This is a genomic window from Deinococcus sedimenti (assembly GCF_014648135.1).
GTDB classification, from domain to species: domain Bacteria; phylum Deinococcota; class Deinococci; order Deinococcales; family Deinococcaceae; genus Deinococcus; species Deinococcus sedimenti.
On the sequence record NZ_BMQN01000001.1, the window covers coordinates 279,835 to 392,754 of the forward strand.

109 protein-coding genes and 1 riboswitch (2 of these 110 cut by a window edge) are annotated in these 112,920 nt (G+C 69.8%); of the genes, 50 read left to right on the plus strand and 59 right to left on the minus strand.

The genetic code is table 11. The features are described 5' to 3' along the window. Window positions 1–231: the 3' portion of a hypothetical protein gene (locus tag IEY69_RS01420; protein WP_189071375.1), read on the plus strand. Its footprint begins 171 nt before the window's first position; only the last 231 of its 402 coding nucleotides appear in the window; its start codon lies off the left edge, out of view; its stop codon occupies window positions 229–231. On the opposite strand, the gene IEY69_RS01425 is transcribed toward IEY69_RS01420, so the two are convergent. The 10 genes from IEY69_RS01425 to IEY69_RS01470 form a co-directional block, all read right to left on the minus strand. Then, on the minus strand, window positions 232–615 hold the full coding sequence (locus tag IEY69_RS01425) for a penicillin-binding protein (protein WP_189071376.1): 384 nt from the start codon (window positions 613–615) through the stop codon (window positions 232–234). A gap of 243 nt (window positions 616–858) precedes the next feature. Then, window positions 859–3,216, minus strand: coding sequence for a transglycosylase domain-containing protein (locus IEY69_RS01430; protein WP_229783541.1), 2,358 nt, complete (start codon window positions 3,214–3,216; stop codon window positions 859–861). 25 nt (window positions 3,217–3,241) lie between these two features. Beyond that, on the minus strand, window positions 3,242–3,628 hold the full coding sequence (locus IEY69_RS01435; protein ID WP_189072302.1) for a response regulator: 387 nt from the start codon (window positions 3,626–3,628) through the stop codon (window positions 3,242–3,244). A gap of 376 nt (window positions 3,629–4,004) precedes the next feature. Continuing rightward, window positions 4,005–4,841 (minus strand): immunity 49 family protein, encoded by an 837-nt coding sequence (locus IEY69_RS01440; RefSeq protein ID WP_189071377.1) that lies wholly within the window; start codon window positions 4,839–4,841, stop codon window positions 4,005–4,007. A 497-nt stretch (window positions 4,842–5,338) separates the two neighbouring features. Beyond that, window positions 5,339–6,115 (minus strand): hypothetical protein, encoded by a 777-nt coding sequence (locus IEY69_RS01445; RefSeq protein WP_189071378.1) that lies wholly within the window; start codon window positions 6,113–6,115, stop codon window positions 5,339–5,341. After that, window positions 6,112–6,738 carry a hypothetical protein gene (locus IEY69_RS01450; RefSeq protein WP_189071379.1) on the minus strand — a complete coding sequence of 209 codons (627 nt, stop codon included), beginning with the start codon at window positions 6,736–6,738 and terminating at the stop codon, window positions 6,112–6,114. Before IEY69_RS01450 ends, IEY69_RS01445 begins: the two co-directional genes overlap by 4 nt. Window positions 6,739–6,771: 33 nt before the next feature. Continuing rightward, a complete protein-coding gene (locus IEY69_RS01455) occupies window positions 6,772–7,383 on the minus strand; it encodes a hypothetical protein (protein WP_189071380.1) in 612 nt (203 codons plus the stop codon). Then, window positions 7,380–11,102: an AHH domain-containing protein gene (locus IEY69_RS01460; protein ID WP_189071381.1), complete on the minus strand. Its 3,723-nt coding sequence runs from the start codon at window positions 11,100–11,102 to the stop codon at window positions 7,380–7,382. The genes IEY69_RS01455 and IEY69_RS01460 overlap by 4 nt, the downstream gene beginning before the upstream one ends. 249 nt (window positions 11,103–11,351) lie before the next feature. Continuing rightward, entirely contained in the window at window positions 11,352–14,159 is a 2,808-nt protein-coding gene (locus IEY69_RS01465; RefSeq protein ID WP_189071382.1) for a valine--tRNA ligase, read from the minus strand. After that, entirely contained in the window at window positions 14,156–14,644 is a 489-nt protein-coding gene (locus IEY69_RS01470; RefSeq protein WP_189071383.1) for an NUDIX hydrolase, read from the minus strand. Before IEY69_RS01470 ends, IEY69_RS01465 begins: the two co-directional genes overlap by 4 nt. Before the next feature lie 384 nt (window positions 14,645–15,028). Between IEY69_RS01470 and IEY69_RS01475 the strand changes: the two genes are divergently transcribed. Both IEY69_RS01475 and IEY69_RS01480 read left to right on the plus strand, forming a co-directional pair. Next, a complete protein-coding gene (locus IEY69_RS01475; protein ID WP_189071384.1) occupies window positions 15,029–15,646 on the plus strand; it encodes a hypothetical protein in 618 nt (205 codons plus the stop codon). Beyond that, a complete protein-coding gene (locus tag IEY69_RS01480) occupies window positions 15,637–16,269 on the plus strand; it encodes a hypothetical protein (RefSeq protein ID WP_189071385.1) in 633 nt (210 codons plus the stop codon). Before IEY69_RS01475 ends, IEY69_RS01480 begins: the two co-directional genes overlap by 10 nt. Window positions 16,270–16,287: 18 nt before the next feature. On the opposite strand, the gene IEY69_RS01485 is transcribed toward IEY69_RS01480, so the two are convergent. After that, window positions 16,288–16,992: a hypothetical protein gene (locus IEY69_RS01485; protein ID WP_229783542.1), complete on the minus strand. Its 705-nt coding sequence runs from the start codon at window positions 16,990–16,992 to the stop codon at window positions 16,288–16,290. A gap of 75 nt (window positions 16,993–17,067) precedes the next feature. Next, entirely contained in the window at window positions 17,068–17,589 is a 522-nt protein-coding gene (locus IEY69_RS01490; protein WP_189071386.1) for a DUF4388 domain-containing protein, read from the minus strand. A gap of 81 nt (window positions 17,590–17,670) precedes the next feature. Between IEY69_RS01490 and IEY69_RS01495 the strand changes: the two genes are divergently transcribed. From IEY69_RS01495 to IEY69_RS01515, 5 genes are all read left to right on the plus strand, one after another. Beyond that, the gene (locus tag IEY69_RS01495; protein WP_189071387.1) at window positions 17,671–18,669 is read left to right on the plus strand and encodes an ADP-ribosylglycohydrolase family protein; all 999 of its coding nucleotides are present in this window, start codon (window positions 17,671–17,673) and stop codon (window positions 18,667–18,669) included. Next, window positions 18,666–19,229 (plus strand): nucleotidyltransferase family protein, encoded by a 564-nt coding sequence (locus tag IEY69_RS01500; protein ID WP_189071388.1) that lies wholly within the window; start codon window positions 18,666–18,668, stop codon window positions 19,227–19,229. The genes IEY69_RS01495 and IEY69_RS01500 overlap by 4 nt, the downstream gene beginning before the upstream one ends. Before the next feature lie 86 nt (window positions 19,230–19,315). Then, window positions 19,316–19,534, plus strand: a complete 219-nt coding sequence (gene rpmE / locus IEY69_RS01505; RefSeq protein ID WP_046844910.1) for a 50S ribosomal protein L31 — start codon at window positions 19,316–19,318, stop codon at window positions 19,532–19,534. 132 nt (window positions 19,535–19,666) lie between these two features. Next, on the plus strand, window positions 19,667–20,278 hold the full coding sequence (locus IEY69_RS01510; RefSeq protein WP_189071389.1) for a thymidine kinase: 612 nt from the start codon (window positions 19,667–19,669) through the stop codon (window positions 20,276–20,278). A 164-nt stretch (window positions 20,279–20,442) separates the two neighbouring features. Continuing rightward, window positions 20,443–21,519: a GGDEF domain-containing protein gene (locus tag IEY69_RS01515; RefSeq protein ID WP_229783543.1), complete on the plus strand. Its 1,077-nt coding sequence runs from the start codon at window positions 20,443–20,445 to the stop codon at window positions 21,517–21,519. 30 nt (window positions 21,520–21,549) lie between these two features. Here the strand turns inward: IEY69_RS01515 and IEY69_RS01520 are convergent, their stop codons facing one another. Both IEY69_RS01520 and IEY69_RS01525 read right to left on the minus strand, forming a co-directional pair. Continuing rightward, the gene (locus IEY69_RS01520; protein ID WP_189071390.1) at window positions 21,550–22,071 is read right to left on the minus strand and encodes a MarR family winged helix-turn-helix transcriptional regulator; all 522 of its coding nucleotides are present in this window, start codon (window positions 22,069–22,071) and stop codon (window positions 21,550–21,552) included. A 161-nt stretch (window positions 22,072–22,232) separates the two neighbouring features. Continuing rightward, window positions 22,233–23,504, minus strand: a complete 1,272-nt coding sequence (locus IEY69_RS01525) for an aspartate aminotransferase type Ic (protein ID WP_189071391.1) — start codon at window positions 23,502–23,504, stop codon at window positions 22,233–22,235. Between the two features lie 190 nt (window positions 23,505–23,694). Here IEY69_RS01525 and IEY69_RS01530 point away from each other — a divergent pair, with 190 nt between their 5' ends. After that, complete coding sequence (locus IEY69_RS01530) at window positions 23,695–24,249, plus strand: LabA-like NYN domain-containing protein (protein ID WP_189071392.1); 555 nt, start codon at window positions 23,695–23,697, stop codon at window positions 24,247–24,249. A gap of 6 nt (window positions 24,250–24,255) precedes the next feature. Then, a complete protein-coding gene (gene queA / locus IEY69_RS01535; protein ID WP_189071393.1) occupies window positions 24,256–25,374 on the plus strand; it encodes a tRNA preQ1(34) S-adenosylmethionine ribosyltransferase-isomerase QueA in 1,119 nt (372 codons plus the stop codon). A gap of 62 nt (window positions 25,375–25,436) precedes the next feature. Here queA and IEY69_RS01540 read toward each other — a convergent pair whose 3' ends face one another. Continuing rightward, entirely contained in the window at window positions 25,437–26,399 is a 963-nt protein-coding gene (locus IEY69_RS01540) for an N-acetyltransferase (RefSeq protein WP_229783544.1), read from the minus strand. An 86-nt stretch (window positions 26,400–26,485) separates the two neighbouring features. Here IEY69_RS01540 and IEY69_RS01545 point away from each other — a divergent pair, with 86 nt between their 5' ends. Beyond that, on the plus strand, window positions 26,486–28,537 hold the full coding sequence (locus tag IEY69_RS01545; protein WP_189071394.1) for a M3 family metallopeptidase: 2,052 nt from the start codon (window positions 26,486–26,488) through the stop codon (window positions 28,535–28,537). Window positions 28,538–28,683: 146 nt separating this feature from the next. Beyond that, a complete protein-coding gene (locus tag IEY69_RS01550; RefSeq protein ID WP_189071395.1) occupies window positions 28,684–29,175 on the plus strand; it encodes a CAP domain-containing protein in 492 nt (163 codons plus the stop codon). A gap of 75 nt (window positions 29,176–29,250) precedes the next feature. Here the strand turns inward: IEY69_RS01550 and IEY69_RS01555 are convergent, their stop codons facing one another. After that, window positions 29,251–30,027, minus strand: a complete 777-nt coding sequence (locus tag IEY69_RS01555; protein WP_189071396.1) for a 3-hydroxybutyrate dehydrogenase — start codon at window positions 30,025–30,027, stop codon at window positions 29,251–29,253. Between the two features lie 55 nt (window positions 30,028–30,082). Next, window positions 30,083–33,091: an AfsR/SARP family transcriptional regulator gene (locus tag IEY69_RS21910; RefSeq protein ID WP_189071397.1), complete on the minus strand. Its 3,009-nt coding sequence runs from the start codon at window positions 33,089–33,091 to the stop codon at window positions 30,083–30,085. Window positions 33,092–33,222: 131 nt separating this feature from the next. On the opposite strand from IEY69_RS21910, the gene IEY69_RS01565 reads away from it, so the two are divergent. From IEY69_RS01565 to IEY69_RS01575, 3 genes are read left to right on the plus strand one after another with little or no spacing between them, the layout of a single operon-like run. Next, window positions 33,223–34,383, plus strand: a complete 1,161-nt coding sequence (locus tag IEY69_RS01565; protein WP_189071398.1) for a heparan-alpha-glucosaminide N-acetyltransferase domain-containing protein — start codon at window positions 33,223–33,225, stop codon at window positions 34,381–34,383. Window positions 34,384–34,401: 18 nt separating this feature from the next. Next, a complete protein-coding gene (locus tag IEY69_RS01570) occupies window positions 34,402–35,499 on the plus strand; it encodes a hypothetical protein (protein ID WP_189071399.1) in 1,098 nt (365 codons plus the stop codon). Then, entirely contained in the window at window positions 35,496–36,716 is a 1,221-nt protein-coding gene (locus IEY69_RS01575; protein WP_229783545.1) for a polysaccharide deacetylase family protein, read from the plus strand. Before IEY69_RS01570 ends, IEY69_RS01575 begins: the two co-directional genes overlap by 4 nt. Window positions 36,717–36,767: 51 nt before the next feature. Here IEY69_RS01575 and IEY69_RS01580 read toward each other — a convergent pair whose 3' ends face one another. From IEY69_RS01580 to IEY69_RS01600, 5 genes are all read right to left on the minus strand, one after another. Continuing rightward, entirely contained in the window at window positions 36,768–37,526 is a 759-nt protein-coding gene (locus IEY69_RS01580; protein WP_189071400.1) for an ABC transporter ATP-binding protein, read from the minus strand. A 121-nt stretch (window positions 37,527–37,647) separates the two neighbouring features. Continuing rightward, entirely contained in the window at window positions 37,648–38,430 is a 783-nt protein-coding gene (locus IEY69_RS01585; RefSeq protein ID WP_229783546.1) for an ABC transporter ATP-binding protein, read from the minus strand. Next, a complete protein-coding gene (locus tag IEY69_RS01590; protein WP_189071401.1) occupies window positions 38,427–39,416 on the minus strand; it encodes a branched-chain amino acid ABC transporter permease in 990 nt (329 codons plus the stop codon). Before IEY69_RS01590 ends, IEY69_RS01585 begins: the two co-directional genes overlap by 4 nt. Next, window positions 39,413–40,273, minus strand: coding sequence for a branched-chain amino acid ABC transporter permease (locus IEY69_RS01595; protein WP_189071402.1), 861 nt, complete (start codon window positions 40,271–40,273; stop codon window positions 39,413–39,415). The genes IEY69_RS01590 and IEY69_RS01595 overlap by 4 nt, the downstream gene beginning before the upstream one ends. A gap of 129 nt (window positions 40,274–40,402) precedes the next feature. Beyond that, window positions 40,403–41,563, minus strand: a complete 1,161-nt coding sequence (locus IEY69_RS01600) for an ABC transporter substrate-binding protein (RefSeq protein WP_189071403.1) — start codon at window positions 41,561–41,563, stop codon at window positions 40,403–40,405. A gap of 103 nt (window positions 41,564–41,666) precedes the next feature. On the opposite strand from IEY69_RS01600, the gene IEY69_RS01605 reads away from it, so the two are divergent. The 3 genes from IEY69_RS01605 to IEY69_RS01615 are packed head-to-tail and all read left to right on the plus strand — an operon-like array spanning window position 41,667 to window position 44,221. Next, window positions 41,667–42,749, plus strand: coding sequence for an alpha/beta fold hydrolase (locus IEY69_RS01605; RefSeq protein ID WP_189071404.1), 1,083 nt, complete (start codon window positions 41,667–41,669; stop codon window positions 42,747–42,749). Window positions 42,750–42,756: 7 nt separating this feature from the next. Next, entirely contained in the window at window positions 42,757–43,494 is a 738-nt protein-coding gene (locus IEY69_RS01610) for an alpha/beta fold hydrolase (protein ID WP_189071405.1), read from the plus strand. A 28-nt stretch (window positions 43,495–43,522) separates the two neighbouring features. Continuing rightward, the gene (locus tag IEY69_RS01615; RefSeq protein WP_189071406.1) at window positions 43,523–44,221 is read left to right on the plus strand and encodes a CoA transferase subunit A; all 699 of its coding nucleotides are present in this window, start codon (window positions 43,523–43,525) and stop codon (window positions 44,219–44,221) included. Window positions 44,222–44,275: 54 nt separating this feature from the next. Here the strand turns inward: IEY69_RS01615 and nadE are convergent, their stop codons facing one another. Further along, window positions 44,276–45,115, minus strand: a complete 840-nt coding sequence (nadE, locus tag IEY69_RS01620) for an NAD(+) synthase (RefSeq protein ID WP_189071407.1) — start codon at window positions 45,113–45,115, stop codon at window positions 44,276–44,278. A 68-nt stretch (window positions 45,116–45,183) separates the two neighbouring features. Between nadE and IEY69_RS01625 the strand changes: the two genes are divergently transcribed. The 3 genes from IEY69_RS01625 (at window position 45,184) to IEY69_RS01635 (ending at window position 48,273) form a co-directional block, all read left to right on the plus strand. Beyond that, window positions 45,184–46,587: an MFS transporter gene (locus IEY69_RS01625; RefSeq protein WP_229783548.1), complete on the plus strand. Its 1,404-nt coding sequence runs from the start codon at window positions 45,184–45,186 to the stop codon at window positions 46,585–46,587. 20 nt (window positions 46,588–46,607) lie between these two features. Continuing rightward, window positions 46,608–47,489 (plus strand): adenylyltransferase/cytidyltransferase family protein, encoded by an 882-nt coding sequence (locus IEY69_RS01630; RefSeq protein ID WP_229783549.1) that lies wholly within the window; start codon window positions 46,608–46,610, stop codon window positions 47,487–47,489. A gap of 154 nt (window positions 47,490–47,643) precedes the next feature. Next, window positions 47,644–48,273, plus strand: a complete 630-nt coding sequence (locus tag IEY69_RS01635; protein WP_189071408.1) for a CoA transferase subunit B — start codon at window positions 47,644–47,646, stop codon at window positions 48,271–48,273. Between the two features lie 47 nt (window positions 48,274–48,320). Here IEY69_RS01635 and IEY69_RS01640 read toward each other — a convergent pair whose 3' ends face one another. Continuing rightward, window positions 48,321–49,667, minus strand: coding sequence for a cytochrome P450 (locus IEY69_RS01640; protein ID WP_189071409.1), 1,347 nt, complete (start codon window positions 49,665–49,667; stop codon window positions 48,321–48,323). 59 nt (window positions 49,668–49,726) lie between these two features. Continuing rightward, window positions 49,727–50,338 (minus strand): hypothetical protein, encoded by a 612-nt coding sequence (locus tag IEY69_RS01645; protein WP_189071410.1) that lies wholly within the window; start codon window positions 50,336–50,338, stop codon window positions 49,727–49,729. A gap of 210 nt (window positions 50,339–50,548) precedes the next feature. On the opposite strand from IEY69_RS01645, the gene IEY69_RS01650 reads away from it, so the two are divergent. The 3 genes from IEY69_RS01650 (at window position 50,549) to IEY69_RS01660 (ending at window position 55,081) form a co-directional block, all read left to right on the plus strand. Then, on the plus strand, window positions 50,549–52,219 hold the full coding sequence (locus IEY69_RS01650; RefSeq protein ID WP_189071411.1) for an acyl-CoA carboxylase subunit beta: 1,671 nt from the start codon (window positions 50,549–50,551) through the stop codon (window positions 52,217–52,219). Window positions 52,220–52,322: 103 nt separating this feature from the next. Further along, window positions 52,323–53,531, plus strand: coding sequence for an acyl-CoA dehydrogenase family protein (locus tag IEY69_RS01655; protein WP_189071412.1), 1,209 nt, complete (start codon window positions 52,323–52,325; stop codon window positions 53,529–53,531). Between the two features lie 530 nt (window positions 53,532–54,061). Next, window positions 54,062–55,081: an alpha/beta hydrolase gene (locus IEY69_RS01660; RefSeq protein ID WP_229783550.1), complete on the plus strand. Its 1,020-nt coding sequence runs from the start codon at window positions 54,062–54,064 to the stop codon at window positions 55,079–55,081. A gap of 17 nt (window positions 55,082–55,098) precedes the next feature. Here IEY69_RS01660 and IEY69_RS01665 read toward each other — a convergent pair whose 3' ends face one another. The 5 genes from IEY69_RS01665 to IEY69_RS01685 form a co-directional block, all read right to left on the minus strand. Next, complete coding sequence (locus IEY69_RS01665) at window positions 55,099–55,584, minus strand: hypothetical protein (RefSeq protein ID WP_189071413.1); 486 nt, start codon at window positions 55,582–55,584, stop codon at window positions 55,099–55,101. Window positions 55,585–55,806: 222 nt separating this feature from the next. Then, complete coding sequence (locus IEY69_RS01670) at window positions 55,807–56,295, minus strand: ATP-grasp domain-containing protein (protein WP_373290967.1); 489 nt, start codon at window positions 56,293–56,295, stop codon at window positions 55,807–55,809. A 33-nt stretch (window positions 56,296–56,328) separates the two neighbouring features. Then, complete coding sequence (locus tag IEY69_RS01675) at window positions 56,329–56,706, minus strand: hypothetical protein (protein WP_189071415.1); 378 nt, start codon at window positions 56,704–56,706, stop codon at window positions 56,329–56,331. Between the two features lie 115 nt (window positions 56,707–56,821). Continuing rightward, entirely contained in the window at window positions 56,822–57,775 is a 954-nt protein-coding gene (locus IEY69_RS01680) for a DUF1152 domain-containing protein (RefSeq protein WP_189071416.1), read from the minus strand. Between the two features lie 93 nt (window positions 57,776–57,868). Continuing rightward, window positions 57,869–58,807, minus strand: coding sequence for a nucleoside hydrolase (locus tag IEY69_RS01685; protein WP_189071417.1), 939 nt, complete (start codon window positions 58,805–58,807; stop codon window positions 57,869–57,871). Window positions 58,808–59,198: 391 nt separating this feature from the next. Between IEY69_RS01685 and IEY69_RS01690 the strand changes: the two genes are divergently transcribed. Next, window positions 59,199–61,463: a RelA/SpoT family protein gene (locus IEY69_RS01690; RefSeq protein WP_189072311.1), complete on the plus strand. Its 2,265-nt coding sequence runs from the start codon at window positions 59,199–59,201 to the stop codon at window positions 61,461–61,463. Between the two features lie 134 nt (window positions 61,464–61,597). Beyond that, window positions 61,598–62,596 (plus strand): hypothetical protein, encoded by a 999-nt coding sequence (locus tag IEY69_RS01695; protein WP_189071418.1) that lies wholly within the window; start codon window positions 61,598–61,600, stop codon window positions 62,594–62,596. Between the two features lie 17 nt (window positions 62,597–62,613). Here IEY69_RS01695 and IEY69_RS01700 read toward each other — a convergent pair whose 3' ends face one another. Then, the gene (locus IEY69_RS01700; protein ID WP_229783551.1) at window positions 62,614–63,330 is read right to left on the minus strand and encodes a YqjF family protein; all 717 of its coding nucleotides are present in this window, start codon (window positions 63,328–63,330) and stop codon (window positions 62,614–62,616) included. A 229-nt stretch (window positions 63,331–63,559) separates the two neighbouring features. Here IEY69_RS01700 and IEY69_RS01705 point away from each other — a divergent pair, with 229 nt between their 5' ends. Beyond that, complete coding sequence (locus IEY69_RS01705; RefSeq protein WP_189071419.1) at window positions 63,560–64,018, plus strand: PA2169 family four-helix-bundle protein; 459 nt, start codon at window positions 63,560–63,562, stop codon at window positions 64,016–64,018. 172 nt (window positions 64,019–64,190) lie between these two features. Here the strand turns inward: IEY69_RS01705 and IEY69_RS01710 are convergent, their stop codons facing one another. The 10 genes from IEY69_RS01710 to IEY69_RS01755 form a co-directional block, all read right to left on the minus strand. Continuing rightward, window positions 64,191–65,882, minus strand: a complete 1,692-nt coding sequence (locus tag IEY69_RS01710) for a HAMP domain-containing protein (protein ID WP_189071420.1) — start codon at window positions 65,880–65,882, stop codon at window positions 64,191–64,193. Between the two features lie 79 nt (window positions 65,883–65,961). Next, window positions 65,962–66,366, minus strand: coding sequence for a hypothetical protein (locus IEY69_RS01715; RefSeq protein ID WP_229783552.1), 405 nt, complete (start codon window positions 66,364–66,366; stop codon window positions 65,962–65,964). Next, window positions 66,363–67,214: a hypothetical protein gene (locus IEY69_RS01720; RefSeq protein WP_189071422.1), complete on the minus strand. Its 852-nt coding sequence runs from the start codon at window positions 67,212–67,214 to the stop codon at window positions 66,363–66,365. The genes IEY69_RS01715 and IEY69_RS01720 overlap by 4 nt, the downstream gene beginning before the upstream one ends. A 354-nt stretch (window positions 67,215–67,568) precedes the next feature. Then, window positions 67,569–68,213: a monothiol bacilliredoxin AbxC gene (abxC, locus tag IEY69_RS01725; RefSeq protein WP_189071423.1), complete on the minus strand. Its 645-nt coding sequence runs from the start codon at window positions 68,211–68,213 to the stop codon at window positions 67,569–67,571. 222 nt (window positions 68,214–68,435) lie between these two features. Beyond that, window positions 68,436–69,401 (minus strand): class I SAM-dependent rRNA methyltransferase, encoded by a 966-nt coding sequence (locus tag IEY69_RS01730; RefSeq protein ID WP_229783553.1) that lies wholly within the window; start codon window positions 69,399–69,401, stop codon window positions 68,436–68,438. 80 nt (window positions 69,402–69,481) lie between these two features. Continuing rightward, window positions 69,482–70,405: a phospho-N-acetylmuramoyl-pentapeptide-transferase gene (locus IEY69_RS01735; protein WP_189071424.1), complete on the minus strand. Its 924-nt coding sequence runs from the start codon at window positions 70,403–70,405 to the stop codon at window positions 69,482–69,484. A 36-nt stretch (window positions 70,406–70,441) separates the two neighbouring features. Then, on the minus strand, window positions 70,442–71,293 hold the full coding sequence (locus tag IEY69_RS01740; RefSeq protein ID WP_189071425.1) for a hypothetical protein: 852 nt from the start codon (window positions 71,291–71,293) through the stop codon (window positions 70,442–70,444). Window positions 71,294–71,338: 45 nt separating this feature from the next. Beyond that, complete coding sequence (locus IEY69_RS01745) at window positions 71,339–71,797, minus strand: hypothetical protein (protein WP_308425423.1); 459 nt, start codon at window positions 71,795–71,797, stop codon at window positions 71,339–71,341. 82 nt (window positions 71,798–71,879) lie between these two features. After that, window positions 71,880–72,485: a GNAT family N-acetyltransferase gene (locus IEY69_RS01750; RefSeq protein ID WP_189071426.1), complete on the minus strand. Its 606-nt coding sequence runs from the start codon at window positions 72,483–72,485 to the stop codon at window positions 71,880–71,882. Between the two features lie 33 nt (window positions 72,486–72,518). Next, window positions 72,519–72,959 carry a 23S rRNA (pseudouridine(1915)-N(3))-methyltransferase RlmH gene (locus IEY69_RS01755; protein WP_189071427.1) on the minus strand — a complete coding sequence of 147 codons (441 nt, stop codon included), beginning with the start codon at window positions 72,957–72,959 and terminating at the stop codon, window positions 72,519–72,521. Between the two features lie 134 nt (window positions 72,960–73,093). Between IEY69_RS01755 and IEY69_RS01760 the strand changes: the two genes are divergently transcribed. The 5 genes from IEY69_RS01760 to IEY69_RS01780 all read left to right on the plus strand — a co-directional run bounded on the left by IEY69_RS01760 (window position 73,094) and on the right by IEY69_RS01780 (window position 76,197). Beyond that, entirely contained in the window at window positions 73,094–73,522 is a 429-nt protein-coding gene (locus IEY69_RS01760) for a hypothetical protein (RefSeq protein ID WP_189071428.1), read from the plus strand. Beyond that, window positions 73,519–73,752, plus strand: coding sequence for a hypothetical protein (locus tag IEY69_RS01765; protein ID WP_189071429.1), 234 nt, complete (start codon window positions 73,519–73,521; stop codon window positions 73,750–73,752). Before IEY69_RS01760 ends, IEY69_RS01765 begins: the two co-directional genes overlap by 4 nt. Beyond that, entirely contained in the window at window positions 73,745–74,647 is a 903-nt protein-coding gene (gene rsmI / locus IEY69_RS01770; protein WP_189071430.1) for a 16S rRNA (cytidine(1402)-2'-O)-methyltransferase, read from the plus strand. Before IEY69_RS01765 ends, rsmI begins: the two co-directional genes overlap by 8 nt. A 99-nt stretch (window positions 74,648–74,746) precedes the next feature. Beyond that, window positions 74,747–75,754 (plus strand): 6-phosphofructokinase, encoded by a 1,008-nt coding sequence (gene pfkA, locus IEY69_RS01775; RefSeq protein WP_189071431.1) that lies wholly within the window; start codon window positions 74,747–74,749, stop codon window positions 75,752–75,754. A gap of 212 nt (window positions 75,755–75,966) precedes the next feature. After that, on the plus strand, window positions 75,967–76,197 hold the full coding sequence (locus tag IEY69_RS01780; protein ID WP_189071432.1) for an M-like protein: 231 nt from the start codon (window positions 75,967–75,969) through the stop codon (window positions 76,195–76,197). 115 nt (window positions 76,198–76,312) lie between these two features. On the opposite strand, the gene IEY69_RS01785 is transcribed toward IEY69_RS01780, so the two are convergent. Next, window positions 76,313–77,422: a GGDEF domain-containing protein gene (locus tag IEY69_RS01785; protein ID WP_189071433.1), complete on the minus strand. Its 1,110-nt coding sequence runs from the start codon at window positions 77,420–77,422 to the stop codon at window positions 76,313–76,315. Between the two features lie 179 nt (window positions 77,423–77,601). Between IEY69_RS01785 and IEY69_RS01790 the strand changes: the two genes are divergently transcribed. Next, on the plus strand, window positions 77,602–77,988 hold the full coding sequence (locus IEY69_RS01790; RefSeq protein ID WP_189071434.1) for a Fur family transcriptional regulator: 387 nt from the start codon (window positions 77,602–77,604) through the stop codon (window positions 77,986–77,988). Window positions 77,989–78,048: 60 nt separating this feature from the next. Here the strand turns inward: IEY69_RS01790 and era are convergent, their stop codons facing one another. After that, entirely contained in the window at window positions 78,049–78,969 is a 921-nt protein-coding gene (gene era / locus IEY69_RS01795) for a GTPase Era (protein WP_189071435.1), read from the minus strand. Between the two features lie 119 nt (window positions 78,970–79,088). Between era and IEY69_RS01800 the strand changes: the two genes are divergently transcribed. Continuing rightward, a complete protein-coding gene (locus IEY69_RS01800) occupies window positions 79,089–79,694 on the plus strand; it encodes a YIP1 family protein (protein WP_189071436.1) in 606 nt (201 codons plus the stop codon). Window positions 79,695–79,789: 95 nt separating this feature from the next. On the opposite strand, the gene IEY69_RS01805 is transcribed toward IEY69_RS01800, so the two are convergent. From IEY69_RS01805 to IEY69_RS01815, 3 genes are all read right to left on the minus strand, one after another. Beyond that, window positions 79,790–80,614, minus strand: coding sequence for a transglutaminase family protein (locus IEY69_RS01805; protein WP_189071437.1), 825 nt, complete (start codon window positions 80,612–80,614; stop codon window positions 79,790–79,792). Window positions 80,615–80,788: 174 nt separating this feature from the next. After that, on the minus strand, window positions 80,789–81,742 hold the full coding sequence (locus IEY69_RS01810) for an alpha-E domain-containing protein (RefSeq protein ID WP_189071438.1): 954 nt from the start codon (window positions 81,740–81,742) through the stop codon (window positions 80,789–80,791). Next, the gene (locus tag IEY69_RS01815) at window positions 81,742–83,535 is read right to left on the minus strand and encodes a circularly permuted type 2 ATP-grasp protein (RefSeq protein ID WP_444542394.1); all 1,794 of its coding nucleotides are present in this window, start codon (window positions 83,533–83,535) and stop codon (window positions 81,742–81,744) included. The genes IEY69_RS01810 and IEY69_RS01815 overlap by 1 nt, the downstream gene beginning before the upstream one ends. A gap of 166 nt (window positions 83,536–83,701) precedes the next feature. On the opposite strand from IEY69_RS01815, the gene IEY69_RS01820 reads away from it, so the two are divergent. Further along, window positions 83,702–84,007 (plus strand): hypothetical protein, encoded by a 306-nt coding sequence (locus IEY69_RS01820; RefSeq protein ID WP_189071440.1) that lies wholly within the window; start codon window positions 83,702–83,704, stop codon window positions 84,005–84,007. Window positions 84,008–84,289: 282 nt separating this feature from the next. Beyond that, the gene (locus IEY69_RS01825) at window positions 84,290–85,378 is read left to right on the plus strand and encodes a 3-deoxy-7-phosphoheptulonate synthase (RefSeq protein WP_189071441.1); all 1,089 of its coding nucleotides are present in this window, start codon (window positions 84,290–84,292) and stop codon (window positions 85,376–85,378) included. Between the two features lie 68 nt (window positions 85,379–85,446). Here the strand turns inward: IEY69_RS01825 and IEY69_RS01830 are convergent, their stop codons facing one another. Further along, entirely contained in the window at window positions 85,447–87,426 is a 1,980-nt protein-coding gene (locus IEY69_RS01830) for a carbohydrate binding domain-containing protein (RefSeq protein ID WP_189071442.1), read from the minus strand. Window positions 87,427–87,895: 469 nt separating this feature from the next. Between IEY69_RS01830 and IEY69_RS01835 the strand changes: the two genes are divergently transcribed. From IEY69_RS01835 to IEY69_RS01855, 5 genes are read left to right on the plus strand one after another with little or no spacing between them, the layout of a single operon-like run. Next, complete coding sequence (locus IEY69_RS01835) at window positions 87,896–88,072, plus strand: DUF2256 domain-containing protein (protein ID WP_229783554.1); 177 nt, start codon at window positions 87,896–87,898, stop codon at window positions 88,070–88,072. Continuing rightward, window positions 87,997–88,971, plus strand: a complete 975-nt coding sequence (uvsE, locus tag IEY69_RS01840) for a UV DNA damage repair endonuclease UvsE (protein WP_189071444.1) — start codon at window positions 87,997–87,999, stop codon at window positions 88,969–88,971. The genes IEY69_RS01835 and uvsE overlap by 76 nt, the downstream gene beginning before the upstream one ends. Next, window positions 88,968–89,477 carry a gluconokinase gene (locus IEY69_RS01845; RefSeq protein WP_229783555.1) on the plus strand — a complete coding sequence of 170 codons (510 nt, stop codon included), beginning with the start codon at window positions 88,968–88,970 and terminating at the stop codon, window positions 89,475–89,477. Before uvsE ends, IEY69_RS01845 begins: the two co-directional genes overlap by 4 nt. A gap of 37 nt (window positions 89,478–89,514) precedes the next feature. After that, window positions 89,515–90,423 carry a hypothetical protein gene (locus IEY69_RS01850; RefSeq protein WP_189071445.1) on the plus strand — a complete coding sequence of 303 codons (909 nt, stop codon included), beginning with the start codon at window positions 89,515–89,517 and terminating at the stop codon, window positions 90,421–90,423. A 45-nt stretch (window positions 90,424–90,468) separates the two neighbouring features. Further along, on the plus strand, window positions 90,469–91,008 hold the full coding sequence (locus IEY69_RS01855; RefSeq protein WP_189071446.1) for a 3'-5' exonuclease: 540 nt from the start codon (window positions 90,469–90,471) through the stop codon (window positions 91,006–91,008). Between the two features lie 114 nt (window positions 91,009–91,122). Here IEY69_RS01855 and IEY69_RS01860 read toward each other — a convergent pair whose 3' ends face one another. Then, window positions 91,123–93,192, minus strand: coding sequence for a zinc metalloprotease (locus IEY69_RS01860; RefSeq protein WP_189071447.1), 2,070 nt, complete (start codon window positions 93,190–93,192; stop codon window positions 91,123–91,125). Window positions 93,193–93,416: 224 nt separating this feature from the next. Next, window positions 93,417–93,511: riboswitch (SAM riboswitch) on the plus strand. A gap of 130 nt (window positions 93,512–93,641) precedes the next feature. Here IEY69_RS01860 and IEY69_RS01865 point away from each other — a divergent pair. Further along, window positions 93,642–94,979, plus strand: a complete 1,338-nt coding sequence (locus IEY69_RS01865) for an O-acetylhomoserine aminocarboxypropyltransferase/cysteine synthase family protein (protein ID WP_189071448.1) — start codon at window positions 93,642–93,644, stop codon at window positions 94,977–94,979. After that, window positions 94,976–96,004: a homoserine O-acetyltransferase family protein gene (locus tag IEY69_RS01870; protein WP_229783557.1), complete on the plus strand. Its 1,029-nt coding sequence runs from the start codon at window positions 94,976–94,978 to the stop codon at window positions 96,002–96,004. The genes IEY69_RS01865 and IEY69_RS01870 overlap by 4 nt, the downstream gene beginning before the upstream one ends. Window positions 96,005–96,075: 71 nt before the next feature. Here IEY69_RS01870 and IEY69_RS01875 read toward each other — a convergent pair whose 3' ends face one another. The 6 genes from IEY69_RS01875 to IEY69_RS01900 form a co-directional block, all read right to left on the minus strand. After that, the gene (locus IEY69_RS01875) at window positions 96,076–96,627 is read right to left on the minus strand and encodes an MOSC domain-containing protein (RefSeq protein WP_189071449.1); all 552 of its coding nucleotides are present in this window, start codon (window positions 96,625–96,627) and stop codon (window positions 96,076–96,078) included. A 21-nt stretch (window positions 96,628–96,648) separates the two neighbouring features. Then, complete coding sequence (rnhB, locus tag IEY69_RS01880; protein WP_189071450.1) at window positions 96,649–97,287, minus strand: ribonuclease HII; 639 nt, start codon at window positions 97,285–97,287, stop codon at window positions 96,649–96,651. 31 nt (window positions 97,288–97,318) lie between these two features. Then, entirely contained in the window at window positions 97,319–97,600 is a 282-nt protein-coding gene (locus IEY69_RS01885; RefSeq protein WP_189071451.1) for a hypothetical protein, read from the minus strand. Between the two features lie 89 nt (window positions 97,601–97,689). Next, a complete protein-coding gene (gene crtI / locus IEY69_RS01890) occupies window positions 97,690–99,396 on the minus strand; it encodes a phytoene desaturase family protein (RefSeq protein WP_189071452.1) in 1,707 nt (568 codons plus the stop codon). Window positions 99,397–99,472: 76 nt separating this feature from the next. After that, window positions 99,473–100,366, minus strand: coding sequence for a phytoene/squalene synthase family protein (locus IEY69_RS01895; RefSeq protein WP_268243851.1), 894 nt, complete (start codon window positions 100,364–100,366; stop codon window positions 99,473–99,475). Window positions 100,367–100,456: 90 nt separating this feature from the next. Beyond that, a complete protein-coding gene (locus IEY69_RS01900) occupies window positions 100,457–101,149 on the minus strand; it encodes a class I SAM-dependent methyltransferase (RefSeq protein WP_189071453.1) in 693 nt (230 codons plus the stop codon). A gap of 61 nt (window positions 101,150–101,210) precedes the next feature. On the opposite strand from IEY69_RS01900, the gene IEY69_RS01905 reads away from it, so the two are divergent. Next, entirely contained in the window at window positions 101,211–101,963 is a 753-nt protein-coding gene (locus tag IEY69_RS01905) for a phage holin family protein (protein ID WP_189071454.1), read from the plus strand. 1 nt (window position 101,964) lies between these two features. Then, on the plus strand, window positions 101,965–102,606 hold the full coding sequence (locus IEY69_RS01910; protein ID WP_189071455.1) for a hypothetical protein: 642 nt from the start codon (window positions 101,965–101,967) through the stop codon (window positions 102,604–102,606). An 84-nt stretch (window positions 102,607–102,690) separates the two neighbouring features. On the opposite strand, the gene IEY69_RS01915 is transcribed toward IEY69_RS01910, so the two are convergent. Further along, window positions 102,691–102,966, minus strand: a complete 276-nt coding sequence (locus IEY69_RS01915) for a hypothetical protein (protein ID WP_189071456.1) — start codon at window positions 102,964–102,966, stop codon at window positions 102,691–102,693. A gap of 141 nt (window positions 102,967–103,107) precedes the next feature. Next, the gene (locus tag IEY69_RS01920; protein WP_189071457.1) at window positions 103,108–104,196 is read right to left on the minus strand and encodes an aminopeptidase; all 1,089 of its coding nucleotides are present in this window, start codon (window positions 104,194–104,196) and stop codon (window positions 103,108–103,110) included. Between the two features lie 107 nt (window positions 104,197–104,303). On the opposite strand from IEY69_RS01920, the gene purU reads away from it, so the two are divergent. Together purU and IEY69_RS01930 are read left to right on the plus strand one after the other, a co-directional pair. Further along, complete coding sequence (gene purU, locus IEY69_RS01925; protein ID WP_189071458.1) at window positions 104,304–105,188, plus strand: formyltetrahydrofolate deformylase; 885 nt, start codon at window positions 104,304–104,306, stop codon at window positions 105,186–105,188. A gap of 73 nt (window positions 105,189–105,261) precedes the next feature. Next, complete coding sequence (locus IEY69_RS01930) at window positions 105,262–105,705, plus strand: hypothetical protein (RefSeq protein ID WP_189071459.1); 444 nt, start codon at window positions 105,262–105,264, stop codon at window positions 105,703–105,705. Between the two features lie 12 nt (window positions 105,706–105,717). Here IEY69_RS01930 and IEY69_RS01935 read toward each other — a convergent pair whose 3' ends face one another. The 3 genes from IEY69_RS01935 to IEY69_RS01945 form a co-directional block, all read right to left on the minus strand. Further along, window positions 105,718–106,956, minus strand: coding sequence for an NAD(P)/FAD-dependent oxidoreductase (locus tag IEY69_RS01935; protein ID WP_189071460.1), 1,239 nt, complete (start codon window positions 106,954–106,956; stop codon window positions 105,718–105,720). Continuing rightward, a complete protein-coding gene (locus IEY69_RS01940) occupies window positions 106,953–108,056 on the minus strand; it encodes a semialdehyde dehydrogenase (RefSeq protein ID WP_189071461.1) in 1,104 nt (367 codons plus the stop codon). The genes IEY69_RS01935 and IEY69_RS01940 overlap by 4 nt, the downstream gene beginning before the upstream one ends. Before the next feature lie 224 nt (window positions 108,057–108,280). Next, a complete protein-coding gene (locus tag IEY69_RS01945) occupies window positions 108,281–109,297 on the minus strand; it encodes an NADPH:quinone oxidoreductase family protein (protein ID WP_229783559.1) in 1,017 nt (338 codons plus the stop codon). Window positions 109,298–109,443: 146 nt separating this feature from the next. Between IEY69_RS01945 and IEY69_RS01950 the strand changes: the two genes are divergently transcribed. The 3 genes from IEY69_RS01950 to IEY69_RS01960 all read left to right on the plus strand — a co-directional run. Then, complete coding sequence (locus tag IEY69_RS01950) at window positions 109,444–111,528, plus strand: 3-hydroxyacyl-CoA dehydrogenase NAD-binding domain-containing protein (RefSeq protein WP_189071462.1); 2,085 nt, start codon at window positions 109,444–109,446, stop codon at window positions 111,526–111,528. Between the two features lie 10 nt (window positions 111,529–111,538). After that, a complete protein-coding gene (locus tag IEY69_RS01955) occupies window positions 111,539–111,937 on the plus strand; it encodes a hypothetical protein (RefSeq protein ID WP_189071463.1) in 399 nt (132 codons plus the stop codon). Between the two features lie 64 nt (window positions 111,938–112,001). Then, window positions 112,002–112,920 carry the 5' portion of a glycosyltransferase family 4 protein gene (locus IEY69_RS01960; RefSeq protein ID WP_229783561.1) on the plus strand. Its footprint extends 215 nt past the window's final position, so only the first 919 of its 1,134 coding nucleotides appear in the window; it begins with the start codon at window positions 112,002–112,004; its stop codon lies beyond the right edge, outside the window.

Here is a 112,920-nt window from a genome sequence, read left to right on the forward strand (position 1 = left end):
GCAGGTGTGACGCTACATGCCAACGATATTTCGACGGGCTATGTGACGGTCGAATGTCTCCCGGATGAACTCGCAGACATCTGCGAATATGAGATGACTGATGGGTCACTCCGGATAGCAGGTTTCACAAGACATGCGCATGGGTATGCGGACTTGATGTTCCAGACACCGCAGGTGACGGTGGAATATCACACGCAGCAGAAAATACAACGTCTTGATCATCCACCCTGATCACTCCAGCTTGCCGGTGAACGTGCCCTCCCAGGCGTTCATGATCCGGCCGTCCTGCACGAGCAGCACCGTCGGGTACGCCCCCACCCGCAGCCGCCGCGCGAAGAGGGTCGCTGCCTCGCCTGTCCAGGCCTGCACGCCCGCCGGCGCGGGGGAGGGGAACCCCTCGGCGTTCACGGCTCGCACCGGCAGGCCCGCCGCGAGGACTGCCGACCACAGGTCACCCAGGTCACCGCAGTCGTGGCTGTACACGACCACCACCTCCTGAGCCGCCGCCTTCCACGGGTGCTGAGGCAGCAGTTCCCCCAGCCTCACCCGTGCCTCGGCGGTCGAGAGGCCCAGGGTCAGGAGCAGGGTCAGCAGGGGAGCGCGGCGCAACCTCATATGGCCTCCGATTGGATGGTTTGCGAGAACCATTCAATCCGAGCGGACGCGAGTTGGAGCGGAACGGGTTCCGGGCGTGGAGTTGATAACCCGGTGAGGTTCCGGCTTGTGAACGGAACAGACGGAATCCGCATCATGCCTGCCATGATGCCCCGCCGTTCCCGCACCTGCATGACGGAGTGGTGAGTGGGTACTCAATGGCGAACGCGCCCCCTGCAACTGGAGGCGCGTGGGACGGGATCGTTACGGTGCGCTGGCGGGCGGAACGGACTGCGTCGAGCCGGTCACGCCCTTGGCGGCCTTCACGGCCTCCGGGTCTGGCTGCTCGTCCCGCAGCGGCGCGGGGCTCTCGTCCGGCGCGTACCCGGGCAGGTCCTCCAGTTGCACGCGGCGCTGCACGATGTTCTGCGGCGGCGTGAACTCGGTCGCGAGGCGGTTGGTGGTGCGGTCCAGGCTGACCAGCAGCGAGTCCGGATCGTTCCCAGGGCGGTAGGTCGTCTCGCGGTACAGCGTGGGGGGTGGTGCGTCGGTTTGCACCTCCGTGTTCGCCGCGTCGCGGTAGTTGGGGTCCAGCACCGCCAGTTTCACGTCCGGGAGGAACTGCTGATCGGGGGCGTCCACGTACTGGATGCCGGGCGGTTCGCTGAACTGCCGCAGCGCCTGCCCCTGATGCGCGAGTTCCATCATGCGCCGCCAGATCGGGGCGTTCACGTACCCGGAGTAGTAGTAGATCGGCATGTCCCCACCCTGCTGCCGGCCCACCCACACCGATCCGGTGTACAGCGGCGTGGTACCCACGAACCAGAAGTCCTTCGGGCCGTTACTCGTGCCGGTCTTCCCAGCGACCGGCCACTCCCCGAATTTCGCGCGGCTGGCCAGGCCACCCTGACGTTCGTTCAGGTCGTTCACGACCCCGCGAATCATGTCCAGGCCCAGCCACGCCACCTGCGGTGTCCACACGCGTTTGCCCTGGACGGGCTGGCTGTTCACGTCGAACAGTACGGACCCGCGCGCGTCGGTCACGCGGGTGATGTACCGGGGCAGCCGGTACAGGCCGCCGTTCACGAACGGCGCGTACGCGGCCGCCATCTTCACCGGGGTCGTCTCGACGGCGCCCAGCGCAGCGGCCAGTCCGGTCCCGTCGTTCGTCTGCAGACCCAGCTCGCGGATCTTCCCGAAGAACGTCTGCAGGCCGATCCGGTCCGCCAGCCGCACCGTCACGAGGTTCAGCGAGCGGTCCAGCGCCTCGCGGATCGTCATGTCGCGGTACGTGGTGGCCCCCTCGAAGTTCTTCGGTTCGTACACGCCGTTCTTGCAGCCCGTGCAAGGGAAGGAGACTGGACGGTCCTCCTCACGGTGCGACTGGTCCAGACCGGTCGACAGGGCCGTCGTGTACAGCAGCGGCTTGATGGTCGACCCGATCTGCCGCTGCCCCTGCGCCGCGTTGTTCCACGCGGCCGGGGGTTCGCTGCCGCGCAGTTTCTGCCCGATCATGCCCAGCACCTCACCCGTGTAGGGATTCAGGATGGTCGCCGCGAGCGTCGCGCCCGGCGGGAGGCCCGTCGCCTCGCGGCTCGCGGTCTCCACCGCCGACTGCAGTTTCGGGTCCAGCGTCGTGTACACCCGCAGGCCGCCCGAACCGTACACCACCTCGCGCCCGAAGCGCCGCACAAGCTCCTGCTCGACCTGCTGCGTGAAGTGCGGCGCGCGCGTCGTGACGACCGCCTTGAGTTCCTTCGCGCTCCGGTCCACCAGTTTCGCGGTCTTCACGTTCCCGCCCGCGTCGTACGTGACCTGCCAGCCGCGCGGCTGGAGTTTCTCCTGCCACGCCGCGTCCATCTGCGCCTGCGTGATCCATCCGTCCTCGACCATGCGCGCCAGCAGCACCCGCATCAGCGGCCGCACCTCCGCGTAGTTGAAGTACCGGCCCGCGTTGGGCACCAGCACCGTCAGGTACGCCGCCTGCGCCAGCGTCAGGTCCTTCGGCGTCGTGCGGAAGTACGCCTGCGCCGCCGAGTAGATCCCGTACAGCTCCACCGGCCCGCCGTCCCCCCAGTAGATGGTGTTCAGGTACGTCTGGAGGATCTCCGCCTTCGTGAAGGACCGCTCGACCTGCACGCTCAGGATCCACTCCTTGAACTTGCGGTCCGGCGTGCGCGCCTGCTGGTACTCCTCGAGCAGCAGCGTGTTCTTCACCAGCTGGTTCGTCAGGGTACTGCCGCCCTGCACGCTGTCGCCCCGCGCCACGCGCTGCACCTGCCGCCCCAACCCGTACGGATCCAGGCCGTAATGCTCGAAGAAGCGCCGGTCCTCGTTGCTGATCAGCGCGCCCACCATGAACGGATTGATCTCGCCCAGGGTCACGATCGTGCGGCTGATCGCCTGATCCCCCACCTTCGGGATCAGGCTGCCCAGCGGCGCCCCGTCGCGCGCGTAGATCCGCGTCTCGGACCCCAGCGAACGCGTCAGGTTGTCCAGTTCGCGGTAATCGGGCAGTTCACGCCCCCACTTCAGGGCGTACGTGGTCACGACGCCCGCCCCGGCCAGCAGGGCCGCCAGCAGGAACGACGTCAGGAACTTCAGGAAACGCAGGAAGATCACGCCCGCCCCCGATTCTGCGCGCTCCTCAACGGCGTCGCGCCTCGATCAGCTGATTCACGCGTCCGCGCAGGTTCTTGCCGGACAGCGGCTTGTACACGATGTCGTCCGCGCCCACCAGTTTCGCGTGATCCCGCGTCTGATCGTCGTCAAAACCCGTCAGCAGCAGCACCGGCGAGTCCCGCAGCCGCTTGATGCGCTTGACACGCGAGCAGATCTCGAAGCCGTCCATGAACGGCATCTTCACGTCCAGCAGCATCGCGTCCGGGGTGTGATCCTTCAGGTACTCCAGCGCCAGCTTGCCGTCCGGCACCGCCACAATGTCGTGCCCGTCCGCCGACAGAATGACCTCCAGCATGGTCCGGATGGCCGGTTCGTCGTCTGCGACGAGAATGGTATACGCCATGCCGCCCATCATAGAGCAGGGCGGCCCCCCACACGCCGTGCCCTGGCTCCCTGTTCGGAAACCGGCCGGAGCACAGGCTCCACGCCTGGAAGCAAGTCACTTGAATTCCGTATCACAGCAGAATTCAGGCGTCTTGAAGGGCACCTTCATCACTCCTGAACGAGCGCACTCGAAGAGCTGCGCCGCAGAGCGAGCACCTGACAACATCAGCGGTTGGAAGTGGAATCGAAGGGCATGGAGTTGGCCCTTCAATGGAACCGAAGACTGCTGTCAGACGAACCGCCGCCTGTTTCGTTCACCGACCGGAGCACCACCGATCTGTCCACCCCACGCCCGGCACCCACTTCTCACTGCCCGCGCTGCCGCGCCGCGCTCCGAGTCCGGCTCAGATGAGTTCCAGCGGCAGGAACGGCGACCGGACGGTGATCGTCATACCGCGCCATTTCGTCAGGGCGCACAGGCCCAGCAGCGGCAGGCTGATCCAACCGTTCGGATCGTCTTGCAGGTCTTCAGTGCGCTCGTAGTACCGCTGATGACTCTTCAGTCCGTACGCGACGTCTCGGTTCAACCCGGCCTCATCGCCCAGGTGAATCTGCGTCAGCACCGCGATTTCCGACCCGGCCAGTTCCGTGCGGATCAGCATATCCTCGTGCTCCTCACCGTCCCAGGGGGTCTCCACGCTGTTCCACGCCTCATGAATCAATCGCAGGGCGTCAGGCGAGCCCTCGTACACGGCGCGCAGCGCAGCCATCTGCTCGTACCGGTAAGGCGGTGACCAGGTGCTCGACGCCCGAAGCGTGCTGGTGTAGTCACGCAGGAGGACGTTGTCGATGACGACCGCGTTGCGCCACAGCAGATTCAGGTAGAACGCCCGGAGCCACCGGCCGGTGTGCGCGGTGCTGTTCGGGCCAGTGGTGGGGCGCACGACACTGTCGTGCAGGATCATCTCCAGTTCCTTCTCGCCTTTTGGGAACAGGGCGAGGTACACGATGAACGCGTCGAGATTCCCAGCCAGGGCCAGCATCTGCCCCGCCTCGTTTAACCCATCAGGCCCAGACAGCATCAGCTTGACGCCCAGCTCATAGGTCACGGATGACAGGAGTGAGAGCTGGATGGTTCCTTCCAGGCGGGGCAGGGCCCCGCGTACGTGTTCACGCCCCCACTCGATATCCTCCTGAAGTCTTTCCAGAAGGATGGGGTGAATCAGAGGATGCGGCTTCATAGACCTCATTACAGTATGAACTCTCTGACAATCTTGAGCACTCGCTGTCCGGGTCACGTCACATCTGGCACTGATTGAAAGAACTGCGTGCAAGGCAGGGTCTCTCGATGCGTCGTTGCGTCTCAAGTAGCGCACCAGAACTCTGCCCATTCGACTTTATGTGAAGCGATAGGCTGTACACACGCTTCAAGAACATCCACTCTGCTTCGCCGCTGACAGTGGTCTCCCGAGGCATTGAGACATTCCCTCATGGCCTCGGAAACGAGCCGAGCCGGCAACCGTCGACACCAGCAGTTGGAAGTGGAGTTGAAGGGCGTGCCGTTGGCCCTTCAATGGAGCTGGAAACCGCTGTCAGGCCACTGCCGCTCAAGCGCGGACGGAATTGGGCGGTCGTTGAGAATCTCCCCACGTCCATCCAGGGGATATCGGTCAGTTGGTGGTGACGGGCCTCGGCGATGTGTGCGGGACTCTCTATCTTCGCAGCTCCTGACCGCGTCTCAGGGGAGGTGCGCTTTGACCTGCGCCCACCGCGCGCCGGGGCGACGCAACAGTCGGCGCGAGTAGTCGCCCAGGAGACCCAGATCGCTCAGGTACCCGTTGAACGCCTGTTTCTGCGCGGCCAGCAGCTCCAAAGGAGCGTTCCAGGGTTCGTCCGTCAGGTCGACTTCCAGGCCTCCCCAGTCCGTCGTCCTGACCACGAGGTCCAGTGCCGTGAGGGCCGCTGGATCCAGTTGAGCCGCAAATGGGGGGCCGAACCAGGACCGCACGGCGGCGCTGTCCGGCCCATTGTTGTGCAGGTCAAGGCCACCGGTGTTGAGCATCGCGTTGAAGCGCCTTGCTTCCTCAGTCGTGTCGGTCCAGGGGAACCCGATACCGCCGAACAGGGGCCGCGTGACGCTCGCCATTCGGGATGCCAGCGTCCCCAGTTGCGCCCGCCGGTGCAGTTCCACGTTCTCAAAGCGAATCGCGCAACTGTTGTACATCAGGCCTTCACTCACGAAACCGGGGGAGAACGTCGACGCCGGGGCTGCGGCGCGGTAGAAGATGGGCATGAGCAGTCCTGGCGTCTCCAGCACGTACTGACGCAGGAACTGAGGGTCGTACGGCACCCGGTAGTACCGATGCGCGGGTTCATCAGAGAAGCTCATGGTCTCGGGCGCGAGATCAAGGGCCTCCAGCCAGTCGAGGATCGTACCCAGATGAGCCGCAGACGTGGCGTGATCCCGGGACAGGTACGGGGTGAGGAACTGACGGATGCGGAAATTCGCCGTCACGCCCCCTCCCTGCCCAGAAGGTGCGGTTGAACCTCGCGACTCCCAAACGCGAACCAGTCTCCGGACTCCGGATGGCGACGGAGTACCACCACGTTTTCCGCCGTGAGTTCATCTGCGGCAAAGGACTTGCTGGGCCGTACGTCGGGTGACGCGCTGGACAGGACGACCAACAGTGTCTTCCCGTCGAGGAGGGCGCCCTTGAACTCGACCTTGAGCTGCCGGGTGCGGTGCTGAACGTCCGCTTCGCCGCTGAAACAATTGATGTCCGCCCAGACCGTATCGTAGACGGCGTCCGGACGCACCGTCACGCTCTGTCCGTCCATGGTGGCGGTGTACACCACGGGCGTCCGGGAATTCCCCGCACGATCCGTGGCGTCGTCGTTGTTTTCCATCCCGGCGTCGTCGATGGCAGCGTTCTCCTCGGCCAGACCGCGCAACTGCTTGGCGTGGTCCCGCTGCATCTGCGGCAGCCGGTCGTCGTACGACTCGGCGCTGTGCCCCCCACTGGTCTTGCTCAGCTGATAACGCTCGTACCGGATCGCCCGGACGTCGGTGGGGCTGGCCGCGTCAATCCGCGTGCGAAACCGGCTGTACTCGTCGGGCGAGAGATGTGGAAAGGACAACACATATGCGGCCGTCATCCCAGCTACTGCCGGTCAGAGCGGACGGAATTGGTTGGTCGCTGAGAATGCCCCCGCGTCCATCCAGGCGATATTGGTTAGTCGGCGGTGCCGGGCCTCGGCCAGAAAAGCTGGTGTGGCGAAGGTCGGGTGGTGAGGCGATACGCTGAGCCGGAAGAGCGGTGGTACCGATGCGGGCAGCTTCAGGCTGTAGTGCTGAACAGCTGAGATGACGTTCTCACCGCGGTAATTCGTCCGGGTGGTGAAGTCGGAACGGGCCGCGTCGAAATAGTCTTTGGGAGCGCCCAACTGTAGAACAACGTAAGGCCGCGCCTGGACGGGCACGCCGCGCCGCTCGAAAGTAACGGGGTACAGGGTTGGCGCGTCAGGGGCAAGGTCACGCACCGTCTCAGCAAACGTCTGGGACACGATCAGCAGGTTGGGCATGGTGGCGTGCTGGAGCCAGTCCAGGTGATCGAAGCGGTCATTCCAGATTTCAAACTGGAAGGCCTGGATACCAAGTGGCTGGCCCTGATCGTAGGCTTGAAGGTCAATGGTGAACTCGGAGGTGTTGGTGACGTCCCCTCTGAGCGCCGGGTCAGTCCAGTGCTCGTTGGAATTGGGGGCGATAATTTTGATGTCGGTCATCGAATGCGTCCCTTCTTGCCGGCCGTGTTCTCAGTGGTCATGGGAATATTGCCGTCAACAATGCGTTGCTTGAGCATCGCCTCAATTGAAGTCATTTCATGTTGCAGGGCCGCGCGGATCTCGGCGATGCGTGGGTGATCGGGAGTCCAGCTCTGTATCGGGCCGAAATCGGCTACCAGAGTGCTCTGTGATGTTTGGAGCGCTGGAATCACGACCTCCGCGTCGTACTGGTTGTGATGAGACCAGTGCCCGACCTCCTGACCGTCGAGCAGGCGGTAGAGCCTCTCCATGGGCATCTCGTGGTAGTTGGTCATACGATCAGGACTGTACTGGATCAGTTCCATCGCTTTGACGCACAGGGAGTTCGATGTACTGACCTTGTCGGGAATGAGGTGGTGCAAGGTGTGACCGTCCCGACCGAAATCAATGTCGGGCCGTGCGCCGGGATCAAGCTGGTACTTCTGAATGTAGTCATAGGTGATGCGGTTGCTGGGATTGACCTGAACGGTGCCGTCCGGGCGGACGAGAAGGATGGCAGACTTCATATCGTAGGTGCCGTCCGAGTTGAGGCGGCCGATCACCTTGCGTCCACCCTCAACCTCAAACGTGACGTACCGGTCTGGGAGCACGGAGGCGTCAAATGGCTTGCCAAGCAACCCCTCGATTTCCGCGTGGTTGTCGTACAGCTTCTTCCGACCCTCGATGACGCTGTCGTCAATGATCGTGTGACCATCTGCCCTCTGCGCCGCCTGCTGATAATCCTGCGAGAGGCGCTGCAGGTCATGGGCTTCTTGCAGGAGGCGCTGGCGCTGCGGTGAGGACTTGGGCAGACGATCGGCCTCCTGGAACCGCCAGTGGGCCATGTCCTGATGCTTGGCGGCCTCCACGCCCAGTTCCCATTGGCGGGTGCCAGGCCGGACGGCCGTATCGGCGCCGAGCAGCCCTTTGACCTTCTGTGTCAGGCGGCTGACCGGGCTGTTCTCCTGCCGGGCCTGTCTGGCGTACTGATCGTGGACGGCTGCGTCTTGCGGGGTGGCGTTCGGGCTGAGTTCAACTTTCGTTCGGCCTTCGGTATGTCCGGAGATGCGTCCAGGCGTTTCAGTCGGGAGCTCAGGATTCATGCGGGTGGGGACGGTGCCATGCGGGTTGCCGGTGACGTTGTTCACCCGGTCGCCTGCGGTGAGGCCCACGCGTTCCCCGGCGGCGTGGGCGCGGTTCTGGATCTGTCCGGCGCGGCCCGGCAGGCGGGTGGCGGCGGCGCCGACGCCGGTGCCGATGGCCATCATCATCAGCGTTTCGGGGTTGCTGAGGTTCTTCAGGGCGTCGCCGAGGGACGCGCCGTTCATGACGTCGCCCAGCACGTTGCCGCCCAGGTCGAAGGTGGTGCCGACCGCGAACGTCCCGGCTTTCTGCGTCAGGCCGCTGCCGAGCAGACCCGCTGCGCCCATCTTCCCGGCGATCAGGCCGCCCGCGCCGCCCAGGGCGCCCCCGACCGCGCCGATCAGGGCGGCCTTGCCGACCCCGTCAAAGAGGCTCTTCTGGAACCTGGCGTCCAGGCCGATGTTGTCGACGGCATTGTTCGCCATCTGGATGACGGCGCCGCTGGCCGCGCCGACCAGCGCGCCGCCCACAACCGCCCCGACCGCTCCGGCAGCGGCACCGGCGCCCAGCGCGCCGGCCATGGCGCCGACCGCGCCGATCACGGCGGGCCCGGCGACGACTGCCACGACGATGATCACGGCGATCATCAGGGCGATCTTCACCCAGCCCTTCCAGCGGGGTTGCACCTGCGCGGCGGCCTTCTCGGCGTTCTCGCGGATGGCGGCGTCCTCCTGCGGGAAGTTGCCGCGCAGCCCCTCGCGCAGTGGGGGGAGCGTGGCGCGCAGTTCCTCCGGCAGGCCCTTCAGGGCCTTGGCGTACAGGGTTTCCAGGCCGCGTTCCAGGGCGTCCAGGGTGCGGGTGGTCTGCTGCGCGTCCTGCTGCGTGCCGCGCGCGTGCGCCTGCGTGAGCGTGCGGAACGTGGTCAGGGCCTGCGTCAGGAGCCCCTGCGCGCCCTGGTCGAACCCGCCCGCCTGCGCGCCCGCCTGCGTGACCCCGGCGCGCGCCACGCCCCCCAGCGCCTGCCCGGCCTGCGCCGCGCCGCGACTGAGGGACGCGGTGACCTGCGTGGTGCCCTGCCGGGCGGCCAGCTGCGCGCGCCGCACGCCGCTCACGATGCCCGCCTGCGCGCGGTTGAGGGTCACGGCCAGTTCCTTCGGGTTCGGCGCCGGCGCGCGGCGTACCTGCGCGTCGAACGCATGCAACTGCCGCTCCAGGCTGCCCGCGAGGGCCGTGACGTTCCGCCCGATGGAGGTGGTCGCCTGCTTCGCCTGCGTGTTCAGTCCGGCGCGCTGCGCGGCCGCCTGCGCCGTGATGGCCGCCAGCTGCGCGCCCTGCACGCCGTCCAGCCCCCGCAGGGTCGAGGTCAGCTGGGCCTGCAGGGCGGCACTCAGGCCCGCGTAGGCCTGCGTGGCCTGCGCCCGCGCCTGCGTCTCCCGCACCGTGAGGCGGCGCGTGCTGGCCGTCAGGTGCTCACGCAGCAGCCGCTCGGTGTCCCGCAGGGCCAGGTCGATGTTCTTCAGGTCCTTTTCCAGCCCGCCGCCCGGGCCGGTCAGGTGCTGCGCTTCCTCCTGCGCCTGCTCGCGGAAGCCCGGTGCGTACGCCGCGCCCACGTCCCGCGCTGCGCCCGCGCGGGCCTTCCAGCGGTTGTCGGTCAGGGGCCCGTCCAGCAGGCTGTCGTCCTGCCCGGTCACGTGCGACTCGTACGCGGCGGCCTGCGCCTCGGCCCGCGACTGGGCTTCCGCACCGACCTCATCCCCGGCCGCCAGGTACATGGGTGTCACGCGCGCGTACTCGGCCTGCACGGCCTGCTTCTGAGTGGTCGCGTCCGTGCGCGCGGCCTGCAGGGACTGGTCGTACGATGCCTGCACGGCCTTCTGAGCCTGCTGCGTCGCCTGGGGCAGCGCGGCCAGGGCGGCCGCCCGCCGGGCGGTCAGGCCCGCGCGCGCGGCCGCAGCGCGACTCAGCACGCGCGCCTTCTGCGCCGCCACCCCGGCCCGCAGGACGCGCCCCTGCGCGCTGGCAGCGGCGCTGACCTGCGCCCCGGCCCGCGCGGCCTGGACCTGCACGGCCCGCGTGGCCTGCTGGCCCTGCGCGCGCACGGCCCTTACCTGCTGCGCGCCGCGCTTCACGAATCCCCGGGCCAGCGCGCTCGACGCGCGCCGCTGCGCCGCGAGTTTCTTCTGCACGTGCGCGTACGGCACGCCCGCCGCCCGCACCCGTTCCCGGCTGACCGGCAGCGCCGCGAACTGCGTGCCCTGCGGCACGCGCGCCTGGGTGGTCACGGCGCGCGGGGCGGGCAGGACGTTCAGCGCTGCGGTGGGGGCGACGCGCACCTCGCGCGGTGCGGGCCGCCTGGCCTCCGGCACCGAGACCTTCGGGACCGACACCTTCACGTCCGGACGTGGGGACGCGGGGGGCTTGAGCAGCCGGGTCGCCTGCTGCTGCGCCGCCGCGAACGCCTGCACGTGCCCGCCCAGCGCGCGGCCCGCACGGCGGTGGACCGTCCGGCGGGCCTGCACCGCCACCTGCGGCGGCCGCGCGGGCGGCAGCTTCGGCTCGGGCTTCGCCGATCCTGCCTGAGCCGCCCCCGGGGGGGCCTGCTTGCGTTCCTTGAACATGCCGATACTGTACCCGCCCAGCTGACCCGGCGTCTCGCTTTCGCTGCGATGCGGCGTCTCACAGCAGAATTCAGGAGTATTGAAGGTACTCTTCAAGACTCCTGAACGAGCGGAGCGAGCACCTGACGGCACCAGCGGTTGGAAGTGGAAGGGCGTGATGTTGGCCCTTCAATGGAACTGGAAACCGCTGTCAGGGCCAAACAGACCGGCCCCTGCGCATACTGGCGCGGGGGCCGGAGCACGAAGGGATTACTCGAACTGCGCGAGCACCTGTGTCAGACGTTCCCGCTGCGCGCCGAAGTCGGCTACGCGGCGTTTTTCTTCCTCAATGACTTCCGCGGGGGCGCGGGCGACGAAGCCCTCGTTGCTCAGTTTGCCCTGCGCCTGCTTGATCTGCTTGTCGAATTCCGCGAGGCGTTTCTTCTGCTTGCCGATCCAGTCGGCAATATCCACGGTGCCTTCCAGCGGCGCGCGGACGGTCACACCCTGCTCGACGAGGCTCAGGGTGCGGCCCTCCATATCGCCGGACAGGTTCACGCGGGCGATGCTCTCGACCACGCGGGCGTTCTCGTGCACGGTCGGGGCGAGGTCGCCCTCCACGGCAACGTTCAGGCGGTCCTGCGGGCTGAGGCCCAGTTCGCTCTTGAGGCTGCGGGCGGCGGCCACGGCGGCGCGCAGGGCGTCGAAGGCGCGGGTGGCGTCCGCGTCGTGCAGCGCCTCGTCCGCGGCGGGCCAGGTGTGCACGGCCAGCTGGCGGCGGTGGCCGAGCGCGCCGTACAGTTCGCTCGTCACGAACGGCATGAAGGGGTGCAGCAGCTTCAGGATGTGTTCCAGCGTGGCCTTCAGCGTCACCAGCGTGGACAGTTTCCCTTCCGCGAGGGCGGGTTTGGCGGCCTCGATGTACCAGTCGCAGAACTCGTCCCAGGTGAAGGTGTACAGCGTACGGATGGCCGCGCCGATGTCGAACGCGTCGAGCTGCGCGGTGGCCTCGGCGGTCACGGCGTTCAGGCGCGACAGGATCCAGCGGTCCGCCAGGGTCAGGTCCGCGCGGGCGCGCACGGCGGTCAGGGCGTCGCGGCTGCGCAGGATCTCGCCGACGCTGTCGTCCAGCGCGCCCTGCACGTAGCGGATCAGGGCCTCGTCCGCCTCGTGCCCGGTCGTCTGGAGGTTCGGGAGGGCCTCGCCGAGGCGCAGCATCGCGAAGCGCGCGGCGTTCCACAGTTTGTTCGCGAAGTTGCGGCCCTGCTCGAAGCGGCGCGGGTCGTGCTTGATGTCCTGCCCGCCGGTGGACAGGAAGCTGAACGCGAAGCGGCTGGCGTCCACGCCGTACTGGTCGAACAGTTCCAGCGGATCGATGCCGTTGCCCTTGCTCTTGGACATCTTCTGACCCTTCGCGTCGAGGTACAGGCCGTGCAACATCACCGTGCTGAAGGGGGCCTGACCGGTCAGGCCGTACCCGGCCATCTGCATGCGCGCCACCCAGAAGAACAGGATGTCGTACCCGGTCACGAGCACCTGCGTGGGGTAGAACTTGCGGAAGTCCTCACTGTCCGTGTCGGGCCAGCCCAGCGTGCTGAACGGCCAGAGATTGGAGCTGAACCACGTGTCGAACACATCAGGGTCGCGGCGCAGGTTCAGGTGCGCGTAACGGGGGTCCTGATCGCAGTCCAGGTCCGGGTTCTCGGGGTCCGGTACGTACAGGTTGCCCTGCTCGTCGTACCACGCGGGAATCTGGTGGCCCCACCACAGCTGACGGCTGATGTTCCAGTCGCGGATGTTCTCCAGCCAGTCGCGGTTCACCTTCGCGTACCGCTCGGGCACCAGCTGCATGTCGCCGCGCTCCAGCCCGGCCAGCACCTGTTCCGCGAAGGGTTTCATCTTCACGTACCACTGCTCGCTGATGATCGGCTCGACCGGCACCTTCGTGCGCTCGGATAGGCCGATGGCGGTGTCGTGGTCCTTCTCCTCCAGCAGGTCGCCGCCCTCGGTCAGGGCCTTCACGACCGCCTTGCGGGCCGCGAAGCGTTCCAGGCCCTGGAACTCGGCGGGCACCAGCCCGTCGCGGGTCAGGTTGCCGTGCAGGTCGATCACGCTGGGACGCGCCAGACCGTGGCGTTCACCGACCTCGAAGTCGGTCGGGTCGTGCGCGGGCGTGATCTTCAGCGCGCCCACCCCGAACTCCATCTCGACCGCCTCGTCCGCGATGATCGGCACATACCGGTCCGTCAGGGGAATGCGGGCCTCCTGCCCGACCAGATGCGCGAAACGCGGGTCCTGGGGGTGCACGGCGATCGCCTGATCCGCGAAGATCGTCTCGGGCCGCACGGTCGCGATGCGGATCTCGCCCGCCTCCCCGTTGCTGGCCGCCGCGTTCGGGTCACGCAGCTTGTACGACAGGGTGTACATCTTGCCCTTGCGGACCTCGCGGTCGATCTCCAGTTCCGACAGGGTCGTCTGGCTGGCCGGGTCCCAGTTCACGATCCGCTCGCCGCGGTACGCGAAGCCCTCGTGGTACAGCTTCACGAACTGATGCCGCACCGCGCGGCTCAGGCCCTCGTCCATCGTGAAGCGCTCGCGCGTCCAGTCGGCACTGACGCCCAGGCGCGACAGCTGCTCCAAGATCATTCCGCCCGACTCGGCCTTCCACTCCCACACCTGATCCAGGAACCGCTCGCGGCCCAGGTCATGACGGCTGACGCCCTGCTCGCGCAGCTGCCGCTCCACGACCACCTGCGTCGAAATGCCCGCGTGGTCCATGCCCGGCAGGTACAGCGCCTCGAAGCCCGCCATGCGCTTGTAGCGGATCAGCGTGTCGATCAGCGTGTTGTCCAGCGCGTGCCCCAGGTGCAGGTTCCCCGTCACGTTCGGCGGCGGGATCACGATCGTGAACGGCTCCTTCCCGCTCGTCGCGTCCGCGCGGAACGGCTCGTTGCGCCACTTCGCGGCCCAGCCGGGCTCGACCGCCTTCGGGTCGAACTGCTTGGCGAGGGTGGACGCGTCGTTCTCGGGCGTCTGATCCGGGGTGCTGGTCTGGTCGGGGGTGTAGGGGTCAGTCATGCTTGAAGCTCCTTGTGCAGCAGGTGATCGAGGTGGGGGAGGGCGGCGTCCAGCTCCCAGTCCAGGCCGGGCGCGTGCAGCGGCGCCCAGCGGAACCGGAACACGTACCGGCCCTCGGCGAGGTGATCCCAGGTGTCCGGCGTGCCAGCCGGGGCGGTCAGGGCGTACGCGTGGCAGACCTGCCGCGTGAACCGCTCCGGCAGCTGCGCTTCCCATAGATACGAGGCCAGGAAGGTGGGATGGGTCAGGCTCAGACCGGACTCCTCGTGCAGTTCGCGCGTGGCGGCCCGCTCCGGGATTTCGCCCGGCTCGACCCCGCCCGCCACGACCTGCACGCCCGCACCGCCGTCCGGAACGTGATCGAACACCAAGAGCTCGGGACTGCCGCAACCGGTGCGCGTCACAAAGCACACGACCTTCTCCCGCAGGCTGCGCGCCGCCGCGTCCCGCCGGGCCTCCTGTGGCGTGTCGTAGAACGTGACCATCCTTCCCACCTCCTGACCGGGGAGGGAAACGCAAAACGTCCCGTCCGCCGGAAGACCTTCCGGATGCGGACGAGACGAGAGTGTCCCGTGGTACCACCGCGTTTCCCCGCCTGCATGGGGGGCACTCGCTGCGCGCTGTATCGGGCGCACCCGGAGGCTCTACGCCCCCCACGCGGGGGGTTTCTGCCGTCGTGCTCGCGGGTGACGTTCGCCGGGGGCCGGTCCACCTGCCCTCTCAGTCGCGGGGCGGGTTTCCTGTGGGGGCCTGACCCGGGTACTCCTCCCGGTCACTGCAATCGGGAGTGTACGCGCCAGGGGGCGGGCATTTCAATCCGCACGCTGGCCCATTGGCGGCGTGGGGGTGGGCCGGGCATCCTGCGGGGCGTGCCCCTGACTGGAATGACCCTGTATCACCGCGCCGTGCGGGACGTGCGCGGCGATCACCTGTTGCCCCTGAGCACCCTGCGTGAGCGTCACCCGGACGTGTACGCCCGCGAGGCGGCGAAGTACGTGGGCCGCGAGGCGCTGATGGGGGAGCGGGTCGGTCGGCTCGACTGCCGGTGGACCGATGTGCTGTTCTTCTCCCCGGTGAATCCGGGGCCGCTGCTGGACGCCGCGCGGCAGAGCGGGCGGGCGATTCCCCCCGTGCGGTTCTGGACGCTGGACGCCTCGCACCTCGATCCGGCGCGGGCCTGTGTCCGGCTGGTGCGGCCCTGGCCGGGGGGTGTGAAGCCCGCGCCGGACCCGGCGGACGAGCTGCCGTTCACGCCGCAGACGCTGCGGGAGCACTCGGCGGCGCCCCCGGCGACCCTGGACCGCCTGCGTGCCCTGCCCGGCGGTGCGCCCCTGATCCTCTTGATGGACGTCCCGCACATCCTCTACCGCGGCGAGGTGCCCCTGGGTGCGCTGGGCGAGGCGCGCTGCTGCGGCGCCCTGCTCCCGCCACTCGATCTGCCTGAGACAGAATGGTCAAAATGTCGTATGTTGCCCGCATGTCCATAGATGTCGATGCCCGGGCCAAAGCCATCCTGCCGGATACGGCGCTCAGCGCGCACGACACGGTCGAGATCGTCCAGCTGCTCCTCAAAGCCCCCACTGCCGACCGTCCGGCCGCCCCTGGCCTCCTCCCGCACGTGTGGGGCTCGTCCCGATCCGGCTTCGCGGATCACGCGCTGCGCCAGCTGCTGACCTGGGCGGACCTGCCGGACCTGACGTTCATGACCGGAGAGCAGGCCATGTACCGCACGGAGGACCGGGTGCACGGCGTGGCCCGCAACGTCACGGTGCTGCGGACGCCCGCCGGACTCCAGCGGGCCGGGAGCAGTCTCGCCGCCCTGTTCAGCTGGGCTGAGGCTCACCCGGACGTCGTCGCGCAGGCGTCGAACGGCCTGTACGGCGGGGCGGATGTGCCGCGCCTGCTGGGCAGGACTGGCCTCTCGGTGAACCCCCGGTACGACCTGACGGTGCAGGGCGACGAGGACGGCGACGACCTCGATTACATGCTCGCGTACCTGCGGGGCGTGCGGTCAGTCGTGCGGTTCTGCCTGCACCACTCAATGGCCTTCCTGTACGTGCAGGACGACTTCATGATCCCCGCCGGTCTGGATGAATCCCTGGACGACTGACCCGGAGGCAGCCCCAGGTCAGTCGGTGTGAGGGACTCGTTCGAAGCGGTACAGCAGGGGTTTTTTCAGCAGGCCGCGCGGGACGGTCACGGTGGCGCTCTGGTAGGGGAGACCGCTGACCTGCGCGGACGCGCTGAACAGCTGCGTGTCCTCGCCGATGCGGGCGGCGCGGTCGCTGACGTCCAGCAGGCCCTGCGCGCGGCTCAGGACGTCGTAGGGGTGTTCGATCAGCACCGTGAGTTTCACGGGCTGCCCGATCAGGCTGCGCAGGGGGTTCGCGGCGCTGCTGAACGCGGCACGCACGGGTTGCGCCTGACGCTCGCACGTGACGCGGATGCTCAGGCCGTACTCGCCGACCGGGAAGGTCAGGTCGCGGATCAGGGTCACGCCGTCGCCTTCTGCCTCGCGGAACGCGGTCAGCAGGGCGTCGCGGCGGTTGCGTAGCAGCGTGGCGGGCATGGCGCGCTCCACGGGGAAGTCCGCGCGGGCGATCAGGCGTTCAGCGCTGCGCAGCGTGTCCTCGCGGGTGCGGAAGGTGTGGTGCGTGGCGTCCTGCATGGGATGCCACGATCCGGCAGGACCGCGTTCCATCCACTGGATGAACAGGTCGAAGCTGTCTCTGAACTGCCAGGACGGGTGAGGCTGGGCGGACCGCGCGGCGCTGCCGTCCTCCCGGGTGTGAACGTCGCTGGTGTGGGCGGCGGGGCGGGTGATGGCGCTCATGGGACCTCCGGTGCGCCCATCATGCCTGAAATGACCCGCCGCGTGTGTGGGAAATGGCGCCCGGCGCAGGGAAGGTCAGTTGATCTCGATGAGTTCGGCCAGCAGGAACGGCTTCAGGGTCTCCAGGACCAGTCGGGGCGGCGCGGCGGTGCGTTCCAGCAGGGTGCGGATGTTCCCACTGTCGGAGATCAGGTTCAGGATGCGGTACTGGGTGCGCGTGACGGGCTGAGCCTCTGTCCACTTGGCGGTGAAACGCAGGCGTTTGTTCCAGTCGGGGAAGGTCCGCAGCAGCGTCTCCCAGCCGGCGTTGTCTTCCAGCAGGCGGCGCAGGGCCGGGTCGCGGCGCAGGCTCATGGTGCGGTTGGGGGGCGGCTGATCGACCTCGAAGGTGAACACGCCGGCGTCCAGGCTGGCCATGAACTGCAGGGCGTGCTCACCGCGCAGGCGACCCGCCTCGGCGTGCGTGATCTCCCCACGTTCCAGCCACAGCTGACCGCCGCGGATGTGGTCCACGCTCAGCCGCCCCGCGCGTCCGCTCGTGAGGAACATCTGCATGACGGACAGGAAGGGAAAAACCGCCAGATCTCCGCGTACCATAGGTGACCCACAGTGTAGGGGCGCGCCGCCCCCGGCGCGAGGGGTCACCCGGCGGGGGCGGACGCATGCGAAGATCGTCACATGCAACCGCTGGACGTCCTGCTGTCCCTGTGCGCGGCTGACGCGCTGGGCGCCGCCACGGAATTCAAGTCTCCCGACGTGATCCACGCCCGCTACGGCGCTGCCTTCCGCACGTACCAGCCGGGCAGCGTGTTCGGCTTCGCGCCGGGCGAGGCCACCGACGACAGCCAGATGGTCGTCGCCACCCTGCTCGGCGCGGCGCGCGGCGAGGGGCACGCAGGCGTCCTCGCCGCGTTCCGCGAGTGGCTGGCCGCCGCTCCGCCCGACGTGGGCGGCCTGACCCGGCAGGCCCTGCGGCTGACCTTCACGCAGCCGGAGCGGCTGGACGGCGGCGCGCTGGCCTGGGAACGCGGAGGCTTCGATGGGGCGGGGAACGGTGGCCTGATGCGTGTGGCCGCCGCGTGGCTCCTCGGGCACCGGGGCGCCGCGCTGGCGCGCGAGTCGGCGGTCCTGACCGCCCTGACACACGCGGACCCGCGCTGCGTGCACGCCTCGGTGTTCCTGACGGCGTTCATGGAGGCCCTGGCCGCCGGGCAGCCCTATGCGGCGGCGGCGCAGGCGGGACTGGCCGTCATGGACGGCCTGGACGGGCGGGACGCCCTGGTGGACGCCGGGGTGCTGGGCCTGCACACCCAGGACGCTCACCGCGCCTTCCGGGGTCGTGAGCGCGAGGCCCGCGCGCAGGTCCGCGCCCGCGTCCGCTCTGGCCTGGACGGCACGGTCACCTCGCAGAGCGGCTACGTACTGGACACCCTGGAAGCCACCGTGGCGCACGCTCGCCGCGCGGACTGGTGGGCGTGCGTGGAACCCGCCGTGCTGGGCGGGGACGACAGCGACACGGTCGCGTGCGTGGTCGGCGCGGTTGTGGGTGCGCGCGGCCTCGGCACTCCGCCCGAACTCCTGCCGGACCTGCGGCTGGGGCACAGCTGGCCCGGCTGGGAGCGCGACTGGCCCGCGAGGCAGCACCTGCCTGGCGTCCTGGCCCGCGCTCAGGCGTGACCGAGCAGGAATTCCTGACCCTGGTGCGCCGCATTCCGGTGAACGCGGCGATCCTCGACCGGCTGCCGGACCTGTGCGTCCCGCAGGCGCACCTGACGGCCGGAGCGCTGTTCGGGACCGTCTGGAACGTTCAGGCCGGGCGGCCGCCCGGCGCGGAGATCGCGGACTACGACCTGTTCTACTGGGACGACGACCTGTCCTACGAAGCCGAGGACGCCGTGATCCGCCGCGCACAGCTGCTGTTCGCGGACCTGCCGGGCCCCGTCGAGGTCCGCAATCAGGCGCGCGTGCACCTGTGGTTCCGGCAGAAGACCGGCCTCGACCGGCCCGCGTTGCGGTCGGCGCGGGACGGCATCGATCAGTTCCTCGTGGCGGGCACGGCCCTGGGAATCGACGCGCGCGGCGAGGTGTACGCCCCTTTCGGCCTGCATGACCTCGCGGCGGGGGTCCTGCGCCCCAACCCACGCAACCATACGCCCGGCCTGTACCAGGCCAAGGTGGACTCCTACCGGCGCCGCTGGCCGTGGCTGACCGACACCGGCTTCGCGTCCTCACCCTGAGAGGCTCGTGCGTGGTACACTGTCAGGGTTGCCCGCTACGCACATGCACCGGAGACCGGGGCGCAGACGTGGCGGAGGAGGCACCCATGAAGAAAGACATCCACCCCAAAGTCGTTCCCACCAAGATCATCTACCAGGGCAAAGTCGTGATGGAAACCCTGAGCACCAAGCCCGAGATCCACGTGGACGTCTGGAGCGGCGTGCACCCCTTCTGGACCGGCGAGGAGCGCTTCGTCGACACCGAAGGCCGCGTCGACAAGTTCAACAAGCGCTTCGGCGACAGCTACCGCAACAAGAAGAAGTAAGCGCCCCGCGCCTGCGCCGCCCCCACCCACCAGGGTCGGGGCGGTTCTTCTATCCCTTCTGGACGGAACGACTTCTGAAGCGGCGCCCGCACGGCCCGGCAGGTTCACGCCCGATCTGCGATACTCGCGGGCGTGCTGAAATCCCCCTACCACGGCGGTCACCTGGAAGTCATCGTCGGCCCGATGTTCAGCGGGAAAAGCGAGGAACTCATCCGCCGCGTGACCCGCGCCGTGATTGCCCGGCAGCGCGTGTTCGTGTTCAAACCCGCCCTGGATGACCGCTACCACGAGTCCGCCGTCGCCAGTCACGCCGGACGGACCGTGCACGCCGTCGCAGTGCGCGGCGCGGCCGACATCCGCGCGCACCTGAGCGGCGAGGGCACCCTGCTGCACGCCCAGGGTGACACGTTGCCCGACGTGGTCGGCATCGACGAGGTGCAGTTCCTCGACGAGGCGATCATCCCCCTGGCGCTGGACCTCGCGGACGCCGGGGTGCGCGTGATCCTCGCCGGGCTGGACCAGGACTTCCGCGCCGAACCGTTCGGGTTCATGCCCGAACTGCTGGCCCGCGCCGAGAGCGTCGAGAAACTCACCGCGATCTGCACGGTGTGCGGCGCGCCCGCCACCCGCTCGCAGCGCCTGATCGGCGGTCAACCGGCCCGCTTCGACGATCCGGTCGTGCTCGTCGGCGCCGAGGAGAGCTACGAGGCGCGCTGCCGCGTGCATCACGTCCTGCGGAACTGACCACTCGGGCGCCCGGGTCCACCAGCGGCAGCCCGGAGGCCAGCCGCTCGTCTGATCAGGCCTGGTCAGATCTGGACGCGCGTCCCGTACCTCAGCCGCTACACTGCACCTGACGCGCTCACGTTCGCCTGGCCGACCGTTCAGGCTCCATCAGGGGTTGATTCTTGACTCAGTCATCCACGTCCACGTCCATGGCCGATCCGCCACCCTGGGTGCTGCGGCAACACCGCATGTTCACCTGGCTCGTGTGGCTGGGCGCGCTGGCGTGCGCCGCCGCCCTCGGCTCCCAGTACCCCAGACTGGATCCGCTCGACGTCTGGGCCCTGCCGGCCCTGGTCCTGACGCTGCTGGTGCTGCGCGTGATGCTCGGTCAGGCCACCGTGAGCATCGGCACGGCCGTCCACGTGACCTTCATCAGCACCGCCACCTACGTGCTGCTGGCCCTGAACCACCAGTTCAGCGTGCTGACCGTGCAGTCCATGGCGCTCATGGAAAACACCTACTGGTTCGCCGTGATCTACGTGGCCGCCTTCTTGGTGTACGAACCCCGCAAGGCCGTGGGCGCCGCCGGCGTGATCCTGGGGCTGGCCACGTTCATCTGCGTGCTGAACATGCTGCTGGTCGTGCCGCCCGCCGCCCGCCTGCAACTGCTCGGGCCGTGCGCGCAGTTCCTGCTCGTCGGGGCGGTCCTGACCCTGATCCAGGCGACGCTGGGCGTGCAGCGCACCCAGTTTCAGGCTGCTCGCGCCGCCGCGCTGACCGACCCCCTGACCGGACTGGCCAACCGCCGGGCCGCCGAGGAACGCCTGACCCGCCTGACCCAGAACGCCGAGACGTACACGCTGATCCTGTTCGACCTGGACCACTTCAAACGCGTGAACGACATGCACGGGCACGCCATGGGCGACCTGGTGCTGCGCGGCGTCGCGGATGTCGCCCGCCGACACCTGCCGGAGGGCAGCCTGATGGCCCGCTGGGGCGGCGAGGAATTTCTGCTGATCCTGCCCGAACAGCGGGACAAGCACCTGCGCCCCATGCTCGACCGCCTGCGCGCCGATCTGCGCCACCACCGCTACGGCACCGTGAACGGCGTGACCGCCTGCTTCGGCGTGGCGACCGCCAGCCCGGCCGAGGACCCCACGGCGGTCGTGGAACGCGCCGATCTGGCCATGTACCGCGTGAAGCAGCAGGGCCGCAACGACGTGCACCTCGCCGACCTGCGCCGCACGCACGTCAGCTGACCAGGAGCGGGTGTCGCGGCTCCGCGTCCGTCAGCTGGAACTGGAGGCGGGGCCCGGCCGGGCGCGGCGGCCACGGCGCTGCTCGGGATCCTGCGGGGCCGGGTCGCTGAGGGCCCGGCCCAGCTGACGGGTCAGGGCGCTCAGGTGCGCCAGATCCTCGGGGCTCATGGAACTGAACACCGCCCGGATGCCCTGCACGTGCCCGGGCAGCACCTGTTCGATCAGGGTGCGGCCCATGTCGGTCAGGGAGACCCGCATGACGCGGCGGTCCAGTTCATCCCGGTCGCGGCGGACCAGTCCGTCCCGTTCCAGATTGTCGATGACCATGGTCAGGTTCCCGCTGGAGCGCAGGATCTTGTCGGCCAGCTGCCGCTGACTCAGCGCCCCCAGGTGATAGATGGCTTCAAGCACGCCGAACTGGCTGATGGTGAGGTTGTAGTCGGAAAGATGACGGTTGGCGTTCACCTCGACCGCGTGCGCGGCGCGCCACAACTTCACGTAGGCGTCCAGCGCAGCCCGGTCTTCCGGTGAACCAGCGTAACGATTCGGCATTCCCTTCATGGTCGGGGCGCGCCCGCATGAAGTCAAGCTGATCGGCCGGTCAGAGGCGACCGTACCTGACGCCTCCCCGGCCGGAAGCGATCAGGTCGGCTCCGATGCCCCGACCCGAGCGCCCGGTCGCCTTCCGGCCCGGCCACCTGAAGCGTCGGCCGTCAGCCCTGCTGCGCGCGGTACTCCTCGGTGGCCAGCCGGACGCAGGTCGCGACGGCGCGCATCGCCTCGTAGACTTCCTCGACCGGGGGGCGCGTCGGCGCGAGGCGGATGTTGCGGTCATGTGGGTCCCGCCCGCCGGGGTACGTGGCGCCCGCCGGGGTGAGACTCACGCCCGCCTCGTCCGCCAGCTGCACCACGCGCGACGCGACCGGCGCGGTCGTGTCCAGGCTGATGAAGTACCCACCGCGGGGGCTACCCCAGGTGGCGAACTCGCCGCCGTCCCCCAGTTCCGCGCGCAGCACCTCGTCCACCGCGCGGAATTTCGGGGCGATCAGCGCCGCGTGATCGTTCATCAGGCCCTCCAGACCGCCGGGGTACGCCTGGAGGAATTTGACGTGGCGGGCCTGCTCGACCTTGTTCGGGCCGATGCTCTGCGCGTTCAGGAACTTCGACAGCCACTTGACGTTGTCCTCGCTGCTGCCCACGAAGCCCAGCCCGGCGCCCGCGAACGTGATCTTGCTGGTGCTGGCGAACACGAACGTCCGGTCCGGGTACCCGGCGTCCCGCGACAGCGTCACGAGGTTCACCGGCGTGTCCTGCCCCGCCGGGTCGGGGGAGAGGTGGTGGGCGCGGTACGCGTCGTCCGCGAAGATCGTGAAGTCCGGCGCGGCCGCCTTCACCCCGGCCAGACGGCGGGCCTTCTCGGCGCTGATGGTCTCTCCGCCGGGGTTCGAGTACGTGGGCACAAACAGAACGCCCTTCACGCTCGCGTCCGCCGCCAGTCGCTCAATGGCCTCAACGTCCGGCCCGTCGGGCTGCATGTCCACGGTCAGCAGTTCGAAGCCCAGCGTCTGCAGCAGCAGGAAGTGCCGGTCGTAGCCGGGCGTCGTGACGATCATCTTCGGTTTCTGCCCCGCCCAGGGCTGCCCGCCGCGCGGGCCGTGCAGCAGCGCGAACGTCAGGACGTACCCCTGGAGTTCCAGGCTGGCGTTGTTCCACACGATCACGTTCTCGGGCTTCAGGTCCAGGTACGCGCCGAACATCGCCCGCGCGGACGGCAGGCCCGCCACACCGCCGGGGTAGTTGCGCAGGTCCAGGCCGTCCATGTGCGTATCGTGCTCGCCCAGCACGGTCAGCAGGCCGTTACTCAGGTCGAAGTCCGCGTCGGCGGGCTGGCCGCGCTGCATGTTCAGTTTCAGACCCTTCGCTTTCACCGCGTCGTACGCCGCGCGCGCCTGCGCCAGGGCCTCACTCTGCACGTCACTCGTCATGCGCCCAGCGTACCCGCCCCCAGCAGGGCAGGGCAGGGACGTGTCTACCCCTGAAGCGCACCGGAAGCGCGAGGGCCGGGGGTGTTACACTGCTCGCGCTGCGCCCGCCGGGTCAGCTTTTCCCTCACGCCCGCCCCTTTCCGATCCCACCCTTTTCCCGCCCAGCTTCCACCACAACAGGAGAATCCACATGCAATACGTCGTTCACCGCCCCCGCGTCGGGGTGTTCATTGACACGCAGAACCTCTACCACTCGGCCCGCGACCTGATGGAACGCACCGTGAACTTCGAGACGATCCTGAAGACCGCCACCGAGGGTCGCGAACTCGTGCACGCCATCAGTTACACCGTGGAACGCGAGAACGAGGCCACCGCCCGCCCGTTCATCTACAAGCTGTCCACGCTGGGCTTCAAGGTGCGGCGCATGAACCTCACGCTGCATCACGTCACGGACGGCGGCAAGGCCATCTACGAGGGGAACTGGGACATGGGCATCGTGGCCGACATAGTGCGCCTGATGGACCACCTCGACATCGTGGTGCTCGGCAGCGGCGACGGAGACTTCACCGACATCGTGGAGGTGCTGCAGGAGCGCGGCAAGCGCGTGGAGGTCATCGCGTTCCGGGAGCACACCGCGCAGAAACTCGTGGATGCCGCCGACCGCTTCACGCACCTGCCCGACATCGACGGCGGCCTGATGCCCGCCCGCCAGACCCGCGCCGCCACGCCCAAAACCGAGGAGTAAACCCCGATGACCGACGCCACGCCGCACGCCGGGGCGGACGCCGTCCTGCACCGCCTGAACTTCCACCTGCCCGAGGACCGCGTCGCGCAGACCGGCGCGGAACCCCGCGACGCCTCCCGCCTGATGATCGTGGGCGACGAGATTCAGCACCGGGTGTTCCGCGACCTGCCGGACGACCTGCGCGCGGGTGACCTGCTGGTGTTCAACCAGAGCAAGGTCATCCCCGCGCGCGTCATGGCCCGCAAACCCGTGGACGCCCACGGGCACGGCGGCGGCAGCGTGGAGGTCATGCTGCTGCGCGCCGAGGAACGCCCCGAACTGGGCCGACACGTCTGGAGCGCGTACCTGAAACCCGCCCGCCGCGCCGGGAACGAACTGTGGCTGGGCGGCCTGGAACACGAGGGCGGGCACCGCGCCCAGGTCGTCGGGGAACTGGAGGACGGCGCGCGCCTGCTGCGCTTCGACCACGACATCCTGCCGCACCTGGACGACATCGGCCGCCTGCCCCTCCCGCCGTACATCGACGCGGGCGACAGTGACGAGACGTGGCGCGACCGCTACCAGACCGTGTACGCCCGCGAGCCCGGCAGCGTCGCCGCGCCCACCGCCGGACTGCACTTCACGCCCGAACTCCTGGCCCGGCTGGCCGGACTGGGCGTGCAGACCGCGCACGTCACCCTGCACGTCGGCGCCGGCACCTTCCGGCCCATCAGTGGCAGCGTCGCCGACCACGTCATGCACGCCGAACGCTGGCACGTCACCCCCGAGACCGCGCAGGCCATCAACGCCGCCCGCGCCGAGGGCCGCCGCGTCATTGCGGTCGGCACCACTACCGTCCGCACGCTGGAAAGCGCCTGGGACGGCACGCAGGTCCAGCCCGGCGAGGGCGACACGCAGATCTTCATCACGCCCGGCCGTCCCGTCAACGTCCCGGACCTGCTGATCACGAACCTGCACCTGCCGGGCAGCACCCTCCTCCTGCTGGTCGCCGCGTTCGCCGGGGAGGACCGCATCCGCGCCGCGTACGACGCCGCCCTGAACGGCGACTACCGCTTCTACTCGCTGGGCGACGCGATGCTCCTGACCAACGTGCGCGGCGCGCGATCCGAGGTCACTGGGGAGTAGGGAGTGGGAACACATGAAGGTGGGCGCGTCACGGCGACGCGCCCACCTTCCTTTTCCACTGCCTACTGCCCACTCCCCACTTCCCGCGTCAGCGTGATCGTTGCCGCCTCGCGCTGGAAGCCCAGGCGTTCGTTGATGGCGAGCATGGGGCGGTTGATGACGTGGTTCCCGGTGCGGGAGTGCGTGAAGCCCCGTGTCAGGGCGGCGCGGGCGGCGGCGAGTTTCAGGGCGAGGCCCAGGCCGTGTCCGCGCCACCCGGCGCGGACGCCGGTCAGGCCGTTGTGGACGAAGCCGGGGCGCGTGGCGATGGGTTGCGACAGCTGACTGGTCCCCACCCACGTGCCGTCCGGCGCGAGGGCGATCATGATGCCGCTCGTGTCGGGCAGCAGGGTGGGCATGCGCTCCAGCCACACCTCGAACGGCCAGACCTGCACGGGGCGGGCGCTGGGCACGTCGGTCAGCAGCGCGTGGATCAGCTCGTAGTGTTCGCGCTGGTGCGCTTCCCAGCCGCCCAGGTCGCTCAGGGGGACGATCCGCACGCCGCTCGCGCGGGCGCGGGCCTCGTCGGCGGCGAACGCGCCGAAGTCCAAGCTGCGCAGGTCGAGGGTGCTGAGCCACATGCGGTCCGCCTCCTGCCAGCCGCGCGCCCGCAGGAAGTCATGCTCCCACCAGTCCTCGCGGACGCGGGTCACGGCGGTCGTCGCGCCCGCTGCGCGCAGCACACCCAGCCCAGCGTCCAGCAGCGCGTCGGCCAGAGGTCCCCCCGCCTCCTGCGGGTGGAGGGTCAGGGTCAGGTCTAGCCAGCCGTCGTGCGCGTCCATGCGCGGCACGCCCGTCGTCACGGCCCCCCTCGCCTCGCCGTGTTCGAACGCGGCCTGCTGGGTGTGGTGCTCATCCGGGCGGCGCGTGGCAGCCAGGCGGGTCAGGTCGTCCACGCTGACGGGGCTGTCCGGGTGGGCCAGGGAACGCAGCGCGGCCAGATCGGCGTCCGCGATGGGGGTCAGGTGGGGGAGGGTCGCGTCCATGCACGATTACAGCACGGGGTTTCCACCCGCCGGGCACGTCAAATGGCTTACGGTGCGCTCAGCCGCCCTGTCTATACTCCGGGGTGATGACTGCAACCCAACCCGAGGCGACCGGCGTCAGCAACCCCCTGCTGAACGTCGGGTTCCGCATTCCCTTCGACCGTATCCGCCCCGAGCACGCCGAGGGTGCCGTGGACACCCTGCTGGCGCAGACGCAGGCGAAACTCGAGGCGCTGGCCAGCAGCGGCGAGCGGAATTTTGCGAACTTTATGGCGGACCTGGACACGCTGACCGAACAGCTGGATACCGTGAACACCATCGTGCACCACCTCGACGGCGTGATCAGCAGCCCCGAATGGCACGCCGCGAAGATGGCGATCCTGCCCAAGGCCAGCGAGTTCTACACGAAACTCAGCCTGCACCCCGGCCTGTGGGCGGCGCTGAAGGCGTTCGCCGAGACGCCCGAGGCCGCCGCGCTCGACCCGGTGCGCGCCCGGCACCTGAAACTCACCATCGACGGGTTCCGCCGCGAGGGCGCCGACCTGGAAGGGGCGGACAAGGAACGCCTGCTGGCGCTGAACACCCGCCTCGCCGAGGTGACCAGCGAGTTCAGCAAGAACGTCCTCGACGAGATCGCCGCGTTCGAGATGTACGTCCCCACCGAACGCCTGGCGGGCGTGCCGCAGCGCGTGCAGGACGCCACCCGCCGCGACGCGGAGGCCAAGGGGAAAGACGGCCACCGCCTGACCCTGCACGCCCCGGTGCTGCTCCCGGTCCTCACGTACGCCGAGGACCGCGAGGTGCGCCGCGACCTGTGGCTCGCCAACAGCCGCACCGGACAGCAGGAGGGCCGCGACAACCGCCCCCTGATCCGCGAGATCCTCAAGCTCCGCCGCGAGAAGGCTCAGCTGCTCGGATTCAAGGACTTCGCGGACTACGTCCTGCAGGACCGCATGGCGGGCAGCGGCGCGCGCGCCCTGGCCTTCGAACGCGACCTGGACGCCCGCACCCGCCCCGCCTACGAACGCGAGAACGAGGAACTCCGCGCCTTCCACCGCGAGCAGGTCGGCGCCGACGCACCTGAACTGGAAGCCTGGGACGTCACGTACTGGGCCGAGAAGCAGCGGCAGGTCAAGTACGACTTCGACGAGGAAGCCCTGCGCCCCTACTTCCCCATGGACGGCGTCCTGGCGGGCCTGTTCGAGATCACCCGTCACGTGTTCGGCATCACCGTCGCCGAGAGCGAGGCCCCCGGCTGGCACCCCGAAGTGCGCTACTACACCATCCACGACGAGACGGGCACGCACATCGCGAGCTTCTACACCGACTGGTTCCCCCGCGACAGCAAACGCGGCGGCGCCTGGATGAACGCCTTCATCACCGGCGGCCCCCGCGAGCACGGCGTCGAACCGCACCTGGGCCTGATGTGCGGCAACATGACCCCCCCCGACGGCGACACGCCCGCCCTGCTGTCCATCCGTGAAGTCGAGACCGTCTTCCACGAGTTCGGGCACCTGCTGCACCACGCCCTGAGCCGCGTCGAGGTGCGCAGCCTGAGCGGCACCAGCGTCCCGTGGGACTTCGTGGAACTCCCCAGCCAGATCATGGAGAACTGGGTCATGGAACGCGGCGCGCTCGACCTGTTCGCCCGCCACTACCAGACCGGCGAGACCATCCCCCAGGACCTGTTTGACCGCATGGTCGCCGCGCGCAACTACCGCGCCGCGAACGCCGCCATGCGCCAGTACTCCTTCGGTCTGACCGACCTGAGCCTGCACGTCGAATTCGACCCGGACAGCGACACCGACCATGTCGCCTACGCCCGCGACCTCATGGCGACCTTCCAGCCCACCCCGCTGCCCGACCACTACGCGCAGATCGCCGCGTTCAACCACCTGTTCAGCAGCCCCGTCGGCTACGGCGCCGGGTACTACAGCTACAAGTGGGCCGAGGTCCTCGACGCCGACGCGTTCAGCCGCTTCGCGCAGGAAGGCATCTTCAACCGCGACACGGGCCGCGCCTTCGTGGACAGCGTCCTGAGCCGCGGCAACAGCGCCGACCCCGCCGAGCTGTACCGCGAGTTCATGGGCCGCGATCCCGACGCGGACGCTCTGCTGCGCCGCAGCGGACTCCTCTAACCACACCGCCTCCTTCCGGGGTCTAGGCACACGAGGCCTGGACCTCATCCTTTTTGCGGTTGACCCCGTGCGGGGACATGAGAGGGAATGCCGATTTTCCCATCTCCTTCATCTGCCATTCAGGTTAAGATCGGTTCACGATGCTCATGCAGACCGCCCAGCGCACGCTGGGAGCCCTGGCGGCCCTTGTGGCCCTCGGACTCCCCGCCACGGCCCAGTCCACCGCCGAGCAGCAGCTGATCAAACAGCTGAACCAGGTGCGCGCCCAGGGCGTCACCTGCCCCGGCAGCGGCACCCGACCCGTCGCCGGCGGTCTCACGTTCACCCCGGCCCTCTCCGCCGCCGCGCGCATGCAGGCCGGGTACATGAGCGCCACCGGCCGCATCACCCACACCGGCGCGAACGGTAGCACCCCCCGCGTCCGCGCCGCCAGCACCGGCGTGAACGCCGTCAGCGTCACCGAGATCGTCTTCATGGGCGGCAGCCAGAACCCGGAAAGCGCGATCCGCTGGTGGCTGCAAAGCCCCGTGCACTGCTTCTGGATGAACGAACGCCGCTACACCCACGTCGGCGCCGCCGTCGTCCAGGGCTCCCGCGGCACCGCCTACGTCATGGTCCTCAGCAGCCAACCCCGGTAAGGGTTGAAAGGTGATGGAGGACGGTTGATGGAACCGTCCTCCATTTTCTTGCTCTGAGATATCCCCGTTCTGCCGTTACCGGGCAGTCCAGCCCAGGTCCAGGTCCAGCACCGCGCCCGTCATGCCCCACGCCGCCGGGCTGACCACGTAACTCGCCAGCGCCGCGACGTCCTCCGGGTCCAGGAGGCGCTTGATCGCGGCGGGTTCCAGCATCACCTTCTGCTCGACCTCCTGCACCGTCAGGCCGCGCGTGCGGGCCTGATCCGCAATCTGCCCCTCGACCAGCGGCGTCCGCACGTACCCCGGACAGATGGCGTTCACGGTCAGGCCCTGCTCACCGGCCTCCAGCGCCGCCGTGCGCGTCAGGCCGATCAGACCGTGCTTCGCGCTGATGTACGCACTCTTGAACGGACTCGCCACGTGCCCGTGAATGCTCGCCACGTTCACGATCCGCCCCTGCCCGGAACGCGTCAGGTGCGGCCACGCGTACTTGCTCAGCAGGAACGGCGCCGTGAGCATCACGTGCAGCATCGCGTCCCAGGTGTCCTCCGGGAACTCCGCGATCGGATCGATGTGCTGGAAGCCCGCGTTGTTCACCAGCACGTCCAGCCCACCCAGCGCCGCCACCGCCTCATCCACCGCGCGGCGGCAGTCCTCGCGGCGCGACAGATCCGCCCCCACGAACGCCAGCCCATGCGCCCGCGCCACCTCCCGCGCCTGAGGGCGATCCAGGTCCAGCACCGCCACCCGCAACCCATCCTGCGCGAGGCGCTGAGCGATCGCCAGCCCGATGCCACTCGTGCCGCCCGTGACCAGCGCGGCCCGGCCCTGCTTGTGCGTGTCCTGCGTCATGCGCGGAGTGTAGGCCGCAGGCGTCACGCAGCGGTTACGCCCGACAGAGTTCGCGTCAGGCTCGCGCGCCGGACAGCGCCTGCCACAGCGCCTGCGTCTCCGGCAGGGGCCGTAGCCCCAGGTCCGCCAGGGCCGACGACAGCGCCGCGTACACCCGACCCGCCGCCGCGCCACGCCCCAGCGCGTGCTGAGCGCGCATCAGCGCCCGCGCCGCCGGTTCATGCGCCGGGTCGAGGCTCAGGGCGCGCCCGGCCGCCTGTGCCGCCCGGTCCGGGCGGGCCACCGCGAGGGCCACATCGGCTTCAGCCGCCAGAGCTTCGGGGAGCGCCGCCGCGTACCGCTCGGCCTCACGGGCCACGTCGTCCAGGTCCACGTCTGCCAGGGTGGGCGGGAGCTCCAGCAGGGCCTCCAGGCGGCCCGGCGTGCCCGCCGCCTGCCCCATCCGCGCCCAGGCGGCCGCCAGATCGACGTGCAGGTCCGCGCCGGGCCGCAGGCGAAGCCAGTCCCCGCGTTCCAGGAACACGCCGCTGCGTGCGCCCTCCTCCAGCACCTGCCCCAGCGCGTGCAGCGTCACGCGGAAGTTCCGCTCGCCCACGCCAGGGTCGGCGTCGGGGAACAGCGCCTCCTGCGCCGCCTCGCGCGGCAGGCCCGCCGGGTGCACGGCCAGCAGGGCCAGGAGGTCGCGGGCCTTCGCGCGGCCCCACTCGCGCACCCGTCCGTCCTCGCGCAGGACCGCCACGCGGCCCAGCACCTGCACCTGCACCTCGAACCCCGGCGTGTCCGCCGGGTCCGGCACCGCCGCGTACCCCAGCTCGCGGGCCGCCGCCGCCAGCGCGCCGCGCGCACCCGGCTGCGCCTCGGCCAGGCGGGCCAGCAGCGCCGCGCGGCCCGCGCGGGACGCGACCGGCGCGAACAGGGACGGGCGGCCCAGCAGGAACGGGTACGCCGCCACCGCGTGCGCCGCCGCCCCGGCATGCCCCGCGTCCAGTGCGAACAGGGCCAGCGCCGCCGCCGCCTGCCCGAAGGCGTCCCCGCACGCGCCGAACAGCGCCGCCGCCTGCCGCAGCCCGTCCGGTGCCTGAGCCGCGAGCGGACCCTGCGCCAGCCCCAGCGCGGCCGTCAGGACCAGCAGGCCCTCCATGTAGCGGTCCCCGCCGGTCTGCCCCCGCGCCTCGGCCGTCAGGGCCTGCGCGCGCGGGCCGTCCCCCGCGCGGCCCGCCAGCGCCGCCAGTCCCATCAGGGGTTCCACCTGCAGGCGGCCCGCCACGTGCTGTGCCTGCCGCAGCGCCGCCTCGTAACTCTCACGGGCCGCCGCGAAGTCCCCCGCCGCCTGCTGCGCGTGCCCCAGCCGCGCCAGGGCCAGCGCCTGCACGAACGGACTCTCCAGCCGCTCACCCTCGGACAGGCCCCGCCGCGCGCAGGTCCCGGCTGCGTGCACCTCGCCCCGCGCCGCGTGCAGGAAACTGGCCAGCAGCAGCCCCTCGCGGTGATTCTGCGCGGCCCGCGCGCCGCCCGTCTCGCCGTCCGCCAGGGCCAGCGCCCGCGACAGCGCCGCGTCCAGATCCCCCGACCTCAGCGCGTAGCGCGCCCCGCCGCGCAACTCGGGTTCCAGCGCCACCGCCTCCGCCAGCTGTCCGGCGTTCAGTAGATTCTCGGCCCGCAGGCGACGCACCTCGCCCTGCCGGTCCCCGCCGATCAGCGCCGTCGCCTCGTCCAGCGGCGCCCAGGCGTGCGCGGGCTGCACGGTGTCCAGCGCGAGGCGAACCTCGCCCAGCGCGCGGTCCAGCGGCCCCGCCAGCGCGTACTCCGCGCGGGCCTCGTCGTAGCGGCTCGCCAGCCGCAGGGCGTCCCCGGCCAGCGCGTGCAGCGCCGGAGTCCACACCGCGCGCGGCAGGCGCGACAGGCTGCGGTCCACCAGCGTCACCCGCCCCTGCGCCAGCCATGCGCCACCCCGCCCGGCCAGCAGCGTCGCCGCGCGCGCCGCGTTCCCGGCCAGCAGATGCGCCGCCAGCGCCCGCCGCAGCCGCCCCGTCCGCTCGAAGAACGCCGCGCCGCGCGCCGCCACCGCCCGCGCCTCCTCCGGCGGCAGCAGCCCCCGCAGGTGCGCGCGCAGCAGCGGATGCGCCCGGTACGTGTCCTCACCCGCGCGGGTCAGGAACGTCCCACTGCCCGCCAGCGCGTCCAGCAGGGTGCGCGCGCGCGGCTCGTCCAGCGCGTCCTCCAGCAGCGCCGGAATCAGCTCCTCGAACACGCTGCTGCGTGTCAGCAGACCCCGCAGGGACGGATCGAGCGGACCCAGCACCTCCTGCGCGAGGTACGTGAACAGCGTCCCCAGCGGCGCGTCCCCGCCCTCCAGGTCCGCCAGGTCCGCCAGCGTCACGCGGCCCTGCGCGGCCGCCTGCGTCAGGAACCGCACCGCGATCGGCCAGCCCTCGGTCGCCGCGTGCGCCGCCCGGACCTCCGCGCCCGACAGCATCAGGCCCTGCGACGCGAACAGCGCGGCGATCTCGGCGGGTGTGAACGCCAGTTCCGCCGCCGACAGGCGCGCCGCGTCCCCCGACACCTCCAGCCGCGCCAGTTCCGGCAGGTCCAGCGCCGTGCGCGACAGCAGCGCCACGCGGCCCTCGCCCGGCGCGAGGAGCTCCGCCAGCAGGTCCGCGCCCGGCGTACCCGACAGGCCCTGCGCCTCGTCCAGCACCAGCAGCGCCGCGCAGCCGTCCAGCACGTCCGCCACCAGCCCTGCCACCCGCCGCGGCGACGCCCCGCCCCCCAGCGCCTCCCCGGGCCGCGCCCCGCCCGGCAGACCCTGCACCGCCAGCGACAGACTGGCCGCCAGCACCAGCGGATCGGCGTCGTCACTGTCCAGCGTCAACCACGCCACCGGCCCGGGCCGCGCCGCAGCCGCCTCGGCCAGCGCCGTCGTCTTCCCGTACCCGGCCGGCGCGGTCACCAGCAACACCCGGGCGTCCAGCGCGGCCAGGAGGCGCGGGCGGGCCACCGCGCCGCGCACCGCCGGCAGCCGCGTGCGCCGCGCCGACGTCAGGTCCCGCCAGTGAAGGGTCACGCGCTGAAATCTAGCGTATTCCTGCGTGCTGAACGCCCGTTCAAGCCGGGCGCCCGGCGCGACTCACGCGGCTCACGCAACCCGGAAAACCCAGTCATCCACCCGACTCATGAGAGGACTAGCGTGCGCGCATGACGCTCCCGGCCCCACCCCCCACCACCGGCCACAGCGACCCCACCCCCGACCTTCAGCACGGCGCCGCGCCTCCAGTTGCGCGGCCCCGCCTGACCGCCCTGGACGCCTTCCGCGGCGCGACCGTCCTGCTCATGCTGCTCGTGAACAACGTCGCGCTGGGCGGCGCCACCCCCGCGCAACTCATGCATGCCCCGTTCGGCGGGCTGACCCTCACGGACCTGGTGTTCCCCTGGTTCCTGTACTGCGCCGGGGCGGCCCTGCCGTTCTCGCAGGCCGCCATGACCCGCGCGGGCCTGAGCGGCGCGGCCCGCACCCGCCGCCTGCTGGAACGCGCCGCGCTGCTGTACCTGCTCGGCGCATTCGAGACGAGCGTCACCACCCACCACCTCACACTGGGCCTGGGCGTGCTGCAACTCATCGCGCTCGCCACGCTCTTCGCCGCGCTGCTGGGCGACCTGCGCAGCCGCGCCCGCCTCCTGATCGCGGCGCTGCTGCTCGCCGGGTACGCCGCGTTCCTGAAACTCGGCGTGCACCCCGGCGGGATCGGCGTGATCAGCGAGACCAGCAACCCCGTCCAGGCCCTGAACGACGCCGTCCTGAACCCGCTGGGCCTGCGGGGCCTGATCTCCGTCATTCCCACCACCGCGCTCGTGCTGCTGGGCAGCGTCGCCGCGCGCGTCCTGTACCTGCGAGACCCGCGCGCCCCCGCCAAACTGCTGGGCCTGGGCCTGACCCTCAGCGCCGCGGGGTTCGGCTGGGCGGCCAGCGGACACCTGCCGCTCAGCAAGACCCTGTGGACTCCGCCGTACATCCTGTACGCGGCGGGCCTGGGCACCCTGGCGCTGCTGCTGACGTGGCTGATCGCCGACTCGGGGCGCGTGCCGCGCGGCGCGGCGCTGCTGCACCCGCTGACCATCCCTGGGCGCAACGCCCTGGCCGGGTACGTGCTGCCCATCCTGATCAAGGTCTGGATCCTGCAGGACTGGACGGTGGCCTGGACGGGCCGCGCGCAGCCCATCGGCGCGGCGCTGCTGACCCTCGCGCAGCGGCACCTCGGCGCGGTCGGCGGCGGCTGGACGTACACGCTGGGCTACGTCGCCGCCGTGTGGCTGGGCCTGGCCTGGATGGCCCGCCGCGACCTGATCCTGAAACTCTGACCCCTGCACGAGGTCCCCATGAACCGATCCCTGACCCTGCCCACCTTCTCGGCTGTGACGCTGCTCGCCCTGCTGGCCGCCCCCGCCCACGCCGCCCCCCCATCCATGACGCCCGCTGACCTGCACCTGGGCGGCCCCGCCTTCCGCGCCCTGGCCGCCGACTCGTACGCCCGCGCCGGACTGAAGGGCACCTTCGAGGACTGGCTGAACGCCGCCTACGCCCGCGCTGGCGTGACACTGGAAGGGCAGGCCACCCTGACGGGCACGCTGGACGCCCGCCGCGCCCACCTGAAGCGCCTCACGGGGACCGCGCACGATCAGCTGGCGCTGGACACCGCCGCCTGGGCGCACCGCTTCATCAAGGCCAGCATTCCCCGCTTCAGCCTGGAACGCGGCTACGAGTTCGCCGCGACCGCCTTGCACGGCGAGCGGCAGTGCCTCCTCCAGAGCACGATCATCGCCGCCCTGCTGCAACGCGCGGGCCTGGACGCCGGACTGGTCATGGTCTGGAAGAGTCAGACCGGGCAGGAAAGCAACCTGGGGCACGTCACCAGCGTGCTGCGCCTGCCCGGCGGGGACGTGCAGGTGGACGCCAGCGAACCCACGCCCTTCGCCCGCCACCAGGGCCTGCTGGCCCGCGTGGACGGCGCGTGGCGCTTCGTGACCCCCACCTTCCAGGGCGACCGCATGACCGCCTACGCCCGCGCGGACGGGCGGGGCCGGGTGCCCAGCGCGGGCCTGAGCTTCCTGAGCCTCGCCTACCTGCGCTCGCAGTACGACTACTACCGCGCCGAACGCACCGTGGGCGGCGTGCTCGGCACCGGCACTGGACGCAGCACCCCGCAGGGCCTGAAGACCAGCGAGACCCTGCTGCGCCGCGCCCTGAAAGAAGAACCCCGCAACGCCCTGGCCGCCAGCGTGCTGGGCACCACCCTGCGCAAGGAAGGCGAGAATGAGGCGGCCCGCACCCAGTACCGCGCCGCCGCGACCCTGTACGCCGCCCAGGGCCACACGCCCGCCGGGATGCAGGCCAACCTGAAGTGGGCCGCCACGACGGGCCGCTTCCCGAACCTGTTCGCCCCGATCCTCGCCCTGCTGACCCGGAGTGCCTCTTGACCCCCACCCGCCGACCGCTGCCGACCCTGCTGGCCACCCTCACCCTCGGCACGCCGACCCCGACCCTGGCCGCTCACGCCCCCACGTTCGCCACGCTGCCCGGCCAGATTCAACCCATCGCGCCCGGCACGCAGACCGCGCCGGAACTGCCCACCCTGACCCTCACGCCCGCCCTGGCGTACGTGCACACGGTGAACGTGCTCGGCAACGGGTTCATCACGGTCGCGCACGCCATCCTCACCCTGAACGCCGCGCAGCACGCCCAAGCCCGCCCCCTGGCCGAGGCGGCCGTGCAGCGCGTGTTCGCCGCGCGCCCCGACCTGACCGAGGTGGACGTCAGCGTGTATGACGCGGGCAGCTACGCCGGATTCGGCGGGCCGCTCCCCCTGCTGACCGCCAGCGTCCCCCGCGCCCGCCTGAACGACTTTCAGGCCTGGGCCGCCGGACGCGGCCCGTACGACCGCGCGTGGGTGAACCCCGGCCCCACCAGCGCCGCCACGCGCCCCGCCGACCGCGTCCGCGAGACCACCCCGACCCTCACCACCGACCCCGCCGCGCCCCTGACCGCGCAGAACCGCGCGCGACTGCGCGACACCACCGCCCAGGTCGCCGGCGGCGAACACGGCGGGCTCCTGTACCGCGCCCGCCGGGGCACCACGGATCTGGCCGCGCTGACCTTCGACGACGCGCCCCACCCGCTGTTCGAACCGCTGCTGCTCGACCTGCTGCGCCGCAGCGGCGCGCACGCCACGTTCTTCGTGATCGGCCGCAACGCCCAGGCGTACCCGTACTTCGTGCGCGACATGGCCGCCCAGGGTCACGAGGTCGGCAACCACACCTACCACCACGTCCGCCTGCCCCCCCTGAGCCCGGCGGCCGTCCTGGACGAACTTCAACGCACGAACGCCCTGCTGCGCGACCTGACCGGCAAACCCGTACGGTACTTCCGCCCGCCCGGCGGCGACTACACCCCTGCGACCCTCCAGGCGGCGCGCGACGCAGGCCTGACCACCGTGTTCTGGACGGACGACCCCGGCGACTTCCAGAACCCCGGTGACACCGTCCTGGAACGCCGCTACCGCACCCACCTGCACGCGGGCGGCATCGTGCTCCTGCATGACAACGCCCCGCAGATGCTCGACGTGCTGCGGGACTTCCTGCGCTACGCCCGGCAGGAGGGCGTCGCCCTGACGACCGTCGGCGGCCTCCCCAAATAACAGAAAAAGGGGAGAGGACGTGGAATCGTCCCCTCCCGCCCTGCTGTCCAGTCAGAGCGCCAGGTACGCCTCGCGCACGGCCGGGTCGGCCAGCAGCGCCGCGCCCGTCCCCTCCTTAACGACCTGCCCGTTCTCCAGCACGTACGCCCGGTGCGCCAGCTTCAGGCTGAGGTTCACGTTCTGCTCGACCAGCACCACCGTCACGCCCCGCGCGTTCACGGCCTTCAGCGCCTCGAACACCGTCTGCGTCATCAGCGGCGACAGGCCCAGACTGGGCTCGTCCACGACCAGCACGCTGGGGCGGGCCATCAGCGCGCGGCCCACCGCGACCATCTGCTGCTCGCCGCCCGACAGTGTGCCTGCCAGCTGCCCCGCCCGCTCCTGAAGGCGTGGGAACAGTGCGTACACCTCCGACAGCGTCTCGGCGGCGCGCGCGCGGGCAGCGGCACTCATGGCCGCGCCCAGCTCCAGATTCTCGCGCACCGTCATGTGCGGGAACAACTCGCGGCCCTCCGGGACGTGCCCCAGGCCCAGCGCCACCACGCGGCTCGGCTCGGCCCGCGTGATGTCCACCCCGCCCAGCGTGATGCGGCCCGCCGTGGGCTTCACCACGCCACTCACTGCGCGCAGCGTGGTCGTCTTGCCCGCCCCGTTCGCGCCGATCACCGCCACGAACTCACCCGGCGCGGCGTGCAGCGAGACGTCCCACAACACCTGCACCTTCCCGTACCCGGCAGCCAGACCCTCAATCCTCAGTTCCTGCCCCACGTCATTCGACGCGGGGGCCGTCCGATTCAATGTGTCGGTCATACCGGATTCATCCGATTCCCGACCTTCCGGAACACCACCGGAAGTCCGTCCATCTCCTGAAGTCCGTTCGTCATTGCTTCTCCCTCCGGTCGGGTTCGTCTCCGACTCACCGCAATTCCTGTCATGCGTGCAGCCCCTCTTCCGTGCCCAGGTACGCACTGACCACGCGCGGGTCGGCCGTCACCTCGCGGTACGTGCCCTGCGCGAGCACCTGCCCCTGATCCATCACGACCACCCGGTCCGCCAGATCCCGCACGACGGGCATGATGTGCTCAATGAACAGCACGCTCACGCCGCTGTCGCGCACACCGCGCACGAGCGCGACCGCCTCCTGCGCCTCGCCGGGACGCAGGCCCGCCATCACCTCGTCCAGCAGGAGCACGCTGGGATTCGTCGCCAGGGCGCGCGCCACCTCCAGTCGCTTGTCCTGCAACAGCGTCAGTTCATGCGCGGCCTTGTCGGCGTGCGCCGCCAGCCCGGTGCGTTCCAGCAGCGCCCACGCCCGCTCGCGCGCCTCCGGCAGGCGCTGACCGGGCTTCCCGAACAGGGCGCCCACCGTGACGTTCTCGTGCACGGTCATCTCCGGGAAGGGCCGCACGATCTGGAACGCGCGGCCCAGCCCGGCGTGACAGCGGGCCTCCATGGGCTGATCGGTCACGTCGCGGCCCATCAGGTGCAGCCGCCCCGCCGACGGGCGGTACACGCCGGACAGCAGGTTCAGCAGTGTCGTCTTGCCCGCCCCGTTCGGCCCGATCACTGCCAGGATCTCGCCCTGCTGGTGCGTGAACGACACGTCCTGCACGGCCTTCAGGCCGCCGAAGCGCTTCGAGAGGCCCTCGGCGCGCAGGACCTCCACGCCCTGCGGGGCGGGGGAGGGGACGCCCCTGGTTGCAGTGGCAGTCACAGGTCACCTCCGTGTTTCCTGCCCCGGCGCAGGCCCATCAGGCCGCGCGGGAGCCACAGGATGCTCAGCATCAGCACCAGCCCGTACACGACGAGGTACCCGTTCTTCACGCTGTTGTGCAGCACTTCCTCGGCCACGCGCAGCACGGTCGCGCCCAGTACCGGTCCCAGCGTCGTGTACAGCCCCCCGAAGATCGAGGTGGTCAGCGGCGCGATGGAGTTCGCCAGGCTGAAGGTCTCCAGCGGGTTGATGAAGAACGTCTTCCCGGCGTACAGCACGCCCGCCAGCGCGGCCAGGCAGGAGCTGATGAAGAACGCCAGCAGCTTGAAGCGCACGATGCTCACGCCCAGCACCCGCGCGGTTTCCTCGCCCTGCCGGATCGCGGCGAACGCGAAGTGCAGCCGCGTCAGGCGCACCGCCAGACTGACGAGCACCGTGAACGCCAGCAGCCCCCACGCGAGCCCATACTGCGCGCGGCTGTTCCCGCCCAGCAGCGCGGGCACGAGCAGGCCGGTCGCGCCGCCCGCGACGCTCTCGGGGAGATTCTGGATGATCGTGCGGACCACCTCCGTGAACGCCAGCGTGGCGATCGCGAAGTACATGCCGCTCAGGCGCATCGTGACCGTGCCCAGGATCAGGCTCACGCCGCCAGCCAGGAGTGCCGCGACCGGCATGGCCAGCAGCCACGGCAGGCCCGCTTTCAGCAGCAGTGCGTACCCGTAAGCGCCCAGCCCGTAGAACGCCGCGTGCGCGAGGCTCACCTGCCCGCTGCGCGCCAGGATGTCCCACGACAGCGCCATGATCCCCGCCACCAGCGTGAAGAACGCGATCTGCAGCAGGAACTCCGAACGGGTGCCCAGTGGCAGGAACGGGAACAGCGCCGCCAGCAGCAGGAACCCCAGCAGGGGCAGGACCGCGCCCGGCGTGATCTCCCGGCGCGGCGCCGCACGCACCGGTGCGCCGGCTTCGGCCTGACGGGCGCTCATTTGGCGCCCCGGAAGGACCGCAGCACCAGCGTTCCGAAGATCATCAGGAAGAACACCGCGTCACTCCAGCCGCCGCCGCCCGGCACGTACGTCTGCACCAGCGCCTCGCTGACGCCCAGCAGCACCGATGCCCACAGCACGCCCGTCAGGTTCCCCAGGCCCGCCATGACGATGATCGCGAAGGCCTTCAGCGCGAACACGAGCCCCACCGTCGGGGACGCGAACAGCAGCACGCTGACCAGCACGCCCGCCACCGCCGCCAGCCCGCAGCTCACGCCGAACGCGATCAGGTACACGCGGTCCACGTTGATGCCGATCAGCTGCGCTCCCCGGCGGTTCTGCGCCACGGCCCGCATCTGGCGGCCCAGCGTCGTGCGGTACAGCACCCCGTACAGCGCGGCCAGCAGCAGCGCCGCCAGCCCGAACGCCAGCGCCTTCGGGCCGCCCACGCTGAGGTCACCCAGTTGCAGGCTGCTCGCCTGGTACGGCGTGCTGACCGTGCGGGTGTTCCCGCCCAGCAGCATCAGCGCGAGGTTCTGCAGCAGGATGCCCAGCCCGAACGTCAGCAGCATCTGGTTCAGTTCCGGGGCCAGCAGCACGTGCCGGATGCTCACCCGGTACGTCAGCGCCCCGATGGCGAAGACCGCCACCGCGATGACCGGCAGGCTCAGCAGCGGATCGACGCCCAGAAAGGCGCTGCCCGCCCACGCCAGGAACGCCCCGATCATCAGGTATTCCCCATGCGCGAAGTTCACGATGCCGACCACACCCACCGCCAGCGCCAGCCCCGACGCGACGAGCGCGTACAGGCCGCTCTGCAGCAGGCCGTTGACCAGCGTCTGCACAAATAAGTCCATCTCTCTTCCTCCCCTCGACCCTGCGAGGACGCCGTCCAGAAAAACGCTCCGGGCCCCGAACTGCCGGGGACGTGCTTCCCGGCAGCTCACAGCCCAGAACTCACAGCTCGGAGCCCATCACTCAGGGCGTTACTTGCCGTACACCATGGGTTTCTGCGCGAACTTGATCGGGTAGACCGGCACGCGCGCGTCCCCGAGGTACTGGAAGTGCAGCCAGTTCCCGGCCTTGAAGCCCTGGTACTTCGTTTTCAGGCTGGGGCTGAAGGTCAGCTGCCCGAACGGCGTGGACACGTTCGTCTTCGCCATCTCGGCGGCGACTTTGGCCTTGTCGGTCGTGCCCGCGCGGTTGATCGCGGCGGCCAGCGTCTTGAGGTTCACGTACGCCAGCGGCGCGAAGTACTCGTCGGTCACCGTGCCGTACTTCTTCTTGTACGCGGCGACGAACGCGCGGCTGTCCTTGTTGGGGCTGGTGGACAGCCACAGGCTCAGGCCCGCGACGTTGTCGGCCAGTTTGTTCTTCTCGAAGCCGACGGGCCAGCTGGGGGGCGTGCCGTACAGCAGGCCCAGCTGCAGGTTCTGCTGCTTGATCTCGGTCGCCAGGGGCAGGGCGTCGGTGTCGTACCCGACCCAGTACAGGATGTCGGGCTTCGCGGCCTTGGCCTTGCTGACCAGCGGGCCGAAGTTGCCGCTGCCGGTCTTGAACTTCTCGGTCATGACGACGTTGAACCCGGCCTTCTTGAAGGCGTCCACGGTCGCGTCGATGCCCGCGCTGCCGAAGGGGCCGTCCTCGTACGCGATGGCGATGTTCTTGGCTTTCTTGTACGTCTTGAGGTACTTGAAGTACCCGAGGATCGCCTCGAAGTTGTAGTACGACCAGGGGTGGTAGTGGAAGAAGTACGGGTGGTCCGCGAAGGCGTCCTCGACGGGCACGGCGGCCGCGCCGATCCAGGCCATGAAGGTGCCGTACTGCTTGGCGGGGCCGCTGATGGCGATGCTGGTGGCGCTGCTCACGCCGCCCGCCATGAAGTCCACCTTCTCGACCGTCACGAGTTTCACGAATTCCGGCACGGCCTTGGCGGGGGCGCTGCCGTCATCGGCGAATTCCAGTTCCAGGGGTTTGCCGAGCACGCCGCCTGCCTTGTTGATCTCGTCGAGTGCCAGCTGGTACCCGCTTCGTGCGGCCTGCCCGGACACGCTGCCCGCCCCGCTCAGGGGAAGCAGCACGCCGACCTTCACCGCGCTCGCGCCGGACAGCGCAAGCAGAATGCCCGTCATCAGGAGTGTTTTCATGTTCGCCCGGCAGTCTAGGACCGTCTCGTCACACGGGCGTTACACCTGCCGCTGACCGGGCGTGTAACCGGCCCGTGACGCCCCCCACCTAGCCTGAACCGCGATGCGAGACAGTCAGTGGACCTGGACCCCGGGCGACTCCCCCGGCCTGTTCGAACTGCGGGGTGACCTGAACGTGGCGGGCGTCCCCGTCCCCGTGCGCCTGGGCGGGCGCGCCTGGGGTGAACTGAACGCCGCGCGCGACAACGCCGTGTTGGTCTGCCACCACTACACCGGCACCATGCGCGCCGCCGGGGTTCAGCCTGACGGGACGCCCGGCTGGTGGGCGGCGCTGATCGGCCCCGGGCGGGCGCTGGACACCGACCGGTTCCACGTGGTGTGCCTGAACAGCCTGGGGAACGTGCAGGTGCGCGACCCGCAGGTCGTCACGACCGGCCCCGCCACGCCCCACCCGGACGGGCAGCCGTGGGGCGAGCGGTTCCCGGCGTGGACGATGGCGGACCTGCACGCGGCGCAGTGTGGCCTGCTGCGCGCGCTGGACGCTCCGCGCTGGCACGCGGTGGTCGGTCCCAGCTTCGGGGGGATGCAGGCGCTGCAGTGGGCGGCGCGCGCTCCGGCGCTGGCGCCGCGCGTGGCGGCGGTCGTGACCAGCCCGGTGACGGGTCCGGTGCTGCGCGGCGTGTTCGGGCCGCTGCTGCACGCGGCGGCGCAGGGTGACCCGGACGCGGCGCTGCACGAGACGCTGCGCCTGATCACCTTCTTCGGGCTTGGCGCGGACGGCATGGACCTGCTGTTCCGCGAGGAGGACGTGGACGCCTACCTGCGCACCCGCACCGCGACTGCCGACCTGAGCCACGTGCTGGACATCGGCCGGGCCGTGCAGACCCACGACCTGATGGAGGTCGCCCCGCTGGACGAGCTGTGCCGCCGCTGGCGCGACCTGGGCACCCGGCTCCTGAGCGTGAACGTGCGCGGCGACCAGTTCTTCCCCGCCGCCGAGATGCGAGATTTCGCCGCCCGGACGCAGGAGGCGGGTGTATCGCACACCCACCTGGAATTCGACTCGCCGCGCGGGCACCTGGGCGGCCTGACCGACACCGCCGCCTTCGAGGACGCCCTACGGGACCTGCTGGGCGCGGCGCCGATCCCGCCCGCGCTGGACGTGGCGGAGGTGCGCCATGTCTGATGGAGGCATGACCCGCACTCTGGTGGCCCTGCACGGGAATTTCGCGTCCGCCCGCTGGTGGGTGGACCTGCTGGCCGATCCGCCTGCAGGGTGGCGGGTGCTGGCCCCGGACCTGCCGGGCTTCGCGGGCACGCCCCACAAGGGTGAGATCTCGATTGGATCGTACGCGGACTGGGTGCAGGACTGGCTGCGCGCGCAGGGTATCGAAGGGCCCGTGCTGCTGGGACACTCGCTGGGCGGCGCGGTGGCGCTGGAGGTCGCGGCGCGTGAGCCGCAGGCCCTCTCGGGTCTGGTCCTGGCGGCCAGTGCGCCCCTGGGTGGGCTGGTCACGCCGGAGGAGAACTACCCGGTGCTGGAACTGCTGCGCACCACACCGCCGCTGATGGAGGCCAGCCTGGGCGCGCTGTTCCCGTCGCGGCGCCCCGCGAACTTCGCGGACCTGCTGGCGGACGGCGCGAACATGGCCGTCACGCACTACAGCGGGAACGCCCGCGCGCTGGCCGCGTGGCGGGTGGATGCGGCGCCCCTGGCCGGGCTGCCCACGCTGGTGCTGGGTGGTGAACTGGACCCGCTGATCACGCCGGACATGGTGCGCGCGCAGGCGACGGCGCTGGGCACGGCGGCCACCATCCTGCCCGGGCGCGGTCACGGGTTCCCGCAGGAGGACCCGGCCGCGTTCCGCGCGCTGCTGGACGGGTTCCGCGCGCTGCTGGACGGGTTCCTGTCCAGCCTCCCCATCTCCTAACGACCGTTCGTTCTACACTGGAGCCAACATGAACAAGGTGTACCCCGACGCCCGCGCGGCGCTTCACGACATCGTCGCCGACGGCCAGACCATCGCCGTGGGCGGCTTCGGCCTGTGCGGCATTCCCGAACAGCTCATCCTCGCGCTGCGCGACAGCGGCGCGACCGGCCTGACCGCCGTCAGCAACAACGCCGGCGTGGACGGCTGGGGCCTGGGCCTGCTGCTCGAAACCCGCCAGATCCGCAAGATGATCAGCTCCTACGTCGGCGAGAACAAGGAATTCGAACGCCAGTACCTCGCCGGGGAACTCGAACTGGAATTCACCCCGCAGGGCACCCTGGCCGAACGCATGCGCGCCGGGGGCGCGGGCATCCCCGGCTTCTACACCAAGACCGGCGTGGGCACCACCGTCGCCGAGGGCAAGGAACACAAGGACTTCGACGGTCAGACGTTCATCCTGGAACGCGGCATCGTCGCCGACGTCGCGCTGGTGAAGGCGTGGAAGGCGGACCGGGCCGGGAACCTCGTGTACCGCAAGACCGCCCGCAACTTCAACCCCATGGCGGCCACCTGCGGCAGGGTCACGGTCGCGGAGGTCGAGGAGATCGTGGAGATCGGGCAGATCGACCCGGACGACGTGGACACCCCCGGCATCTTCGTGCAGCGCGTCGTGCTGAACGCTGCGCCCGAGAAACGCATCGAGCAGCGCACCGTCCGCGCAGGCTGAACCGGACATTGAAAAGGGGGCGGTCCGGTGGCTGAGCCTGGACCGCCCTCTGGTTCACGCCTCCTGCCACCACCGGTCGAAGGGCGTGACCGGCACGGCGCGCTTGTGGCGGGTGACGCGGTACATCCGCTCCAGTGTCTCGGCCACCTCCGGCGCGACCTCCTTCCCTTCGAGGTAGTCGTCGATCTGGGCGTACGTCAGGCCCAATGCCACTTCATCGGGGAGGCCGGGGCGGTCGTCCTCCAGGTCGGCGGTGGGGACCTTGCGCCACGTCTCCTCGGGTGCGCCTAGGAATTCAAGGAGCTGTGCGCCCTGGCGTTTGCTCAGGCCGGTCAGGGGCGTGACGTCCACGCCGCCGTCCCCGTACTTCGTGAAGAAGCCCGTGACCGCCTCGGCGGCGTGATCGGTGCCGACCACCAGCAGGTTCAGCTGCCCGGCCAGCGCGTACTGCGCGACCATCCGCTCGCGGGCCTTGATGTTCCCCCGCACAAAATCCCGCAGCTCGCCGCCCACGCCCGTCTCGGCCAGCGCGGCGGCGGCGGCCCGGCTGGCGGCGTCCACGGCCTCTTTCACGTTCACCGTCACGCTCCGGTCGGGGCGGATGAACGTCAGGGCGCGCTGCGCGTCCGCCTCGTCCGCCTGCACGCCGTACGGCAGGCGCGCCGCCACGAACGTCGCCTCGGCACCGTCGGCGCGCAGGCGTTCGGCGGCCAGCTGGCACAGTCGCCCCGCCAGGGTGCTGTCCTGACCGCCACTGATCCCCAGCACGAACCCCCGCGTGCCCGACGCGCGCAGGTACGTGCACAGGAACGCCACGCGCCGCTCCACCTCCGCCGCCGGGTCCACCGTGGGCCGGACTTCCAGTTCCCTGATGATGCTCTGCTGCGCCCTCATGCGGCGCAGTATTTCACCTGCACGCAAGTGGCGCAGGCGGGCCCTCGAGAACGCTCTACACTGAACGGGTGACCGAGGCGCCCACGCGACTGCAACTCCCGGACCACGCGCCAGCCGCGCCGCAGCCCGGCACGCGGACCGTGGACAGCGTGATCGAGTCGCTGGGCGTGGGTCCGTTCCAGCTGCGGCTGCTGCTCATCTGCGGCCTGACCTTCGCGGCGGACGCCATGGAAGTCCTGCTGATGGGCTTCGCGCTACCCGGCGTGAACGCCACATTCGGCCTGCCACCCGGGGCGCTGGGGGCCACCATGCTGCTCTCGGCGACCTTCCTCGGCATGCTGCTCGGCGCGCCCTTCTGGGGCCGGCAGGCCGACGTGTACGGGCGTCGCCCCGTGTTCCTGTTCACAGTGCTGGCCGGTGTGATCTTCGGGCTGGTGGGCGCCATGGCCCCGAACATCTGGGTGCTGGTGGGCGCGCGGGTCCTGGCGGGATTCGCCATCGGCGGGACCATGGCGGTCGATTACGCCCTGATGGCCGAGTTCGTGCCCCGGCGCGTGCGCGGCCGTTTCCTGGTCCTGACCGAGGGCTTCTGGGCAATCGGCACGTTGATGATCGCAGCCCTGGCGTACGGCGTGGGGCAGCTGCTGCCCCCACAGGAGTCGTGGCGGGTGCTGGTGCTGATCGCGGCGCTGCCCGGCGTGGTGGGCCTGCTGGTCCGGACCGGGGTGCCGGACTCGCCCCGCTGGCTGATCTCCCGAGGCCGCGTGGAAGAAGCGCGCGCCGCCCTGGCCCGCGTGGCCGCGCTGAACGGTCAGACCCTCCCGCCAGAACCGCTGGCCGCGCCGCGCCGCCTGACGGCGAAACCGCCGCGCTGGGGGGCGCTGCTCGCCCCGCACCTGCGGGACCGGACGCTGCTGCTGTCCGCCGCGTGGTTCGGCATGAGCCTGGGGTACTACGGGATCTTCTCGTGGCTGCCCACGCACCTGCGCACGCAGGGTGTGGACCTGCCCGAAGCGTACCGCGTGACCATGATCCTGGCGCTGGCGCAGGTGCCGGGGTACCTGCTGTCCAGCCTGATGGTGGAGTGGGCGGGGCGCCGCGCGACCCTGGTGGGATTCATGCTGGCCAGCGCGGGCGGCGCGTACCTGTTCATGCTGTCCAGTTCGCCCGCGTGGACGCTGGTCGCGTCGGGCCTGCTGTCGTTCTCGCTGCTGGGCGCGTGGGGTGCACTGTACGCTTTCGCGGCCGAGGTGTTCCCCACGACCCTACGCGCCACCGGCATGGGGACCGTCAGTGCCGCCGCGCGGCTGGGCAGCCTGATCTCCCCGGTGGCGGGCGGCCTGCTGCTCAGCGGGAACCTGGGCCAGGCGCTGACCGTGTTCGCCGCGTCGTTCATCATCTCGGCCGGGTGCGTGTGGGCGACCGGACTGGACCTGCGCGGCCAGCCCATCCCGGAAGGAGAGCGGGGCTGAGACACGCGGCCCCACTGGCCGTGTACGTGGGCCGCTTCCAGCCGCCGCACGCCGGGCACCTGCACGCCATGCAGGCGGCACTGGAGGTCGGGAACGGGCGGCTGCTGGTGCTGCTGGGCAGCGCGAACCTCGCCCGCAGCGCCCGCAACCCGTTCACGCCGCGCGAACGGGCCGGGATGATCCGCGCTGCACTGAGGGAAACGGGCGTCCCGCCGCGCCGCGTGACCCTGCGGCCCCTCCCGGACGAGTTCGACGCGGCCCGCTGGGCGGCGCATGTCCGCCGGGCCGCGCACGAGGCCGCCGGGAACGCCCCCGTCGTCCTGACGGGCTTCGAGAAGGACGCCAGCAGCAGCTACCTGCGCTGGTTCCCCGAGTGGACCCTGGACCCCAGCCCGCCCCTGCGGGTGGGGGAGGGCGTGCTGAACGCCACCGAGGCCCGCGCTGGCCTCCTCGGGCAGGGTGAGGTGTCCCCGGACCTGCCCCCGGCGGTCGCGGCGGTCCTGACCCGCTTCCGGGACACCCGCACCTTCGACCGCCTGCGCACCGAATGGGCCGCACTGGAGGCCGAACGGACCGCCTGGGATGGCGCGCCCCGACACGAACGCCTCGACCTGCACGTCACACCGGAACACGTGTGGCTGGCCCGACGCCCCGGCCCGGTCGGCGCGGGATTGTGGACCCTCCCCGCCACGCCCCTGCACCCCGACAGGCTGCCTGCGGGCGCGACCGTGTTCAGCCACCCGGCCCGCTCGCTGGGCGTACCCACCACCGCGCACGTCGTCCGTGTGGCCTCTCCGCCGCCCGGCACCCGCCCCGTGCCCCTGCCGCTCGCTCTGGCGCGACCCCGGCAGTTCTTCGAGGATCACCACGTCATCCTGCGCCGCGTGCTGCGGGTCGACTGAACCAGCCACTGCCCCGCGTGAAACGGCGCTGTGACGCGCGACGGGCATGATGACCCTGTCCGACCCGGCGGGTCACGCGGCTTGACACCCCGGCGGGCTGCGCCGCAAGCTGCGCCTGACTTTCCACACTTCAACCCCCCACAGAGGAGACCTCATGCCCTGGACCCGAGACGAGATGGCCGCCCGCGCGGCCCGTGAACTGCAGGACGGCTACTACGTGAACCTCGGCATCGGCCTGCCCACCCTGGTCGCCAACCACATCCCCGACGGCGTGAACGTCATGCTGCAGAGCGAGAACGGCCTGCTGGGCATCGGCCCGTTCCCCACCGAGGATCAGGTGGACCCCGACCTGATCAACGCCGGGAAGCAGACCGTCACGGCGCTGCCCGGCGCGAGTTTCTTCTCCAGCGCGGACAGTTTCGCCATGATCCGCGGCGGGCACGTGAACCTCGCCATTCTGGGGGCCATGCAGGTCAGCGAGAAGGGTGACCTGGCCAACTGGATGATTCCCGGCAAGATGGTCAAGGGGATGGGCGGCGCGATGGACCTCGTGGCGGGCGTGCAGCGCGTCGTGGTCCTCATGGAGCACGTCGCGAAGGGGGACGCGCACAAGATCCTGCCCGACTGCACCCTGCCGCTGACCGGGCAGGCGGTCGTGAACCGCATCATCACGGATCTGGGCGTGCTGGACGTCACGCCCGGCGGCCTGAAACTGGTGGAACTCGCGCCCGGCGTGACGCTGGAGGAATTGCAGGCGAAGACCGGCGCGCCCATCCACGCGTAACCGGCTCAGATGACCGGCCCTGGCGTGATGCCGGGGCCGGTCGCTATTCAGCGCCGGAACACGGCGTTCACCGGACCGTCCGGGCGCAGCGTCACGCTGGCGTGCAGGCCGGCGGGGCCACCGTCGGGGACGGTCACCGTGACGTCGCGCAGCAGGAGCGCGGCGATCAGCCCGGCCTCCATCAGGGCGAGGTTGTTCCCGATGCACATGCGCGGTCCCAGCCCGAACGGCATGAACGCCTCCGGGGTGCGCCCGCCGCCCAGCCAGCGCTCGGGCACGAAGGCGTGCGGGTCCGGCCAGAACGCCGCGTGTCGTTGCAGCAGGGAGATGCACACCGACACCGACGCGCCCTCCGGCAGGTCGAAGCCCGCCACGCGCACCGGAGCGGTCGCCTGCCGGGGAACCAGCCACGCGGGCGGGTACAGGCGCAGCGTCTCCTGAATGCAGGCGTGCAGCAGCGGCAGGCGCGGGAGGTCCGCTCCCTCTGGGTCCCGTTCGCCCAGCACCTCGCGCAGTTCGGCCCGCACGCGCGCCTGAACGTCGGGGTGACGCGACAGCAGCAGCAGCAGGAACGTCAGGGTGTTCGCGGTCGTCTCGTGACCCGCCAGGAACAGCGTCATGACCTCGTCGCGCAGTTCCCGGTCGCTCAGGCCCGCGCCCTGTTCGTCGCGGGCGGCCAGCAGCAGCCCCAGCAGGTCCCCGCCGGGCGTTCCGGCCTCCTGCTCGGCGCGGCGCGCGGCGATGATCCGCGCCACGATCGCGTCCAGCGCCCGGCTGGCCGCCGCGGACCGCTGCCCGGCGGGAGTGGGCACCCAGCGCGGCAGGTCCACCACCGCCCGTGCGCGGCTGACCGTGTGATGCAGCAGGGGCGGCAACTCGGATTCCACCACGCGCAGTTCGTCGTCGGTCAGGCCGGTCCCGAACAGCACGGACGCCACGGCGCGCAGCGTGACGCGCAGCATCTCACCCCCCACCTCGACCGTCTCTCCCGTGTCGGCGGCCTTCAGCACGGCCGCGTGGGTGGGCCGGGCCGACCCCACGATGTCGTCCGCCATGCCGCTCAGCGCCGCGCGGTGAAAGGACGGCTGCATCAGGCGTCGGTGCGCGCGCCACGTCTGCCCCTCGGCGGTCAGGAGGCCCGTGCCCAGGAAGTCCTGCATCTTCTGAATGCCGCGCCCCTTGCGGAAACTCGCGGCCTGCGTGACGAGCACCTCGCGCGCCGCGTCCGGGTGCGTGACGACCAGCACGTCCCGCGGGCCGATCCGCAGCGTGAACGCGTCGCCGTACGCGGCGCGCAGGTGGCGCAGGTATCCCAGCGGGTCGCGGCGCAGGTTCAGTGCGGAACGCAGCGGCGAGGTGCGGGGGCGGGGCGGCAGGGGAGAGGGGGCAGTCACGGTGTCACTCAGTCTGACACTGTGTCAGTCGTCGCGCATGTCAGGCCCGGCGCGCACCGTCACTTGCGGCAGGTCAGATCCACCCGGAAGCTGGGGTCAGCGACGGTGAAGCGCGGCTTGACATCCGAACTCGTCTCGTTCAGCACCTCGAACAGGAATTTCGTGGGTGCCGACGCGGCGCCGTTCTGATCCTCGGGGAAGATGCGGAACTCGAACACGGTGCCGGTGCCCTGCGGCAGCTTCGCGTACGTCTTGTCCTGCCACGCGGTGACGCTCATCTTCGCCCAGCTGTTGCCGTCGGCGAAGATCAGGTTGATGGCGTTGTTGTACCGGATACCGGCATCGTTCATTTTCAGTGTCTGGGTGGTGCCGTTTTTCACCTCGACGGTCACGCCGTACCCGCCGTCGGAGATCGGCTGGACTTTCGTGACCCGCATCCGCCAGATGCCGTTGAACAGCCACTCGTTCAGGCAGCCGGACACGCTGGCTTTCGCGTTCGCGCCGCCCTGCGCCGCCAGGGCCTTCTGAAGGTCCGCCAGTTTGATGTACGTCACGCCGCCGATGACGCTGGTGCTCAGGGTGGTGGGTTGCCCGTTCAGGGTGAGCGTGACGGGTGCGGCGGCGGCAGTGGTGAGGGCAGTCAGGCCCAGCAGGGTCGTGAGGTGACGCATGGTGTTCTCCTTGAAGACGCCGGGAACTGAAGCTGGGGCGTCTGTGAGGACAGGGTGCGCCGCGCGCCGTTTCTGGGGCGTTTCACTTTCACCCGCGCCCGGTGGTTCGGCTCGGGGAAGCACGCGGGGATCCGCCGGGGCGCCGGATGCAGGAGCGTGTCCAACCACACCGCACATCCCTAACGAGCGTTTGTTAGACTGAGGGCAACAATGACCCAGCCTGACACCAGCGCCCCTCCGGCGCCCCCCATTCAGACCCCCTGGGCCGACGCCCTGGCCCGCCTGGACACCGACCGCGCCCGCGTCCACGCCGGTGGCGGCGCCAAGGCCCAGCAGCGCCAGCACGACAAGAACCGCCTGACTGCCCGCGAACGCATCCGCCAGCTGATCGACGATCAGACCCCCTTCGACGAACTCATGACCTTCGCCGGATGGGAGATGTACCAGGACGTCGGCGGCTGCCCCAGCGGCGGGACCGTCACCGGCATCGGCCAGATCCAGGGCCGCCCGTGGATGATCATCGCCAACGACGCCACCGTGAAGGCCGGCGCGTTCTTCCCCATCACCGCCAAGAAGGTCATCCGCGCGCAGACCATCGCCCTGGAAAACCACCTCCCGGTCGTGTACCTCGTGGACAGCGCGGGCGTGTACCTGCCCATGCAGGACGAGATCTTCCCCGACCAGGACGACTTCGGCCGCGTGTTCTACCTCAACGCCCGCATGAGCGCACGCGGCATCCCGCAGATCGCCGCCATCATGGGCAACTGCGTCGCGGGCGGCGCGTACCTGCCCGTCATGTGCGACACCCTGATCATGACCGAGGGTTCGGGGCTGTACCTCGCCGGACCCGCGCTGGTCAAAGCCGCCATCGGACAGGTCGTGGACAGCGAGGACCTCGGCGGGGCCAGCATGCACGCCAGCATCGCGGGCACCGTGGACTACAAGGAGCCCGACGACGCCGCCGCACTGAAACGCATCCGCGCGCTGGCCGACCTGTACGCCCAGGGCGACCCCGCCCCGTTCGCCAGGCGCCGCCGCGAGACGCTGCCCGCCCCGGAACGCAACCTCACCGACCTCGTCGGCTTTGACGGCAGCAAAACCTACGACGTGCGCGACCTCATCACCGCCCTCGTGGACGGGGGAGAGTTCCACGAGTTCAAACCCGAGTACGGCGAGACCCTCGTGTGCGGCTTCGCCCGCGCCGGCGGCTACCCCGTCGCGTTCGTGGCGAACCAGCGCACCGTCATCAAGAAGAAACTCAAGAGCGGCGGCGAACCCGGCCTGCGCACCCGCATCGAGGTCGGCGGCGTCATCTACGGCGACAGCGCCGACAAGGCCGCCCGCTTCATCATGGACGCCAACCAGGCGGGCGTGCCCCTCGTGTTCCTGAGCGACGTGACCGGCTTCATGGTCGGCCGCGACAGCGAACAGGAAGGCATCATCCGGCGCGGCGCGAAACTCGTGAACGCCGTGAGCAACAGCGTCGTGCCCAAGATCACCATCATCACCGGCGGCAGCTTCGGGGCGGGGAACTACGCCATGAACGGCAAGGCCTACGCCCCCCGCTTCCTGTTCGCGTGGCCCAGCGCCAAATACGCCGTCATGAGCGGCAACGCCGCCGCCAAGACCCTGCTCGACATCCAGCTCGCCGCCCTCAAGCGCAGCGGCCACCAGCCCGACGACGAGGAACTCCAGCGCCTCTACGACGAGGTCAAGAGCAAGTACGACACCGAACTGGACCCCCGCTACGCCGCCGCCCGCCTCTGGGTGGACGAGATCATCCCCCCCAACGACACGCGTGACCGCCTCATCCGCGCCCTCGAAGCCTGCGCGCAGAACCCCCACCAGGACGAATTCCGCGTCGGCGTCTTCCAGGTGTGAAGCCGTTAATGGTTGAAGGTCGATGGTCGAAAGACCACATCCCTTCCTCCATCAACTATCACCCATCAACTTTCAACCATCACCCCCTCCGAAGGAGCCCCCCATGACCAGCACCCTGAACCGTCCCGACGTCAGCAATCCGAACACGCAGCCCATGAACGACGACCAGCGCACGATCATCAGCGCGCTGCGCAGCTTCCTGAAGAACAAGGTCGAGCCCGGCGCGGCCGAGCGGGACCAGACCAGCGAGTTCCCCATGCAGATCGTCCGTGAACTGGGCGAGATGGGCATCATGGGCGCGCAGACGCCCGAGGAGTACGGCGGCGCCGGGCTGGACACGGCGACGTTCGCGATGATCATCGAGGAGGTCGCGGCGGTGGACGGCAGCCTGTGCCTCACGGTCGCCAGTCACAACAGCCTGTGCCAGGGCCACATCCTGATCGGCGGGACCGAGGCGCAGAAGCAGAAGTTCCTCCCGGCCCTGGCGAGCGCGGAGAAGCTGGGCGCGTGGGGCCTCACCGAGCCCGGCAGCGGCAGTGACAGCGGCGGCATGCAGAGCAACGCCAAGGAGCAGCCCGACGGCAGCTGGATCCTGAACGGCAGCAAGAACTTCATCACGCAGGGCAGCGTCGGCGGCACGTACGTCATCCTGGCCCGCACGGACGCCCCCCGCCCCGGCAAGGGCAAGAACGACGGCATCAGCGCGTTCGTGTTCAACCGCGACGAGGTCACGGGCTTCTCGATTGGCCGCAAGGAAGACAAGCTCGGCCTGCGCAGCAGCGACACCGCGCAGCTGATCTTCGAGGACATCCACCTCCCCGCCGACGCGCTGCTGGGCGAGCGGGGGAACGCCTTCAAGGACGTCATGAAAGTCCTCGACGGGGGCCGCGTCGGCATCGCCGCCATGGGCCTCGGCCTGGGCCGCGCCGCGTTCGAGTACGCCGCCCGCTACGTCAACCAGCGCGAACAGTTCGGTAAACCCATCGGGCACAACCAGAACCTCGCGTTCCGCCTCGCCGACATGGACACCAAACTCGACGCCGCGCGCCTCCTGATCCGCAAGGCCGCCGACCTCAAGGACGCCGGCATGAACTTCACCGTGCCGGTCGCCCGCGCCAAACTCTTCGCCACCACCGTCGGCGTCGAAGCGTGCGACGAGGCCATCCAGATGCTCGGCGGGTACGGCTACATCAAGGAGTACCCCGTGGAACGCATGTGGCGCGACAACCGCCTCACCCGCATCGGCGAAGGCACCGACGAGGTGCAACGCCTCGTCATCAGCCGCGACGTCCTGAAACGCTTCGCGGACTGAACCCCGCGTCCGCCAGAGCGCGGATGACAACCCGAGGCGCGGTGCCCAGCATGGAGGGGTACCGCGCCTCAACACCATTTCCCTCCGAACACTGCTCACGGCCAGAGAGAAACTCCCCCTGCGTTCTGATGATCGGATAGAGCATGTGCTGGAGCGGTTTCGGGTACCGTTCGGTGCGATGCGAACCGGGAAGGGTGTGTCGCACCTTCAGCGCCACAATCTGGTGTTCTGATTCATTGATGGCCGTCTCGACAGCATTGAGGTGCTGACCAGTGCCCATCACGGTCTGTCTGACCTCGTGCACTGGTGTGGCTTCGACCCCTTCTCCGGCGATCTCCTGGGGTGGTGCGCTGCACAGGGAATTCCTTTGACCCTGATGAAAGAGGAAGATGGCGGGCAGCTCTGGGAAGCTCCCTCTGGAGCCCTGATCGCGCTTCAGGAGGGGAAGCTGTGGAACGTCACCCTCACCGTGCATAGTTCACCCGCAGATCGGTCAGCCGACGCGTGATGTTCTGGTGCGACAATCAGCCATGAGATCCGGAAGACTGTGGGGGGTGGGGGCGGCGCTGGCGCTGGGCGCGTGGGTCCTCTCGACCAGACGCGCCGCCTCGTATGCCCGGCTGCACCCAGAGTTGCGCTCTCCGTTCGTGCGCTTCCGCTCGCCGCCGTTCACGCCGGGTGTCGTGGCGGTCATGGGGGCATTGCAGGCCCGCGCGAAGGCTCCTGCGCTGCCGGACGGCGTGACGGTGGAGGAGCGGCGTATTCCCGGCCCGCCCGGTGCGCCGGACGTGACGGTGTTCGTGTACCGACCCCCGAACCTCCCAGCTGGGGCGGCGGCGATCCTGAACATCCACGGGGGCGGGTATGTGACCGGCTCGGCGGCGGCGTCCCACCCGCAGAGTGCCGCGTACGCACGGGAGTTGGGTGTGGTCGTGGTGGGCGTCGAGTACCGCCTCGCGCCGGGCACGCCGTTCCCCGGACCGCTGGAGGACTGTTACGCCGCCCTGACCTGGATGGTCCGCGAGGCAGAGGCGCTGGGCCTCAACCCGGCCCGCATCGCCCTCGTCGGCGACAGCGCCGGGGGCGGACTGGCCGCCGCGCTGGCGCAACTCGCGCACGACCGGGGAGAGGTCACCCCCGCGTTCCAGCTGCTGTACTACCCCATGCTGGACGACCGCACCACCCTGAATGCCGATCACGCCGGGCGGGGCGAATTCATCTGGCGGCCCGCGTCGAACGTGCTGGGCTGGACGTCGTACCTGGGCCGCCCACCCCACCCGGACCGCGCCCCGGCGTACGCCGCGCCCGCCCGCCGCGCCGACCTCACAGGCCTGCCGCCCGCGTGGATCGGGGTCGGCACCCTCGACCTCTTCCACGAAGAGGACCGGGACTACGCCCGGCGACTCCAGGCCGCCGGGGTGCCCTGCGAATACGTGGAGGTGCCCGGCGCGTACCACGCCTTCGAACGCTTCGCGCCGGACTCCGCGGTCGCGCGTGAATTCACGGCGTCGGCAATCAGCGCCCTGCGGGGAGGATTGAGAATCTCCTGAATGGCAGCGGGCTTAGGTCAATTGCCGTACACGATGAAGACATCAGCCGTCTTGGCCCTGCTGGCCCCTTCCCGCTGAGACCCCATGGAGATGTACTTCCCGTTTTTCGTGGCGTATACGAGGAACTCCGCGCCACTCATGCGTGATTTCGGGATGACGTTGTACTTGCCGTAGGCCGCCTGAGCGTACCCGAACGCGCGGGTCTTGTAGATCAGGTCGTGGAAGGTCGAGCCCCAGTTCCGTGCGCCGTAGATCTCGATCCACTTCACGGAAATGCCCTGTGCGCGCGCGTTCGCCATGATGTCGGCTTTCAGTTGCTGCGCCCCAGTGTCGCAGGCTTGCTGCAGGTACGCGGAGCCAGAACTGGACGGGTACGTGATTTTCACCAGCCCATTGAAGGCGTGGGTGGGTTTGGTGACGCAGGTGGTGGCGGACAGTCCGTTCCCGGTCATTCCAGTGAGGGCGAGGGCCGCAGTCCAAGCGGTGAGAGAACGTGCATTCATGGTGACCTCCTTCGGGACATGCAGCGTAGGAACGCCATATGTCAACCCTCTGAGAGGTGGCAAAGCGGGCCCTCACGACCATGAGGACCTCTCATCTGACTGGGCGTCTTTCTGCCTGCTGGGCGCCCATCCGGCCTGCCCGGGCTGAGCCCATACGTGAGAAGGTCATGGAATCTGAACCTTCCAGCCGCTCCACTACTCCTGCCATCACCGCCCTACCAGTTAGTCAGGCGACGTCAACTGATGCAGGAGCCGAGTCCATAGGGTCAGCGCTGACACCTGACTTAGCCCCGTGAACTGCGCGTCCCCCACCTCGATGACGGTCCACGCGCCGGAGTCCAGCTGCCCCACATCCACACTCAGGTACGGCACGTCAAGGCGCAGACTGGCCTGCACGGCGCACCGGAGCATCTGCGTTTCCTCTGCCGGGTCCAGTTGGCGCTCCGGCGCCTGTTCCTCCCAGTAGAAGCCGTACGCCAGGACGTGATGCCTGAAGAGAAAGACACGGAATTCACGTCCCAGTGGAAACTGATCGTATGTGGTCGTGATGCGGCGCAGCGCCACCACTTCCCGCAGCACGACGTGACCACGTGAACGGCCCGGTCGGGCCAGCAGGTCACGGGCCAGACGCTGCACCTGCGCGTCATCCTGGGCCACGCAGGCGTCCCATCCCTCCTCCTTACTGGACTTGACGCCTCCCTTGAGAAACACCGGAAAGCCCAGCGTGCAGGCTGCCGCCTCCAGTTAGGCCGGGTCGGTCACCACCACGCTCCGGGGCGTCAGATCAGCCAGGAGCGGGTAGAAACGCGGGAATTCCATGGCTGTCCGGTTCTGCTCCGGGCTGTTCACCAGGAAGATGTTGTGGCGCCGCGCGGCGTCGTACACAGCCCGGTACCGTTCCGGCGTGGGAATGTACCCCACCCACACTCCCTGAACGGGTTCGGCGAACACTGGGACGTACGCGAATGCGCCTTCCAGCTGCGGGTCATCGTCCAGGGCGTCGGGCAGAGGAACGATGCGGCACCCCAGCAGACGGGCAGTGTCGGTCATCAACGTCAGTTCTCGCCCGTTGGTGGTGGTCTCATCCCGGAATTCAGCCTCGCTGAAGACGACGATCTGCATGACGTCCATTGAAGCAGAGGTGGACGGACGCCGTGGCCGCGTGTGACGGTGCTGGAGCGGTCCCCGTCTCGATTCCGGGTGAATGAACTCCGGGGGGTGCGGTACAGGGCGGTGGTCAGACGGGGATGTTCACCCTGGGTCGGATCGGGACTTCCTCGCGGTGGCGTTCGATCACGAGGCCCACGTCGCTCAGCGTGACGGTGTCCAGCATGGGCTGGTAGTACTGAATGCGGCGGGCGACGGCGGGCAGGTGGTACGTCCAGTACAGGCCCATCAGCGGGTTGATCCACAGTTCGCTGCCGTGGGTGCGACTGGTGGCGTGGTGGTTGCCGTACTGCCCGTTGATGGCGCTGACGATGCTGCTGTTCACGATGCTGGTGTAGCGGGGCATCATCTGGAAGACGGCCTCGCAGGCGTCCTTGTACTTCTGCACGGGCGGCATGTCGGGTGTGAGGCTGAACGCGCCCAGGTACGCGCCGCTGCGGGGCATTTCGGCGGTGGCTTCCAGGTAGTCGGCGTGCGAGACGCCGTGGAAGTGGTCTACGCCGAAGCCCAGGCAGGCGAGCAGCTTTTTCGGACCGCGTAGTTCGTTCACGGCGACGAGACTGGTGGCGTCCTCGTGCGGGGTGCCCAGCCCGGACTCGTCACCGCGCATGAGTGAATCGGTGCCGCCGTCCACGAGGATGACTGTGTCGATGTTCAGGTGGTTCACGAGGGCCTCGTAAGCGCTCTTCAGCGGCTGCACGCCCACCTTCCGCAGCGCGTACACGGTGCCCGGTTCGCCCTGAGTGACCAGCCATCGGCTCAGCCAGTATTCCGGGAAGTACTCGCCGGGCTGCGCGTTCAGGTCCGGCGTGACCGGCACCACCGCGTGCGGCAGCGGGCCGTTCGGGCTGAGGCCCAGGCTGGTGAAGGAGTAGTTCGCCAGGGTCACCTCCTTTCCATCGGCCTTCAGGGCGAAGTACAGCGGCAGCCCGCAGAACACGTCGAACCCGCCGCCCATCCCGGCGATCAGCACGCGGCGCGAGTCCTGAAGTTCCCGGAAGAAGGGCGGCTGAAGGGAATTCATCTGCGTCCATTCTCGCAGGCGGTGAGGGAGGCCGCCGCCCAGGTTCGCAGTCCGCTCGCGACTGCCGGGAACCGGGTTCTGGTTCGATCTCGGTTACGCCGGGTACGTCCCGATCCGGTCGCGCAGCAGTTCGAAGAAGCCGTCGGCTTTCACGTGGGTCATGACCTGTGCGTTGGGGGCGTTCCCGGTGACGTGCCAGAGGTCGGCGACGGTGCGGCCGTGGCTGGGGCCGCCGCTCAGGTCGATCTGGACGTGCATGGGTTGCACGGTGAACAGGTCGGGGCGCAGCAGGTACGCGACGGTCAGCGGGTCGTGCAGCGCGCCGCCGTCCCAGCCGTAGCGGTCGCGGTGGTGTTCGGCGAAGAACGCGAGCAGGTCGGCGACGAACGCGCCGGTGGGGGTGCCCAGGTCGCGGAACGTGGCCACGCGGGCGGGGTGCGCGATGGCCTGATGACTGGCGTTCAGGCCGATCATGGTCAGCGGCACGCCACTGCTGAAGACGACGTGCGCGGCGTGCGGGTCGGCCAGGGCGTTGAATTCGGCGGCGGGTGTCCAGTTGCCGGTGTCGGTGCTGCCGCCCATCCACACCACCTCCCGCACCAGCGGAACGATGTCCGGGGCGAGGCGGAACGCCAGCGCGACATTGGTCAGGGGTCCGGTGGGCACCAGGGTGATCTGGCCGGGGTGGGCGCGGACGGTGCGGATGATGAACGCGGCGGCGTGCTCGTCTTCCGTGCCGCGCGTGGGCGCGGGCAGGTGGGGGCCGTCCAGGCCGCTCTCGCCGTGCACGGCTTCCGCGCTGATGCGGTCCTGCACCAGCGGGCGGTCCGCTCCGGCGTACACGGGCACGTCGGACCGGGCGATCTGGCGGGTGATCAGGGCGTTGCGGGTGGTGCGGTCCAGGCCCACGTTCCCGAACACGGTGGTCAGGCCCAGCACGCGCAGTTCCGGACTGGCCAGCGCCAGGAGGATGTTCACGGCGTCGTCGTGACCGGGGTCGAGATCCAGGATGACGGGGCGGGGCGCGGTCATGCCCGTCAGTATGAGTGGTCGTGAACGGCTCTGTCCCCCGCCGGGATACCGGTCGAGCGTGAACTCATCGTAAGCCTCGTGCCATCTCTGTCAGGGGTTGGTCAGTAGACTGGAACCATGAAAGGCCTGCGTGAATTCGTCGACTGGCTGCGCGAGGTGCTGACCGGTGGTCCTCAACCTCAGCCGGTTCCGGTTCCCGTGCGCGTGCGTGAGCGCCGCTGACGGGCAGTAAGCGTCCCCCTTCTTCTTCCTGACGTCATGTTCCCGCCCACCCACGTGGTGGGCGTTTTTCTGTCTCGCGGGGGCGTGTCTGGTGCACGTCAGGTTCGGCGTGCCGGGGAACGCTATGCTGCGGGGCGTGCAGGCAGGCGCAGCGGACGGCGACTATGGAATGGGGGAACTCAGGGCGCTGATTGCGCCTCGGCCCGCAGGGGACCGGGAGAGGGTGGAGGCGGCGTTCGTCTTCGCGCGGGACGCTCATGCCGGTGTGAACCGCAAGAGTGGCGAGCCGTACATCACGCATCCGGTCGCGGTGTCGGTGATCCTGGCGCGGCTGGGCATGGACACCGAGAGCCTGATGGCGGGGCTGCTGCACGACACGGTCGAGGACGTGGACGGCGTGACCTTCGAACTCGTCGAGGAGCAGTTCGGGCCGGACGTGCGCCGCATCGTGGAGGGCGAGACGAAGGTCAGCAAGCTCAGCAAGCAGGGCTCGCAGGCGGCCGAGGTGCGTGAGTCCGGGCGGGACGTGCAGGCCGAGAACCTCCGGCAGATGCTGATCGCCATGACGGGCGACATCCGCATCATCGTGGTCAAGCTGGCCGACCGGCTGCACAACATGCGCACCCTTGGGAGCATGAAGCCCGAGAAGCAGCAGCGGATCGCGCGGGAGACCATGGACATCTTCGCGCCGCTCGCGCACCGCCTGGGGATCGGGCAGATCAAGTGGGAACTGGAGGACCTGAGCTTCCAGTACCTCTACCCCGATGACTACGCGTACCTGCAGTCGCGACTGCGGACCCGGCAGGAAGAGCGGCAGACGCTGATCGAGAACGCCGTGCAGCAGCTTCAGGATTCCCTGACGGACGACCTGGAGCTGCCGGAGTGGGTCAGTGACATCGACATCGCGGGGCGCAGCAAGCACCTGTGGAGCATTCACAACAAGATGCAGCGCGAGGGCAAGGGCCTGGAGCAGATCTTCGACCTGCTGGCGATCCGCGTGATCCTCACGCCGCGTGACCTCGTGGTGCCGCCCGGCACGGACGAGAAACGCCGCGAGCGGGCCGAGGAGACCCGCGAGAAACGCATCTGCTACCACACGGTCAGCATCGTGCACAGCGTCTGGACGCCGCTGCCGGGCCGCTTCAAGGATTACATCGCGGTGCCGAAACCCAACGGGTACCAGTCGCTGCACACGACCGTGATCAGCCCCAGCGGGCAGCCCATCGAGGTGCAGATCCGCTCCCGGCGCATGCACGAGGTCGCGGAGTTCGGGATTGCTGCGCACTGGATGTACAAGCAGGGCAGTCAGCTCGCGCAGCGCGACCGCGAGAACTGGATCACGCAGCTGCGCGAGTTGCAGAACGAGATCAACGATGCCTCGGACTACATGGACGCCGTGAAGGTGGACATCCTGTCGCAGCGGGTGCGGGTCTTCACGCCCAAGGGACTGGCGATCAGCCTCCCGGCGGGCAGCACCCCGGTGGACTTCGCGTACCACATCCACACCCGCATCGGCGAGACGACCGTCGGGGCGCGCGTGAACGGCAGCATCGTGCCCCTGTCGCACCGCCTGGGCAACGGCGACATGGTCGAGATCGTCACCAGCAAGAACGGCCATCCCAGCAAGGACTGGCTGAACTTCGCCGTGACCCGCTCGGCCCGCACGAAGATCCGCCATCACTTCCGCGCGCAGGAACGCAGCGAGGCGCTGCAGCACGGGCATGACCTGCTGGAACGCTACCTGCGCAAGCGGCAGCTGGCCGTGCGGCAATTGATGCGCACCAAGCTGCTGGAGGACGCCGCGCAGAAACTCATGGGCTCCCGCAACCCGGACGACCTGTACCTGGCGCTGCACGCCGGGAAACTCACGCCCAGCGCCGTCGGGAAGGTCCTGTCGCCGCAGCTGGCGCAGGAGCAGGCGTCCGGCCCGGCCCGCCGCGCGCCCGTCCCGAAGGCCCCCGAGCCGGGCGGCGTGTTCGTCGAGGGCTTCAGCACGAACACCAAACTCAGCCAGTGCTGCACCCCCATCCGGGGCGATCAGGTCATGGGGTACCTGACGCGCGGCCGGGGCGTCAGCGTGCACCGCATCGACTGCCCGAACATGATCCGCCTGCTGAAGGACGAACCGGAACGCTGCGTGGCCGCCTCCTGGGAGGCCGGTACGCCCGGCAGCGTGCTGGTGGACGTGGACGTCATCGCGCCCGACCGCGCCGGGCTGCTGGCGGACGTGCTGGGCGTCCTGGCGCGCGAGAAGCACAGCCCCACCAAGGTGGAGGCCGTGGTCGGGCAGGAGGAGATCGCCGTGATTCACCTGCGCCTGAACGTGTCCGGGCACGGCGACCTGGAAAGCATCCGCCGCGCGATCCTCACGGTGAAGGGCGTGCAGGACGTGATCCGCGTGGGCGGACGCAAACGCAACGGCGCGAGCGCCTGACCGACGACAGGGCCGCAGGAGCAGGCCAGGGATGGGCGGCCCATCCCGGACACTCGGCGCCCCGCTCAGCACCGCAGGCGGCACCCCCACAGGCTCCTGAATCCTGCCGTGGACCGCTGCTCTAGACTGCGCGCATGTCGCAACCCACGCCCGGCCCGCGCCCGGCCCCGCTGACCCTGCTGCCGGACCTGGGGGACCTGCTGCGGCTCCACCCGCAGTTCAACGCGGGCACCGTCACCGAACTCCTCGCGCACCTGAACGTCCGCGAGGTCCTGTGGGCCAGCAGCGAGGACCCCGACCACCCGCTGCGGGACGCGCTGCCCGCCGCCGGGACCCTCATCCGCGAGGGCTTCACGGCCGACTGGGCGTGGGCGGACGCGGAGCACGAGCAGCTGCTGGGGTTCCTGAACCAGTACCCGCAGGCCCGCGAGCGGCTGCGCCGGGCACAGGCGGCAGAGCAGGCCCTCGCGGCGCTGGTCACCGCGCCGCTCAACGCCGCCCGGATCACCTCACCCGCCTTCCTGGCCGAGGTGCAGGCCACCCGCGCCGACGTGCGGGCCGCGCTGGACGAGGGACCCGGCACCCGCTGGCGGCACCGCCGCCTGACCGAACTGGCCGCGCGCCTGACCGGCCAGACGGGCGTGCTGCTGGTGCCGCTCGATGACCTGCCAGACCTGCTGGCGTTGCTGCCCGGCGCGGCCCTGCCGGACCTCACCGGTTTCCAGGCCGCAGAGGCCAGTCGCGTGCGGGCGCTGGCCGACCGCGCCTGGCAGCTGCACGAGGACGACGACCTGAACGCCCTGCTGGCCGCCCTGGACCGTGAAGCCGGGGACCGGGTCACTCCCCGCGCGGAACTGGAGGCCGCCGCGGCCGGCATTCACCTCGCCGTGGGGGACCTGGAGGGTGCGCGCGCGCGGCTGGAACGCGCCGCGCACGCCCTGACCGACGATCAGCCGCGCAGTCTGGCCGGGCTGGTTCTCGCCCGCCTGGGGCAGGTGCGGGACGCGCTGGGTGACCGGGAACTCGCGCAGCGCACCTACCGCGCCGCGCTGGCCCTGAACCACGCGCCGCAGGTGGCGCGCGACGCCGCCCAGGCCGGACTGGCCGAGGCGTTCACGCTCACCCTCACCTGATCACCGCCAGTACCTGATCACCCCTGCTTCCGGGCGGGGAGGCGCAGCGGCTCACGCCACCACGCGGTCACGTCCAGCCGCTCGGCGTGCAGCAGGTGGGGCGGGCCGCTCAGGTCGAAACCCAGGCCGTGGCCCAGTGTGTTCACGCGGATGTCGGCCTGCGCGGCCCGCAGCGGCCAGGGCACGTGATGAATGCGTCCGCGGTACACGCGGCCCGCCGCGTCCGCGCTGAACAGCAGCAGCCGGTCCGTCACCCACGCCTCCAGACTGTTCGGGTCCGGGTCGAGTACTGGTCCGGTGGGCCGGTACGCACCAGCGAACGCGCCCGGTCCGGTCCGCAAATCCGTTCGCACACTCGCGTAGCGGGTGACGTCCCCGCTGCGGTCCACCCACATGCGCGCCTGCCGGTAGGGCAGGTGAAAGAACGTGCGGGCCAGCGCGGCGGCCAGGGGCTGCGTGACGTCCAGCGAGTAGAACCACACGCCCGGCTCGCCGTTCACGGTCACGTATGTCCGCAGGTTCAGCTCCGGAAAGGCACTCAGGCCCGGCACGGCGGGCACGAGGCGCGGCGCGACGTCCTCCATCCGGAAGGGCACGGCCGCCACGTACGCGTGGCCGGCGCGGGTGTCCACCTTCACGCCGGGCGGCAGGGTCGCCTGCACCGCCCCGGGCGGCACCTCCCAGTGCATGAAGCAGAGATCCAGCCAGCGCATCCGCAGCACCCAGGGCGTCATGTCCGCAGTGCAGCACATTCCACCCTCCAGCCACCAGGGACAGGGAAGAACATGTGAACTGACCCAAGTGCGGACCAACCCTGCGTGAACACCGCCTTGGTGGAGTTATCAGGTGCGTGGCCCGGCAACCTTCTAACCTGACGACGTCTGACTCGCCTGATCGGTCGGCGCCCTGGCAGCAGGACGCGGAACCGGCGGCCAACCACACCACTTCACAGGAGGCACCACCATGACCATGACCAATGAGAACGTCCTCGATAAACTCCAGTACATCCTCGGCACCCTGCGCGACGGCGAGAAGGGCTTCGCGGACGCCGCCGAGCACGCCACCGACCCCAGCCTGAAGAGTCTGTTCTCCGAGCGGAGCGCCCAGCGCGCCCAGATGGCCAGTGACGTCGAGGCGCACATCGCCCGACTGGGTGACCAGCCCCGCGAGGGCGGCAGTGTCGGCGCCGCCCTGCACCGTGCGTGGCTGAACGTCCGTGACGCCCTGACCGGCCGCGACGATACCGCCGTGGTCGCCGAAGCGGAACGGGGCGAGGACGTCGCGGTCGAGAACTACCAGGACGTTCTGAAGGCCGAGGGACTGCCTGCCGACGTGCGCAGCTTCGTGGAAGGCCAGTTCACGAAGGTCAAGGCCAGCCACGACCAGATCCGTGACATGAAGCACAGCATGGAAGCTCGCTGATCCAGCGGCACTGAACCCCCAACGGCAGGCCCCCCGCGTTTTCGTCGGGGGGCCTGCCGTTGCGCTGTCCTTCTCAGCTGCTCGCTCTGCGGCGCAGGTCTTCGAGTCCGCTCGATTCAGAGGTACTGAGCAACCCCTTCAATACCTCTGAATCCTGCTGTCAGACCTGTGATCAGCTGCGGCGGCGGCGGCGCAGTCGGTCCATCGCCGAGTCCAGACTCAGGCGCATGCGTTCCAGCGCCTGCGCGAGGTCACCGATCTCGTCGTTGCGTTCGGCCCGTACTGGGCGGCTCAGGTCACCCATGCTGATCGCGTCGGCCACCCGCACGAGTTCCTCGATGGGCTGCACCACGGCGCGGGCGGCCCGCAGCGCGAGGTACGCCGCGATGCCCAGCGCCAGCAGCGACACGAACAGCACGAGCGCCAGCGTGCGGCGCAGCGCGGCCTGCTGCTGACCGTTCTCTACCCCCACGGCCACGGTGTACAGGACGTTCTCGGCGTTGGTTTCACTGGCCCGCTCGCTGCTCACGACGCGTTTGCCGTTCTCGTCCTTCACGGTGATCTGCTGAACGATGTAGTTCACGTTCGTGACGGTCTGGTTGGCCGGATCGGCCGCCGCCTTCTCCAGCTTCTCCACATCGTTGGCGGTGCCGCCCATCGTCCGCATCTCGTTGGCTTGCTCGCGGTACAGCTTGGCCGGCGAGATGGTATCCCTGAACGCGGAGCTGTTGGGATTCTCGATCAGCCAGTTACTGACCTGGGCGTTCAGCAGGTCGCTGACCTTGGGCGTCTGACTGGAGAAGTAGCGCGAACCGTCGCGGAGTTCGACCTGCACGAACCCCACGCTGGAGTTGTTCACGAGGGCCTCGAGCTGCGGCGCGATGTTCTGGCTGCCGCGGGTCGGGTCGATGTTGCTGGCTACGGCCACCGCCACCGCCTGCGCGTTGCGCTGCACCAGATTCTGCTGCAGGCCCGGGAGCGTCAGGGCCAGCACGCCCAGCGTCAGCAGGCTGGACACGCCCAGCGGGACCAGGGCTCCGATGGTCATGCGATTGCGCAGGCTGCTGCGGCGCACCTTCGGTCCGTGATCTCCGTCCGGCAGCGCCGCCACGATCGGCTCTGCGCTGGGCCCGCTGGGCACGGTCGGCACCTCGGCGGCGGGTGTGGCGGCCGGCGTGGAATCGGTCAGGGTCAGGGCGCCCGTGAAGTCCGACCAGACGTCCGCTGCCGGATCTGCCGGCTTGGCAGCCGGTTCCGGCACCAGGGGGGCGCCGAACGCCGTGGCGAATGGGTCGGGGTCCACGTCGGGCTGCGGGGGTGGCATCAGGGCCGTGGCCGCGTCGTTCGCGAACGGGTTCGCGGTGGGGGCGGGTGCCGGCGCGTTCCATGGCACGGCCGGCATGAATTCGCTGGGCAGGGCGCTGCTGGTGGGAACGGACTGCCCGGCCGGCGCGGCGAACGGGTCAGGCAGCGCGCCGCTGGCGCCCGGGAATTCCACCTCCGGCCAGATGCCGGACAGGGACACACTGGGTTCGTTGCGGTCGGGCGCCAGGGGCGCGTCGTCGCTCAGGCCAGCGGCTGGTGCGGCGGCGCGGGGCGTGGTCAGGGCCTGGAACGGCTCGCTGATGACGCTGGTTTCCTCGCGCACTTCTTCCAGGGTCACGTCCGCGCCGACCGACTGGAACATGCTGAGCAGCAGTTCGGCGCGGGCGCGGCCGGTGGGTTTCATCAGGCGGCCGGTGCGGCGGTCACTCAGCCGCTGGGCTTGCTCTCCACTCAGGCCGAAACGTTCGCGCAGCTGCTGCTCCAGTTCCGGTTTACGTTCGGTTTGGACGGGCTGTCGGATGAGGACCGTGTACTTCATGGGTGTGCTCCAGGGGCCGGTGCGCCAGTGAACTGGGCGGTGAGGGACGGAAGGTTCAGGCTGAGCGGCGGGCCGGCGGTCACGTCACGCCCCGTTCCCGCAGCAGGCGCGCGAAGGCCTGCACGCGCTCCGGGGTGAGCTGCTTGGCCAGGGCGGAGAGCGTGGCGTTCAGGGTGGCCTGATCGCCCAGGTCGTCGAGGACCTCGTCGACCATCACGGCTGCGACCGGGCCGACCACGCCGGTCAGGCACTGGATGATCCGGTCGGCGAGATCGTCACTGACCGGCAGGTCGCGCTGCGCGGCGCGCGCCACCCACGCGGCGGCGGCGTTCAGGCGTTCCTGCACGTCCGGAACGGTCATGCCGGACAGGCGGGCCACCTCGGTGATGTCCCGCTGGCCGTCCACGTGATGCAGGACCCGCCACACGCTGAACGGTAGCGGCGTGCCGTCCTGCAGGCCGTCAGGCCAGACCGGGGCGGTCACCGGTTCTCCAGGCCGGACGCGGCCCATTCAGGCTGCTCCCGGAGGTTCGTGATGGGCAGGTCTACCAGGCGTAGCCCCAGACGGCTCAGGGTGCCGCGCAGGGCGTCGGCCAGTGCCGGGCGGAACTCGTCGACCGGCACGTCCTCCTGAACGGTCAGCCGCCCGCCCTGGAACGTCACGTCCTGCGCGAACGGGTCCAGGCAGGGGTGCATGTCGGCCAGGCGCATGGTGACCTCCTGCCACGCGGTCTCCAGGGGATGGGCCCGGTTGGTGGCACTCAGCAGGTCCTGCCAGAACTGCAGCAGATCCTCGCGGTTCGATTCGGAATGCGGGGAGAACAGCCACGCGCCCGCACCGTCGGCGGGCAGGTCGCCGGCCACCAGTCGGCCGGCCAGCCAGTAGCTGCACGCGGCGCCACTGAGGATCAGGCCGTGGTAGTGACTGCGTTCCAGCTCGGCGCGGGCGGCGGGCCACGCGGCGGGCGCGGGCCGTCCCTCGACGTCGCGGGTGGCCCACAGGAGGTCCACGAGGCGCGGGGAGAGTTCCGTCAGGCGGACGTGGGCGCGGGGAAGGCCCTGCATGACGGTGCTCCAGCCGACGTTCTGTCCGCTGCTGGTGTAGCCCCCGAGCAGGGTGCCCTGATTCCACAGGAACCGGGCCCAGCGGTTGCCCTGCCAGGCATCGAAGACGCCGGTGAACTGCTGGCCCTGACGGACGGACAGGTCAGCGGTGACGTCGGTCCAGGGGTAGTGATCGGTGCTGAGAACGCCGTACACAGCGGCGTCGAGCGGCACGGCGACGGGGTGCGTGAGCTTCGGGGGCGCGGAGGGGGCAGTGGGATCAGGCATTCGACTTCCGGGTGAGGTCAGGATGAGGCGGCAGGCGGGGCGTGGTCTGAGCTCCTTAAGGGATACCCCATCATGACACCCCGCGCCGTCTTACGTGCCGCTTACACATGTACGAAACCGCACGCTGCACCCCCCGCTCCATGAGGCTGACCTGCTGCGCCGTGCTTAGTTCGGCAGGCACGACCCGCTCGATGTGGTTCGGCCAGAACAGCCATTCCTGAGCCGTGAACAGGTGGAGGCGGTCAGGAATTCCCTGACCGCCTCCATCCTGCACCCTTCCGCTCTGGTCAGGCGTGCGCTCCACTCCACCACTCTGTGAGGCCGCCTGAACGTCATCCGGGGACGTCCCGTTCCTCAGCCCAGTTCGGTCAGCAGTTCCTGCACGCGGGCTTTCAGGTCCCCGCGGCCCTGCGGGGCGCCCAGCTGGTGCAGCCCACCGTGGTACGCGTCCGGATCGCCGAACAGGCGGGACAGCAGGTCGAACTCCCGCTGGCTGCGCAGGCTGGCGTCGTCACGGAACATGTTCACGTACTGGTCCTGGAAGGCCCAGTCGCTCAGCTGCCCGTCCAGGAAGGCGCGCATCAGGCGGCGGTAGGGTTCCACGTTGTCGTCGGTCGCGACGCTTGCCACGCCCTCGCGGACGGGCACGTGAGCCTCGAACACCGGCCCCAGCGCCTGCGGGGTGATGTCCCAGTTGTTCACCTCGAACTGCGGCTGCCCGTCACGGAACAGGATCAGCTGCGGGCTGTGGTGAATCAGGCCGGTGCGCTCCGCGACGTGGTTGCTGGCGGGGCGCCAGTCCACCACGCGGATGAAGCCCACGGGCAGGTCGTGGCGCTGCAGGAAGGTCTCCAGCACGCCGAAACCCTGCATGGTCTTGTGGCAGGTCCCGGCCTTGAACACGGCGGCCAGCGGGTACTCGGTGAGGAACTGGTCCACTTCCTCGGGGGTCGTCAGGGGAACCAGAACCTGCGCTTCAGTCTGAGCAGCTTGCGTCATGCGCCCAGCATAGCGCCCGCTTTAGAAAACGAAGTGAGGCAGGGCACAAGGCCCGGCCTTCCCACTCATCCGGATGCCGTCTGTTTCATTGACCACCCGGACGGGCACCGGGTTGCCCACTCCACGCCCGGAACCCGTTTCGCTCCTTCTCTGCTCCGCAGCTCTGCGAGTCGCATCCGCTCGGGTTCAACGTTTCTGAAAACCCTTCAACCGGAGGCCGGATCAGTCCAACTGCCACACGTGCACCTTCAGGTGCCGCGCGCCCGGATAGTCCTCGCCCGCACCGAACCGCTCCTGTACTGTCCCGCGCCGCCCCGCCTCGTCCACACCCGCGCCCGCCATCCGCTCGAACGCCGCCGCGTTCACGCCCGCGTGGTTCAGCAGCGCCAGCACCTGCCCACCCGGCGCCGTCACGCGCGCAGCCAGCGTCATCAGCCGCGCGTAGTCCCGCTCCGAGCGCCACACGCCCGCCTTGCCCCGCGCGAAACTGGGCGGGTCGAGCACCACCAGATCGAACACGTCCCCGCGCCGCTCCAGTCGCGCGAGCCACTCGAACACGTCCCCGAACAGGAAATCCGTGTCCGGCGCGGCCAGCCCGCTCAGGGCGTAGTTCTCCTGCCCCCACGCCAGCACCTTGCGGGACAGGTCCACGTTCTTCACGACCGCCGCCCCGCCCAGCGCCGCGCTCAGGCCGAAGCCGCAGGTGTACGCGAAGGTGTTCAGCACCCGCCGCCCCGCCGCGTGCTCCCGCACCCACGCTCGTGCCGGACGGGCGTCCGTGAACACCCCCACGCTCAGGTCCGCGCCGGGGCGGATCAGCAGCGGCACCCCGGCCTCCAACGCCGTCAGTTCAGGCCGCGCCTCGCCCCACATTGGGTCCGGCGGGGACAGGTCCTCACGGGCCACGTTCGCCGCGTGCCGCGCCTCCACCGGCCGCCGCTTCAGGTACACCCCCGCCAGCCCCGCCGCCTCGCCGCACGCCGCCGCGAGCGCCGCCTCGTCCGGCGGGGTCAGGGGCACGTACAGGCTCAGCACCCCGGCGTCCCCGGCGACGTCCAGCGTGAACTGCCCGCCCGTCTCGGTCAGGTGCGCGGTGCGGTACACGGTCGTGCCCGACGCGGGCAGCGCGGCGCGCGCCGCGAACAGGCGAGGCAGATCAGGCAGGTGCAGCGGGTGGAACTCGGTCACACCCGAGTCTAGCGGCCCCGCCCCGCGAAACAGGCGGGCGGGGGAGAGGTCGCCCCCTCACCCCGCCCGCCCGGACCGCCTTAAGGTCTTCCGCCGAGCAGCCACCACACCAGCGCCGTCGCGACCGCCGACACCACCCAGAAGCGCATGGTGACGTGGGTTTCGGGCCAGCCGATGTCCTTGTGCTCGAAGTGATGCTGGATGGGGGACATCTTGAACACCCGCTTGCCGCGCAGTTTGAACGACGCCACCTGGATGACCACGCTCAGGACCGCCACGACCGGGATGATCGCCGCGATGGGCAGCAGCCACACGTCCGCGTACAGCACGTACGCGCCGGCCGCGATCGCCCCGATGGCGTGGCTGCCCATGTCGCCCATGAACACCCGCGCCGGGTGCGCGTTGAACCACAGGAAGCCCAGCAGGGCCGCCACCAGCAGCGCACTGACCGGGGACAGCGCCAGCAGCGGCAGCAGCACGATGATCGCCACGCCGCCCAGCAGGCCGTCCAGGCCGTCCGTGAAGTTGAAGGCGTTCACGCTGCCCACCATGACCAGCGTCAGCAGGATCACGTCCCCCACCGGCCCGAAGCCCGGCAGCAGCTCGTGCGACGCGAGTGGCGCGGCGAAGTACGCGAACAGCAGCGCCACCAGGAACTGCAGCGGGAACTTCTCACGCGCCAGGAGCTCTGAACGGCCCTTGCCGGTCATGCGCGAGCGGATCTTCAGCAGGTCGTCCACGCCGCCGATCACGCCCATCGCCAGGGCCGTCAGCCAGATGATCATCTCGCGCGGCCCCCCGGCGTTCCCCGTGAAGTACAGCGGCAGGAACACCACGCTGAGGGCCAGCACGAACGGCACGCCGCCCGCCGTGGGGGTCCCGTCCTTGATCAGGTGGGTCTGCGGGCCGTCCTGCCGCACCCGCTGCCCCCACCCGCGCGCCTTGCTCATGCGGACGAACAGGCCCACCAGGAACCACGACAGCAGCGCCGTGACGACCATCATGGCCGCACCGCCCGGAACGCACTTAGTCTCGACATCTCAACCGGGGAGCCTACCACGCACGGCCCAGGCCCCCGTTCCGCCCCCCCGGTCGGTCAGCGCCGCCTGCGCCTCCTGCCGCACCTGCGCGGTCAGCCCCGAAGCCTCCTGCCAGCCTGTGAGGTCCAGCGACTCCAGCAGGTCGAGGATCGCCAGGGCCGCGCCGGGCGTGCCGTCCACCCCCGGCAGGCACGCCACCAGCCGCGTCGCCAGGGCCGGGAAGCGCTGCTCGAAGCGGCGTTCCAGGCCGTACGCGTCCGCCCAGCCAGGCGCGGGTGAGGTGGCGTTGGTGGCCAGGGCCAGCGCGTTTCCCAGGGCGTATACCTGCGTGAACTGCCACGCGGACAGCTGCTCGCCCCGCCGGAACCGCCGTACACCGACGAGCAGGTTCGTCAGCGCCTCGCCCAGAAGATGATCGCGCTTCCCCCCGCTCAGCGGTGCCACCTGCGCCTCCTGCGGGCGGAGGTGCAGCGGCAGGTCCGCCGGGGCGTCCGGCGACCGCCACACCACCCGCGCATTCACGAACGCCGCGCCGCGCAGGGCCGCCTCGTCGAACACCGCGAACTCGCCGTACACGCCATCCCCGAACAGGACCTTGAAGCCGTCCGGCGTGTTCCGGAACGCATAGGCCAGCCCGCCGCCCAGCCACGCCAGGTCGTCCAGCAGCGTCCCCACCTGCCCGGGGCGGGCCACTACGAAGAAATCCAGGTCCGAGAAGCGGTCCGCGCGGTCCAGTTCCGCCCCCACCGACCCCAGACCCAACAGCGCCAGCGCCCGCCCTGAGGCCTCCAGGCCAGCGGCGATGAGACTCAGGCGGCCCAGCAGGTCCATGACGGGATCAGACGTGGTCATGCCCCGTTGTAGCTCACGGGACGGACAGGATGCGGTCTGGCCGGTTCAGTTCGCGAGGTAGCGGATGAAGTCGCGCATCTCGTTCACGCAGGCCCCGGCGTCCTTCGCGGCGGCGCTGCCGGTCACGGTCCGCAGCACGCCCCGGTCACTCAGGTACAGCTGACTGATGCGGTAGGTCGTGCCGGCGTCGTGGTAGTCGTACGCCGCCAGCACTCCCCATGATCCGGCGCGGTCCACGGGCTGCGTGACGACCGAGCGCATGCTGCGGCCCAGGCTGCCCTGGAGTTTCAGAGCGAACGCGCGGGCGTCCTCGGCGTTCGTGAAGGTGGGGAAGGCCTGACCGGAGCGTTCCTCGCGCATCAGGCACTCGCCGCTGGGGTCAGTCCAGTAGTTCGCGTCGCCGTTCACGGGCGTCCAGCCGGTCAGGGGAACGATCAGGGCCTGCGCCGGGCACAGCAGCGCGGCCAGCACGGCGGCAAGTCGGGCAACAGGGCGGCGGGTCACGCCGAGCAGTCTACCCAACCCTTTATGGCAACCTTGCGCGATTTCTCATGCGATCAGGAGCGCGTCAGGCAGCCTCTGCGGCTCAGGGCAGGCGGGCGTTCAACGCGGCCCGTACCCCCGGCCACTCGGCGTGCAGGACGCTGAACATCACCGAGTCGCGCGCCGCGCCATCCGGGCGCACCTGGTACGCGCGCAGCACGCCCTCCTCGGTGGCGCCCAGTCGGCGCATGGCCCGCAGGCTCCGCTCGTTGCGGGCGTCCACCTTGAAGTGCACCCGGTTCGCGCCCAGCACCCCGAAAGCCCGCTCCATCACCAGCAGTTTCGCGTCGGCGTTCGCGCCCGTGCCCTGCGCTTCGGGCAGCAGCATCGTCCCGACCTCCACCCAGCGGTCCGCGACGTTCACCTCGCTGTAACTGATGCGGCCCACCACCCGGCCCGACGCCCGCGACCGCACCGCGAAGTTCACCCGGCGCGGCAGCGCGTTCAGCCGCTCCACGTACGCCGCCCACGCCGCCGGGGTGTTCCCAGGCGGGCCACCGCGCGCCAGGAACCGGATGGTGTCCGGGGTCGCTCCGGCACTCAGGTCCGCGCCGTGCGCCGGGTGCAGGCCCTCCAGCGTCACCAGCCGCCCCCGCAACTCGGGCGTCTCGAACCACTGCTCGGCCGGGGCGGGCGTCGTCTCGCTCATGGCCTCCACCCTACGCCCGGCTGGGCCGTCCGGTCACCCGCGGTGGTACGGTTCGCCCGCGCTGATGGTACTCGCGCGGTACAGCGCCTCGGCCAGTACCACCATCGCCAGGTCATGCGGCAGCGTCAGCTGACCCAGCCCCCACAACAGGTGCGCCCCGGCCCGCAGCTCGTCGGTGTGCCCGTCGGGCCCGCCGATCGCGAAGGCCAGTTCACCCACGCCCGCCACGCCCTGCGCGTCCAGGTAGGCGCTGAGGCCCTCGGACGTGAACTGCCGTCCGCGCGGATCGAGCAGCACCAGCGGGGCGCGCCCGGCGGCGCGGCGCACCGCCTCGCTCTCCAGCGCCTGGGTCTTGCCGCTCACGCGCGTCACCTGAAGGCGGTGGTAGCGGCGCAGCCTCTTCTCGTACTCGTCCCACCCGGCGCGCGCGTACGCCAGTTTCGGTTCTCCCACGGTGATCAGGTGCAGTCGCACGCCCCGCACCCTACCACCCGCCGCGCCAGGACGACCTGTAGCGGACTTTATGACCGGATGAACGGCGCAGTGGGCGCCCGGGCGGCTAGACTGTGGCGCATGAGTGGCGTGATGGTCCAGGCCGGGAGGGGAGCGTGAATTACGCGGCGACCCTGGCGGTGCTGGTCGTGCTGGCCTTCTGCTTCCCGCTGACGGTACAGCTGGGCCGGCAGGTGGGCGTGCCCGAAGCGGTGGTGTTGTCGCTGCTGGGCGCGCTGTTCACCTTCGGCCTGGCGACGTTCACGGTGCGGTGGCAGGTTAACCGGCACCGCGCCCGATTGGAACGGCTGGAGGCGGCGCGCGCTCAGGTGGCCGCGGATCCGCAGAACCCCCGCGCGTACTTCGTGGGGGGCGAGCACCTGGGGACGCTGCTGCTGCGTCTGGACCGTCGGCGCGAGGCGTCGGAGATCATTGACCGGTACGCGCGGCTGGGCGGCGCGCGCGAATCGGAGATCGTTGCGCTGCGCGAGGCGCTGTCAGCGGCGGAGCGCCGCAGGCACCGCGCGCAGGGGAGGGAAGCATGAAAGCCTACAAGGGCGTGGTCGAAAATGGCGTCGTGGTGATCGTCGGTGGTCGCCTGCCGGAAGGCACGGTGGTGACCGTGACGGTCGGTGAGGGTGAACTGCTGCGCGCGCGGATCACGAATGTGCTCAAGCGGCCCCGCAAGGTCAAGGTGCGGCTCAAGCCCACGCCCGGCCTGGCGATGGAGGGCCTGACGGGGACCGGTCCGGTCGGACTCGGCAGCGATGACTGAGCCCGACACCCCCGGTCTTGACCTGACGGGTGACATTGACGTCCTGGATGACGTGACCCCGGTCGTCATTCCGGAGGGCGCGCGGGTGTGGCTGGTTCCCACCCCGGTCGGGAACCTGGGGGACATCACGCTGCGGGCGCTGGAGGTCCTGCGCGCCGCCGACGCCGTGGCCTGCGAGGACACCCGCCGGACCGGGTCGCTCCTGATGCACCTGGGCATCAAGAAGCCGCTGGTGCGGCTGGACGCGCACACGATGGGCCGCGCGCCGCAGGTGCTGGAACGGTACGCGCGGCTGGCGTACGTGAGCGACGCGGGCACGCCCGGCATCAGCGACCCTGGTGCGGAACTGGTGGCGGCGGCCCTGGGCTCGGACGTGCCGGTGGAGGCGCTGCCGGGCGCGACGGCGTTCGTTCCGGCGCTGGTGCTGTCGGCCCTGCCGACCGGGCGGTTCACCTTCGAGGGCTTCCTGCCCCGCTCGGGCCGGGACCGCAAGGAGCGGCTGGCGGCGGTCGCGGCCCGCGCCGAGACGAGCGTGCTGTACGAGAGTCCGCATCGCCTGCACGCGACCCTGGTGGACCTGCGCGAGGCCTGCGGGCCGGAGCGGGCGGCGAGCGTGACCCGCGAGTTGACCAAGCGCTTCGAGGAGACGGTGCGCGGCACGCTGGCCGAGCTGGCCGCGCACTTCGAGGCGGGGGTGCGGGGGGAGATCGTGGTGGTGCTCGCGGGCCGCCCAGAGGGCGAGCCGACCGGCGCCGAGGTGGATCACGCGGCGCGCGCGCGGGAGCTGGCGGGGCAGGGGCTGAGCACTCGGGATATACGTGACCTTCTCATGCGGGAGGGTTTGCGTAAGAATGACGCTTATGCACTGGCACTCCAGGCGACCTCGGACGCCTGACCCCGGCGGGACGACTATGTCCGGACCTGCCGGGGCAACCCGACAGCCTGGAAGTGCTTCCACGGTGCCACCTCTATCCCCCAGACAGCGAGGCCCAGCATGACCGAACCCCACTGCGACCCCCACCCCAACCCCACCGGCATCAAACGCGTCGCCGTCCTCACCAGCGGCGGCGACGCCCCCGGCATGAACGCCGCCATCCGCGCCGTCGTGCGCACCGCGACCTCGCAGGGCATCGAGGTCATCGGCGTCCGGCGCGGCTTCTCTGGCCTGCACCGCGGCGACTTCATCACCCTCGGTGCCCGCGACGTCGCCAACACCCTGCAGCGCGGCGGGACCATCCTGCTCTCGGCCCGCAGCCACACCTGGCGCACCCCCGAGGGCCGCGCCCGCGGCGCCCGCCACCTGCGCGCCCATGACGTCGACGCCCTGATCGTCATCGGCGGGGACGGCAGCTTCCACGGTGCGCACTACCTGCAGGAGGAACACGGCATTCCCGTCATCGGGCTGCCCGGCACCATCGACAACGACCTGTACGGCACCGACCACACCATCGGGTACTTCACGGCCGTCGAGACCGCGCTGGACGCCGTGGACAAGCTGCGTGACACCGGCGCCAGCCATGAACGCATCTTCGTGATCGAGGTCATGGGCCGCCACGCTGGGCACATCGCCCTGGACGTCGCCGTGGCCGGGGGCGCCGAGGAGGTCTTCATCCCCGAGGACGCCAAGGAGGTCGCGGGCGTGCTGGACATCGTGAAGGCGTCCGTGAAGAAGGGCAAGATGGGCAGCATCATCATCGTCGCCGAGGGCTACCCGGGCGGCGCGAACGGCGTCGCGCAGGCCATCCAGGACGGCACTGGCATGGAAACCCGCGTGAGCATCCTGGGCCACATCCAGCGCGGCGGCAGCCCCGTGTCCTCCGACCGCATCCTGGCCAGCCGCCTGGGCGAGGCCGCCGTGTACGCCCTGATGGACGGCCGCAGTGACGTCATGATCGGCCGCCAGAACCACGAAACGAGCTACACCCCGCTGGCCGACACCTGGGAGAAACGCAAGGACGTCAGCCGGGACCTGTACCGCTGCGCCAAGACGCTCAGCATCTGATTCGGACTCCGGTTGAAAGGTTTGCACAACCTTTCAACCCGAGCGGAGCGAGCAGGAGAGAAACGGGTTCCGGGCGTGGAGTTGGCAAACCGGTGTCCTTCCGGGTTGTGAACGAAACAGACGGAATCCGTAGGAGCCTGAGAGGGCGAACCTCCAGCGCAGATGAAGGGCACGTTCAGGCGCGTCCCACGCGCGGGCGGTAGCGTGACGGCATGACGAACGACAAGCCCGAGCACCTCAAGACCGAGGACGAGATCAGCAACGTCGACCTGCAGTTCATGGGCAAACCCAACCCCGAAGCGGAAATCGACGCCGCCGTGGACGCCGAGAACAAGGCCGCCAGCACCTACCGCAAGGAAGGCCTGGACAAGCAGGACGTCGCCATGACCCACAGCATGGACGCCAGCGACCCGCCCAGCACCAACATGGGCGACAAGGAATAACCCGGCGGGCAACCACCAGCCTGTCAGGAAAGCAACAGCACAGAGGAGCGGGACCACGCCCAGGCGCCATGGTCCCGCTCCTCTGCTGTGGGGTGTGTGGCCGCTGCGCCCGGGCTCAGCCCTGCAAGGGGGACGGGGGCGGCTGCCCCGTCTCCTGCGCCCGACTGGGCAGCCAGATGCCCCACACGCGCACCTGATTGCGCCCGCCATGTTTGGCAGCGTACAGCGCCTCGTCGGCCCGTTCGGTCAGCTGTCGCGTGGGCAGGGGCGCCCAGGCGGCGCCGCCCACCGAAACGGTCAGGTGCTGGCCGGTGGCGCGCATCGGGGTGGCCGCCACGGAGGTACGCAGCCGCTCGGCCACGCGGCTCAGGCCGTCGCCGGTCACGTCCCGCAGGATCACGGCGAACTCCTCGCCGCCGTAGCGGTAGGCGCGGTCACGGCCGCGGCCCTCGCGTTCCAGCAGCCGGGCGACCTCCTGCAGGACCTCGTCGCCCGCGCGGTGCCCGAAGGTGTCGTTCACGCGCTTGAAATGATCGATGTCCACCAGGAGCAGGGCGTCGCCCGGCCCCATGGCATCCAGATCCTGATCGAACTGACGCCGGTTCCCCAGGGTGGTCAGCGGGTCGGTCAGCGCGGCCGAGCGCCACTGACTCGTCAGGCGCAGCATGTGAAAGCGTTCGCTCAGGATGCCCCAGCCGGCCAGGGCGCCCAGCACGTTCGACACCAGAAGCAGCGGGTAGGCCTGGGTGAACAGGTCCAGTCCGTCCGGCAGGGCCAGCAGAGGCAGCCCATTGATCAGGAAGATGGCGATCACGCCGGGCCACGACCGCCAGAACAGCGGCCCCATCACCGGCAGGTGGCGGCGCAGCAGCGAGGTCACGAGAATCACGCCCAGCAGACTGGGGAGCGCGGCGTACAGGCCGATGCCACCCAGCCAGACGCGGTAGCCCATGGTGGGCAGGGCGACGAGCAGGCCCGCCAGCGGACCGAACTGCAGGGTCACGAACGCCACCGGTACGGCCCGCAGGTCCACGACCACGCCGGGGGCGACATGCGCCGGGAACAGCAGCAGGATCAGGGCCGCGGCAGCGAACGCCGCGAGCCGCAGCGTATGGGACCAGCCGCGCCGCGCGATGGGCCAGGACCGGAACGTGAACCGCAGCACGTAGTGCAGGCTGATCAGCAGGCAGAGGTTGAAGAACAGTTCGCGCAGCAGGGGAATCACTCCGGAGGTAGGGAAGGTGAGGCGCGGGACTGACGGTGGGGGCGGTGACCTGAGTGTAGAAGGTCGGTGGCGGGCCGCGCTGTGGTGTTGTCGAGGCGGTGGCTGGAAACCCATCGGGGCGGAAAGAGACACCCGCCGTTATTGATCGGAGGCTATCAAGAAGTGGTATGCTGAGTGGCATGATGGCCACCCGCAGCACCCGCCAGCGCGACGTGATCACCCGCGTCCTGCACGACGCCGAGGGACCCCTGGGCGTGGCGGACGTACTGGACCGCGCCCGCACCGACCTGCCTGCCCTGGGCGTCGCCACCGTGTACCGCACCCTGAAACTCCTGACCGACCAGGGCCGCATCCATCCCGTCACGCTGGACGGCGAGACGCTGTACGAGGCCAGCGGCAAGGGCCACCACCACCACTTCGCCTGCACCCGCTGCCAGCGCGTGTTCACCCTGCACACCTGCCCGGTCGCGCTGCCCAGCGGCACGGTGTACCCCGGCGGGTTCATCGTGGAGGCGCACGAGGTCACCCTGTACGGCCAGTGCCCCGCCTGCGCGCAGGCCAGCTGAAGCGCCGCACCAATGGAACAGGCCGCCCTGCACTGGGGCGGCCTGCTGTGCGTGCAGCGGTTACTCGTAACCGAGTTCGCGCAGCGCCTCGACGTCCTCACGCCAGCCGGGAATCACGATGACCTCCAGCCCCAGGTACACCTTGCGGTCCAGGAAGACCTCCAGCTGCTTGCGGGCCGCCTGACCGATCTCCTTGAGCTGCTTGCCGCCCGAGCCGATCACCATGCCCTTGTGCGCGTTCTTCTCCACGACGATCTCACCCTCGATGCGCTGCAGGCCGTCCTCGCGTTCCGTCCAGCGGTTCACGCGCGTCGCCACCGCGTAGGGCAGCTCGTCGCGGAGCTTCTTCATGGCTTCCTCGCGGATGATCTCCGCCGCCCACTGCTCGCGGCTCTGGTCACTGGCCGGGCCGACCGGGAAGAAGAACGGCCCCTCCGGCAGGATGTCCAGCAGCTGCTCACGCAGGGTCGCCACGGCGTTCGGGTTGTTCTGCGCGCTGAGCATCATGTCGCTCAGGTCACCGTCGCGGCCTTCCAGCAGCGCGCGGTACAGCTTCATGGCCTCGTCGGGGTACTTGGCGGCGTCGGTCTTGTTGCCCACCAGGAACAGCGGCTTGGGCAGCTCGCGCACCTGCCGGGCGACCAGCTGGTCCTCGTCGGTGGGCGGGTGACGCAGGTCCACGACCCACACGATCGCGTCCACGTCCGCCAGGGCGCTGTGCACCTCGTGGTTCATGTACTTGCCCAGCGCGTCCTTGGGCTTGTGCAGGCCCGGCGTGTCCACGAACACGACCTGCCGCTCGCCGCTGGTGTGAATGCCGCGCACGCCGCGGCGGGTGGTCTGCGGCCGAGGGCTGGTCGGGGCGACCTTGGTGCCCAGGAACGCGTTCAGGAGGGTGCTTTTGCCGACGTTGGGCTTTCCCACGATGGCCACGAAGCCGGAGTGGGTCTGCTCGCCGGAGGTCATAGAAGATTCCGTCATCGCGGAGCATTGTGACACGCCGGGGCGAGGGCAAAGGTGCCGCGCCCCCGCCCGACCATGAAGGAATCATGAACGGAGGCGTGGGCAACTCCGCTGGCACGCCGGGCGTACTCCGTGCCATGAGAAGCCCCGTGACGAGCAGCACCGACAGCAGCGTCAAAGACATGTTCGCCCAGAGCGCTGCCGTCCTGAGCCTCCCCAGTCCCGCCACCTTCGAACGCTTCGAGCGGCGCGGCGGCCTGACCAGCGCCCTGATCTACGTGATGATCGCCGCCGTGGTCTCCGCCGTGATCGCCGCGCTGTTCGCCGGTCTGCACGAGAACGTCACGTTCTTCGGACAGCTCTTCAGCCGCCTGACCACCATTCCCCTGGGCTTCCTCACGTTCACGGGCGCCGTGTACCTGATCGGCCGCAGCCTCTTCCGCGGCACCGGCACCTACCCCGAAGTCGCGTACTCGTTTGCGCTCTTCTACGTGCCCCTGAGCATCGTCAGCACCCTGATCAGCGTCATCCCCATCCTGGGGTGGCTGGTCATGTTCCTGATCAGCCTCGCCATGATCTACTTTGGATTCCTCGCCGTGCAGAGCAGCATGAACCTCCGCGACCAGACCCAGGCCATCGTCACGCTGGTCCTCGCCTGGATCGCCCAGCTGGTCGTGACCGGCGTCATCGGCGGCCTGATCGGCGGACTCTTCCTGATGGGCCGCGCCGTCACCGGCAACTGACCGGGCCCTATCGAACAGCAGGGCGCGTGGTCTCATTCCCGACCACGCGCCCTGCGCTTTTCCGGTCCCCTTCGGCCGAGAGGGGGGCGGGAGGTTCAGTCCTCGCGGTACACGTACACCGCCACCGACATGCTGCCCTTCCCACCGCCGTAGTACGTGCCCCGCACCGGGGAGACGTCGCTGTACTCCCGCCCGTGCGCGATCTTGATGTGCTTCTCGCGCGCCACGCAGTTGTTCGTGGGATCCAGACCCAGCCAGCCGTACCCCGGAACGAAACACTCCACCCACGCGTGCGTGGCCTCCGCGCCGCGCATCTCACCGCCGCTGTACAGGTACCCGCTCACGTACCGCGATGGAATCCCCAGCTGCCGCGTGACCCCCAGCATCGCGTGCGTGAAATCCTGACAGACGCCCCGGCCATGCTGCGCGAACTCCGCCAGGGGCGTGTTCACCGACGTCGCCTCGGTGTCGTACTGGAACTGGCTGTACAGGAACGTGTTCAGGTTCTGCAGGTACTCGCCCAGATCGTCCTGCGCGGTGGGCCGCGTCACGCCGAACACCTCCGGCCACGGCCCCGACGGCACCCGCGGGCACGGCACCAGGAACTCCGTCAGGGGCGCCCGCTGGCCGTCCAGCGCCGACACCGGCACCGGCCCCGGGTCCGGCAGGTTGTGCGTGTCCACCATCGCCTGCGCCTCGATCCGCAGGTGAGTGTGATGCGCGTGCACATGCACCTGATGCACCAGCGCACCGAAGTAATCCTTGTGCGACGACACCTCCGCGTCCGGCACCACGTGCAGATGGAACGACCGGACCGACTGCCGCGCCTCCTGCGTCGGATGCAGCCGCACCTGATTGAACGAATCCCACGCCGGCTGCAGGTACCGGTACTCGGTCACGTGCCGGATCTCACACCGCATACCGGTCCCTCCCGGCGCCCGGGCACTGCATGGACCCGCTCATGCAGACTTCGGTTGAAAGGTTTGCAAAATCTTTCAACCCGAGCGAAGCGAGCAGAAGAGAAACGGGTGCCGGGCGTGGAGTGAGCAGACCGGTGGTGTTCCGATCTGTGAACGAGACAGACGGAACCCGTTTCATTCCTTCTCGAAGAACGCCGCGGTGATCGCCGCGCCCACCCGGTTCACGTCCACCAGCAGGTCCGGCAGCGCCGGATCGCGCCGGTCCAGGATGTCCTCGATGCGGGCGTACTCCAGCCGGGCAACCAGCCACCGCGACAGGCGCGTCACGTCCTGATGCGCGCCCGGATGCCAGCGGTCGATCTGTTCGAGGGCCTCGTGCAGGTTCTGCGCCCCGTACCTCACGCTGCGCGGGAAGTACTCGTCGAGCAGCAGGAACGCCGCGATGCTGCGCGGCTCGATGCCCTCGTGCACGCGCTTGCGGAACGCCTCGTAGGCGCTGGCGCCCTTGAGCACCTGCACCCAGCGCTGCTCGAGCAGCATGTCCCGCGCCGGGTCCGTCGACGGCCGCAGCGCCTCGGGCGTCAGGCGGCCCTGCAGCACCCGCAGCGTGTTGTCGGTGCGTTCCAGCATCTGCCCGGCCCGCATGAACGACCAGCCCTCGTCGCGCGGCAGGGTCGCGAACGCGATCCCGAAGAAGAACTGCGACGCGTCACGCGCGGACACGCAGAACTCGTACAGCCCGTCGCGGTCCAGCACCGAGCCCGTCTCGAAGCACAGGTTCAGGTACGCGCGGTTGATCGCCTCCCACATCTCACTGGGAATCCGGTCGCGCAGGCCGCGCGCGTTCGACCGGGCGAACGCCAGACTGCTGGCGATACTCGACGGGTTCTCCCGGTCGAACGCCAGCCAGGACCCCACGCTGCGGGTGTCCACCCGCCCGTAGCGTTCCCGCAGGGCGCCCTCGCCGCCGGTCAGGTCCAGCAGCGGCCGCCAGTGGTCCCGCGCACTCCCGGCGGATTCCAGCGTCGCGTAGTAGTTCACGCTCAGGAGCCGGGCCGTGTTCTCCGCCCGCTCCATGTAGCGGCCCATCCAGAAGAGGTTCTCGGCCAGTCGGGACAGGAGCAGCATCAGCGCTCACCGCCTTCGAGCTGCTGTTTTTCCAGCTGCTGCTGGAACGAGTGCGACCCCGGGCCGTCCTCGCGGGCGGGCACGTCACCGGGCGGCTCGGCGTGCGTCAGCTGACTCTCGCCGTATGCGGCGACCTGCGCGTCGTCCGCGACACGCGCCCGCGCCTGCACGTCACGCTCGTTCAGGGAGTTGCGGGTCGCCTCGGTCAGCGGCTCGGCGTCCAGCGGCACCGCGCCGAAACCGCCCTGCCACTGCGACTGCCCCTGAGACTGGGACTGCCCCTGGGACTGCGATTGAGACTGGGACTGCCCCCCCGACGACTGCTCCTGCCGCTGACCCTGCACGGCCGACGACGCGTCCCCATGCAGCAGCTGCGTCATGCCCAGCGGCGCACCCGGCCCGTCGTGGTCCAGCACCCAGGTGTCCTTGCTGCCGCCCCCCTGCGAACTGTTCACGACCAGACTCCCGCGCCGTAGCGCCACGCGCGTCAGGCCGCCCGGCACGATCGTCACGTCCTCGCCGAACAGGATGTACGGCCGCAGGTCCACGTGCGCCGCCTCGAACCCACTGCTGTCCGGGTAGAACGTCGGGTGCCGCGACAGGCCCACCACCGGCTGCGCGATGAACTCCCGCGGATCCTGCCGCACCTTGTGCAGGTACGCCGTGATCTGATCCGAGGTCGCTTCCGGACCGATCAGCATGCCGTAGCCACCCGCCTCGCCCACCGACTTGAACACCAGCTCAGCCGCGTTCGCCAGCATGTACTCCAGATGCTCGGCGTTCCAGCCCAGGTACGTGGGCACGTTGTTCAGGATCGGCGACTCGTTCAGGTAGTACCGGATCATGTCCGGCACGTACGCGTACACCGCCTTGTCGTCCGCCACGCCCGTCCCGATGGCGTTCGCGATCGCCACCCGGCCCTGCCGGTAGACCTCCACCAGCCCCGCCACGCCCAGCGCACTGTCCCGCCGGAACGCCAGCGGATCCAGGAAATCATCGTCCACACGGCGGTAGATGACGTCCACCTGCTGCCGCCCGCCGGTCGTGCGCATCCACACGCGCCCGCCGTCCACGAACAGGTCACGGCCCTCGACGAGTTCCACGCCCATCTGCTGCGCGAGGTACGCGTGCTCGAAGTACGCGCTGTTGTACATGCCGGGCGTCAGCACCACCACCGTGCCGTTCTCGCGCGGACTGCTGGCCAGCAGCAGGCGCAGCAGCGCCGACGCGTAATGCTGCACCGGCCGCACCCCCTGACCCTCGAACATGCCCGGGTACACCCGCGTCATCGCCTGCCGGTTCGCCAGCAGGTACGACACGCCGCTCGGCGAGCGCAGGTTGTCCTCCAGCACGAGGTACTCGCCCTGCTCGTTGCGGATCAGGTCCGTGCCGACCACGTGCGTGAACACCCCGCCCGGCGGCAGCACCCCGTGCACCTCGCGCCGGAAGTGCGCGCTGGTGTACACCAGCTCCGCCGGGATGACGCCGTCCCCCATGATCTGCGCGCCACTGTAGATGTCCGTCAGGAACGCATTCAGCGCCCGCACCCGCTGCGTCAGGCCCGACTCGATGTGCGCCCACTCGGACGACGGAATGATGCGCGGCACCGGATCGAACGGAAAGGTCCGCTCGGTGCCCTGCGCGTCCCCGTACACCGTGAAGGTGATGCCCTGATTCCGGAACGCCAGGTCCAGCAGCTGATGTCGACGCTCGAATTCCGAGACGCCCAGCTGATCCAGGTACGCCTTGACGCCCGCGTAGTGCGGACGGGCGGCGCGATCAGCGGTGAACATCTCATCGAAAAACCTGCTCCCGGGCTCATACTCCATCGCGTTCCACGCTCCCCTGCATCCCTTGAGATGCACCAAGATACGGAAAGCGCCGCTGAAGCGACACGCCGCCACCAGACATGAGAACGGACGTGAAGAAACGCGTATGCCCCGGGCTACACTGCCCCCCATGACCGGAACCCCCATTCACCCCGACGACCGCGCCCGCCTGGACCAGGTGTTCATGCAGGTCGTACTGGACGTCCAGGCCCAGGCCCAGCAGACCGCGCCCGCCCAGAGCGGCAACCTGGCCGCCATGTTCCACCGCGAGACCGTCAGTGACGCCCTGCAGGGCTGCGCCATGCTGATCGCCGGGTGGAACCAGGGCCGCGTGGACGACGCCGCCCTGACCCGCACCACCAAGGCCCTGCGCGCCCTGGACCTCCCGGACCTCGCCACCCGCGTGGAGAAACTCCGCCAGATCGCCGACGCCTGAGACACGCTCCAGCTGAGTGAATGGCAGACCCGTCAAGCCAGGGGCACGCGGGGTGAAGCCGACGGAACCTGCGTGAACCTCACCCAGGGCCTGTCTGCCGGTGCCCTAGACCGGGCGGCCTGCCCCCGCCAGCGCCGGGGCCTACACTGCGGCCCATGACGACGCGCGGCTTTTTTTATTGGTTCGGTCACCACCGGGCCTAGTCGCGCTGCATTCCCACCCCCCGACGCCCGGTGAGCCCACAAGCCACCGGGCGCCGCCGTACACCCCAGGAGTCCCGCCATGACGCACCCCGAACCCATCATTCAGCCCGGCCGTACCGAGAACCTGAACGTCAGCGGCTTCACGCCCCTGATCACCCCCCGCGCCCTGAAGGCCCGCTGGCCGCTGACCCCGCAGGCCGAGGCGACCGTCCTGGCCGGACGCAAAGCCGCGCAGGACATCCTCCACGGCCGCGACGACCGCCTGCTCGTCGTGGTCGGCCCCTGCTCCATTCACGATCACGAGCAGGCGCTCGACTACGCCCGCCGCCTCGCCGAGCTGCGTGAACGCGTGAAGGACCGCCTGGAAGTGCACATGCGCGTGTACGTCGACAAGCCCCGCACCACCGTCGGCTGGCGCGGCTACCTGCTCGACCCGGACATGAACGGCACGAACGACATCAACAAGGGCCTCGAACTGACCCGCAAGCTCATGGTGCAGGTCAGCGAACTGGGCCTGCCCGTCGCCACGGAACTGCTGGACCCGTTCGCGCCGCAGTACGTGTTCGACGCCGTCGCCTGGGCCTGCCTGGGTGCGCGCACCACCGAAAGCCAGACGCATCGCGTCATGAGCAGCGCCGTGTCCGCCCCGATGGGCTTCAAGAACGGCACCGGCGGCGGCATCAAACTCGCCGTGGACGCCATCGTCGCCGCGCGCGCCTCGCACGCCTTCTTCACCATCGACGACGACGGACAGGCCTGCATCGTCCACACGCTCGGCAACCCCGACGGGCACGTCATCCTGCGCGGCGGCCGCGGCGGCCCCAACTACGCCCCGCAGTTCGTCACGGAAGCCGCCGGACTCATGAGCAACGCCGGACTGCCCCCGGCCGTCATGGTGGACTGCTCGCACGCCAACAGCGGCTCGGACCACACCCGCCAGAGCCTCGTGTGGCGCGACGTGCTGCACCAGCGCGCCGCCGGACAGGCCGCCGTGAAGGGCCTGATGATCGAGAGCAACCTCCGCCCCGGCAAGCAGGGCATCCCCGCCGACCTCAGCACCCTGATCCCCGGCCTGAGCGTCACGGACGCCTGCGTCGGCTGGGACGAGACCGAGGCGCTACTGCTCGAAGCGCACGCCGCGCTGAGCCGCGAGAGCGTCAGCGGCTGAACGCACCATAGTGAAACCAGCTCCCCCACACCGGTCACTGGCCGGGGTGGGGGAGAGGCGGGTTGAGGTCAGGGGTTCTGCACGAGGCGGAAGTCGCGGAAGCTCAGGCCGTAGCTGCTGCCGGGCGTGCCCACCGCGCCCAGGATCTGGAACTGCGCGGCGGGGTTCGTGGTGGTCGCCGTGAAGGTGTACGTGAAGGTCTGTTCGGTGCCGGTCAGGGCGGCGGTCTTGTCCAGGTAGCGGGCGTAACTGCCGCCGTTCTCGCCGATCACGACGGCGACCTCACGGGCGTCGGTGGCCTTGCCCTTGAAGGTCAGGGTGTAGGACTTCCCGGCGGTCAGCGGCACGTCGGTCTGGTTCAGCTGAACGTGCCAGTTGTTCGCGGAATCCACGTTCGTGACGTTCAGGGTGACCACGCCGCCGCTGACGCTGGTGCTCAGGCGCTCAGGGACGCTGCTCCAGGTGCTCCAGTACGCGGTGCCGGGCACGCCCGTGATGCCGGGAGCGGTGGCCGTGGCGTTCTGGGTGAAGGCGGCGTTGTACAGCAGGTTGCCGTCCGCGGCGGGTGGGCGGGCCCCGGCGGCGTTCCCGACGCGTTTGACGACCACGTTGTCGATCCAGACGGGGCCGGTGCCGGCGTTCCCGAGGTTGAATTCCAGCCGGGCGGCGGCGTCGGTGGTGGCTTTCATGTCGAAGGTCAGGGTCTGGCGGGCTTTGGTCGTGCCGATCTGCACGGTCTGCTCGCCGGAGTACGCGGCGTACCCGCGGTCCGGGCCGCCGCCGACCTTGATCATCATGGGGCGGGCCGTCTGCGCCCAGGTGTCGAAGGAGACCTCGTACTTGCCGCCGGATTCCATGTTCAGGCCGTCCTGGCGGACCTGCACGGCGTAGTTCACGTTGCCGGGGTTCGTGACGTCGACTTTCAGGGCGTTGCCCTGCGTGGCGTCGTTGCTGAGGGTCGCTTCGCCGCCGCCGGTAAAGAGCGTCCAGAACTTGCTGGTCGTCACGCCGGGCAGCGAGGTGGTGTCGGTCTTCACCAGCGGATCGGTGTCCGGCAGGTCGAACGAGCCGTTGTAGACCAGGTTCCCGTCGGCCAGGGCGGGGCGGGCGGGTTTGGGCGTCCAGGGGTAGGTCATGTCGGGGCGCGGCCCGGCGCTGGCGGTTTCGTTCTGCATGCCGTACACGCGGACGTAGTCGACCAGCATCTGCGCTTCGGTGGGGGTGGTGGCGTCGGGGTTGCCGTCGAAGTTGCCGCCCACGGCGAGGTTCAGCAGCAGGTAGAAGGGCCGGTCGAAGGGAGCGGGCCAGGCGTTCAGGTCGGCGTCGCTGCTGGGGGGGTTGTTCTTGGCGCTCCACCACTGGGTTTTCTCGCTGGTCATCTTGCCGTCGATGAACCACTGGATCTTGCCGGGGGTCCATTCCACGGCGTAGGTGTGCCACTGGTCCATGGTGCCTTCGTTCGGGAAGTTCACGGTGGCGCCGGAGTACACGTTGTTGGGCCACACGCCACCGTAGTGGATGGTCTGGGCGAGTTCGGTGGGTTTGCTGCCCCATCCTTCGGCGATGTCGAGTTCGCCGTTTGCGGCCCAGCTGGCGTAGGGGCTGGGTTCCTCGGGCAGCATCCAGATGGCGGGCCACAGGCCGCGGCCCTTGGGGAACTTGGCGCGGATCTCGAAGCGGCCGTAGGTGCGGCTGAACTTCCCGGCGGTGCGGACGCGGCCGGAGGTCCAGTCGAAGGTGCCGGTGGTGGTGCCGGCCGGTCCGGTGAACTTCTCCTTGCGGGCGGTGATGACGAGGTTGCCGCCCTCGACGCGGACGTTGCTGGCGCGGTCGGTGTAGTACTCCAGTTCGTTGTTGCCCCAGCCGGTGACGTAGTCGCTGCCGGCCATGAAGCCGTTGCCGGTCTGGTAGCCCCATTTGCTGGTGTCGAGGCTGGAGGCGTTGAATTCGTCCTGCCAGACGGGTGTGGTGGTGCTGGCGTCGGTCTGGGTGCAGGCGCCGAGCAGGAGGGTCAGGGGGAGCAGAACCGTGAGTGTGGGGCGGGGCATGGGGGATCTCCTTGGCGCCGGGCGGGCGCAGGGCAGGGAACGCCGCGCCCGGTGGGGCGTGACGGCAGCGGGGACCCCGGCAGGGTGGGGTCGGCGGACAGTGGATTGACCGGAGCGTAAGCGAATCTGAAAGCGCTGTCAAGAATGGTGAGGTCGATCAGATTCGTGGGACAAGAGCGGTGATTGAGCCACGCGCCAACCCAAATGCAGTGAGGGCAACATCCGACAACTGAGCCTGCCATCAGGCGAAACACTGGAAAAGAGGCCTGCTGGACTGGCGAATCCGGCTCTCGACTCCGCCGGATCGGGCGGATCCGATGCTGTTGCCACACCGCGTCATATAGGCGCAAGATTCACTCCGATGCTGAATACGTTTTCACTCCGAACGATTTCCCCCCGCCTCAGCGCATGAACAGAACTTCACTCCGGGCTACGGAAGCCGGCCCCGGCGCGGCCCATGCTGAGCGGCATGCCCCGAACCGAACGCACCCCCGGAGGCGGACGCCCCCCCAGCCAGCGCCCCAGCAAGACCTGCGCCCACTGCGGCCTGCCCTTCACCTGGCGCAAAAAATGGGAACGCGACTGGGACACCGTCAAGTACTGCTCGGACCGCTGCCGCGCCGCCGCGAAACGGGACCGCACGTGACCACCCCCACCTACGGCCTCGTGTGCCTGACCGTCGGGCCGGAGGTGCGCTTCCGCACCATCACCCTCACGCGCTACCGCGCCCTGCCCCCCGCGCAGCGGTACGGCACGCTGCTCGATCTGTACGCCGACAACACCGCCCGCGTGCGCCGCGCCGCCGACTACTGCGCCGCGCGCGGCATCCGCCTGTACCGCCTCAGCTCCAGCCTGTTCCCCATGCTGGACCTGGACGGCGACGACACCGGCGCGCAGGTCCTCGCGCACCTCGCGCCGCAACTGCGGGACGCCGGGCACGCCTTTCAGGATCACGGCATCCGCGTCCTGATGCACCCCGAGCAGTTCATCGTCCTGAACAGCGACCGCCCCGAAGTCAGGGAGAGCAGCCTGCGCGCCATCACCACCCACGCGCACGTCATGGACGCCCTGGGCCTGGAGCGCAGCACCTGGAACCTCCTACTCCTGCACGGCGGCAAGGGCGGCCGCGCCCAGGAACTCCAGGCGATCATCCCTGACCTGCCCGAATCGGTCCGCTTGCGCCTGGGCCTGGAAAACGACGAGCGGGCCTACAGCCCCCGCGACCTGCTGCCCGTCTGCGAGGCCACCGGCACCCCACTGGTGTTCGACGCGCACCACCACGTCGTCCACGACCACCTGCCCGACCAGGACCACCCCAGCGTCCGCGAGTGGGTCCTGGCCGCCCGCCGCACCTGGACGCCCCAGGAGTGGCAGGTGGTGCACCTCAGCAACGGCCTGGACGGCCCGCAGGACCGCCGCCACAGTCATCTGATCACGCACCTGCCCGCCGCGTACCACGACGTCCCCTGGATCGAGGTGGAAGCCAAGGGCAAGGAGGAAGCCCTGGCCGCCCTGGGCGCCTGCACCCCGGTGACCACCGCGTGACCCTGCCCCCCGGCCCCCTGCGCGTGATCGTCATGGGCGTGTCCGGCAGTGGCAAGACCACCCTGGGCCGTGCGGTGGGCGCCGCGCTGCACGCCCCCTTCCTGGACGGCGACGACTACCACACCCCCCAGGCCCGCGCACGCATGCACGCCGGGCACCCCCTGAACGACGCGGACCGTGCCCCCTGGCTGGCCCGCCTGCGCGCCGAACTGGACGCCCGTGACCGCGTGATCCTGGCCTGCTCCGCCCTGAAACGCCCCTACCGCGACGCCCTGCGCGCCCCCGGCACCCGCTTCCTGCATCTGCACGTCCCAGAGAACCTGCTGCGCGAACGCCTCGGGCACCGCCACGGGCACTACGCCGGACCCGACCTGCTGCCCTCGCAACTGAGCACGCTGCAACCCCCGCAGCCCGACGAGACCGACATCCACATCCTGCACGTCACGGCCACCACCACGCAGGCAGACCTGCTAACACAGGCCCTCACTGAACTCAAGGTCACCTGAGGCAGCGGCTCCACCCGACACCCCCTACGCTGCGAACATGACCCGACTCCTCAGGTTCCTGCCCGCCCTGCTGCTTTTCCCGGCCAGCGCCGCCGGGATCATCGGCAGCAGCGTCACGACCACGCAGATTCAGCAGTCCGCCTTCTGCCAGCAGTACACCTGCGGCGAACCATTCGTGCGGGGCCGCGACTGGCAGTACCCGTTCACCCGCTACCAGGGCCTGACCATCACCCGCGAATCCGGCGAGCCCGGCAGCCGCGTCGTCAGCGTCCAGCTGTGGGTCCGCAACGACGGGCTGAACGCCACCGCCGACCGGCAGGCCTTCCAGCAGATGCAGAAACTCGCCCTGGGTTACGTCCCGTACACCGGCCCGGTCGAACCCTGCTACGCCGCCATGAGCACACGCACCCTCGTCAGGGTTCCGGATGAACGCGCCACAGGCGTTACCTGCGAACTGTGGGACAGCACCACCGACTTCACCGTCAGAGCCGACCCGGCCTACCTGGCCCGCACCGCGCCCGCCCCGGTCACGATCAGCAGCGGCCCCACCAAACTGAACACCTGGAATTTCACCACCTGCGTGGGCGCGGGCGGCACGAACAGTTACCTGACCATGGGCCAGGCCGCCCGCTGCACCCTGCGCGTCACCACCAAGGGCGAGCAGAGCGCCGTCGTGAAGGCCGAACTGCAGTACGAGATCGAGTACGTCCAGAACGGCCAGTACGTCAAGAAACTCCTGCCGGAGAAGGAACTGTGGCTGCCGGGCCGCGCGCCCGGCCCGCTCGACCCGCGCCTGACGCAGCAGGGCCGCGTGATCGACCTGAACGTCAGCCTGGCCGTGAAAAAGGTGCCGGGCCGCACCGTGACCAGCGTGAACACCATCGCCAAGCTGACCTTCGCGAACGGCGCCGTGAAGACCGCGTACGAACCCCTCCTGGTCCGCTGACCTGCCTTCGCCCGCACGCGCCCCGCACGCGCTACCCTGCGGGGCGTGAATGTTGTCGTGTTCGACCTGGAAACCACGGGCCTCTCGCCGGAACGCGACGGCATCGTCGAGATCGGCGCCGTCCGCATCGTGGACGGGCAGGTCGACGAGACGCAACGTTACGAGACCCTGGTGCGCCCCACCACCGCCGACGGGCACCAGATGCTGATCCCCTGGCGTGCTGAGAAGGTGCACGGCATCAGCAACGACATGGTCCGCGCCTCTCCGACCATCCACGAGGTCCTCCCGGAATTCCTGGAGTTCGTGAACGGCTGGCCCGTCGTGGCGCACAACATCGGCTTCGACGCCGGGTTCATGCGCGCCAACGCCACCCGCGCGGGCCTGAACTGGAACCCGCAGGCGGAGTACTGCACCGTGCAACTCTCGCGCCGCGCCTTCCCCCGTGAACGCGCGCACAACCTGACGGTGCTGGCCGAGCGACTGGGCCTGAACTTCGCGCCCGGCGGCCGCCACCGCTCCTTCGGGGACGTGCAGGTCACCGCGCAGGCCTACCTGCGCCTGATGGAACTGCTGCGCAAGGCCTGACCCTGCCCCCATGCCACCCGCCTGACCTGCGGCGGCAACCCATGATGGGGTGGATCAACCGCCCACACGTGAAAGAACCCGGCCACCTGGACCGGGTTCTGTGCACGCCAGGCGTTACCTGGACAGACGCAGGCGGCGCTGGTTGGCGGTCTCCTCGGGGAAGGCCACCACGCCCGTCTGAGCCTTGAAGGTGGGGCTGAAGCGCATCTTCGCACCCTGACCGACACTCAGACCTTCCAGGCCGTTGAGGTTCTCGTACCACTTGTACGCGGTGACCGGCACGCCCGCCGCCTTGGCGGCAATCAGGACGCCGCGGTAACCCTCATGGGCCAGTTGCGCGGCGCCCAGGTAGTCCAGCGCGTCGTACTTCGTCTTGGCCTGACTGAACTTGCTGTCGGCGCTCTGCGCGGCGATGCTGACCGGGCTGGCCTTGTTCGCGCGGCGCACGAGTTCCAGGATGGCGTTGGTGTTGTTCAGGTACGCGGCGGTCAGGTAGCGGTACTGGCTGTCCAGGTTGAACTGCCCGAAGGTGCGGGACAGGTCGTTGTAGGACATGATCGACGCGCTCTGATCGCCGGTGTTCACGAAGTAGAAGTCGCCGCCAGGGCCGTAGGACAGGTTCTGCTCGCTGTCGTACCCATCGTGCGGGTGGGACAGGCTGAGGTGGTGCCCGGCCTCGTGGACGGTGGTGTCCGTGAAGCCGTAGCCAGCCGCCTTGAGGTCGGGCGTCAGGAACGAGTACACGAAGCTCTGGGTGCCGGTCTCGCCGTCGTCGTACGCGACGCCCAGCAGGCCGCCCTGGCTGTTGGCGCGGTCATTGAACAGGTAGATGGGCAGCTGGTACGTTCCGGCTGGCGTGGTCTTGTACGTCTCACGCAGTTCCTTCACGCCGAACTGGAACAGCTTCTCACCACTGAAATCCGCGTAGTTCGGCGAGCAGATATCTTCCGCCTCCACGGGGAAGAAGCACTTGTACACATCGGCCAGGTCACCGTCCAGGGCCGTCTGCTTGGTGGTGTTGCTGAACGTCGTGAACGGCTGGAGGACCTTCACGCGGTCCTGCAGCAGCGTCTGGTTCAGGACCGTGGCAGGCGCAGCCGCGCCGTCACCCTGCTCGAGGTGCAAGTCCAGGTTGATCTTCTCGGGCATGTCGGGGGGCGTGAGCGCCGCGCGGTAGATGGGGCTGGGCGTGAACAGCAGGTTGATGGCCGTGTAGCGCGCGACCAGCGCCAGGTCAGGGCTGACCTTGCGGCCGTATCCGATGCTGGCCTTACGGGTGCCGTACTCCCAGATGGGCGGCATGCGGTAATCAGTGGCGCCGTCGCCGTCCACGTCAGGGTTGGTCACGTCGTACGCGTCGGTCCAGGGGTCGGGGTTGGCAGACAGGTCGTAGAACCACACGCGCTGGGCGGCGGCGCTGTCGCGGGTGCTGCCCCCCCAGGCGATCAGGCGGCGGCTGCCACGCGCGCCGAACTTCGTGCCGGTGTCGGTGTCGGCGGCGTCCGCACGGGTGTAGCTGTGGAACTTGAAGTCAGGCCGGTCGTACCAGTTCACGAAGTAGATGGTGTACTCGCCGGGCTTGACGCCCACGCGGCTCACGTTGTCGGCCAGCCAGTTCTCGGTTTTCAGGGCGTCGATCTCGTGGTTGCCGGTGATGACGCGGTTGATGTTCTCGGCCGGCGCGGCACAGTCAGGGGCGCCCGTCTCTGGGTTCGCGCCCTGGCAGTTGTAGATGCCCTGCTGGACGGTCAGGTTCCTGGCGGTGCCAGTGTCACTGAGGAACTTGAAGAAGTCGTCCTCGAAGCTCTGGTTGGCGAAGACGTAGTTGTAGTCGAAGTCAAAGCTGGTGCCGGTCTTCTCGGTGCGGCCGTACGCACTGGGAATGCGGTTCACGGCGTCGTACGAGGCGGGCAGGATCTCCTTGAAGTCGTCGGTGCTGACCTGACGGGCCGTGGCGACCTGACCGGGCAGGGTCTGGCGGTACCCGACGAACACGATGTTCACCTTCAGCTTGGTGTTGATGGTGTCCTGCGTGCCGGGCTTCAGGGTCTGCAGGCGACCAAAATCGGTCTGGGTGCCGGGTACAGGAGCCGGGTTCGGGGTTGGCGTGGGCGTGGTGGGTTTGGTGCAGCCAGCGAGCAGGGCCGCGCCCAGCAGGGCAGTGGCGACGAGCTTGTGGTTCATGAATCTCCTGACAGGGGGTGAAGGAACGATCCGCGCAGGATCAGGGTGGAATCGGCGTCATGCCCGGACTGACCTGGGGTGACACATCGAAATGGGATGACCCGCTCATCCTAGCGCGTTTCCCCCAAACGGGTGTACTGCCGTGAGATCGGATACGGCTGGACAGCTGCCTTGACCGGTCGCGGAGGGCGCGCTACGCTTCCTGTCAGCTCCCGCGTGGAGCGACCCACTTCAGAGCGCCCGAGAGACCTGGCTCGTTGACGGCGCGGCAACCGGACCTCATCACGTCACGGTGCCAAGGCCAGCCCCGCAGGCGAGTCGACGATGACCGCCGCCGGGGAGCAAGAGGGAAGGTCACGCGGTGAATTTCAGCGCCCCTTCTCGAGTCCACCCGAGCAGGGGCGCTCTTTTCGCGCCCCACCGACGCACCCCACCCAGGAGGCGCAGTCATGGCGCACAAGTTCGAAACGTTGCAGGTTCACGCCGGGCAGAAACCCGACCCCACCACGGGCGCCCAGCAGACGCCCATCTACCCCACGAACAGTTACGTGTTCCAGTCCCCGGAGCACGCGGCGGACCTGTTCGGCCTGCGGCAGTTCGGGAACATCTACAGCCGGATCATGAACCCCACGAACGCCGTGTTCGAGGACCGCGTCGCGGCGCTCGAGGGTGGCGTGGGTGCGCTGGCGGTCGCCAGTGGGCACGCCGCGCAGTTCCTGGCGATCACGAACGTCGCGCAGGCGGGGGATAACATCGTGTCCAGCCCGAACCTGTACGGCGGGACCGTGAACCAGTTCCGCGTGACGCTGAAGCGCCTCGGGATAGAGGTGCGCTTCACCAGCCGCGACGAGCGCCCCGAGGAATTCACCGCGCTGATCGACGACCGCACCCGCGCCGTGTACCTGGAGACCATCGGGAACCCCGCGCTGAACATCCCGGACTTCGAGGCGATCGCGGCCGCCGCGCACGCGCAGGGCGTCGCGGTGATCGTGGACAACACCTTCGGCGCCGGTGGGTACTACTGCCAGCCTCTCAAGCACGGCGCGGACGTGGTCCTGCACTCGGCCAGCAAGTGGATCGGCGGGCACGGCAACGGGATCGGCGGCGTGATCGTGGACGGCGGCACCTTCGACTGGGGCAACGGCCGCTACCCACTCATGACCGAACCTAGCCCCAGCTACCACGGGCTGAACTTCTGGGAGACCTTCGGCGCGGGCAACCCGCTGGGCCTGCCGAACGTGGCGTTCATCATCCGCGCCCGCACCGAGGGCCTGCGCGACCTGGGCCCCACCCTGGCCCCGCAGCAGGCGTGGCAGTTCCTGCAGGGCCTGGAAACCCTGAGCCTGCGCGCCGAACGCCACGCGCAGAACGCCCTGGCGCTGGCGTCGTGGCTGGCGGCGCACCCGGACGTGGCCCGAGTGACCTACCCCGGCCTGAGCAATCACCCGCACTTCGACCGCGCGCAGCATTACCTGCCGCGCGGGGCAGGCGCGGTGCTGACCTTCGAACTGCGCGGCGGGCGCGCGGCGGGCGAGGCGTTCATTCGTTCGGTCGCGCTGGCGCAGCACGTGGCGAACGTCGGCGACACCCGAACGCTGGTCATCCACCCGGCCAGCACCACGCACAGCCAGCTGGAGGACGCCGCGCAGCGCGCCGCCGGGGTCACGCCCGGACTGGTGCGCGTGTCGGTGGGCATCGAGCACATCGACGACATCCGCGAGGACTTCGCGCAGGCGCTGGCCGCCGCACTAGTCGAGGCCGGTGACGCGGCCCTGGGAGACGCGTGACCGCCCTGACGCACCCCACCACCCCCACCATGCCCCTGAGCGCACCGGACGACACGCCCGAACGATGTCACGCCGAGGAACGCCCCCGACTGCGGGTCGCGCGGCTGTTCCGCACCCAGCCGCTGCTGCTCGACTGCGGCCTGCCCGTCAGTGACGTGCGCCTCGCCTACCACACCTACGGCCAGCCGCAGGAGACCGCGACGCTGGTCCTCCACGCCCTGACCGGTACGAGCGCCGTGCACGAGTGGTGGCCGGACTTCCTGGGCAAAGGGAAACCCCTGGATACAGGGCGGGACTACGTGATCTGCGCGAACGTCCTGGGCGGCTGCGCGGGCAGCAGCGGCCCCGCCGACCTGCCCACCCTGAACGGCCAGGACGCCCCGCTGACCCTGCGCGACCTGGCCTGCGCGGGCCGCGCCCTGCTGGACCACCTGGGCGTGAAACGCGTGCGGATCGTGGGTGGCAGCATGGGCGGCATGCTCGCGTACGCGTGGCTGCTCGAATGCCCCGACCTCGTGGAGAAGGCCGTGATCATCGGCGCCCCCGCCCGCCACTCCCCGTGGGCGATCGGGCTGAACACCGCTGCCCGCAGCGCCATCCGCGCCGCGCCCGGCGGGGAGGGGCTGAAGGTCGCGCGGCAGATCGCCATGCTCTCCTACCGCAGCCCCGAGAGTTTCGCCGCCACCCAGAGCGGGCAGCGGCAGGGCGTCCCCGCCATCACGTCCTACCTGCACCACCAGGGCGAGAAACTCCACGCGCGCTTCTGCGAACGCACCTACGTCACCCTGACCGGCGCGATGGACGCCTTCCAGCCCAGCGACGCCGAACTGCGTACCATCCGCACGCCCGTCCTGGCTGTCGGGATCAGCAGCGACCAGCTGTACCCGGCCGCCGAGGTGCAGGCCAGCGCCGCACTCCTCCCGCACGCGCAGTACGTGGAACTGAACAGCATCCACGGGCACGACGCGTTCCTGATGGACGCGGGCGACCTGCCGGAGCAGGTCAGCACCTTCCTGAAGAGCTGACCCCCACCTCAATCCAGAGCAGCCCCCTGCGCCGTGTCCGGACAACGTCCAGACGGGCGCTTCCGGCGTGGCTACACGCGCCGCAGGGGCTCGTGCGGTTCCGGCGGCAGCGCCAAGTGGACGGCGTTACCGGGTGTCACCTCGCCGCCTTCCAGCACGATGCCCATCACTCCGGCGAGGAACACCGGGTCGCCCGCGTCGTCCGTGCCGATCAGGCGGCGCATCAGGCCCGGCTGGAACGCGTCGATCTGCGCGCAGGGATTGCGCAGCCCGGTCACCTCGATCGCCGCGCCGGACGGGAAGGTCAGACGCGTGCCGCGCGGCAGGGCCAGCAGGTCCAGGCCACGCGTCGTGATGTTCTCCCCCAGGTCAGCGGGTTGCACCCGGAAGCCGTCCGCCGCGACCTGACCAAGCAGTTCGGCGTGAATCAGGTGCACCTGCCGCAGGTTCGGCTGCGTGGGGTCCGCCCGGACGCGTGAGCGGTGCCGCACCGTCTCGCCCGCGTGCGCGTCGCCCTGCACGCCCAGCCCGGCCAGCAGCGTGATGCCCGGCTGTGGCGTCTTGCTGAAGCGGTGCGTGCCGTCCCGCGCGACGGCGATGATCTGAGCCTGCTGGATCGTCATGCGCCGAGCGTACCCCGCGCGCTACAGCAGCCGCTCGGGTTCGTTCAGCAGCGCCCGGATCGGGGCGAAGGACCGGCGGTGCGCCTCGCTGACGCCCAGGTCCCGCAGGGCCGCGCGGTGGGCGGGCGCGCCGTACCCCTTGTGTCCCGCGAAGCCGTAGCCCGGGTGCTGCGCGTCCAAGTCCATCATCAGCCGGTCCCGTTCCGTCTTCGCCAGCAGGCTCGCGGCGGCCACCGAGTAACTCAGCGCGTCCGCCCTGGGTGGTGCCATCAGGGGCAAGTCCGTGCGGAGCTTCAGGTAATCCGTGACCAGGGCCTGCGGGGGCGGGTCCAGCCGTGCCAGCGCCCGGGCGGCCGCCGCGTGCGTGGCACCCAGGATGTTCAGCCGGTCGATCTCGTCCGGCCAGGCGTGCTCCACCGCCCAGCTCACCGCGACCTCGCGCACCTGCGCCGCGAACGCCTCGCGCTGCGCGGCACTCAGCTGCTTGCTGTCCCGGAACGGGTACTCCGCCGCCGTGCCCGGCAGGATCACGGCCGCGACCGTCACCGGACCCGCCCACGCGCCCCGCCCGGCCTCGTCCACGCCCGCCACGCGGAAGTACCCGCGCCGCCAGTGCTCACGCTCATAGGACCAGTCGGGGGTGACGGAAGGCACGCTCATCGGGCCGCACCATAACGCACGCTCAGATGGACTATTCCAACACGATCAGTTCTGGAGATGAAGAACGCACCTCCAGCATGCCGAAATCTCCCTGGAGCCGATATACGTCTGCATTGACAGTAAACGTGTCGACCGTCCCCAGATCCTGCCCATCCTCGTCCATGGAGATGCTGCCGGAAATGTTCTGGTTCGTCCATGCCACGGCAATCACATCCCTAAACGCCAGTTCAGCCCGTTTATAGCAATGCATATCCCCGCGTGACGGAGGCCTGTACTTCGGGTGATCTGGTCGAAGAACAGCCAGCAAGGTCACGCACACCGATTGGTACGTAATCTTTACGTCCAAGACGAACGAGTCATCTAGAAAGATATTTTTGAGACTGGGGATCACGCCTGCCGGACTCAGTCGGCGGCCAGTTCGGCCGTGCTCCGTTCCGGCACGCCGTCGCGGACGCTGGGGTGAATGCCGAAGTCCTGCGCGATCAGGCGGGCGGTCATCTTGGCGCTCATCATGACGCTGGGCGTGCCGCCGCCGGGCTGCGCGCCCGCGCCCACCATGTAGAGGTTGCGGACGTCCTCGCTGCGGTTGTGCGGGCGGAAGTACGCGCTCTGCGCGAGGATCGGCTCCGGCCCGAAGGCGTTGCCGAGGTAACTGTCGAGGGTCTGGGCGAAGTAGTCGGGCGTGATGAACTCGCTGTGCGTCAGGCGCTCGCGCAGATTCGGAATGAATCCGCGTTCCTCCAGGAAGTCGTAGACCCGCTCGACCAGTCTGGGTCCTTCCACGGTCCAGTCGAGGCCGCTGGCGTTGTGCGGGACGGGCACCAGCGTGTACGCGGCGTGGTGGCCCTCGGGGGCCAGGGTGGGGTCGGTCAGGGTGGGGACGTGCAGGTACTGGCTGAAGTCGCGGCCCAGGACCTTCTTCCCGAAGATCTCGGTGAGCAGTTCCTCGTAGCGCGGCCCGAGGATGATGTTGTGGTGGCGCAGGTTCAGCTCCGGGCCTTCCCTGCGGAAACCGAAGTAGATGACCAGCAGGCTCATGCTCTGGCGGGCGGCCTTAACGCGCACGTCGCTGTTCACGAGGCGCGCGGCGGCGGGCACGCGCTTGAGGTACGTGTTCGCCCAGTCGCCGTTGCTGACGACGATGTCCGCGTGCAGCTCCTCACCGCTGTCCAGCCGCAGGCCGCGCGCCACGCGCTTCCCGCCGGGGCGGCGGACCGGGCGGCCCCGGTCGTCGGTCACGAGGATTTCCTGCACGCCGGCGTTCAGGCGTAGCGTGCCGCCCATCTCCTCGAACTTGCGCACGAAGGCGTCCACGAGCGCACCCGTCCCGCCCATCGCGTAGTGGATGCCCCAGGTCTTCTCCACGAAGTGGATCATCGCGTAGATCGCCGGGACGCTCAGGGGATTCCCGCCGACCAGCAGCGTCTCGAAGGAGAACACCTGACGCATCTTCGGGTTCTGGAAGTACTTGCTGGTGAACGAGAACAGCGTGCGCACGGCGTCCAGGCGCATCAGGTCCGGCACGACCCGCAGCATGGTGGGCATGTCCCCGAAGTGCGTGTACCCCAGTTCCAGAAAGCCGCGTTCGAAGATCGCCTGCGCGTCCGCGTGGAAGCGCTCGTAGCCCGCGAGGTCCTCCGGGGCGAGGTCCGCGATCTGGCGGCGGGTGCTGACCGGGTCGCCGTCGTAGTCGAAGAAGGTGCCGTCATCGAAGTAGATGCGGTAGAACGGCAGGATCGGCACGAGCTTCACGTAGTCGCGGGTGCGTTTGCCGCCGCTCTCGCCCTCACGCACGCGGGCGTCCGGGCCGAGGATCTGCGCGGGGTAGTCCGGCTCGGCCAGCATGCCCTTGTCGCGTTCCAGGGCGAACAGTTCCTCGATGAAGTGCGGCACTGTGATCACGGTGGGGCCCATGTCGAACACGTACCCGTCGGCAGTGCGTTTCTGGTACGCGCGGCCGCCCGGCTGGTCCAGTCGCTCGACGATGGTTGTATCGAAACCCAGCGACTGCAGGCGGATGCCCAGCGACAGGCCCCCGATGCCCGCCCCGACGATCAGGGCGGTCTTGCGGCGGGACGAGGCAGGCAGGGGAGAGGATTCAGGGGTCATTCGTGGCAACCTCCCGCCGCCCCAGTCGTGCGGGCGGCGTGGTGTGAAAGCAGGGTGTTCAGGGCGGGCCGGGTGGTCAGGACAGGCTGGCGGGCGCGCTGCGCAGTTCCCACCACGCCTGCGGCAGCATCAGCAGTTTGCGGGTCCCGCTGACGTGCGCGCGCCGCCCGAAGTTGTCGAAGTCGTTCCGCGCGAGGTCGTCCAGAATGCCCTCGTACGCGCGGGCGGCGGTCGCCACGGCCAGCCGGGCGCTGCCGTGCAGGCAGGGGATGCCCTGGCGGCCCTCCGCGTACCACTCGCGGGCCAGGGCGCTCAGGTGCCGCATGAGCGCGCGGTACTCGGGTGTGACCACGCCGCGGTCCAGATCGGCGCGGCTCACATGGAACTCGGCCAGCAGGTCCGAGGGTAGATACACCCGCCCGCGCGTGAGGTCCTCGCCCACGTCCCGCAGGATGTTCGTCAGCTGCATCGCCTGTCCCAGCATCAGCGCGGCGTGCAGGGTGCGTTCGCCACCGCTGTACCCGCTGACCGGCGCGATCATGAAACCCACCACGCCCGCCACCCGGCGGCAGTACAGCATCAGGTCGTCCATGCTGCGGTACTCGTGACCGCGCAGATCCATGCGCAGCCCCTGGTGCAGTTCCTCGAACGCCGAGAGCGGAATGGGGTACTCGCGGGCCGCCCAGGCGAGCGCCGTGTCGATCGGGTGATCGCCGGGCCGCCCGGCGAACGCTGCCTGCACGCGGGCCCACCAGCGTTCCAGCCCGACCTGCGCGGCGTGCCCGGTCAGTTCGTCCACGATGTCGTCCCCGTCGCGGCACGCGGCATACACGGCCCACACGGCGCGCCGCTGCGCCATGGGAAAGAAGCGCGACCCCAGATAGAAGGTCTTGCTGTGCTCCCGCGTCACGTCCTGACAGTGCGCCACGGCCCGGTCCAGTCCGGGGGGGGATGCGGAGGTGAAGGTCAGGTCAGTCACGATAGGTTCCTTTGCAGGGAGTGTACGGGGGCGCAGGGGTGTGAAACGTCACGGATTGTTACAGAGTGCCGTCTCCCCCCATCACCGGCCCCCGGACCGCTCGAAGCGCTCGAACCGCACTGCCCCCACGCTCAGCCCGTCCGTGCGCCCGCAGCCGGGCAGCTGCCGGGCCACCCAGGCCGGGTCCGGGAAGGTCAGTCCGCCCAGAGAGGGGCGGGACAGCAGCGCCTGAAGCGGCCCTGCCGTTCGCGGCAGGTACATCAGCCATACCTGCCCGCCCGGACGCACCAGCCGGGACAGCTCCAGCAGCAGGCGCGCCGGATCACGCGTCTCATTCAGCGTCGCTCCCACGGTGATTCCGTCGAACGAGGTCGAGGGGAGGTCACTGGCTTCCACATTCAGCTGGGTCCAGCGGATGGAGGGATGAGGTTCACGGGCGGCCGCGACCCGCAGCATCGCCGGGCTCAGGTCCGCTGCCGTGACCTGCGCGCCCGAGCGGGCCAGCACGCCCGCGTAGAAGCCGGCGCTGGTCCCGACGTCCAGCCAGTGCTGACCCGGAGCGGGGCGGCACAGCGCGCGGAACAGGGCCGCCTCGCGTTCCAGCGTGAAGCCACGCGCGCCCAGAAGGCCCAGCGACCGCGCCCGCCACCACGCGTACCCCCAGGCGGTCAGGGGCGAGAGGTTGCTGCGCTGGGCGGCCGAGAGGGCCACCCCTGCCGACCGGTCGGGATTCAGGTTTTCTTGGTCCTGCGCGGCACGGGGCACAGGGTTCATTATGCTGGGGGCACTTCACCCCCCCCGTTCATGAAACGTGAGGGCTTCACCCGGAGGAAGCATGGAAGAACGCAAGAGCATGGGAGGCGCACTCGTCGACGTATTCGACGCGGGCGTCACCCTCGTCAAATCGGAGATCAGCTCCGTCGCCCGCAAAGCCGGTCAGATCGCCAAAGCCAAGGGCGTGGGCGCCGTCCTGCTGTTCGCCGCTACCGGGCCCCTGGTCCTGGGTCTGATCTTCATCATCCTGGCCGTGTTCTACGGTCTGATGCGCCTGGGCCTGGGCGCCTGGGCCGCCGCGCTGATCATCGCCCTGGTCAGCTTCGCCGTCACCGGTGCCCTGATCTTCATGGGGCTCAAGAAACTCGGCGCCGACGTTCACATGGACGAACCCCGCATCCGGAGGGACAGCATGGACGACACCACCCCCACTTCCACCTCGGCCACCACTGGTAGCGCGGCGCCCGCCGCCAGCGGCAGCAACGCCGCTCGCGACTCGCACAACGACAGCGGCCCCAAGGTCGAACTGCGCCGCGACGCGCAGGACCACGCCGCCGGAGAGACCCGCGTGCTGCACGAGGCCGATGGTATGGCTACCGTCCGCACGGAGGAGGGTTCTGTCACCGTGCCCGTGTACGAGAGCAAACCCGGCGGGGAAGCCGCCCACTACGGCAGCGGCCTGAACAAGAAGATCAGCGGGCACCACGACCACGACCCCAACCTGCAGGAACCCAGGGTGCTGAAAGACGCCCCAGGGATCAGCGTCAGCACCACCCCCACCTTCCGCGAGGACATGAACAAAGGCGGCAAGTGACATGCCCGAGTACCTCACCGAACGCGAGGAGGCCCGCAAACGCCTGCAGGAAAGCGTGGACGCCCTGACCCATCAGGTCAGCCTGCACGCCAACATGCAGAAGGACCCCCTGAAGATGCTGGGCGGCGCATCCGCCGTCGGCGCGCTGATGGGCATTGTCGTGGGCCGTCAGTTCCGCCGCAGCCGCAAGATCTACGTGGACGCCCAGAGCCCCGCCAAACACCAGAAGGCGCTCATCAAGGCGCAGAAGACCCACAAGGGCGGCGGCGTGGGTGGCGCCCTGGTCGCCACGCTGGGCACGCTGGCCGTGAAGACCCTGATGGACAAGGTCGTCACGCCCCGCCTGGAAACCTTCGCAGACGGCCTGCTCGACAAGGCCGGACAGCCCCGCGACCGCGACGCGCAGCCTGGCACCGTCCAGAAAGGCCCCGGCGGGCACGTCAGCCCCAGCTACACCAGCGGCGTCGGCGCGTTCACCCGCACCGCCCCCGCCGCCAGCGCCCAGAGCTACGCGCAGCAGGCCTCCGCCGACGGCAGCGCCGCACCGGCCCCCACCAGCAGCACCCCGGTCAGCACCGTGAAGGCCGCCGCGCAGGGCAGCGCCATCTCGGAGCAGGACCTGAGCAACCCCAATAAGCGGTAAGCCCCAACAGGCGAGCGGCACAGCGGCAGCGGCCGGTCCTCACTGGGAACCGGCCGCTGCCGCTGCAGGTCGGAGCTGTGCCGCTCAGCTGGCGGCCGGTCCGGCCACGCGCGGCGGATGGGCTGCGCGGGCCATCTGCAGGGCCAGTCCGCACAGCCACACCCGGGCCGGCAGGCCCGAACGCACCCAGCACCCGCGCTCGGTCAGGGCGCGGCGCAGGACCCGGAAGGTGAATTCCTCCGGGTCCTGCGCCCGGTTGCGCTGAGCGAGTGCGAACAGGAGGGGTGAGGCGGTCCGCACCAGGGCCGACCAGTCCGGCTCTGGCAGGCTCAGGCTCCGTTCGATCGGGCAGGACGACATGACCTCCTGAGTGTGACCCGATTTGGCCGCCATGCGGCACGCCGTTCTTCATGCGGCCGTCAGGATCGCTTCATGCACGGTTCATCCGCCGTCCAGGGCCGGACGGATCCCCCACCGCTGTCCAGGGATCCGCCGGTTCGGTCAGATCAGGAACTGCCCGTTCTCCTGTACGACCTCGCCGTCCAGGCTCAGGCGACCCCCCCGGCGCAGGTCCGTGATCAGGTCCCAGTGCACGGCGCTGACGTTCACGCCGCCCGTTTCCGGGTAGCTCCTGCCGATGGCGAGGTGCACGGTCCCGCCGATCTTCTCGTCGAACAGGATGTTCCCGGTCGGCACCTGAATGCCGCCGTTCGTGCCGATGCCCAGTTCCCCGAGGCGCCGCGCGCCCGGATCGGTGTCCAGCGCGGCCAGCAGCGCGGCCTCGCCCTCGTCGGCGCTGGCGTTCACGACCAGCCCACCCCGGAACTCCAAGCGCGCGCCGCGCACCATCACGCCCTGATACTCGGCGGGCACGGTGAACGTCACGACGCCATCGGCGCTGTCCTCGTGCGGGCCGGTGAACACCTCGCCGCTGGGCATGTTGCGCTTGCCGTCACTGTTCGCCCAGGTGCGGCCCCCCACGCGCAGGGTCAGGTCCGTGCCGGGCGCCTCGATCCGCACGACGTCCGCGCGGGTCAGGCGCTCAATGATGCGGGCCTGCGTCGCGCGCACCTCACCCCAGGCGGCCACCGGGTCGGCGCGGTCGAGGAACATGGCGCGCATCACGAAATCCCCGAACTGCACTTCACTCATACCGGCCTGCGCCGCCGCGTACACGGTCGGGTACAGCGTGAGGCTCCACTTCCTCCGCGCGCGGGCCGACGCGACCGGCGCGTTCGCCGCGAGCAGCCGCGCCCGCCGGGCGGCGTCCACACTCCGGGGCTCGGCCGGCGTCAGGACGCGCAGGCTGCCGTCCAGCGCCTCCACGTCCGACAGGTCCGCCGGGTGAATGGCGTCCAGCACCGCGTCACTGGCCAGTTCCGCGAAGTCCTCCAGCTGCCCCGGGTAGTCCACGCGCACCACGGGCCGCGCGCCGCGCGACAGCAGCGCCCGCGTCACCGCGCGGATCAGCGGCGTCGCCTCCTGCCCCCCCGCGACCAGCAGCCGCTCGCCCGGCGCGGCCGACAGGCAGTAATCGGCCAGCAGGGCCGCGTGAAGGTCCGGGGCGTAGGGAAGCAGATCTGCACTCATGGCCGCGAGCCTAGCACCACGCGCCCCCACGGCGTCCCGCCTCGCCGAAGCCGACAGGCAAGACAGGGGCCGGTGCCTTCAGCGGGCGTGCAGTATCCTCGCCGGATATGACGGTGCCACCAGCCGCGCTCGACCCCCTGAACACCGCCGTCCTGACGATCACCTGCCCCGACCGAGGCGGGATCGTCGCGGCGGTCTCGCAGTTCCTGCACAACCACGGCGCGAACATCCTGCACAGCGACCAGCACAGCACCGACCCGGCGGGCGGTACGTTCTTCATGCGCATGGAATTCCACCTCGCGGGCCTGGACCTCGCCCGTGACCAGTTCGAGCGGGCTTTCGCGACCGTCGTCGCCGCGCCCTTCGGGATGGAGTGGCGCGTCGCGTACACCACGGAACCCAAACGCATGGCGCTGCTCGTCAGCCGCTACGACCACTGCTTCCTGGACCTGCTGTGGCGTAAACGCCGGGGCGAGCTGAACATCGAGATTCCGCTGATCATCAGCAACCACGAAGACCTGCGCCGCGACGCGGAGATGTTCGGCATTCCCTTCCACGTCGTGCCCGTCACGAAGGACACCAAGGCCGAGGCAGAAGCCGAGCAGGTCCGCCTGATGCACGAGGCGGGCGCGGACTTCGCCGTGCTGGCCCGCTACATGCAGATCCTCAGCGGGGACTTCCTGCGCAGCTTCGGGCGGCCCGTGATCAACATCCACCACTCGTTCCTCCCGGCGTTCGTCGGCGCGAACCCCTACCGCGCGGCGTTCAACCGGGGTGTGAAACTCATCGGCGCGACCAGCCATTACGTCACCGAGGAACTCGACGCCGGGCCGATCATCGCGCAGGACGTCATCCCAGTCACGCACCGCGAGACGCCCGACAGCCTGATGCGCATCGGGCGGGACGTGGAACGGCAGGTGCTGGCCCGCGCCGTGAAGGCGCACGTGGAAGACCGCGTGCTGGTGTACGGCAACAAGACCGTCGTGTTCTGAGTAAGTCCCTGCGGAGTGAGCTCGCAGCCCCTGTCCCTTGAGCTTACCGAGCGGTCAGGTTAGGCTTTCGGGCATGGCGACCCTGTACCTCGTCCTCCTGACCCTCCACAACCTCAACCGCTGGCTGATCCTCATCGCAGGCATCTGGACCCTGATCCGCAGCGTGCCTGGCGCGTCCGGCGGGCGCACCTTCACGCCCGCCGACCGTCGCCCGGTCGTGATGTTCATGGGCAGCCTGCACCTGCAGGTCGTGCTGGGCCTGCTGCTGTTCGCGTTCATGGGCATGCAGAACATCCCCGTGTTCGCGGGCGCGCCCCGCACCAGCTTCCAGTGGGAACACCTGGGCCTGGGCCTCATCGCCGCCGTGTTCGGCACCCTCGCCAGCGTGCAGGCCCGCAAGGCCCCCACCGACCCGAGCAAGTTCCGCGCCGCGACCCTCTGGACCGCGCTGAGCCTGCTCACCATCCTGCTCGCCATTCCCTGGTGGCGGCCCCTGTTGCGCTTCTTCACCCAGTAAGCGGGGGTCCGTTCAGTCGGTCGCCGGGGCGGCGTCCAGCGGCCGCACGGTCCGCCGGGCCCGGGGGGCGCGCCACAACAGGTCCGCCGTCACCTGCGCGCCGTGCCGTTTGCTGGGCATGAACCAAGCGAAGAACCCCAGGCGCATCACCCACGCGACCGGCCCGGTGAACAGCAGGCCCCGCAGTTCCGTGACGCCGTTCCAGCGGCCCAGGCTGGCACTCTGCCCCAGTCCGCCGTACCGGAACGGGGTCAGTTCCGCTCCACGGAGGCTGCGGGCCACGTTCCGTCCGATGCACATGCCGTGCTTCATCGCCCACAGGGCGTTCACGGGACACTCGCCGCCGCGTGGGTGCCGGACTGCCGCCGCGTCCCCACCGGCCCACACGCCGGGGAACCCTGGGACGCGCAGGAACGGATCGGTCATCAGCCGCCCGCGTGCGTCGCGCGGCAGGGCCTCCGTGCCACTCAGGGGCGCGTGCGCGATCCCGGCCGCGAACAGCGTCAGGTCCGCCGGACGCAGTTCGCCGTCTTCTAGGCGCGCGCCACTGCCCTCGATCGCCTGGACCCGCTGACCCTCGTGCACCTGCACCCCCAGATCCACGAGAGAGGCCCGGGCGTGGACACGCAGGCGGTCCAGTTCGGGGGGCAATGTGTCCAGGACCGCGCCCGAACAGATCAAGTGCACCTCGCCGGGCAGGCCATCCCGCCGCTGGCGTTCGCGGATCGCGGCGGCCATCTCGACCCCCGCGTACCCGCCACCGATCACGTTCACAGTCGTGGGCACCCGCGCCGCGAACCGCTCCTGAAGCGCCGTGCGGAAGGCCTGCATGTCCTGCGGGCGTTTCAGGGCCCAGCCATGTTCCCGCAGACCCGGCACCCGCTCGAAGGGATCCACGGACCCCACGCCCAGCACCAGTTGATCGAAGGGCAATGAGTGCTCTGCGCCGCTCTCGGCCTGCACCTGCACGCGCCGCATGCTCAGGTCCACGTGCGTGACGGTGCCCTGCACGACCTGCGCGTGCGGCAGCAGCGGGGCCAGCGGCGCCCGGACGTGCGGCAGGGCCACCTGTCCGACCAGCACCTCGCCCGTGAACCCGTGGAAGCTGTGGAACGGTGTGGGATTGACCACCGTGATCTGCACCCGTCCGGACCGGACCGCGCGCCGCGCGCCGCGCAGCAGCGCCCGGTAGGCGTCCACGCCCACGTACCCGCCGCCCACGATCACGATCCGCTGTGGGCCGCCGCTCACGCACGCACCCCGGCAGGGCTGGGGACGGGAGTGAAGGAGGCCCCGTCCGGCTGGTGATCCGGCTCGACCAGCCGTCCGAACGAGTGGGTGGGGGCCAGGGTGAAGCCCAGATGGCCAGCCTGCGCGGCGAGGGTCAGGAGGTGCTCAGCCTGCTCGGGGCGCGGGCTGCCCAGCGAGTAGTGCCCCTGGTGCCCGCTGAGGCCCAGCAGCAGCGTCTCCGCGAGGCAGGCGTATGCCACGCCGTGCGGCAGGCCGATGAAGCCGCGCCGCTGCACGCCGGGCACGCTGACCAGCCCGCCGTCCACGATCCGCACGTCCGGTCGTTCCACCAGCAGTTCCGGGCGGGTGTTGCGGGGCTGGGTGTCGTCCAGCACGACCGCGCCCGGTTTCAGGTGCTCGCTGCGCAGCACGGCGTCCTCGGCGCTCGTCAGCAGGATCACGAGGTCCGCTTCCCGCACGCGGCGCATGTCGGTGGTGGCCTCCGACCTCCCGGCGGGCAGGCTGTCCCGCAGGGCATTGAGGCGCAGTTCGTTGCGGGCAACCAGCAGCAGTGGGTGGGCGGTGCGCGCGGCGAGCAGGCGCGTCAGGCACGCCCCGACGCTGCCCGTGGCCCCCACCAGGGCGATGGTGGCATCGGCGGGCAGCCCGGCGAGCAGGCGCTGCGCGCCCAGCAGGGTGACGGCGGCCGTGAAGGCGTTGCCGTTCGTCACGCCGATGTCCGCGCGGTGCCGCAGGGCCGCGCCGCCTGCCGTGGCGGGGGCCGTCAGGGCGCCCAGGCCGACGGTCCGTGCGCCGAGTTTCCCGGCGCGGTCGACCGCCTGACCGATGATGCGCTGCACGCGCCGTCCGCCGCCCAGCAACTCGCGGGGGGTGAGGGGTACCGTGATCAGCCACCCGGCGGGCCGCTCGGGCTGATCGGCGTGGCGGAACGATCCGGTGACGGGGCTGGGGAAAGCCACGCGGCGCAGCGCGGCGTCGTACACGCGGTTGGGCACCCAGCCCAGCGGGCGGAAGATGCCGCCCAGGTCCGCGGCGACGTTCGACCGGGGGTGAACCAGGAAGGCGATGGGATGACGGTCGGGGAACAGGGTGGGGATCATGGCAGGGACGCTCCGGATGGATGAGAGGACGAGTGAGACCGAGTGTGCCCGCCCGCGCGTTATGGCCGCGTTAGCGGGGCTGGCCTGCACTGTGCCGCCGGAGGCATGATCAACCCGTGATCGGGGCCGCGAAACGGTCGGCCGAGACCAGCGGCCGGGACCAGAGGCGGGGAACAGCAGAAGACGCCCCCCCGCATGGGAGGGGCGTCACTGGATGGTGAGACTCAGCGGCCGGGTTCGATGATGACCTTGCCGGTCGTGCGGCGGTTCAGGAGGTCCTCGAAGGCCTGCACGCTCTGGTCCAGGGCGTAGGTGGGGCCGACCTGCGGGACGACCTGGCCGCTGCCGACGAGCTCGGCCAGGGCGCGGGCGGCCTCGGCAGTGGCGGGGGCGTCGTTCATGAGGCTGGTCAGCCACAGGCCTGTGACGGTCAGGTTGCGTTTCATGAGTTCCACGGGGCGCAGGTTCGCCTGTTCGCGGCTGGCGTTGCCGATCACGATGATCCGGCCGCGGCTGGCGGCCATGTCGAGGCTCTCCTGGAAGCGTTTGCCGCCCACGACCTCCAGGATCAGGGGCACGCCCTTGCCGCCCGCCGCGTCGCGGACTTTCTTCACGCGGTCCGGGTCGTCCTGCAGGATGGTGATGTCCGCGCCCAGGGTGCGGGCGATGTCCAGTTTCTCGTCGGTGCTGGCCAGCGCGATGACGTTCATGCCGAGGGCCTTGGCGAGCTGGATGCTGGCGGTGCCCAGCGCCCCGGCGGCGGCCTGCACGAGCACCCACTCGCCGGCCTCGCCGCGCCCGAGGGTTTTCAGGCCGTGGTACGCGGTGAAGTACGACACGGGGAACGCGGCGGCCTGCGCGCCGCTGAGGCTCTGCGGGACGGGGATCAGCGCGGCGGCGGGCACGGTGGCGTACTCGGCCATGGCGCCGCTGCCGCCCAGCGCGGCGACGCGCGTCCCGACCTGCACGCCGCTGACGCCCTCGCCCAGGGCGTCCACGATTCCGGCGAATTCCATGCCGGGCGTGTACGGCACGCGGGTGCGGGTGAGGTACTCCCCGGCGACGGCCAGCGCGTCGGCGAAGTTGATGCCGACCGCCTCGACGCGCACGCGGACCTCGCCGGGCGCGGGGGAGGGGACGGGTGCGTCCTGAAGCTGCATGACGTCGGGCGGCCCGAGGCGTTCCACGCGGATGGCGCGCATGCTGGCCTGCGGGGTGGCGGCAGTCTGACTGTCGGTCATGTCCGGCAGCATACCCCGCCCCCGCACGAAAGTGAACGTCAACGTACACTCTGAACGTGAACGTGTTTGACCGTCCCGGCCTTTCATGGAAAGCTGGGGCCGCACACCCGCACCCCTCAACCCGACCGCCCCGCAGGAGGCCCCGCATGAGCACCGAGACCATCGTCGCGCAGTCCCGCCAGGACGACGTCCTGATCCTGACCATCCAGAACCCGCCCGTGAACGCCTTCAGCCCCGGTGTCCCCGAGGGCCTCAAGGCCGGACTGGACGCCGCCGCTGCAGACGACAGCGTCAAGGCCGTCGTGATCATCGGCGGCGGGCGCACCTTCGTCGCCGGGGCGGACATCAGGACCTTCAACCTGCCCCGCGAGCAGGCGCCGGACCTGCGCGGCACCATCGAGAAACTCGACGCGTTCCCCAAACCCACCGTCGCCGCCATTCACGGCACCGCGCTGGGTGGCGGGCTGGAACTCGCCATGGGCTGCACGTACCGCGTGGCGACCCCCGACGCGCAGCTGGGCCTGCCCGAGGTGAAACTGGGCGTCCTGCCCGGCGCGGGCGGCACCCAGCGCCTCCCCCGCGTGGTCGGCGCCCAGAAGGCCCTGGACATGATGCTGAGCGGCAACCCGATCAAGGCTACGGAAGGGAAGGAGGTCGGCCTGATCGACCGCCTGATCGACGGGGACCTTCTGAGCGGCGCGGTCGCCTTCGCCCGCGAGATCGCCGACGCCCGGCCCCTCCCGCGCATCAGTGAACGCGGCGTGGACGGCGCGGCCCCCGAGGTGTTCGCCGCCGCCCGCCAGGGCATCAAGAAATCCCACCGCGGGCAGCTGTCCCCGGAACTCATCATCGACCTCGCCGAGATGGCCGCCAGCGTGCCCTTCGCGGACGGCTGGACCGCCGAGGCGACGAAGTTCATGCAGGCGAAGGACTCCCCGCAGTCCCGCGCGCTGCGCCACGTGTTCTTCGCCGAGCGGGAAGCCGCGAAGATCCCCGGCCTGGGGAAGGACACGCCCACGCTGGACATCCGCCGCGCCGGGATCATCGGGGCGGGCACCATGGGCGGCGGCATCGCCATGAACTTCCTGAACGCCGGAATCCCCGTGACCATCGTGGAGACCACCCAGGAGGCGCTCGACCGGGGCCTGGGCGTCATCCGCCGCAACTACGAGAACACCGCGAAGAAGGGCCGCATGAGCCAGGACGACGTCGAGACCCGCATGGGCCTCCTGACGCCCAGCCTCGACATGGGCAGCCTCGCGGACGCCGACATCATCATCGAGGCCGTGTTCGAGAACATGGACGTGAAGAAGGACATCTTCACGCGGCTCGACGCGATCGCCAAGCCCGGCGCGATCCTCGCCACGAACACCAGCACCCTGGACGTGAACGAGATCGCCGCCGTCACCAGCCGCCCCGAGAGCGTCATCGGCCTGCACTTCTTCAGCCCCGCGAACGTCATGAAACTGCTGGAGATCGTCCGCGCTGACAAGACCAGTGAAACGGTCCTGGCGACCAGCATGGCCCTCGCCCGCAAGATTAAGAAGGTCGGCGTGGTCGTCGGCGTGTGCGACGGCTTCGTCGGGAACCGCATGGTGCACCGCTACGGCGAGGAAGCCCGCCGCCTCGTCGAGGAGGGCGCCCGCCCCGAGGACGTGGACGCCGCCATGAACGCCCTGGGCCTCCCCATGGGCCCCTTCCAGATGAGCGACATGGCCGGACTCGACATCGGCCACGCCATCCGCGTGCACCGCGCCAGGGTCAGCGGCGAACCCGAACCGGACGGCTGGCTCGACCGGATCGTGAAGACCGGCCGCAAGGGCCAGAAGACGGGCGGCGGCATCTACGACTACGACGAGACGCGCAAACCCCGCCCGAACGCGGACGTGCAGGCCCTGATCGACACGTACCGCGCCGAGAAGGGCGTCACGCCCCGCGACATCAGCACCGAGGAACTGACCAAGCGCCTCGCGTACACCCTGGTGAACGAGGGCGCGCAGATCCTCGACGAGGGCATCGCCGCCCGGGCCGGGGACATCGACGTGATCTACCTGTACGGCTACGGCTTCCCTGCCTACCGCGGCGGCCCCATGCAGTACGCCGACGAGATGGGCCTGCAAAACGTCGTGGCGGACCTGGAACGCTACGGCCAGACGCCCGCACCCCTCCTGAAGCGCCTCGCGGACGAGGGCGAGAGTTTCGCCGGGCTGGACGCCAGCCGGGGACGCTGAGGCAGGAGCTGTGAGCGTCACCCCGTACCTGACGCACGCGCTCCTCCCGGCAGGCACCGACCTGACCGGGCTGGGCGCGCGGGTCGCCCGGCACGCCGGAGCGGAAGCCAGTCCGCGCCCCGGTGACCGGGCCGGGGAGGTCGCGTTCGGCGGGTACCGGTTCTTCATCGCCCTCGATGACGGTTCAGGTCAGAGCAGTGAACTGGCCGGGCTGCGCGACGTGATCCTGACGGTCGCCACCGACGACGAACGCGGGCAGACGTTCGGGGCGGTGCTGACTCTCGGGGGCCTGAGCCGGGACCCGGACCTGGATCACTTCAACGACGCGGTGTTGCTCATGGAGGCCGTCGGGGCGCTGTGCCCCGGCGCGGTCCTGTTCGATCCGCAGTCCGGCGAGCGGGTCCCATGACGGTGCGGTCCCGTTCGGCGGTTGGCGGTGGCGTGTGAGTGATGGCCCGCACTACCATGACCGGATGATGCTGGACCCGGTTCAATCTGATTCCGCCCCCCCCGCGCGGCTGCGCGTGGCCGTCCTGACCGACGCGCCCCGCGTGGCCGGGAGTGAACTGTGGCTGCTGGACGTCCTGCCCCGGCTGCGGCCGGACGGCATCCGGTCCACGGTGTTCCTGCGCGTGGAGGAGAAACTCGACGGACTGGCGGAGCGCTTCGAGGCGCAGGGCGTGGCCGTGCACCGCTACGAGCACCTACGGGACCTGCCGGACCTGAGCCGGGACTTCGACCTGCGGATCGTGCAGGGGTGGACGCCCGGCACGTACCGCACGCTGCTGCCCGCGCTGCGCCCGCCCCGCATGGTGATCAGTCACGATCAGCTGGACTTCCACTACCCGCAGCCGCTGCGCCTGACGTACCGCGAGACGTACCCGTGGACGAAGGCCGCGCCGTTCCGGCAGGCCGACCGGCTGGTCACGGTGTCCGAGTGGGCGGGGGCGTTCATGCGGCGCGACATGCGCCTGCGGGACGTGCAGGTCGTCACGAACGGCGTGAAGGTGGACCGCTTCCGCCCGGCCACGCCGGAGGACCGCGCGGCGCTGCGGGCGGAATTCGGCTTCACGCGCTTCACGGTGCTGGTCCCGGGCCGCTTCGCCCCGGAGAAGAACCAGTGGGCCAGCGTGCGCGCGGCGCGGCACGCCCCGGACCTGGACTTCGTGTTCGCGGGGGACATGGACTCCAGCGTCGGGAAGCTCGTGCAGGGCTACGCGGCGCGGCTGGGGCTGCGGAACGTGCGGTTCCTGGGCCGCCGGTGGGACATGCCGGAGCTATACCGCGCGGCGGACGCGCTGCTGCAACCGACCCTGGCGGAGAACCAGTCCCTGGTGACGCTGGAGGCGATGGCATCGGGACTGCCGGTCGTGACGACGGACATTCCGGCGC

Coding starts and splice junctions, on each gene's coding strand:
- IEY69_RS01425 (WP_189071376.1), bottom strand. CDS start 615: ATGAGGTTGCGCCGCGCTCCCCTGCTGACCCTGCTCCTGACCCTGGGC.
- IEY69_RS01435 (WP_189072302.1), bottom strand. CDS start 3,628: ATGGGCGGCATGGCGTATACCATTCTCGTCGCAGACGACGAACCGGCC.
- IEY69_RS01440 (WP_189071377.1), bottom strand. CDS start 4,841: ATGAAGCCGCATCCTCTGATTCACCCCATCCTTCTGGAAAGACTTCAG.
- IEY69_RS01455 (WP_189071380.1), bottom strand. CDS start 7,383: ATGACCGACATCAAAATTATCGCCCCCAATTCCAACGAGCACTGGACT.
- IEY69_RS01460 (WP_189071381.1), bottom strand. CDS start 11,102: ATGTTCAAGGAACGCAAGCAGGCCCCCCCGGGGGCGGCTCAGGCAGGA.
- IEY69_RS01465 (WP_189071382.1), bottom strand. CDS start 14,159: ATGACTGACCCCTACACCCCCGACCAGACCAGCACCCCGGATCAGACG.
- IEY69_RS01470 (WP_189071383.1), bottom strand. CDS start 14,644: ATGGTCACGTTCTACGACACGCCACAGGAGGCCCGGCGGGACGCGGCG.
- IEY69_RS01480 (WP_189071385.1), top strand. CDS start 15,637: ATGTCCATAGATGTCGATGCCCGGGCCAAAGCCATCCTGCCGGATACG.
- IEY69_RS01485 (WP_229783542.1), bottom strand. CDS start 16,992: ATGAGCGCCATCACCCGCCCCGCCGCCCACACCAGCGACGTTCACACC.
- IEY69_RS01490 (WP_189071386.1), bottom strand. CDS start 17,589: ATGGTACGCGGAGATCTGGCGGTTTTTCCCTTCCTGTCCGTCATGCAG.
- IEY69_RS01495 (WP_189071387.1), top strand. CDS start 17,671: ATGCAACCGCTGGACGTCCTGCTGTCCCTGTGCGCGGCTGACGCGCTG.
- rpmE (WP_046844910.1), top strand. CDS start 19,316: ATGAAGAAAGACATCCACCCCAAAGTCGTTCCCACCAAGATCATCTAC.
- IEY69_RS01520 (WP_189071390.1), bottom strand. CDS start 22,071: ATGCCGAATCGTTACGCTGGTTCACCGGAAGACCGGGCTGCGCTGGAC.
- IEY69_RS01525 (WP_189071391.1), bottom strand. CDS start 23,504: ATGACGAGTGACGTGCAGAGTGAGGCCCTGGCGCAGGCGCGCGCGGCG.
- IEY69_RS01530 (WP_189071392.1), top strand. CDS start 23,695: ATGCAATACGTCGTTCACCGCCCCCGCGTCGGGGTGTTCATTGACACG.
- queA (WP_189071393.1), top strand. CDS start 24,256: ATGACCGACGCCACGCCGCACGCCGGGGCGGACGCCGTCCTGCACCGC.
- IEY69_RS01540 (WP_229783544.1), bottom strand. CDS start 26,399: ATGGACGCGACCCTCCCCCACCTGACCCCCATCGCGGACGCCGATCTG.
- IEY69_RS01545 (WP_189071394.1), top strand. CDS start 26,486: ATGACTGCAACCCAACCCGAGGCGACCGGCGTCAGCAACCCCCTGCTG.
- IEY69_RS01550 (WP_189071395.1), top strand. CDS start 28,684: ATGCAGACCGCCCAGCGCACGCTGGGAGCCCTGGCGGCCCTTGTGGCC.
- IEY69_RS01555 (WP_189071396.1), bottom strand. CDS start 30,027: ATGACGCAGGACACGCACAAGCAGGGCCGGGCCGCGCTGGTCACGGGC.
- IEY69_RS01565 (WP_189071398.1), top strand. CDS start 33,223: ATGACGCTCCCGGCCCCACCCCCCACCACCGGCCACAGCGACCCCACC.
- IEY69_RS01570 (WP_189071399.1), top strand. CDS start 34,402: ATGAACCGATCCCTGACCCTGCCCACCTTCTCGGCTGTGACGCTGCTC.
- IEY69_RS01580 (WP_189071400.1), bottom strand. CDS start 37,526: ATGACCGACACATTGAATCGGACGGCCCCCGCGTCGAATGACGTGGGG.
- IEY69_RS01590 (WP_189071401.1), bottom strand. CDS start 39,416: ATGAGCGCCCGTCAGGCCGAAGCCGGCGCACCGGTGCGTGCGGCGCCG.
- IEY69_RS01595 (WP_189071402.1), bottom strand. CDS start 40,273: ATGGACTTATTTGTGCAGACGCTGGTCAACGGCCTGCTGCAGAGCGGC.
- IEY69_RS01600 (WP_189071403.1), bottom strand. CDS start 41,563: ATGAAAACACTCCTGATGACGGGCATTCTGCTTGCGCTGTCCGGCGCG.
- IEY69_RS01605 (WP_189071404.1), top strand. CDS start 41,667: ATGCGAGACAGTCAGTGGACCTGGACCCCGGGCGACTCCCCCGGCCTG.
- IEY69_RS01610 (WP_189071405.1), top strand. CDS start 42,757: ATGACCCGCACTCTGGTGGCCCTGCACGGGAATTTCGCGTCCGCCCGC.
- IEY69_RS01615 (WP_189071406.1), top strand. CDS start 43,523: ATGAACAAGGTGTACCCCGACGCCCGCGCGGCGCTTCACGACATCGTC.
- nadE (WP_189071407.1), bottom strand. CDS start 45,115: ATGAGGGCGCAGCAGAGCATCATCAGGGAACTGGAAGTCCGGCCCACG.
- IEY69_RS01635 (WP_189071408.1), top strand. CDS start 47,644: ATGCCCTGGACCCGAGACGAGATGGCCGCCCGCGCGGCCCGTGAACTG.
- IEY69_RS01645 (WP_189071410.1), bottom strand. CDS start 50,338: ATGCGTCACCTCACGACCCTGCTGGGCCTGACTGCCCTCACCACTGCC.
- IEY69_RS01650 (WP_189071411.1), top strand. CDS start 50,549: ATGACCCAGCCTGACACCAGCGCCCCTCCGGCGCCCCCCATTCAGACC.
- IEY69_RS01655 (WP_189071412.1), top strand. CDS start 52,323: ATGACCAGCACCCTGAACCGTCCCGACGTCAGCAATCCGAACACGCAG.
- IEY69_RS01660 (WP_229783550.1), top strand. CDS start 54,062: ATGAGATCCGGAAGACTGTGGGGGGTGGGGGCGGCGCTGGCGCTGGGC.
- IEY69_RS01665 (WP_189071413.1), bottom strand. CDS start 55,584: ATGAATGCACGTTCTCTCACCGCTTGGACTGCGGCCCTCGCCCTCACT.
- IEY69_RS01675 (WP_189071415.1), bottom strand. CDS start 56,706: ATGCAGATCGTCGTCTTCAGCGAGGCTGAATTCCGGGATGAGACCACC.
- IEY69_RS01680 (WP_189071416.1), bottom strand. CDS start 57,775: ATGAATTCCCTTCAGCCGCCCTTCTTCCGGGAACTTCAGGACTCGCGC.
- IEY69_RS01685 (WP_189071417.1), bottom strand. CDS start 58,807: ATGACCGCGCCCCGCCCCGTCATCCTGGATCTCGACCCCGGTCACGAC.
- IEY69_RS01690 (WP_189072311.1), top strand. CDS start 59,199: ATGGGGGAACTCAGGGCGCTGATTGCGCCTCGGCCCGCAGGGGACCGG.
- IEY69_RS01695 (WP_189071418.1), top strand. CDS start 61,598: ATGTCGCAACCCACGCCCGGCCCGCGCCCGGCCCCGCTGACCCTGCTG.
- IEY69_RS01700 (WP_229783551.1), bottom strand. CDS start 63,330: ATGACGCCCTGGGTGCTGCGGATGCGCTGGCTGGATCTCTGCTTCATG.
- IEY69_RS01705 (WP_189071419.1), top strand. CDS start 63,560: ATGACCATGACCAATGAGAACGTCCTCGATAAACTCCAGTACATCCTC.
- IEY69_RS01710 (WP_189071420.1), bottom strand. CDS start 65,882: ATGAAGTACACGGTCCTCATCCGACAGCCCGTCCAAACCGAACGTAAA.
- IEY69_RS01720 (WP_189071422.1), bottom strand. CDS start 67,214: ATGCCTGATCCCACTGCCCCCTCCGCGCCCCCGAAGCTCACGCACCCC.
- abxC (WP_189071423.1), bottom strand. CDS start 68,213: ATGACGCAAGCTGCTCAGACTGAAGCGCAGGTTCTGGTTCCCCTGACG.
- IEY69_RS01735 (WP_189071424.1), bottom strand. CDS start 70,405: ATGATGGTCGTCACGGCGCTGCTGTCGTGGTTCCTGGTGGGCCTGTTC.
- IEY69_RS01740 (WP_189071425.1), bottom strand. CDS start 71,293: ATGACCACGTCTGATCCCGTCATGGACCTGCTGGGCCGCCTGAGTCTC.
- IEY69_RS01750 (WP_189071426.1), bottom strand. CDS start 72,485: ATGAGCGAGACGACGCCCGCCCCGGCCGAGCAGTGGTTCGAGACGCCC.
- IEY69_RS01765 (WP_189071429.1), top strand. CDS start 73,519: ATGAAAGCCTACAAGGGCGTGGTCGAAAATGGCGTCGTGGTGATCGTC.
- rsmI (WP_189071430.1), top strand. CDS start 73,745: ATGACTGAGCCCGACACCCCCGGTCTTGACCTGACGGGTGACATTGAC.
- pfkA (WP_189071431.1), top strand. CDS start 74,747: ATGACCGAACCCCACTGCGACCCCCACCCCAACCCCACCGGCATCAAA.
- IEY69_RS01780 (WP_189071432.1), top strand. CDS start 75,967: ATGACGAACGACAAGCCCGAGCACCTCAAGACCGAGGACGAGATCAGC.
- IEY69_RS01790 (WP_189071434.1), top strand. CDS start 77,602: ATGATGGCCACCCGCAGCACCCGCCAGCGCGACGTGATCACCCGCGTC.
- era (WP_189071435.1), bottom strand. CDS start 78,969: ATGACGGAATCTTCTATGACCTCCGGCGAGCAGACCCACTCCGGCTTC.
- IEY69_RS01800 (WP_189071436.1), top strand. CDS start 79,089: ATGAGAAGCCCCGTGACGAGCAGCACCGACAGCAGCGTCAAAGACATG.
- IEY69_RS01805 (WP_189071437.1), bottom strand. CDS start 80,614: ATGCGGTGTGAGATCCGGCACGTGACCGAGTACCGGTACCTGCAGCCG.
- IEY69_RS01810 (WP_189071438.1), bottom strand. CDS start 81,742: ATGCTGCTCCTGTCCCGACTGGCCGAGAACCTCTTCTGGATGGGCCGC.
- IEY69_RS01815 (WP_444542394.1), bottom strand. CDS start 83,535: ATGTTCACCGCTGATCGCGCCGCCCGTCCGCACTACGCGGGCGTCAAG.
- IEY69_RS01820 (WP_189071440.1), top strand. CDS start 83,702: ATGACCGGAACCCCCATTCACCCCGACGACCGCGCCCGCCTGGACCAG.
- IEY69_RS01825 (WP_189071441.1), top strand. CDS start 84,290: ATGACGCACCCCGAACCCATCATTCAGCCCGGCCGTACCGAGAACCTG.
- IEY69_RS01830 (WP_189071442.1), bottom strand. CDS start 87,426: ATGCCCCGCCCCACACTCACGGTTCTGCTCCCCCTGACCCTCCTGCTC.
- IEY69_RS01835 (WP_229783554.1), top strand. CDS start 87,896: ATGCCCCGAACCGAACGCACCCCCGGAGGCGGACGCCCCCCCAGCCAG.
- uvsE (WP_189071444.1), top strand. CDS start 87,997: ATGGGAACGCGACTGGGACACCGTCAAGTACTGCTCGGACCGCTGCCG.
- IEY69_RS01850 (WP_189071445.1), top strand. CDS start 89,515: ATGACCCGACTCCTCAGGTTCCTGCCCGCCCTGCTGCTTTTCCCGGCC.
- IEY69_RS01860 (WP_189071447.1), bottom strand. CDS start 93,192: ATGAACCACAAGCTCGTCGCCACTGCCCTGCTGGGCGCGGCCCTGCTC.
- IEY69_RS01865 (WP_189071448.1), top strand. CDS start 93,642: ATGGCGCACAAGTTCGAAACGTTGCAGGTTCACGCCGGGCAGAAACCC.
- IEY69_RS01875 (WP_189071449.1), bottom strand. CDS start 96,627: ATGACGATCCAGCAGGCTCAGATCATCGCCGTCGCGCGGGACGGCACG.
- rnhB (WP_189071450.1), bottom strand. CDS start 97,287: ATGAGCGTGCCTTCCGTCACCCCCGACTGGTCCTATGAGCGTGAGCAC.
- crtI (WP_189071452.1), bottom strand. CDS start 99,396: ATGACCCCTGAATCCTCTCCCCTGCCTGCCTCGTCCCGCCGCAAGACC.
- IEY69_RS01900 (WP_189071453.1), bottom strand. CDS start 101,149: ATGAACCCTGTGCCCCGTGCCGCGCAGGACCAAGAAAACCTGAATCCC.
- IEY69_RS01905 (WP_189071454.1), top strand. CDS start 101,211: ATGGAAGAACGCAAGAGCATGGGAGGCGCACTCGTCGACGTATTCGAC.
- IEY69_RS01910 (WP_189071455.1), top strand. CDS start 101,965: ATGCCCGAGTACCTCACCGAACGCGAGGAGGCCCGCAAACGCCTGCAG.
- IEY69_RS01915 (WP_189071456.1), bottom strand. CDS start 102,966: ATGTCGTCCTGCCCGATCGAACGGAGCCTGAGCCTGCCAGAGCCGGAC.
- IEY69_RS01920 (WP_189071457.1), bottom strand. CDS start 104,196: ATGAGTGCAGATCTGCTTCCCTACGCCCCGGACCTTCACGCGGCCCTG.
- purU (WP_189071458.1), top strand. CDS start 104,304: ATGACGGTGCCACCAGCCGCGCTCGACCCCCTGAACACCGCCGTCCTG.
- IEY69_RS01930 (WP_189071459.1), top strand. CDS start 105,262: ATGGCGACCCTGTACCTCGTCCTCCTGACCCTCCACAACCTCAACCGC.
- IEY69_RS01940 (WP_189071461.1), bottom strand. CDS start 108,056: ATGATCCCCACCCTGTTCCCCGACCGTCATCCCATCGCCTTCCTGGTT.
- IEY69_RS01945 (WP_229783559.1), bottom strand. CDS start 109,297: ATGACCGACAGTCAGACTGCCGCCACCCCGCAGGCCAGCATGCGCGCC.
- IEY69_RS01950 (WP_189071462.1), top strand. CDS start 109,444: ATGAGCACCGAGACCATCGTCGCGCAGTCCCGCCAGGACGACGTCCTG.